The sequence below is a fragment of the Sphingomonas sp. Leaf4 genome (assembly GCF_920939515.1).
Classification (GTDB): Bacteria; Pseudomonadota; Alphaproteobacteria; order Sphingomonadales; family Sphingomonadaceae; genus Sphingomonas.
The window spans coordinates 166719-279716 of record NZ_CAKLBB010000002.1 but is presented as its reverse complement, the minus strand read 5'-3'; the positions used below and the strand labels follow the sequence as shown (position 1 = coordinate 279716).

Genomic DNA, 112998 nt, shown 5'->3' with positions numbered 1-112998 from the left:
GGCTTTTCGGGACCGCGCGCGCCGAACGGGGTGAACGTCGTCGACGTGCTGGGCTTTCAGCAGGGTCGCGATCCGAAGCGAGTCGTGATCGTGATGGGCCATATCGACAGCCGCGTCAGCGACGTGATGAATGCGACCAGCGACGCGCCCGGTGCCAACGACGATGCGTCGGGCGTGGCGCTGGTGCTGGAGACGGCACGCATCCTGTCGAGGGAAAAGTTCGACGCGACGATCGTCTATGCCGCGCTGTCGGGCGAGGAACAGGGGCTGTGGGGCGCGCAGCTCCTTGCCGACACCGCGAAGGAACGTGGCTGGACCGTTACCGCGGTGCTCAACAACGACATTGTCGGCAGTACAATCGGGCAGGACGGCCGCCGGATCGCCGACCGGGTGCGGGTCTTTTCCGAAGGGATTCGCGCGTCCGAATCGATCGAGCAGCAGATCGCGCGCCGTGCCGCCGGCGGCGAGGATGACGGCCCGTCGCGTGCGCTGGCCAAGACGGTGGATGCGGTCGCCGCCACGTTGCCCGGTGGGCTCGATGCGTTTCTCGACCGCCGGCCCGACCGGTTCGGGCGCGGCGGCGACCATGAACCGTTCCTCAAGCTTGGCTATCCCGCGATCCGCTTTTCGGTCGGGGTCGAGAATTACGATGCCCAGCACCAAGACCTGCGCCGCGACGGCACCCGTATCTATGGCGACACGATCGACCGGATGGACTTTCCCTATCTGGCGAAAGTGACCGCGCTGAACGTCGCGACGATCGCCCGGCTGGCCGCCGCCCCGGCAGCGCCGGCCACCGCGTCGATCGAGGGGGCGCTGGCGACCGATACGACGGTGCGCTGGGCGGCGGTGCCGGGTGCGGCGGGCTATCGCATCCGCTGGCGGCGCAACGACGCGCAGGACTGGCGCGAAAGTCGCGACGTCACCGGCACCGAGGCGGTGCTCAAGGGCGTGATCGTCGACGATCATTTCGTCGGCGTATCCGCGCTCTCCGCATCGGGTGCGGAGAGCATCGCGACCTTCGCCGGGCGGGCCGGTCGCTGAGCGACCACCCCGCCCGCCCGGTCAGCAGCGGCAGAGCGTCTTGGACGGCCGCGCGCGATAGGTCGCGCGGCGCTTGAGCGTGCGCGGCGCGGAATAGGTCACGATTTCTTCGGTCGTGGTCGTCGTGGTGACGATGGGCGCGCCGACCGTGACCGTCGTCACCGTCGCCGGCGGATAATAATAACCGTTCGCGACATAGCCGCCCGCCGCGCCATAGCTGCTGGTCGTGGTGGTATAGCTACCGACCTGCGGATGCGTTTCGACATAGCCGCCGCGCACCGGGCCGCGTTCGACATAGCGGCGCTCGACCCGGCGGTCGTACGACCGGCCGATCGGCTGCACCTGTTCGCGTGGGGACGCATAGACGACGTCGGGCGCGCCGCGATCGTCGTAATAGCCGTCGTCGGGGGCGACCGGCACGTCGTCACCCGGCACCGCATAAGGCGCGCCATATTCGGGCGGCGGCGGGGGCATGCGGCGGCCGCGATCTTCCGCACGGTCGATCGCGGTGCCAGCCAGCGCTCCTACCCCCGCGCCGAGGATCGTGCCGCCCAGCCGGTTGCCACGCCCGGCGATGACGTTGCCCGCCACCCCGCCGACGACTCCGCCGATCACCGCACCGCCGACGCCGTTGTCGCGACGGGTGACGACGCGGTTGTCCTGATAACGATCATCGTAATAGCGATCGTCACGGACATAGCGTCCATCGTCGCGCGCATCCCAGTCGATGCCGCCGCGATAGTCGTACACCCGGCCGTCGCGATCGGCGAGCACGGCGTCGTCGTAATAGCGATACCAGCCATAGCCCGCCTGTGGCTGGGCGAGGCCATAGGTAGACCAGTCCTGGACATAGAAGCTCGGCGCGACCCAGTAGCGCGGCATGATCCAGCCGCGCACCGGCTGGCGATAGGCGTTCCAGCCGCCCGGCGCGTAATGGCCGCCGTACCAGCGCCCGCGCACCTTGCCGCCCCAGCGGGGACCGGGCAGATTCACGCGCGGATGGCCGCCGGGCACCATGCGGGGCGCATGCCCCCGCTGGCCATGGGCGACGACCTGCGCATCGGCCACGCCGGTCGGCAGGGCGGTCGCGGTGGCAAAGGCTATGGTGGCGGCGATCAACGGCGTGCGCATCGGCCAAACGGCTCCCTGATTGGCTGCGGGCTGGAACCGCCCGCGAATATGGTTGCCGAAACCTTACCACGCGCGCCGGTTCCCCGCCAACGCGGCAAACGTCGCAGCGATCGTCCCGCCTTGGAGCAGTCAGGCGATGCGCGGGGCCAGCATCGCCATCAGCGCCTCGCACCCCGCCTGATCGGCCGCATCGAACCGGCCAGCGACCGGGCTGTCGAGGTCGAGCACGCCGACCAGCCGGTCGCCGACCACGATCGGCACGACCAGTTCGGCGCGGCTGTCGGCGTCGCAGGCGATATGGCCGGGGAAGGCGTGGACGTCGGGCACCAGTTGCGTGGTGCGGGTGGCGGCGGCGGTGCCGCACACCCCCTTGCCCAGCACGATGCGGATGCACGCCGCCTTGCCCTGAAACGGCCCCAGCACCAGTTCGTCGTCGACCAACCGGTAGAAGCCCGACCAGTTGAGGTCGGGCAGATACTGCATCAGCAACGCCGAGGCATTGGCCATGTTGGCGATCGCGTCGCCCTCGTCGGCGGTTAGCGAATCGAGCGCCGACAGCAGGTCGCGGTAGAGGTCGGCCTTGTCGGCAGCGGAGATGTCGAACTGGTACATGGCCGCGATGTAGGGGTGCGGGGTGGCGGGGCCAATGGTGTCAGTTGTCGCGGCTGCGATCGAAACGCCATTTGCGGATGGCTTGCACCAATGCCGTAACGACAAGACCTCCGGCGAAGATCGTCCACCATGAGTCCATGCCTTTCGATATTAAGATCAACGCGGCACCTATCAGGCCCAGAACCAGTTGACCGTAGGTCATCTCTTCCAGGGCCCGGCGGCGCATCTCCGCTTTCGACCGGGGCAATCCCATGACGAGGCGGCGCTCCAACGCCCGTGCCGGGGCTGCCCATGCCAGATAGCCGGCCCCAAGGCAGAGCGTCAGGATGCCACCGACGCCGATGCCAATAACAGTCTTTTGGATTCCTTCATCAGTATCCGGGGCGATCAGCACGGGAACGACGCATAACACGACCGTCGCGACCAGCAGCGCCCAACCGATATATTTCACGCACCGCACGAAATCCGCCGCGAACGCATCGCGTTCGATCGCGGTGACGCGGATCGGCGGCCCCTTCATGTTCTTGCGGAAAAGATAATCGCAACCGTCTACCTCGAACTGGTCGAGGAACAGCGATCGCATCCGCTCCAGATGGCGTTTGAAGAACATCGCTGACGCATATCGGGTTCGCGCCTTGCAGGACAGCGCCGTTCCGCCGTCCCTCAGTCCATCCGCACCTTGCCACGTCCGGCCTTCACCTGTGCCCGGCCCTTCTTCCCCTCGACCCGGCGGACCTGCGAGGCTTTCGTCGGTTTGGTCGGGCGGCGTTTCTTGGGCACGATCGTCGCTTCGCGGATCAGCGCGAACAGGCGTTCGCGCGCCTCGCGCCGGTTCAGTTCCTGCGAGCGCGAGGCGTCGGCGCGCAACGTCAGCACGCCGTCCTTGCTCAGCCGCGATCCGGCGAGCGTGGCGAGACGCAGCTTCACCGCGTCGGGCAGGCCGGGCGAGGCCATGACGTCGAAGCGCAGCAGCACCGCGCTGTCGGTGGTGTTGACATGCTGCCCGCCCGGCCCGGAGGCGCGGGTGAAGCTTTCCTCCAGCTCGCCGCTGTCGATCGCGATGGCGCGGGTGATCGCGATGCGCGGCACCTACCCCTCGTCGAAGCCGGCGGCGACGAAGCTTTGCGGCCATGGCGCGGTCACATCGATCGCGAGCTTGTTGTCGCGCGGCACGACCAGCCCGGCGGCATGGAGCAGCATCGGCCCCTCGCCCCGGCCATAGACCGGATCGCCCGCGACCGGGCAGCCCAGCCCTTCGGCCATATGCACGCGGATTTGGTGGGTGCGTCCGGTTTCGGGGAACAGCGCCACCAGCGCGCGCCCGTCGATGGTGCGCAGCAGCCGCCAGTTGGTCCGCGCCGCCTTGCCCCGCGGATCGCCGACCATGCGCCAGCCGTCCTCGACGCTGCTGACCTTGGCCAGCGGCAGGTCGATCTCGCCGGATTCGGCGTCAGGCACGCCGTCCAGCACCGCGAGATAGCGTTTCGTCACCCGGCCCTGTTCGAACGCCTGCTGGAAGCGGGCATGCGCCTTCGGGTTGCGCGCCAGCAGCAGGCAGCCGCTGGTATCGCGGTCGAGGCGGTGGACCGGCGTGGGTTCGCGCTGGAAGGTGAAGCGCAGTTCATCGGCGCGCCCGGCGATGCTGGGCGAACCGTCGCGCGGAGGGTCGACCGGCAGGCCGGCGGGTTTATCGAGGACGATCGCTTCGCCATCGATGAACAGGACAAGGTCATCGAGCATTTCGTCTCCTTGCCATCCTTGGCCGTACCATGCCAGTGGTTGCCCGAGGCGAGAGGATGCGACCCGGGAGAAACTTGTGCGTCGTTCGCTGCCTGTCCTCGCCTGCTTGATGCCCATTGCCTGTACGCCGGTGGCGACGCCGCCCGCTGTACAGCCGGTCGTGGTCCCCATAGCGACGCCGACCCCGGTCGTGCCGCCGGTAGTACTGGTGCCGCGCGTGACGGTGCAGCCGGTCGCGCTGTGCGGGCGGGGCATGGTGCAGCCGGGTGCCGACGGACGGCTGTTCAACCACTTCGCCTATCCCGACACGCCGGCGAGCGCGCTGGTCGACGCGCCGGCGTCGCTCGGCGGCGGCAGTTGCAAGGTGCATCCGGCGATGCTGGTTGACCTTGGGCGGCTGCTGGCGGCGGCCGACGCCGATCCGGCGGTGGCGGGCACGCTGCGCGCGGTGTCGTGCCACCGATCGGAGGCGCTCCAGCGGCAGACCTTCTGCGGCGGGATCGGCCGTGACGGATCGGGCAGCTTTACCGAGCGGGCATGGGCCTCCGCGCCGCCGGGGCATAGCGAGCATGCCACCGGTTATGTCATCGATTTCGGGACCAGCACCTCGCGGGCATGCGATGCAGAGGCGTGTTTCGCCGCGACCCCGGCGGGGCGGTGGCTGCGCGCCAATGCGGCAAGCTTCGGCTTCGAAATGTCGTTTCCCGCGGGAAACCGCCAGCAGGTGAAGTGGGAGCCGTGGCACTGGCGCTGGGTCGGCACGGCGACGGCGCAAGCGGGTGCGCCGGTGGCGCGCGGCCTGTTCGCCGAAGCGCGGACACGGTTTCCGGCCGAGCCGGGGGTGCGGTAGCGGGGCGTTTACCGAAGGTTGCGCTTCGGTTTTTCGGGCGGGCAGTTGGTTCGCGCGGAAACGCGGAGGGCGTGCGTTTCGGGGTTCGGTTGGTTCTTCTCCCGGGCAGTAGCAATGCCTGGGGCGCTGGCACGCGGGATCTGGATTCAGGATGAAACCGACCGGGACGTACCCATGGCCTGAGCCGTATCGACATTCAGCGATGCCGTTGCCAAACCCGTCACCCCGGACCCGCAGCGCCGCAATCGACACCGCTGGACGGGCGAACGCCATTGCCGGTGGCACGGGAGACCCCGGAACAGGTCCGGGGTGACGACGGATAGAGCCTGGAAAGATCCACCCGGATCGTTGCATGTAGATCTGGCCTGACATTTCGGTCCGGTCGCAGGACAATGCTTGCCGGGGCCGGTGGCGGATGCCAGCATATCGCTAAAATTATGGAGAAAACCGGTTGATCGGGGCTGCACTGTCGCTGGTCCTTGGCGCGCAGGCCGCCGCCCCTGTCCCGCCCCGGCCGGTCGCTCCGGTGGTTCGCCTGCCGCCGGCGGCAGCGCGCCGGCCGGTCGCATATGACGACGTCGGCGGGCTGGTGGTGTTCCGCGTGCGGATCGCCGGGCGCGAGGCGTGGGCGCTGCTCGACAATCGGGCGGAGCGCAGTTTCGTCGATCTGGGCTTCGCGCGCGCGGCGGGGCTGACGATCGATCCGCGCGCGTCGGTGCGGGTCGATGCCGGCACCGCGCTCAACGGACAACGGGTCGAGCAGGTGGCCGTGGCGGTCGCCGGGCAGTTCGCGGTGATGCTGCCGTCGATGACCGGAATCGATCTGGTGCCGGTGTCGCGATCGATCGGGCGGCCGATCGCGCTGGTCGTCGGAGCCGATTTCTATCGCCGGTTCGCAGTCGCGACACGGCCGGGCGCGCGGACGATTGCGTTCCTGCCGAACGGGACGGTCGAGCGCACGGCGCGCGCGGTCGATCTGCTCGACGCGCGGCCGCGTATCGCCATCACGCTGGGCGGCAAGCGGATGATCGTGACGGTCGATACCGGGCTGAGCGGTGCGCTGATCCTGACGCCGGCGGCATGGGCCCGGCTAGGCATCCCGGATACCGCGTGCGAGGACAGCAGCTTCCGCACCGGCGACGGCCGCGCGCGGACCGGGCGGCTGTGTACCGGACCGGCAGTGAGCGTCGGGCCGCTGGCGCTGCCCTCGACCCGGGTGTTCATCGACGCGGTCGACGGCGCGAACGGCGACGGGCTGATCGGCATGGGTCTGCTTGGGCTGGCCGGGGGGATGACGCTCGATGTCTCGGCGCGGAAACTGTGGCTGGTCCCGCCGGGGGAGATGGTACGGTAGCGGGCTTGTCCGGACGGGTCGTTTGGCCGACGCTGAACGCGACGACATCTGGCCCGGATATGGGATGCACGACGATTCTTCCGGCCCGATCCCCAGGGTCGTCATGGACACCTCCGTCTTACCGGTGGCCGAACAATTTGCCTATTGGGCGGCGCATACGCGCGGCGCGCGGCTGTTTCAGCCCGAACCCGGCCCGTTTCTATGCCGGGGCGACATGTGGAACCTCGGCGCGTTGCAGATGACGCTGGTCGACGTCGATCCGTTCGTCGCGGTGCGCGACCGTGCGCTCGTCAATGCGGTCGACGCCGATTACATCCAGTATTGCCAGTTGCTTGACGGTACGATGACCTTCGAGGCCGATGGCGCGACGGCGGTGCTGACCGCCCCCGCCGCCTTCCTGCGCGATTCCAGCCGGCCAAGCACCGTGACGGCGACCCGCACCCGCTGCCTCATCCTGTATTTCGCGCGGGGGTTCCTTGAGGAAGTGACCGGTCCGATCGATTTCCAGGGGCCGCTCGCTCCCGTTGCCGAACTGACGCTGCTGCGCGATGTCGGTGTCGGGATGATCGGCTTCTTTCCCGACGCGGCGGCGAGCGCCGCGCCACTCTATGCGGCGATCCTGCGCGATCTTGCCGCCGCCGCGATGCTGCGCGCCGGGGCGATCCAGCGTACCGGCGCGTCGTCGCTGCTGGCCGCCGCGAAGGATCATGTCGCGACGCAGCCGCCCGGGACGCTGTCGATCGAGGGCATCACCGCCGCGCTGGGGGTGTCGCGATCGGTGGTGTATCGCCTGTTCGAGCGCGATGGCGGCGTGCTTGCCTATGATCGCATGCGCCGGCTGCGCGCGCTCCACCGGGCGGTGTCCAACCCACGCAACACCAGCACGCTGGCCGAGCTTGCCCGGCGCTATGGGTTCCGCGACCCCGCGGCGCTGTCGCGCAGTTTCCGCAAGGCGTTCGGGGCGACGCCGGAAGGGGTGCGGCGACGACACGCCGATTTCGTGTCGGGGTCGGCGAGTTCGGCACCGTTCGAGATTCGACGGGCATTCGATAGCTTCGAATAGTATCGGCTGGTTGTCGGTGACGCCGGAATTATCGGCGCGGGGTTTGCGGACGTTGAGTGGATCGCCGCTTCGGCCAACCTTCGCAGATGGCAATCGGACCAGCATCAACCCTATTGGAAAGCGAAACTGCGCTTCGCGCGATGCGCGCTTAACGATCCCGCTACGCCTGACGATTGGGCCGATGCGGTTCGGCAAGCTGTTCGTTGACGCTCAATTTCGGACATGAGGCTACCTCTCGAAGGTGGCTCAGCGACAAACCCCACATCTTTGAAACCCGCCATCTGTAGGGTGTATATCGCGCCACCCAAGCATCGGTAAGGCGTTTCTGTTATATTGGCATCGATATGGGCTCGCCGCCCTAACCTCGCTTCCGGTCGCGCGATCGCCAGTAACTCGTCCGTGGTGACTTTGCGTCTGTTTACTTCGATGCTGCACGCCGTTGCAGGACCTCGAACGATCACATTGAACGGCACTGCCGTCGTGCGACTTGCGCATCCCGTTCCGGCCATCAGAAAAGCGGCCGCCGTTGTTCCCCAGAGTGATAGCTTCATACCCCAACGATGCCGAAGCAATGTCCGTGGTGCAACACCGCTACCCGCCAAACTCCGCCATTCGCACGACAGCGGTACGGTCGGTCGCGCCAAGAAATTCCTGTGGCGCGCCACCGGTGTAGCGCTTGCACGCGGCTAAGCGATGCCGTGGAACCGGCCCGGTTCGATCGGGACCGACCCTCCACTCGAACAATGGCCGCTCACGCGATCAGGCGTAGCGGCACTTCGACCGGCAGCACCGGGATCGGCAGCGTTCGGAACCCCGGGCGGGCGAACAGATAGCCCTGCATGTAGCGCACGCCCATGGCGCGCAGCGCGTCATATTCCTCGCGGGTTTCGATGCCTTCGGCGACGACGGTGATGCCGAGGCGGTGGAGCATCGCGACCAGATATTCGGCGATGATCCGGCGCGGCTGGCTGGTATCAATGTCGCGGATCAATTCCATGTCGAGCTTGATGACATCGGTTTGCAGCCGGGCCAGCAGCGCGAGGCCGGCGTGGCCCGCCCCGAAATCGTCGAGCGCGGTGGCGAAGCCCATCCGGCGATAGGTGTCGATGATATTGGCCAGATGCCCGGTGTCGCGGATTTCCTCATTCTCGGTGAATTCGAAGATCAGGCGATCGGTCGGGAAGCCGGCCGCAGCGGCGGTCTGCAACGTCAACTGGATACAGGCGACCGGCGAATAAACCGCGTTCGGCAGGAAGTTGATCGACAGTCGGGCACCAGTCGGCACGATGCCGGCGGCGACGGCCTGGGTGATCGCCGCCACCCGGCATTGCTGGTCGAACGCATAGCGGTTGGCGTCGGTGACGGTCGAGAGCACCGTTGCCGCCCCCTCGCCGTTCGGGCCGCGTACCAGCGCTTCGTAGGCCCATGGCGTGCCGGTTTCGACATCGACGATCGGCTGAAACGCCATCGCCAGATCGAACTGGTCGGCGGCATTTCGGCAGCCCTCGCAGCGGTTCATCGCAGGGTATCCATCCGGCGGTTCTGCGACGCCAATTCCTAATTTCCCGTATTTAACATATGTTATGCTTGCTATTGTCGCGCAGGGCGACCTGCGCGATCGGGGGGCAGGGGGCGGCCCGACGAAGCGCCCCCTGCCCTGCCTTACCCGAAGACCTTGGTCGCGAGTTCGGCAATGCGCTTGCCCTGATGGCGGGCGCCGCCCAGCTCGATCTCGGTCGGCTGGCGGCTGCCGTCGCCCGCCGCGATGGTCGAGGCGCCATAGGGGGTCGAGCCGTTCACTTCGTCCAGTCCGCCATGGCCGTCATAGCCATAGTCGAGGCCGACGATCGTCAGCCCATGGTGCAGCAGGTTGGTAATGATCGAGAACAGCGTCGTCTCCTGCCCGCCATGCTGGGTCGCGGTCGAGGTGAACGCGCCGCCGATCTTGCCGACGAGCCCGCCCTTGGCCCACACGCCGCCGGTCGTGTCCCAGAAGGCCGCCATCTGGCTCGACATCCGGCCATAGCGGGTGCCGGTGCCGACGATAATCGCGTCGTAGTGGGTCAGTTCGTTGGGATCGGTCAGCAGCGCGTGATGATCGGCGACGACGAAGCCCGCCGACTTGGCGACCTCGTCGGGCGCGGTTTCACGCACGCGGCGCACATCAACCTCGGCCCCGCCGGCGCGGGCACCCTCGGCGATGGCGTCGGCCATCTTGGCGATATGGCCGTAGGACGAATAATAGAGGACCAGAACCTTCGACATGCAGGCATACTCCTTTGGGAAAGACGTTGCTTATTCGGCGTCGACGAGGACGAGTTCACTGTCCTCGATCGCGGTGATGGTGACGGTCTGCCCGCCCGAGAGCGCCGCCCCGTCGCGCGCCTGAAAGGCGACGCCGTCGATGGTGAACGCGCCGGTCGCGGCGACCAGATAGGCGTGACGCCCCGCCCCCACGCTATGCTCCACACTCTCGCCGGCGCGCAGCGTGGCGCCGAGCACGCGGGCGTCGGCGCGGATGCGCAGCGCATCCTCGTCGTCCGCACCGCTGGCCAGCGTCACGAACTTGCCCGAGCGCTCACCCTTGGGAAAAGGTTTCGCGCCCCATGACGGGGTGCCGCCCTTCTGGCGTGGTTCGATCCAAATCTGGAAGATGCGGGTCGTTTCGGGTTCGAGGTTGTATTCGGCATGGCGCACGCCCGAACCGGCGCTCATCACCTGCACGTCGCCCGCCGACGTGCGGCCCTTGTTGCCCATCGAATCCTGATGGGTGATCGCGCCGGATCGGACATAGGTGATGATCTCCATGTCCTTATGCGGGTGCGGCGGGAAACCCGAATTGGCGGCGATCTCGTCGTCGTTCCACACCCGGATCGCGCCCCAGCCCATGCGGGCGGGATCATGATAGTTGGCGAAGCTGAAATGATGGCGGGCGTTCAGCCAGCCGTGGTCGGCGTGGCCGAGGCTGGTGAAGTCGCGTTTGTCGATCATCCGAAGTCTCCTTGCTTGACGATCAAGATAGGCGGCGCGACAGTCGCGTAAACGGAAACGTCGGAAACCGATCGTTTCGGGAACGAGGAACATCCATGCGGCTGCCGGATTTCGAGGCGTGGGCGATGTTCGCCTGTGTGGTGGAGCATCGGTCGTTCAGCGCGGCCGCGGCATCGATCGGCGTGTCGAAAGCGACGGTGTCGAAGGCGGTGGCGCGGCTGGAGGTGTCGCTCGGCACCACCTTGTTCCACCGGACGTCGCGGCGGCTCGCGCTGACCGATGCCGGCCAGTCGCTGAGCGAGCGGGCGGCGCGGATATTGGCCGAGGCGCAGGGGGCGGAGGAACAGGCGCGCGACGCCGCCGCCGCGCCGACCGGTCTGGTGCGGGTGGCGGCGCCGATGTCGTTCGGCCTCGCCCATGTCGCCCCGGCGATCGCGGACTTCCTGGCGGCGCATCCCGGCGTCGAGATCGACCTGACGCTGTCCGATGCCAAGGTCGACATCGTGGCCGACGGGATCGACGTGGCGTTGCGCATAGCCGACCTGCCCGACAGTTCGCTGCGCGCGCGGCGGCTGGCCCCGGTGGCGATACGGATCGTCGCCGCGCCGTCCTATTGGGAAACGCATGGTCGGCCGACGCATCCCGCCGACCTCGGCCATCATGCCTGTTTCGGCTATACCAACCTGCCCAACGCGATCTGGCATTTCCGGCAGGGCGCGGAGGAAGTGGCGGTCCGCCCGGCGGGGCCGCTGGCGACGAACAATGGCGAGGCGATGCTGCCGGCGCTGCGCGCGGGGATGGGTGTGGCGCGGCTGCCCGATTTTCTGGTCGATGCCGACATCGCCGCCGGGCGGCTGGAGCCGGTGCTGGAGGCATGGACCGGGGCCGGGGTGGCGCTGCACCTGCTGACCCCGCCCGGCACGCTCAGGCCCGCGCGGGTCGAGGCGCTGATCGAGTTTTTGTCCGAACGGTTCCGGCGTTTATGCCAGCGACGTTAACCGCTCATCCTAACGAATCGTTCTGGCTTAAGCGGAAATTAACCTTTTGCCTTCAGAAAGGTTTACAGTAATTGTTCTCGCTTGCGCGCCGACAGGGAAGAGCGTGCCGCGAAACGGGGGACTGCCGGATGCGCGTGCTGCTGATCGAGGACGAGCCGACGACCGCCAAGGCGATCGAGCTCATGCTGACCACCGAGGGTTTCAATATCTACACGACCGATCTGGGCGAAGAAGGCCTCGATCTGGGCAAGCTGTATGATTACGACATCATCCTGCTCGACCTGAACCTGCCCGACATGCACGGCTATGACGTGCTGAAGAAGCTGCGCGTGGCGCGGGTGCAGACGCCGGTCCTGATCTTGTCGGGCATTGACGAGATGGACAGCAAGGTACGCTCGTTCGGCTTCGGCGCCGACGATTACGTGACCAAGCCGTTCCACCGCGAGGAACTGATCGCGCGTATCCATGCCGTGGTGCGCCGCTCGAAGGGCCATTCGCAGTCGGTGATCCGCACCGGCAAGCTGGCGGTGAACCTCGACGCCAAGACGGTCGAGGTCGACGGGTCGCGCGTCCACCTGACCGGCAAGGAATATGCGATGCTCGAGCTGCTTTCGCTGCGCAAGGGCACGACGCTGACCAAGGAAATGTTCCTGAACCACCTGTACGGTGGCATGGACGAGCCCGAGCTGAAGATCATCGACGTCTTCATCTGCAAGCTGCGCAAGAAGCTCAGCACCGCCTGCGACGGCGAGAATTACATCGAAACGGTGTGGGGCCGCGGCTATGTGCTGCGCGAGCCCGACGAGATGGGTGAGGCGGCGGTCGCCTGAAGCATCACGTCACCGCCGCGCGGTGGCATAGCCTGACCCTTCGATCCGGCGCCCGCTCGCCGGATCGGTGACATCGACCCGGAAGATCAGGCCGGTTTCCTCTGCCGCCGGCCCATAGAAGGTGCCGACGACCTCGGCTGAGCCGGTGATGCCGTCACCGGCCGACAAGGTGCCGCGAAAACCCCCGGCATACAGCGCGTCAGCCCGCCGCCGGAGCGTGCCGCTATACCGGCCAAGCGCGGCGGGCGGGAGCGTCGTACCCGCGACGCGCCCCGTCAGCGTCAGGTCGACGCGGACGTCACCGCTCGCCTGATCGACCACGATGCTGCCGGTGCTGTCGCCCAATTGATAGGGTTGCGCGGTTACCCCCTGCCCGGCGGTCAGCGTGCCGACGATCGCCGCATCGTAGCGGACCGTTCCGCTGTTCGGCCAGATCGGCGGCGGGGTGATGTTGCCGTAGAGGCAGTCGTAGCGGAACGGCGGGCTGGTAATCGCGGTCTGGGTCAGCCGCGCCGTCGCGAGATAGGTCCGCGCGCCGCTCGCCGGGGGTCGCAGTTCCAGCCGGTAGCTGCCGGTATCATAGCGTGCGGTGAATGCCAGGTCGGGCAACGCCATGGCGCGGTCACGCTCGCCAAGTTGGATGCCGTAACGCACATGCGGCGGGGCGACCGATTGCAGATAGCCGGGTGCGTCGCCGGTCAGATCAAGACCGAGATCGATCCCGGTGCCGTACGCCAGCAAGCGTGGCGCATCGGTGCCGACCTGCGCATCGCACAACGTCTCGTATTTTTCGCGCGGGGTCTGTGCCAGCGGCCGGACGTTCGCGTCCGGGTTGGTCGATGTGGCGGTCGGCGTGGGAGTTGGCGTCTGGGTCGGCGCGGGAGCCGGCGCCGCGATCACCGATGGGGCTGAGCTACTGTTACCGCCTCCGCCGCAGGCGGCAAGCGTACCCGCGGTGGCGAGCAACATGATTCGAACCTGGCGCATCGATTTCCCCCCGGAAGCGCGCGGCGTTGCCCGAACCCTTTTGCAAAGACAAGCTTCGTATACGTTGTATCAGCGGCGGGCAATCGCTGCCCCCATCGCCAGCCGCTTGCCGTTGGTGATGATGACGCGGTCGCCGAGCTTCACCGCCGCGAAGAGCTTGCGGGCAAAAGCGGTGGGGACGCCAATGCAACCGTGGGTCGCGCCGCCGGGCTGCACGTCGCTGCCGTGGATCGAGATGCCGTCGTTGGTCAGCCGCAGCATGTACGGCATCGGCGCGCCATAGAGGTTGCTGACATGGTCGGCGTCCTTCTCGGTGATCTTGAGCGCGCCGAGCGGCGTGGGTTTCCAGTCGGCGCCGTACAGCACGACCGCCGTGCCGATCTCATAGCCGTCACGGAAGATCGACAGGACCTGCGCGTCCAGATCGACGGTAATGACGATCGGGCCGGTTTTGGGCGCGGCGCTTTCGTCCCACAGCCAGCGGCCGTGGGTGAACGGACCGTCGATCGTCAGGATGTGGCGGACGACCATCGCCTCGGGCGCGGGAGTCGCGGCGGGGGTCGGCGTCGGGCGGATGGTCGCCGGAGTCGAGCGGGTGGACGGCGTGGGCGTGACGCGGATGACCGGCAGCGGCGGGGCGGCCGGTGCGGCGGGGTGCGCGCCGATCAGCATCAACGCGCCCCCCGCCGTCGCGCCGATCGCGCCCAGCAGCAGCGTCACTCCCAATGCGGTTCGCAGCTTCGCGGCCATGGGCGGGTCCTACCCCGGATCGGGCGCGGGTACACCCGTGGATTCGGCGGCGTTCCGCGATGGGACAGAGTCGGGGTGGTGCGGGACGCGGTCGGCCAGCCGGTGTGCCATCTGCGGAACGGTGGACCCCGAAACAGGTCCGGGGTGACGACGGTGTAGCGGTATCGATCGCGCGGGGCCGGAGCCGCTTGACGCTCCGGCCTTCGCCGGGGCGAGGGTTCTCCCGAGCTACCCTTACCGCCCCACCGCCACCTCCGGCTTGTCCTTGAGCGGCCATGCCCGGTAGCCGCCGACCCAGGTTTCCAGCACCTTCGTCGCGCGGAGTTCGGCCGGCGTGGCCGCCACCGGATCGCGGTCGACGACGAGAAAATCGGCCTTTTGCCCGGGCAGCAACGAGCCGAAGCGCTGTTCGGCGAAGCCGGCATAGGCCGCGTCCTGGGTGAACGCCTTCCATGCCTGTTCGCGCGTCACCCGTTCTTCGGGGCGCCAGCCGCCCGGCGGCTGGCCGTTCGCGTCCTCGCGGGTGAAAGCAGCGGCCCAGCCGACGAAGGGGTTGGGATGTTCGACCGGATAGTCCGAGCCGAACGCCAGCCGCCCGCCGTCACGCAACACGGTCGCCCACGCATAGGCCCCTTTGAGCCGCGCCTCGCCCAGCCGTGCCTCGGCCATGGTGCGGTCGCCGGTAGCATGGACCGGCTGCATCGAGGCGATGGTGCCGTTGCGCCCCAGCGCGGGCAGGTCGGCGGGGTCGATCACCTGCGCATGTTCGATCCGCCAGCGGCGGTCGTCCTTGTACGACGAGGCGATCTCGGCGATCGCGTCTAGGACCTGCCGGTTCGCCTGATCGCCGATCGCGTGGATCGCGAGCTGGAAATTGTCCATCGTCGCGCGGCTCATGACGTTGAGCAACGTGGTGTCGCCGATGAACGACAGGCCGCGCTGGCCCGGCGCGTCACTGTACGGCGCTTTCAGCCACGCCCCGCGCGAACCCAGTGCGCCATCGGCGTAGAGCTTGATCCCGCCCATGCGCAGGCGATCACCGTAGAGCCACGGCGTCGGCCCCGATCCCGCCACGCTCAGCGCGGTGTCGAGTCCCATGCCATAGCTCATGATGCGTACGCGCAACTGGCCGATGTCGCCCATGCGGCGGAACACCTGCCAGTCGTCGACGGTGGTGCCCATGTCGGCGGTGGCGGTGATGCCGTTCGACAGCAGCGTGTCCTGTGCTTTCAGAAACGCCGCGTTGCGTTCGCGCGGCGACGGTTTGGGCTTCGCGGCGTCGAACAGCGTCGCGGCGGCGTCGACGAACACGCCCGAGGGCTGGCCGTTCGCCAGCTCGATCCGGCCGCCCGGCGGCGATTTGGTCTGGGCGGTGATGCCCGCCGCCTTGATCGCGGCAGTGTTAGCCCACACCGCATGGCCGTCGGCGCGTTCGAGCAGCACCGGCTTGTCGCCGACCGCCGCGTCGAGTTCGGCGGCGGTCGGGAAGCGGCCGAGGCCCCATGCCTCCTGATTCCACCCGCCGCCGACGATCCACGGCCGGTTGCCGTTGGCGCGGGCATAGGCGCGAATCGCCGTCTGCGCGTCGGCGAGCGAGCGGGTGGCCGACAGGTCGATCTCCAGCCCGCGATAGCCGAGCGCCATGACATGGCCGTGCGCGTCGATCATGCCCGGCATGACGGTGCGCCCGCCCATGTCGGTGCGCCAGTCGGGGCGCTTGGGCGGCTTCTCGCCCTTGAGCACCAGCCGAACGACCTTGCCTTCCTTGTCGATGACGATCGCCGAGAAGCGCACGACCGCCCCCCGCGAATCGAGCGCAACGCCGTTGACGTTATCGACGAGGCCGTCGGCGAACGCCGGGGCGGCGGCAAGGAGCGCGGGGATCAGGAGCAAGCGCTTCACTTGGCCAGTCTCCGCACGAGCGCGCTGGTATCCTGTCGCCCGCCGTCCATCGCCTGTACCTCCGCATAGAATTGGTCGACCAGCGCGGTGACGGGCAGCGTCGCCCCCTGCCGCCGTGCCTCGTCGAGCGCCAGCCCAAGGTCCTTGCGCATCCAGTCGATCGCGAAGCCGAAGTCGAACCGGTCCTGTGCCATCGTCGGCCAGCGATTGACCATCTGCCAGCTTTGCGCCGCGCCGCCCGATACCGCTTCGAGGACCTTGTCCAGATCGAGATCGGCCTTTTGCGCGAAACGCAGCGCTTCGGCGAGACCGCCCAGGACGCCGGCGATGCAGATCTGGTTGACCATCTTGGTCGTCTGCCCCGCGCCCGCCTCACCGACATGGACGATGCGCTGGGCATAGGCGGCCATGATCGGTTCGGCGGCGGCGAAGGCCTCTGCCGAGCCGCCGCACATGATCGAGAGCTTGCCGTTTTCCGCCCCCGCCTGTCCGCCCGAAACCGGGGCATCGAGGACGAGCAGGCCGCTTGCCGCGCCGGCATCGGCCAGTTCGCGGGCGATCGCGGCGGAGACGGTGGTATGGTCGGCGAACAGCGCACCCGAAACCATCGCGGCGAAGGCGCCGTCGTCGCCCAGCGTTACGGCGCGCAGATCGTCGTCGTTGCCGACGCAGGCGAACACCGCATCCGCGCCCTTCGCAGCGGCGGCGGGTGTGTCGGCGACGGTGCCGCCGTGCTGTTCCGCCCAGCGATCGGCCTTGGCGCGGGTGCGGTTGTAGACGACCACCCGGTGCCCGGCGGTGACGAGATGCCCGGCCATGGGCGCGCCCATGACGCCGGTGCCGATGAATGCGATGGTTGCCATGACGGGGGTTTAGGAGGTGTCGCGGGTTCGCGAAAGGGGCCGTACGCCCAGCCACGGCAACCTTTGCTATTGATAACGACTCGCATTGTCCTTAGGGGCAGCATCGACCGTAGCGGCACGATGCCGACCGACGCAGGCAAGGATGCGCGGGCAGGAGGAACGGCACGGCATCGCGATACGGGGGCAGGGATTTGACAAGGCGTTTGGTTGCATGGGGTTTCGTCGCGCTGGCCGGTCCGCTGCCCGCCGCCGCACAGGACGCCACGCTGATCGACGAGCTGCTGGTCGTCGGACGGCGCCATAGCATCCGCCCCGAAGTCGCGACCGGCGCGACGCGGACGCAGACCGCGATCGAGGACATTCCGCAGGCGATACAGGTCGTCCCGCGCGAGACGATCGACGAGCAGCAACTGGTGCGGCTGGCCGATGTGGTCGCCAACGTGTCGAACGTGCAGCCCGGCGGCACGCAGGGCAACCGGACCGAATTGTTCGTCGTGCGCGGGTTCGAGCTGTCGTCCTATGCGATCGACGGGATTCTTACCAACCCGGCGCAGAACTTCACCGAAACGGTCCGCGACCTCGCCAATGTCGCGCAGGTGGAGGTGCTGAAGGGACCGGCGTCGGTCCTGTACGGACGCGGCGAGCCGGGGGGCACGATCAACATCGTCACCCGTCGTCCGGCCTTCACCTTCGGCATGGAAGGTCAGGTGCAGGGCGACGGCAACGGGCTGCGCCGGGTGCAGGCGACCGTGACCGGCCCGGCGAGCGAGGCGCTGGCGGCGCGGTTCAGCATCGCCGCGCAACGCAGCGGCAGCTTCCGCGATTTCCAGATCGACGGCAGCCGCGTGTTCTTTTCGCCCTCGATCGCCTGGCGGCCCGATGCCGCGACCCGCGCCGATGTGGATTACGACTATACCGATCAGGTGACGCCGGGGGATCGCGGGCTGCTGGTCGTGAACGGCGCGGTGCGGGGGCCCGCGTCGCGCAGCTTTGGCGAGCCATGGTCGCGCAATTTCGGGCGGCAGCACGGGGTGCGCGGGCGGATCGAGCATGACCTGACCGACTGGCTGACGCTGCGCCAGATCCTGTCGCATCAACGCGGCGAGAGCGGGCGGACCGTCGCCGATTTCACCGGCTTCAACACCGCGCGCACGTTGTTGCAGCGGCGCGGCGTCCGCCAGTCGCAGACGGTGGCGACGACGACCAGCCAGAGCGAGGCGCTGTTCCGCTTCGACACCGGGCCGCTCACCCACCTGCTGCTCGCCGGGTTCGAGGCGGTCGATGTGCGCCGCACGACCAGCGAATGGCGCGCGCCGCTGGCATCGATCCGCGTCGCCGATCCGGTGCAGGGGGCGCTGCCCGGCACCTTCGCCTTCTTCCGCACGGTCGACGTACGCGCGCGGTTCCTTGCCCCCTATGTCCAGGACCAGATCGGCATCGGCGACCGCGTCGACATCGTCGCGGGCGTCCGCTGGGACGATGTCGACCAGACGACGACCACCGCCGGGATCGCCACCGCCGAGGACGGACGGCGCGCATCGCCCCGGCTGGGGATCGTGTGGCATGCCGTGCCGTCGGTCGCGCTCTATGCCAACTGGTCGACGTCGTTCCGCCCGCGCACCGCCGCGCAGGCCGACGGCGGCACCGCGCCCCCCGAAACCGGACGGCAGTATGAGGCGGGGGTCAAGTTCACCCCCGCCGACGGCCGCCTGATCGCCAGTGCCGCGATCTTCGACATCGTGAAGAACAACGTGGCCAGCGCCGATCCGGTCAATAACGGCTTCGTGATCGTCACCGGCCAGCAACGATCGCGCGGGGCCGAGGTCGACCTGAGCGGCGAGGTGCTGCCCGGATGGCGCTGGATCGTCGGGGCGGGCTATCTGGATGCCACGGTGACGCGCGATACGGTGATCCCGGTCGGCAACCGGTTGCGCGGGGTGCCGGAATGGAGCGGCAACCTGTGGACCACCTATCGCATCCCCGCCGGGCCGCTAGGCGGCGCGATGCTGGGCGGCGGCGCGATCCGCGTCGGCGCGCGGGCGGGCGATCTGGCCAACAGCTACTCGGTCCCCGGCTATACCCGCTTCGACCTGACGGCGGGCTATACCATCGCCGATCGATACCGGCTGGGCGTAGTGGTGCGCAACGTCACCGACCGCTTCTATGTCGAACAGCCGGTCGCGTTGACCACCAACTATCCCGGCAGCCCGCGCACCGTGTCCGCCACGCTGTCGGTCGAATGGTGAGCCGGTTTGTCCGCCGCCTTTCCCCGCTGCGTCTAATCGGCTAGGCGCGGAGCCCTATGGCTACCAACCCGATCGCTTCGCCCGCCCTGCCCCTTTCGCTCGACGATGTACGCGGCGCGGCGATGCGGATTTCGGGGTCGATCGTGCGCACGCCGACGCTCATCAGCCGCACCCTGTCCGAACTGACCGGGGCGACCGTCTATCTGAAGTTCGAGAATCTCCAGTTCACCGCCGCCTACAAGGAGCGCGGCGCGCTCAACACGTTGCTGCAACTCGATGAGGCGACCCGCGCCAAGGGCGTGATCGCGGCATCGGCGGGCAATCACGCGCAGGGCCTCGCCTATCACGGCAACCGGTTGGGGGTGCCCGTCACCATCGTGATGCCCAAGCCGACGCCGACCGTGAAGGTGATGCAGACGCAGAGCCACGGCGCGACCGTGGTGCTGGAGGGCGAAACCTTCGACGCGGCGTACGACCATGCCCGCAAGCTGGAGGCCGAACAGGGGCTGACCTTCGTCCATCCGTTCGACGATGCGCGGATCATGGCGGGCCAGGGCACGGTCGCGCTGGAGATGCTGGAGGACGTGCCGGCCATCGACACGCTGGTCGTTCCGATCGGCGGCGGCGGGCTCATCAGCGGCATGGCGACCGTCGCCCGCGCGTCCGGCCGCGCCATCGAGGTGATCGGCGTGCAGGCCGAGCTGTTCCCGTCGATGTACAACCGGCTGCACGGCACGACGATGGACTGCGCGGGCGACACGCTGGCCGAGGGGATCGCGGTCAAGCAGCCCGGCGGCCTGACCGCGCAGGTGGTCGAGGCGCTGGTCGACGACATCGTGCTGGTGAGCGAGCGGCAGTTGGAGGAGGCGGTGAGCCTGCTCGTGCAGATCGAGAAGACCGTGGTCGAGGGCGCGGGCGCGGCGGGGCTGGCCGCGCTGCTGGGGCACGGGGACCGGTTCAAGGGCAAGACCGTCGGCATCGTGCTGTGCGGCGGCAATATCGACACGCGGCTGCTCGCCAACGTGCTGCTGCGCGATCTGGCGCGGTCGGGACGGCTGGCGCGGCTGCGCATCCGGTTGCAGGACCGGCCGGGCGCGCTGTTCCACGTCGCCAAGATCTTTCACGAACAGGCGGTCAACATCATCGAGGTGTATCACCAGCGCGTGTTCACCACCCTGCCCGCCAAGGGACTCATCACCGACATCGAATGCGAGACGCGCGACCGCGCCCATCTCGACCGGCTGGTCGAGGGACTGCGCGATGGCGGGTACGAGGTCAGCACGGTGGAACTGGCGTAGGGGGCGACGCGATGCTCGCTTCTCCCCTCCCTTGTCAGGGAGGGGAGAAACGGGACTGACGGCGCGCCGCATCATCCAAAGGGACCACCGGCGTGACGATTAACCGTCATTGATGCTCAAGCCGCTTTTCACGATGCGGCTTCCGCGCCATATCGGCGTTCGACACCATTAGCTGGACCGCTGGACGAAGGATCGCCGGGTGACTGCGCCGTTTCGTTTTCCCCGTTTTTTCGTCACCGCCCCCTCGCCCTGCCCGTATCTGCCCGGGCGGCAGGAGCGCAAGGTGTTCACCGAGCTGAACGGCCCCAATGCCGACGAGCTGAACGACGCGCTCGGCCGGATCGGGTTTCGGCGCAGCCAGTCGGTCGCGTACCGGCCGAGCTGCGTCGGGTGCAGTGCCTGCATCTCGGTGCGCGTGGTCGCGGGGGCGTTCGCGCCCAACGCCACGCAGCGCAAGCTGCTGCGCCGCCACGGCGACCTCGAAATCCGCACCTGCAAGCCATGGGCGACCGACGAGCAGTTCCGCCTGCTGCGTCGTTATCTGACCGCGCGGCATCCCGGCGGCGGCATGTCGGCGATGGACGAGAGCGACTTCGCCGACATGGTCGAACATTCGCCGGTGACGTCGTGGATCGTCGAATATCGCGAACCGACGCTCGACGGGCGGCCGGGCAAGCTGGTCGCGGCGTGCATCACCGACGAACAGGCCGACGGGCTGTCGATGGTCTACAGCTTCTTCGAGACCGAGGACGACAGCCGGCAGGGGCTGGGCACGTTCGTCGTGCTCGACCATATCCGCCGCGCGCGGGCGGCGGGGCTGCCACACGTCTATCTCGGTTATTGGGTGAAGGGGTCGCCGCGCATGGCATACAAGACCCGGTTTCGCCCGATGGAGGCGCTGGGGCCGGCTGGCTGGGCGGTGCTGGGCGACGTGCCGCCGATCGACGCGACAGTCGCCGCCTGAGATTCATGCGAAAGGGCGCGGCTGCCATGCCGGCAACCGCGCCCTTTCGTGCGACCGGCCGGGGCTGATGCCCCGGCCGCCGTAGCATCAGCCCTGGCGGGCCTTGAAGCGACGGTTGGTCTTGTTGATGACGTAGATACGGCCGCGACGGCGGATCACGCGGTTGTCCCGGTGGCGATCCTTGAGCGACTTCAGCGAATTGACGATCTTCATGGTTTCGGCTCTCAACACGGCAAAAGGGCCGCTCGCACGGCCGGAAACGAAGCGTCGCCTATCGGCCGGTATCGGATTCGTCAAGCGTTCGGGCAATTTTGACCACCGAAACGCTACCGCAATGAACCCAATCGCCCGCTCTGCACGTTGAACCGCACGAAAAGCGCTGAAAACGGGACGAATGGACATGAAGCGGATGATCGGACTGGGCCTTGCCGCACTGGCGGCCATCGCGACTTCGGGTTGCGCCACCACCGGATCGGGTATCGCCCCGGTCGACGTGACGCGATTCCACCTGAACCAGCCGATCGCACGCGGCAGCTTCTCGGTCGAGCCGCTGTCGACCAACGCCGTCGTCAGTCCCGAATTCCAGACCTATGGCGAAGCGGTGGCCCGCGAGATGACGAAGCTGGGCTTTGCGCGTGGGGCCTCGGGCAGCGGCGACATGATCGTCGCGGTGGCGTTCACCCGCGCGTCGCGCGGCTTCATCGAGAAGCGCCCGCCGGTGTCGATCGGCGTCGGCGCGGGCGGCGGCGGGGGCGGCTGGCGCGGCGGCGGGCTGGGCGTCGGTGGCGGCGTGGGCTTCGGCCTTGGCGGCGGAGGCCAGCGCGAGGTCGTCGGCTCCGAACTGGCGGTGCAGATCCGTCGGCGCAGCGACGGCACCACCATCTGGGAAGGCCGCGCGCTGACCAGCTCGCTCGAACGGACGGCGGGGGCGCAGCCGGTATTTCAGGCCGACCGTCTGGCGAATGCGTTGTTCCGCAACTTCCCAGGCGAGTCGGGAATCACTACCACGGTGAAATGAGCATCAGCATCAACGCCGCGTTCGACAGCGGCAATATCCGTGTGGTCGCTTGCCAAGGCGACGTGATCGACCTCGAGATCGTCGCCGACCATCTGTCGGACTTCTATCAGTGGTTCCACTTCCGCGTCGCCGGGGCGCGGGGGCGGACCCTTACCTTCCGCATCATCAACGCAGGGGGTGCCGCCTATGCGTTCGGCTGGCCGGGCTATCGCGCGCGGATGAGCACTGATCGTCATGCGTGGCGGCAGGTAGACACCGGCTATGCCGATGGCGTGCTGACCTTCACCGCGACGATCGACAGTGAACTGGCATGGTTCGCCTATTTCGCGCCCTACACCCTCGAACGGCACGACGATCTGGTTGCGCGGATTGCCGCGAAGCCGGGGGTCGCGCACCGCGAATTGGGGCAAAGCCTCGACGGGCGGGCGATCGATTATCTGACGCTCGGCAGCGGGCCACGCCAAGTGTGGGCCTATGCCCGGCAGCATCCCGGCGAATCGATGTGCGAATGGTTCATGGAAGGGCTGCTCGAACGGCTGACCGATCCGGGCGATGCGATCCCCGCCGACCTGCTCGCGCGCTTCACCTTTCACTGCGTCCCCAACATGAACCCCGACGGGTCGTATCGCGGGCATCTGCGCACCAATGCGGCCGGCGTGAACCTCAACCGCGAATGGCATGCGCCCACGGCGGAGCGCAGCCCCGAAGTGTTGTGCGTGCGGAACCGGATGGACGAAACCGGAGTCGACATCGCGATCGACGTGCATGGCGACGAGGCGATTCCCGCCAATTTCATCGCCGGTTACGAGGGGATTCCCAACTGGACCGACGAACATGGCGCACGCTTCACCGCGTTCGGCGCGGCATGGGCGGCGGCCACCCCAGATTTCCAGACGAAGCTCGGCTATCCGGTCGCAGCGGCAGGGCGCGCCAATCTGGCGATGTCGACCAACCAGGTCGCCAACCGCTTCGGCGCGCTCGCCATGACGCTGGAGATGCCGTTCAAGGATCATGACGACAACGCCGATCCCGAATTCGGCTGGTCGCCCGAACGCTCGAAGCGGCTGGCGCATGGCTGGCTGGAGGTTCTGGCGGCGTTCGAGCGATGATCGTGCGGGCCGGCGGGCTCGATGATCCCGCCACCGCCGCGCTGCTGTCCGCGCATCTGGCGGACATGCGGGCATCGTCGCCGCCGGGATCGGTCCACGCGCTCGACCTTGCGCGGCTGGCGACGCCAGACATCGCGTTCTTCACGGCATGGGACGGCGACACGCTGCTGGGCTGCGGCGCGCTTCGAACGATGAACGACGGGACCGGCGAAGTGAAGTCGATGCGCACCGATCCGGCGGCGCGCCGACGCGGCGTCGCGCAGGCGATCCTCGACCGGATCGTCGGGCAAGCCCACGCGGCGGGGATCGACCGGCTGTTGCTCGAAACCGGAACGGGAGCGATGTTCGACGCGGCGCACCGGCTCTATGCCCGCAACGGCTTCGTCCCCTGCGGAGCATTCGGCGACTATGCCGCGACCGACTTCAACCGGTTCCTCTGCCGGACGCTTTAGGCTAGTCGGACGGCCGACAACTGCAACGGAGGTTCCATGCCCACGCTCGTCCTGATCCGCCATGGCCAGTCGGCCTGGAACCTCGAGAACCGCTTCACCGGATGGTGGGACGTGAACCTAACCGAACAGGGCGAGGCCGAGGCGAAGGCGGCGGGCGAGCTGTTGGCGAGCAAGGGCCACGACTTCGACCAGTGTTTCACCAGTTTCCAGACGCGGGCTATCAAGACGCTGAACCTCGCGCTGGAGGCGATGGGCCGGTTGTGGCTGCCGGTGGAGAAGGACTGGCGGCTGAACGAGCGGCATTATGGCGGCCTCACCGGGCTGGACAAGGCCGAGACGGCGGCGCTGCACGGCGATGCGCAGGTCAAGGTATGGCGCCGCAGCTTCGACGTGCCGCCGCCGTTGCCCGAAGCCGACAGCCCGTGGGACCTGTCGGCCGATCGCCGCTATGCCGGAATCGACATTCCGCAGACCGAGAGCCTGAAGGACACGATCGACCGCGTCCTGCCCTATTGGGAAAGCCGGATCGCGCCCGACCTCAAGGCGGGCAAGCGGGTGTTGATCTCGGCGCACGGCAATTCGCTGCGCGCGCTGGTGAAGCATCTTTCGGGCATTCCCGACGACGAGATCACGGGCCTCGAAATCCCGACCGGGCAGCCGATCGTGTACGAGCTGGCCGACGATCTGACGCCGACCGATCGCTATTATCTGAACGAGCGGTGATCCTCTTTTCTCGTCATTCCCGCGCAGGCGGGAATCCATAGACGCAACGTCGGTGGCTTGAACCGCAGCGTCAGCGTGTATGGATTCCCGCCTGCGCGGGAATGACGATGGATGGGATGACGTCTTACCGACCCAATACGCGGAACGTTGTACGCTCCCCGCTTGCCCTGCCCCGCCCCCTTGCCTAAGCAGCGCGCTTCTCCAAGCGCTACGGGCCAAGCAATGAACGACGCACCGCTGGTCGGCATCATCATGGGCAGCACCTCCGATTGGGAGACGATGGCCCATGCCGCCGAGATTCTCGGCAAATTGGGCGTGGCGCATGAGACGAAAGTGGTGTCGGCGCACCGCACCCCCGCCCGGCTGGTCGACTATGCCACCACAGCGGTATCGCGCGGGCTGAAGGTCGTGATCGCGGGCGCGGGCGGTGCGGCGCATCTGCCAGGCATGGTCGCGTCGATGACGCGGTTGCCGGTGCTGGGCGTGCCGGTGGAATCGAAAGCGTTGAAGGGCATGGATAGCCTGTTGTCGATCGTGCAGATGCCCGGCGGCGTGCCGGTGGGGACGCTGGCGATCGGCAAGGCCGGGGCGATCAATGCCGGGCTGCTCGCCGCCTCGATCCTTGCGACGGGCGATCCGGCGCTGGCCGAGCGGCTGGATGCGTGGCGCGCGGCGCAGACCGACGGCGTGGCGATCGACCCGCGATGAGCGTGCTGCCTCCCGGTGCGACGATCGGCATCATCGGTTCGGGCCAGCTCGGCCGGATGATCGGCATGGCGGCGGCGCAGCTCGGCTATCGCATCCATGTCTATGCGCCCGAGACGGGGCCGGCGAACGACGTGGCGTTCACCCATAGCCGCGGGGCGTATGACGACATCGACGCGCTGCGGGCGTTTGCGCGCCAAGTCGACGTCGTCACCTATGAATTCGAGAATATCGCCGCCGCGCCCATCGCGGCGCTGGGCGACAAGGTGCGCCCCTCCGCCCGGTCGCTGGAGATCGCGCAGGACCGGGTGCGCGAGAAGCGCTTCGTCGAGGCACTGGGCGGCACCCCGGCGCGCTGGGCCGAGGTGGCGGATCGCGCCGCGCTGGACGCGGCGATCGCCAGCGTCGGATGCCCGGCGGTGCTCAAGACCACGCGCTTCGGCTATGACGGCAAGGGGCAGGCGCGGCTGATGGCGGCGGGCGATGCCGATGCGGCGTGGGACGCAATCGGCGGCGGGCCGGCGGTGCTGGAAGCGTTCGTCGATTTCTCGGCGGAGTTTTCGGTGGTGCTGGCGCGCGGGAGCGACGGGGCGGTGGCGATGTACCCGCCGCCGGCCAACGTCCACAAGGACGGCATTCTCGACACCTCGAGCGTGCCGGCCCCGGCGATCGAGCCGTGGCGCGCACAGGCGGAGGCGCTGGCGGCCAAGGTCGCCGAGGCGCTCGACCATGTCGGCGTGCTGACGCTGGAGTTCTTTTGCGGACCCGACGGAGCGGTGTTTAACGAAATGGCACCGCGCGTGCATAATTCGGGCCACTGGACGATCGAGGGCGCGGAAACCTCGCAGTTCGAGAACCATGTGCGGGCGGTGCTGGGATTGCCGCTGGGCGGCGTGGGGCTGACCGCCGCGCATGCCGAGATGACGAACCTGATCGGCGACGATGTCGCGGCATGGCCCGCGCTGATGGCCGAGAGCGGCGCGCATCTCCACCTGTACGGCAAGCGCGAGGCGCGGCCGGGGCGCAAGATGGGGCATGTGACGCGGATCGAGCGGTAAACCGCTCTCCCCTTCGTCGCTCCCGCGAAGGCGGGAGCCCATAGACGCAGCGGTCGTGATCTAAGGCGGAACGGTAGCGTGTATGGATTCCCGCCTTCGCGGGAATGACGAAGGAACAGTGGAGGCGCTACCCCTCCACCCCCAGTTGCCACAGCACGAACGCCATTTCCTCCGCCGCTTCGCGCAAGCTCTCCCAGCGCCCGGACTTGCCGCCATGGCCCGCGCCCATGTTGGTCTTGAGCAGCAGCATGTTCTGGTCGGTCTTGGTCGCGCGCAGCCGGGCGGCCCATTTGGCCGGTTCCCAATAGGTCACGCGCGGATCGTTCAGCCCGCCCGAGATGAACACCGGCGGGTAATCCTGCGCGGTGACGTTGTCATAGGGACTGTACGAGGCGATCAGCTCGAACGCCGCCTTGTCCTCGATCGGGTTGCCCCATTCGGGCCATTCGCCCGGCGTCAGCGGCAGGCTGTCGTCGAGCATGGTGTTGAGCACGTCGACGAACGGCACGCTGGCGACGACCGCGCCCCACAGCTCGGGGTCGGAGTTCATCACCGCGCCCATCAACTCGCCGCCTGCCGATCCGCCGGCGATGGCGATCTTGCCGTTATCGGTGAAGCCCAGCTCGATCAGCCCCTTCGCCACGTCGACGAAATCGGTGAAGGTATTGGTGCGCTTGTCGAGCTTTCCGTCGAGATACCATTGCTGGCCAAGGTCGTCGCCGCCACGGATATGGGCGATGGCGAACGCCATGCCACGATCGAGGAACGACATGCGGCTGGTCGAGAAGCCCGGCGGGATCGCATAGCCATAGGCGCCATAGCTGTAGAGATAGAGCTTGCCGGTGCCGTCACGCGGAAAGTCCTTGGGGTACACCACCGAACAGGGGATGGCGGTGCCGTCGCGCGCGGTGATGTTGAGCCGTTCGGTCGCGTATTTCGCCGGGTCGTAGCCCGAGGGGATCGTCTGCACCTTGCGCACGGTCAGGCCGCCCGACGCGACGTCATAGTCGTAGACGGTGCCCGGCGTGACCATCGATTCATAACCGAGCCGCAGCGTGTCGACGGCATATTCGGGATTGTCGCCAAGCCCGACGACGAAGCTCGCCTCGGGAAAATCGATCGGCTTCGGCGCGCCGCCGGCATAGTCGTGGAGGCGGATCTGGTCGAGGCCGTCGAGCCGGCCCTCGATCACGAAGAAACCGGCGAAGGTGGTCACGCCGGTCATGTAGAAATGCGGATCGGCGGCGATCACCTCCTCCCATACGTCCGGGGTTTCCAGCGCGGCTTTCGCGAGGCGGAAGTTGGGGTGGGTGTCGTTGGTGTGGATGTAGAGCGTGCCGTCATGCTCCTCCACGTCATATTCGACATGTTCCTCGCGCGCGCGGACGAGGATCGGGGCGGCGGTCGGATCGTCGGCGGGGATCAGATACACCTCGCTAGTAACGTGATCGCCCGCCGAGATGACGAGGAAGCGGCGCGACTGCGTCTCGCCGACCGATACGCGCCAGCCCTCGTCGGCCTCATGATAGAGTTCGATGTCCTGATCGACGGGCGTGCCGATGCGGTGGAGCCGGGCGTTGTCGGTGCGCCACTGGTCGTTGGCGAGGCCGTAGAGAAAGCCGCTCGAATCGGCGGTCCACACCAGTTCGGACAGCGTGCCGGGGATGGTGTCGGGCAGCAGTTCGCCGGTGGCGAGGTCCTTCACCCGCGCCTCGAACCGTTCGCCGCCGTCGTCGTCGATCGCATAGGCGAGCAGCCGGCCGTCGGGGCTGACCGACAATGCGCCCAGGCGGAAATATTCCTTGCCGGCGGCGAGTGCCGGTTCGTCGAGGATCAGTTCGTCGTCACCACCCGCGACGGGTTTGCGCCACCAGCGGCGATATTCGCCGCCGGTTTCGAAGTCGGACCAATACCACCAGTCACCGTCGCGCTGGGGGACGGTGGCATCGTCTTCCTTGATCCGCGCGCGCATTTCCTTGAACAGCGTGTCGACCAGCGAGGCGTGCGGGCGCATCACCGCATCGAAATACTCGTTCTCGGCCTTGAGGTAGGACAGCACGTCCTCATCCTCGACCTTGGGATAGTTCGGGTCGCGCAGCCAGTTCCACGGGTCCTGCACGGTGATGCCGTGATGGTCGTAAGCATGGGCGCGCTGTTCGGCGATGGGCGGGATCGGGTTGGTCATGGCGCGTCATTTGGGGCGGGTGGTTCGGGAAGTCGAGGCGTCTTGCCGGGTTTTGGTTCACGCGACGGCGTGAAGGGCGCGAAGAAGGTTGGTTCACGCGGAGGCGCGGAGACGCGGGGGAAAGAAGAAGGGATTTTCGCGCAGAGGCGCAGAGAGCGCAGAGGAGATGCGTTCGTGGAAACGTCCGCCGCGACAGCGGCTCTGTTTATCGTGGCTGCAACGGGATGGCAGGCGTCGCTGGAATAGCAGGTCGCCGATCACGCAATATCTCTGCGTCCTTCGCGTCCTCTGCGCGAAAAAGCTTCTTCCTCCGCGTCTCCGCGCCTCCGCGTGAACCTATTTGCTTCTTCGCGCCCTTGGCGCCTTCGCGTGAACCAATCTTCCGCACCCCTGCCCCGGATGGTATCGCCCGTGACATGATCGACCATCACGCCCGCCTGACCGCCCTTCGTGCCCACCTCGCAAAGCAGAACCTGACCGGCTTCGTCGTGCCGCTGACCGACGAGTTCATGAGCGAATATGTCGGTGCCTATGCCCAGCGGCTCGAATGGCTGACCGGGTTCAAGGGATCGGCGGGCAGCGCGGTGGTGCTGCGCGATACTGCCGCGATGTTCACCGACGGGCGCTATACGTTGCAGGTGCGCGAGCAGGTCGATGGCGACGACTGGCAGTTCGTGCAGGTGCCCGCGACCGCGATGACCGACTGGCTGGCGGCGAACACGGTCGAGGGCGACCGGATCGGTTACGATCCGTGGCTGGCGACGACTGGCTGGGTCGCGGCAGCCGACGCCGCACTGGGCGCGAACGGCGCGGCGTTGGTCGCGGTCGACGCGAACCCGATCGACGCCCTGTGGGACGACCGCCCCGCCCCCTCCCCCGCCGCGATGGAGGTGTACCCGGACGACCTCGCCGGGCGGACCTCGGCCGATAAGCGCGCGGCGATCGGCGAGTGGCTGGGCGAACGACGCGCCGATGCAGTGGTGCTGTCGGCGCTCGATTCGATCGCGTGGGTGTTCAACGTGCGGGGCAAGGATGTCGCGCGGACGCCGGTGGCGCTGAGCTATGCCATCGTCCGCGCCGATGGCACCGCCGAGCTGTTCGTGGCACCGGGCAAGGTCGGCGAGGACATCGCGCGGCATCTGGGCAATGCGGTGACGGTGCGCGACATCGCCAGTTTCGCGGACGTGCTCGGCCGGTTCGCCGGCAAGCGCGTCGCCGCCGATCCCGACCGCGCGGTCGCCGCGATCCATGGCGCGCTGAGTGCCGGCGGTGCCACGATCGTCGCGACACGCGATCCGAGCGTGCTGGCCAAGGCGATCAAGAACCCGGTCGAGATCGCGCATCATCGCGCCGCGCAGGCACGCGACGGGGCGGCAATGGTCCGCTTCCTCAAATGGTTCGAGGAAACCGCACCCTTGGGTACGCTGACCGAACTGTCTGCATCGGACCGGCTGGAGGCGATCCGCGGCGAAACCGGCCTGTTGCGCGACCTGTCGTTCGATACGATCAGCGCGACCGGGGCCCATGCCGCCAGCCCGCATTACAAGGCGACCGTCGAGAGCGACGCGCCGATCCTGCCCGGCCAGCTCTATCTGATCGATTCGGGCGGGCAATATCAGGACGGCACGACCGACATCACCCGCGTCATGCCGGTGGGGCCGGTGTCCGACGAGATGCGCGACCGCTTCACCCGCGTGCTCAAGGGCCATATCGCGATCGATACCGCCGTGTTCCCCGACGGTACGCTCGGCGGGCATATCGACGGTTTCGCCCGGCGGCCGCTATGGGAAGCGGGGCTCGATTACGCGCATGGGACGGGCCACGGCATCGGCGCCTTCCTGTCGGTGCATGAGGGGCCGCAGCGGATCGGCGCGCCGAACTATCCGGGTGGCGGGCCGCTCGAACCGCTACGCGCCGGTATGATGCTGTCGAACGAGCCGGGCTATTACAAGGCGGGCGAATACGGCATCCGCATCGAGAACCTGCTGCTGACGGTGAAGCGCGACATTCCCGGCGGCGACCTGCCGATGCTGGGGTTCGAGACGCTGACCTTCGTGCCGATCGAACGTTCGCTGATCGTGCCCGCGCTGTTGACCGAGGCCGAGCGGGCATGGGTCGATGCCTATCACGCGAAGGTCGCCGCGCTGCTGGTGCCGTTGCTCGATGGCGAAACGGCGGCGTGGGTCGAGGCGAAGTGCGCGGCACTGGTTTGATCTGACTCCCCTCCCTGACAAGGGAGGGGTCGGGGGTGGGTCGGCCTGCGAGGGAGCGGTGCGTCCGCCACGGACCTACCCACCCCCAGCCCCTCCCTTGTCAGGGAGGGGAGCAAGTATCGTCAGGCCGAGTCGCGCTCCACCAGCACCGGGGGCAGGACCAGCGAGGGCGCATCCTCGCCGGCGATACGGCGGAACAGCGCGTCGATCATCGCATTGGCGCCGGTCGCGAGGTCCTGTCGCACCGTCGTGATGCGCGGCACCGCGCTGATCGCGATCGGCAGGTCGTCATAGCCGACCACCGGCATGTCGTCCGGCACGCGAATGCCGCGATCGGCCAGTACCCGCAGCGTCGTCATCGCGATCACGTCCGACGCGGCGGCGATACCGTCGATCGTGCCGCCGACCCGGTCGAGGTGGCCGGCGATCTCCTGCTCCATGATGTCCGATGCGAGGTGCGTGTCGAGCTGGACCGGCGGATGGTCGATCCCCGCCGCCGCCATCGCCTGCGCCACGCCGTCGTAGCGGTCGCGGATTTCAGGCGCGCGCATCTCCCCCAGAAAGGCGATCCGGCGGCAGCCACGCGCGATCAGCCGCGCCCCCGCCAGCCGGCCGCCGGCGACATTGTCGGTGCCGACCGCGCAATGTACCTGCCCGTCGAGGTTGCTGCTGCCCCATGCGACCAGCGGGCGATAGCGTTCGGCGACCCGCTCGATCGTCGGGATCTGGTCCGACTGGCCGATCAGCAGCACACCGTCCATCATCCCCGAATCGACGATCCGTTCCAGCCAGTCGGCGGCATCGGGGATGATGCGCGACAGCATCAGGTCATAGCCATTCTCGGTCAGCCGGTCGGCGAGAAAGCCGAGCATCGTCATGAAGAACGGGTCGGAGAGATGCTGGCGCCGTTCGTGCCCCAGCGGCACGACGATGCCGATCACCCCGGTGCGCTGCGTCCGCAGCCGGCTGGCCATCTGGTTCGGGCGGAAACTATGTTCGGTGGCCAGCGCCTGGATCCGGTCGCGCGTCTCGGCATTCACCAGCGACTTGCCGGCCAGCGCGCGCGAAACGGTGCCGGCGGACACCCCCGCCAGCCGGGCGAGATCGGCAATGGTCCGCACGCGAGGGGTCGTGGATCGATTTTGCTCCATCCCCATGCTTGTACGAGAAAATATCGCCGTGCGCCTAGCGAAAATCTTTGCGGTGCGGCAAAGCGTACAATCGTTTGCAGTATCCGATATGCCATCGTGTACGGTAGGCGTACTTGCCGGGGGCCCGGCGGGTGCGCCACTATCGGCAATAACAGGGAGAGGAAGCATCATGGGCAGCGAAGCCGTCGTCGCGGGCGTCGAACTGGGCGGCACGAAATCGATCGCGGTGATCGGGCGGGGTCGGGAAATCCTGGCGCGGTATCGCGTGCCGACGACGACCCCCGGGGAGACGCTGGGCGCGCTGTCGCGGCAACTGGCGGCGTGGCGGACCGAATATCGACCGCGCGCGATCGGCATCGCCAGCTTCGGGCCGGTATCGGTGCGCGAGGGCGTCATGCTGCCCACCCCCAAGCCGCACTGGGCCGGGGCCGATATTGTCGGGCCGCTGGCGGAAGGGTTCGGCGCGGTCGCGTTCCATACCGATGTGACCGGCGCGGCGCTGGGCGAAGGGCGGTTCGGCGCGGGCGTCGGACTGTCCGACTTCCTGTATGTCACGGTCGGCACCGGGGTCGGCATGGGGCTGATCGTCGGCGGCCGGCCCGTCACCGGCATGATGCACCCGGAAGCCGGGCATATCCGCGTGCGCCGCAGCCCGGGCGACGATTTCGCCGGCGCCTGCCCCTTCCACGGCGATTGCCTCGAAGGGCTGGTCAGCGGCCCGGCGATCGCGGCGCGGTGCGGGCATGGCGCGCATCTGCTCGCCGTCGACGATCCGCGTTGGATTTATATCGCCGATGCGCTGGGCGAGGCGTTCGCGACGCTGTTCCTGACGCTGTCGCCGGCGCGGATCATCGTCGGCGGCGGCGTGGGGCTGGGGCAGCCGCATCTGCTCGACCTCGTGCGGACGCGCACGGTCGCGGCGCTCGGCGGGTATCTCGGCTATGTCGATGCGGGCAATATCGGCGAGCGGATCGTGCCGGCGGCGCTGGGCGACGAGGCCGGGCCGCTGGGGACGCTGGTGATGGCGCAGGACCGCATCGCCGCTGGACCGGGCGCGGCGGGGTGATAAGGACCGCGCGATGAGCGAGCCCATCGAAGAACCCTCCGCCGCATCGCGCGGTACGCAGACGCTGATGCGCGGGCTGGATCTGGTCGAGGCGCTGCGCGACACGCCGCTGCGCGTCGCCGAACTGGCGCGGATGCTGGGGCTCAGCCGGACGACCACCCACCGGCTGGCGGCGGCATTGGTCGAGCGCGGCTATGTCGCGCAGGGGGAGAAGGGCCAACTGACGCTGGGACCGATGCTGCTGCAACTGGGGTTCACCGCGCATCGCCGGATCGACATCGTCCGTGTCGCGCGGGCACGAATGGAGGCGCTGTCGGCGGATAGCGGGCTGTGCGTGTTCCTCGGCCGGCGCGAAGGCGATCATTCGCTCCACCTCGACCGCGCGGCGGGGCGGCAGCGGTTGGAGGTATCGACCCGGCCGGGCGACCGGCGGCCGGTGGCGCAGACCGGGATCGGCAAGGCGCTGCTGTTCGACGAGGACGCCGCCGGGCTGGCGCGGCTGTATCACGCCGTCCGCCCCGGTACGGAGGATGCGGCGGTCGAGGCATGGGTCGCCGACATGCGCACCAATGCGCGGCGGGGGCACGTGATCCACGACAGTATCGGCAACGACGGCATCCGTTCGGTCGCGGCACCGATCCGCGACGTGACCGGCGGGATCGTCGCCGCGATCGGCATCGCCACCGCCGCGCAATATCTGACGCAGGACAAGGTCACGGCGATCGGCCCGCAAGTCGCGGCAACCGCGCAGGCGATCAGCCGCGACCTCGGCTATGACGACGCCGGTCAGTCGGTCCCGGCGGCCTGATTGTCGGCCCCGCCGGGGCCGCCGTGATAATCCTTCAACGTCTGACCGCCATCGAACCGGCCACCCTCCTTGCCCGTCTGCGGATTGGGATAGGCCTCGCCGCTCGACTGACCGCCCGAGGGAGTCGAATTGACGCCGTCGGGTTTCGCCGCGCCCTTTTCGTCGGGCATCGCCTGATTGGGTTGCTTGTCGGTCATCGGGGCATCCTTCGTGTCTGGTTACCGCTCCAACGCGCGGGCCGACGCGAAGGATGCCCGATGCTTCAGGCGACGGTGAAGCTGCCGTTCACCCCCTCGGCTTCGGCAGACGGCGCGATCCACAGGCGGAAGCTGCCCGGCTCCGTGACCGGCCGGTTGGCGGTGCCGATGAAGGCGAGGTCGGCAGGTTTCAGCGTGAACGTCACCAGCTTCGATTCACCGGGCGCCAGCGCGACGCGCTGATAGGCTTTCAGCTCGCGCACCGGGCGGGTGATGCTGGCGGCGACATCGTGGATATAGAGCTGCACCACTTCGGTCGCGGCGCGGGTGCCGCTGTTGGTGACGCGGGCGCGGACGGTGAGCGTGCCGTCGAGCGCCATCCGCCCGCCGCCGAGATCGAGGTCGCTGTACGCGATCCGGCCATAGGTCAGGCCATGCCCGAACGGGAACAGCGCGGCGTTCGGCCCCTCCCGATAGCGCGCCTTGTATTCGGCAAGCGGCCCCGGCGGATTGGGCCGGCCGGTGGTCTTGTGCGCATAATAATAAGGCGACTGCCCGGTCGCATAGGGAAAGCTGACCGGCAGGCGCGCCGAGGGTGACATGTCGCCGAACAGGATGTCGGCGGTCGCCGGGCCGCTCTGCGAGCCGAGGAACCAGGTAACAAGGATCGCGCGCGCGTCCAGCACCGGCTTTGCCAGCACCATCGCCCGACCGTTGCGCAGCAGCACGACCGTCGGCTTGCCGGTAGCAAGCACTGCCTGCGCCAGATCGAGCTGCGCCTGGGGCACGCCAATGTCGGTGCGCGACTGCGCCTCGCCCGACATGCGTTGCGATTCGCCGATCGCCAGCACGACGATGTCGGCAACGGCGGCGGCGCGGACCGCCGCGTCGATGCCGCCGGGAATCGGATCGGTGATGCCCGATCCATCGACCGCGCTGACCAGCGCCGGATCGGCGACGGCCGCGCGCACCCCGGTCAGCAAGTCGACCGCCTCGGCGTCCGATCCATAGACGTTCCACGTCCCGATCAGCTCGCGCTGGCCCTGCACGAACGGGCCGATCAGCGCGATGCGCTTGCCCGTTTTTGGCAGCGGCAACAGATCGCCGTCGTTCTTGAGCATCACGATCGACTTCGCCCCCGCCTCGCGCGACAGCTTGAGGTGTTCGGGGGTGCGCACCCGCGTCTTTTCGCGGCGCGGATCGATGCGGCGGAACGGGTTGTCGAACAGCCCCAGTTGCACCTTCATCGCCAGCACGCGCCGCACCGCCTGGTCGAGCCGTGCCATCGGCACCTCGCCCTTCGCGACCAGATCGGGGAGATGCGTAAGGTAGAAGCCCGACTGCATCGACATGTCGACGCCGGCCATGAACGCCAGTTTCGTCGCCTCGCGTGCGTCCGCCGCGAAGCCGTGGGCGATCAGTTCCTCATCGCCGGTATAATCGGAGACGACGAGGCCGCTGAACCCCCATTCCTTGCGCAGCACGGTGTCGAGCAGCCACGGATTGGCGGTGGCGGGCACGCCCGACAGTTCGTTGAACGACGCCATCGTCGTCGGCGCGCCGGCGGCGAACGCGGTCTGGAACGGCGGGAAATAGGTTTCGCGCAAAGTCCGTTCGGACACGTCGACGGTATTATAGTCGAGCCCGCCCTCGCCCGCGCCATAGGCGGCGAAATGCTTGGCGCAGGCGGCGACCGCATCGTCGGCCATCAGCCCGCGTCGGCCCTGAAACCCGCGCACCCGCGCCTCGGCCATGACCTTGCCAAGCAATATATCCTCGCCCGCCCCTTCGATCCCACGGCCCCAGCGCGCGTCGCGGGCGATGTCGACCATCGGCGCGAAGGTCCAGTCGATGCCGGCGGCCGATGCCTCGACGGCGGCGGCGCGCGCGGTGCGCTCGGCAAGGTCGGGGTCGAAGCTGCCCGCTTCGGCCAGCGGCATCGGGAAGACGGTGCGGAAACCGTGGATGACGTCGGCGGCGAACAGCAGCGGCACCTTGAGCCGCGCCTCGCGCACCGCCACCGTCTGCATCCGCCGCGCCATTTCCGCGCCATTGCCGTTGAACACGCCGGTCAGCTTTCCGCCACGCACCTGCGCCAGTTGTTCGTCGAACGTGGCGGTCGCGCCGATCGGGTTCAGCGCATTGGCCGCCCCCCCGGCCCATGCGGCAGCCATCAGCGTCAACTGCCCGGCCTTTTCCTCGACCGTCATCTGGCCGATCAGCGCCTCGACCGACGCGGGCAGCGCGGTGGCGTTCCCTTGCGTCAGCAGCGCGCGCGCGGGCGATGCCTGCCACGCCGCCACGGCGCCTGCGCCCATCATCAGTGCGCGCCGCGAAATGCGGATGTCTTCCATGCGATCCCCTCTCCTGCCTGCCCGCCGGCCTGTCAGCGGCGGCGATGCGAATCCTGGTTGAAGCCCGTTGTAGTTTGATGTAACCGGTTACATCAAGAGCGATCGGCATCCGGCCGACGAAAAGCCGCTGGTACGAATCGCAGCGGCGCAGGGAGTGGATTGCAAAGGCGATGGCGAATGCCACGATCCGCGATGTAGCCCGGGTGGCGGACGTGTCCGTCGCATCGGTATCGCGCGTGCTGAACGGCCTGACCAACGTCCGCCCCGCGCTGCGGGAGAAGGTGGAGGCCGCCGCCGCGCAACTCGGATATATCCCGCATGCCGGGGCACGCTCGCTCAGCCTCGCGCGATCGAACGCGATCGGCGTGGTGCTGCCCGACCTGCACGGCGAATTCTTCTCCGAACTGCTGCGCGGCATGGACCGCGAGGCATCGGCGCGCGGCCTGCAACTGCTGCTGTCGAACATGCACGACGATCCGGCACGCGGGATCGAGGCGCTGCACACGATGCGCGGTCGGGTCGACGGACTGGTGGTGATGGCCCCGCATATCGATCCCGACCGGCTGTTCGGCCATATGCCCGCCGGCGTCCCCACCGTGCTGGTCAACTGCGCGCCGCATCACCAGCCCCGCCCCGAACTGCGGATCGACAATGTCGCGGGCGCGCGGATGATGGTCGACCATCTGGTCGCGACCGGGCGGCGACGCATCCTGCATCTGGCCGGCCCGGCGGGCAATATCGACGCCGACGAACGGGTCGCGGGCTACTGCGCCGCGATGGCCGACGCGGGCCTGGAACCGATGATCGAGCGCGGGACCTTTCTGGAGGAATCTGGCGTCGCGGCGGCGGAACGGCTGATCGCGCGCGACGGCGACGTCGATGCGGTGTTCGCCGCCAACGACATGATGGCGATCGGCCTGCTGATGACGTTCCGGCGTGCCGGGATCGATGTACCCGGCCGCATCGCGGTCGCGGGATTCGACGACGTACCGCTCGCCCGCCTGATCTCGCCCGCCCTCACCACGTTGCGCATCGACATCGCGCGACTCGGCGAACGCGCGGTCGCGCGCCTGATCGACCTGATCGGCGGCGGCGACGACTGCTCCATCGAACATCGCGCACCGGTCCTGGTGGTGCGTGAGACAACGACATCCAGGGACGGCCCGGACCCACGGGCAGCAAGGGGAATATTTCCATGAAGAAGTCGATGTTCCGCGCGGCGCTGGTCGCCGCGACGACGCTCGCCAGCGGCATGGTGGCCATCGCGCCCGCCGCCGCGCAGACAACGACCGCGTCGATCCGCGGCACGGTGCGCGATGCGTCGGGTGCGGCGGTGGCGGGGGCGAGCGTCGTCGCGACCTCGGCCGGCACGAACCAGAGCTATCGCGCCACCACCGATGCCAATGGCCGCTACACGCTGAACGGCATCCGTCCGGGCGGCTATGCGATCGCGATCACCGGCCCGAACGGCGAAAGCGCGTCGCAGGAAGCGACCGTCGGCATCGCCCAGTCGGCCAGCCTCGACATCACGCTGGGCGCCGCCGCCGCCCCGGCCGCCGACGGCACCGCCGCCGCTCCTGCGGCCGAAGGTGACGACAGCGACGTCATCGTCGTGACCGGCAGCCGCCTGATCGAAAGCCGGACCAGCGAGATCGCGACCAACGTGACGCAGGAACAGCTCCGCACCCTGCCGCAGACCGATCGCAACTTCCTGTCGTTCGCGGCGCTCGCGCCGGGCGTGCGCTACAACGACAGCGAAACCAACAAGGGGTTTCAGGCCGGCGCCTCGACCGCTTCGCAGGTCAACGTGTTTATCGACGGCGTGTCGCTCAAGAACAAGCTGCGCGAAGGCGGCGTGGCCGGGCAGCAGAACAGCCGGGGCAACCCGTTCGGCCAGTTGGCGGTGCAGGAATTCCGCGTCCTGACGCAGAATTATAAGGCTGAATACGAGCAGGCCGGATCGGCGATCATCACCGCCGTCACCAAATCGGGCACCAACGATTTCCATGGCGAGGTCTTCGGCCAGTACACCGACCGGGGCCTGACCGAGCGCAGCTACCTCGACCGCATCAACGGCCGCGACAAGCCGGCGTTCGAGCGCAAACAATATGGCGTGTCGCTCGGCGGCCCGATCATCAAGGACAAGCTGTTCTTCTTCGGCGCGTATGAAGGCAACGATCAGGACCGCGCGTTCATCGTTGATTCGACCGGTACGGCGGACAATATCCGGGCGTTCGAGGCGGCATCGGGCCGCCGGATCAGCGAGTTCGAAGGCAATTTCGTCAGCCCGTTCCGGGGCGATTTCTATTTCGGCAAGCTGACCTTCACGCCGGACGATGCGCAGACGTTCGACCTGTCGTACAGCCGTCGCGAGGAAACCGACATCCAGGGGTTCGGCGGCAACGTCGCCTATGAATTCGCGGAAAACAAGCGGAACACGGTCGAAACCTATCTGCTCAAATGGACCTATCGTGGCGACAGCTTCATCAATGAAGTCAACCTCAACTATCTGAACTATAATTTCAGCCCGACGTCGCTGAATCCGGGTCAGTCGAGCTTCAACTATGACACGGTGTTGCAGTTCGGCGGGCGCGAGGCATCGCGGCGGGAAATCCAGCAGGGCTATACGCTGCGCGACGACTTCACCTATTCGGGTATCGACAATCACGCGATCAAGGTCGGCGCGCGGGTCGAGGTGACGGACATCGAATTCTCGAACCTCGCCTTCTTGCAACCGGGCTATACCTTCCGCATCGATACGGTCGAGAACCCCAACACCAACCTCGCCAACGACACCGATTTCAGCTTCCCCGCCGAGGCGCGGCTGGGGCTTGGCAACGGCACGGTGCGTGGGTCGAACACCCAGGTCGGCCTGTACGTCCAGGACGACTGGGACGTGACCGACCGATTGCAACTGAACCTCGGCCTGCGCTGGGATTACGAAACCAACGGCAACAACAATGATTTCGTGACGTCGGCGAACGCCGCAGCGGCGCTCCGTGCGTTGCCCGCGACCAGCTATTTCGATCCCGAAAACTACATCAGCACCGGCAGCAATCGCAAGCCATTCGCCGGGGCGTTCGCGCCGCGCTTCGGCTTCTCCTACGACATCAAGGACGACGCCACGACCGTCGTGTTCGGCGGGTTCGGACGCTATTACGATCGCAACAACTTCAACAACACCGTCGACGAACAGTCGCGCACGATCAATCCGATCGGCGTGTTCCGCTTCTCGCGCGATGGCCAGCCGCGCAACGGACTGCAGACCGTCGTCTGGAATCCGCGCTACCTGACGCGCGAGGGGCTGCTCGAACTGCGCGCAACGTCGACCAGCGGCCTGCCCGAATTGTTCGCGGTCAAGAACGACACCAAGCCGCCGGTCAACGATCAGGTCAGCCTCGGCGTCCGCCAGCAGGTCGGCCGGTGGCAGTTCGCGGTGACGGGGTCGTATCAGCGCGGCCGCAACGGCTACACCAACCTGTTCGCCACGCGGCGCAACGCCGGCACCGGCCCGTGCTGCGATACCGCGCCGCTGGTGCCGTTCGGCTTCTCGAACGCGCTGATCGGCTATGACGGGCTCGATACCCGGTACAAGGCGCTCTATGTCACTGCCGACAAGCCCTATACCCAGACCTCGGGCTGGGGCGTGAACATCGCCTATACGCTGTCCAAGGGCGAGCAGAACGGCGGCGATCTCTTCAGCCTCGATGCCGTCACCCCCGACGATTACGGCTGGCGGCCGCGCGACGGCGACGAACGGCACCGGCTGGTCCTGTCGGGCATCGTCGACCTGCCGCTGGGCTTCCAGTTCTCGACGCTCAGCACGTTCGGCAGCGGTCAGGCGTTCCGCGTCACCGACGGCACGAACGGCGCGACGTCGGGCTTCAACGAGTTCAGCGCCCGCTATCCCGACAAGAACTGCATCAAGGGCGTGTTCGCGTTCTGCGAGGTCAACCTCACGCTGGCGAACAAGTTGAAGATTTTGGGCGGCGAGACCGAGATTGCGATCGATCTGCTCAACGCCTTCAACAACAACAACTTCTCGGGCTTCGACGACTTCTTCAACAACCAGGTCAACCCGGCGACCGGCCGGCCGGTCGACACGCTCGATTCGGCGCGAATCGGCCGCGACCTGCTCACCCTGCCCCGGCGTATTCAGTTCCGCGTCGGCTATCGCTTCTGATCTTTTCCCTTCCTGCCGGATCGGGCGCCCCCCTTGCCCGATCCGGCTTTTTTATATGGACGTAAGGCCAACCCATGATCGACCGCCGCCACTTCCTCGCCGCCGGCAGCGCCGCGATCGTCGGGGCATGCGCCGCGCCGGGCGGCATGGGCGCGCTCGCCACCCCCTATCTTCTGTCCGATGTGCAGGAACGCGCGTTCCGCTTTTTCTGGGACACGACCGATCCCGTGACCGGGCTAGCGCCCGATCGCTGGCCGACGCCCAGCTTCGCCTCGATCGCGGCGGTCGGCTTCGCGCTGACCAGCTATGGCGTCGGCGAGAAACATGGCTGGATCACCCGCGACCAGAACCGCGACCGCACGCTCGCGACGCTGGAATTCTTCGCGCGCGCGCCGAGCGGCCCCGCCGCGTCCGGCACCAGCGGGCACAAGGGCTTCTTCTACCACTTCCTCGATGCGAAGACCTGCACGCGCTTCGGCCGGACCGAATTGTCGACGATCGACACGTCGCTGCTGCTCGGCGGCGTGCTGTTCGCGCAAAGCTGGTTCGATCGTGCCGATCCCAAGGAATCACGGATCCGGGCATTGGCCGAACAGCTTTACCGCGCGGTCGAATGGGACTGGATCACCCCGCGTGGCACGTTCGTGTCGATGGGCTGGCATCCCGAGACTGGCTTCATCCGGTCCGACTGGGACATCTATAACGAAGGGATGATCCTGTACGTGCTGGCGCTGGCCAGCCCGACGCATCCGCTACCGCCCGCCACCTGGGGCGCGCTGACCAAGCGGTTCGAGGCGAGCTGGGGCAATCGCTGGGGTGAGCCACACCTGCAATTCGCGCCGCTGTTCGGGCATCAGTACAGCCATATGTGGGTCGATTTCCGCGGTATCCGCGACCCCTATATCGCGTCCAAGGGCATCGATTATTTCGAGAACAGCCGCCGCGCGACCCATGCCCAGCGCGCCTATGCGATCGAGAATCCGGGGCGCAAGATCGGCTATGGCCCCGACTGCTGGGGGCTGACCGCCTGTGACGGGCCGGGCGACTTCACCGTGACCATCGATGGAAGCCCGCGCGAGTTCTTCAGCTATTCGGCGCGCGGTCCGGGCGAACGCGACGATGGCACGATCGCGCCCACCGCTGCGCTCGGATCGATCGCGTTCGCGCCCGAGATCGTCGAGCCGATGATCGCGAAGATGCACGCGCGCTATGGCGCGGGCATCTATGACCAATATGGCTTTCGCGATTCGTTCAACCCGACGCTGACCCGCAGCGACCGGCCGTTGCAGCATGGGCGGATCGTGCCGGGTATCGGCTGGGTCGACGGCGATTATCTCGGCATCGATCAGGGGCCGATCGTGCTGGGGATCGAGAACCGCCGGTCGGGAATGATCTGGGACGTCATGCGCCGCAATCCGCATATCCGGCGCGGGCTGGGGCGGGCCGGATTCACCGGGGGCTGGCTGGCATGATGCTGCCATGGCGGCCGGCGTGACCGCGCGCCCGGCGGTCGCCGACCGGCTGCATGTTCCGGTACGTCCCGGTCCAATCGCGATCGTGATGGAACGCTAGGCGGCAATACTCGTTTCGCTGCCGTGCCGTATACCCCAATGGAGCGGCACGAAGGGGGATCATGCGGCGGTTCAGCGCCTCAATCGGATTAGCGGCGTTCGCCGCGCTTGGCGCGTGCAACCGGCATCAGTCGGCGTTGACGGTATTTGGCGAGGAGGCGGCGACCGTTCGCCACCTGACCATCATCATGCTTGTCGGCGCGGTCGCCATCGCCGCCGGCGTCGCCGGACTGATGATCGCGGCGGTCCGCGCGCCCGAAGGCAAATTGACACTGTCGGGCGGCATGCGCATGGTCGGCTGGCTCGGCGGGGTCGTGCCGGTGGTCGTGCTGTTGTCGCTGCTGCTCTACAGCCTGCCGGCGATGCGCCCCTTGCCCGTGGCCGACAGCGATCTGCGGATCGCGGTGGAGGGCGAGCAATTCTGGTGGGCGGTCCGTTACCAGCCGCCCGGTGCCGCGCCGGTCATGTCAGCGAACGAAATCCGCATCCCCGTGGGCCGCACCGTGCAGTTGGACCTGACCGCCGGTGACGTGATCCACAGCTTCTGGATTCCCGGTCTTGCCGGCAAGATGGACATGATCCCCGGCCGCACCAACCGGCTGGTGGTCCGCGCGACGAAGCCGGGCAAGTTCCGCGGCGTCTGCACCGAATTCTGTGGGCTCAGCCACGCGCTGATGGCGTTCGACGTCGTGGCGATGGAGCCGGTGGCGTTCGACGCATGGCTCGCCGCCGAGCGCCGCCCGGCGATCGTGCCGCCTGCCGGCAGCGTCGCGGCGGCCGGGGCGCAGGCGTTCGTCGCCGATGGCTGCGCCGGATGCCATGCGATCGCCGGCACCGAAGCGGTGGCGCGGATCGCGCCCGACCTGACCCACTTCGGCAGCCGCACCTCGCTTGGCGCGGGAACGCAGCCGATGACCCGCGAGGCGCTGGTCGCCTTCATTCTGAACGCGCCGTCGGTGAAGCCCGGCGCGCGGATGCCCGCCTACACTCATCTGCCGCCCGCCGAGGCGCAGGCGATCGCCGCCTATCTGGAAAGTCTGAAATGAGCCTCCACGCGCAAGACGATCCCGCGCTCCGCGCCGCGCAGGAGGAACGGCTGCGTGCGGTGTGGAAAGCACCGCAGGGCATTTTCCTGCGCTGGACCGATTGCAACAACAACCGCGTCGGCGCGTGGTACACGCTGACCGCGTTCGGCTTCATGCTGTTCGCGGGCGTGCTGGCGCTCATCATGCGCACCCAGTTGGCGGTGCCCGACAACGACCTCGTCTCGGCGAACAGCTTCAACCAGTTGTTCACGCTGCACGGCTCGATGATGATGTTCCTGTTCGCCGTGCCGATGTTCGAGGCGGTGTCGATCATCCTCCTGCCGCAGTTGCTCGGCGCGCGCGACCTGCCGTTTCCGCGGCTGTCGGCGTTCGGTTACTGGTCGTTCCTGATCGGCGGGGTGTTCGTCGGCGGATCGATCTTCTTCAACGCCGCGCCCGATGGCGGGTGGTTCATGTACCCGCCGCTTACCACCCGTACCGACCTGTCCGGCCTCGGTGCCGACATCTGGATGCTGGGGCTGAGCTTCATCGAAGTGTCGTCGGTGGCCGCCGCCGTCGAGTTGATCGTCGGCGTGCTGAAATGCCGGCCGCCGGGAATGCGGCTCAACCTGATGCCGCTCTATGCGTGGTATATCCTCGTCGTCGCGGTGATGATCCTGTTCGCCTTCCCCCCGCTGATCGCGGGCGACGTGCTGTTCGAGATGGAGCGGCTGCTCAACTGGCCGTTCTTCGATGCGGCGCGTGGCGGCGATCCGCTGCTGTGGCAGCACCTATTCTGGATCTTCGGCCACCCCGAGGTCTATATCGTGTTCCTGCCGTCGATCGCGCTGTTCGCGATGATGATCCCGACCTTCGCCCAGCGCCATCTGCTCGGCTATCCGTGGATCGTGCTGGCGGCGGTCGGCACCGCGTTCCTGTCGTTCGGCCTTTGGGTCCACCACATGTTCGCGACCGGCCTGCCCAAGATCAGCCTCGCCTTCTTCTCCGCCGCGTCCGAAGCGGTGGCGATTCCGACGGGAATCCAGATCTTCGCGTTCATCGCCACGCTATGGGCGGGCAAGGTCAAATGGTCGACGCCGCTGCTCTATGCCTCGGGCAGCCTCGCCGTCTTCGTGATCGGCGGCCTCACCGGGGTGATGGTCGCGATCGCCCCGTTCGACTGGCAGGCGCATGATACCTATTTCGTCGTCGCGCATCTGCATTACGTGCTGATCGGCGGCACGTTGCTGCCGCTGTTTGGCGGGCTGTATTATTACTGGCCGCTGATTACCGGCAAAAAACTGTCGGACCGGATGGGGCGCACCGCGTTCTGGATGTTGTTCGTCGGCGCGAACCTCACCTTCTTCCCGATGCACTTCAGTGGGTTGTTCGGCATGCCGCGCCGGGTGTTCACCTATCCGGCCGAACTCGGCATCGGCTGGCTGAACCTCGCGTCGACCGCCGGGGCTTATCTGTTCGCGCTGGGCACGCTGATCGTCTGCATCGACCTCGCGCGCTCGCCGTGGCGGGCCAAGGCGGTGCGCAATCCGTGGAACGCCGGCACGCTCGAATGGCTGGCGCATCCCGATGACGAGGATTGGGGCATCCGTTCGGTCCCGCTGATCGAGAGCCGCTACCCGATCTGGGACCAGAAGGATTTCGTGAAGAAGGTCGACGAGGGTCGCTTCTTCCTAGCCGATGCCGAGGAAGGCCGGCGTGAGACGATCGTGACGAGCGTGCTCGACGCGCGCCCGCTCTATGTCGTCCGGCTCGGCACGCCGAGCTGGGTGCCGATGATGACCGCCGTCGCGCTGGGCAGCGTGTTCATCCTCACCACCTATCACCTCTACTGGTGGTCGCTCGCCGGGGCGTTCGTGACGCTGGGCTGCGTCCTCTACTGGCTGTGGACCGGCACCGCCGAAATCCCGGAGAAGGACAGCAAGCCGATCGGCCATGGCATCGAGCTGCCGCTCTATGTCTCCGGCTCGGCGGCCCCTGGATGGTGGGCGATGTTCATCACGATGATGGCCGATGCGACCGCCTTTTCGGGGCTGGTGTTCGGTTATTATTTCTTCTGGACGGTGCATCCCGAATTTCCGCCCTCGGGTCCGGGCATGGATGGGCCGGGCACCTTCTGGCCGATGGTCGCGCTGGCGCTGGCGGCGGCGAGCTGGCTGGCGACGGTGGGCGCGCGCGGGTTCAACCGGCGTGGCGGCGTAGGTGCGGCACGGGGGCTGCTCGCGCTCGGTATTGCCGCCAGCCTGAGTGGCATCTGGGCAGGGTTGCAGGGGCCGCTGACGACCGGGCTCGACCCCGAACTGCACAGTTATCCCGCGATCGTGTGGGTGCTGGTGATCTGGACCACCGCCCATGCCGGGATCGGCGCGATCATGCAGGGCTACACGCTGGCGCGCAGCATCGCCGGGCGGATGACGCCGCGCTATGACGCCGATCTGCGCAACATCACCGTCTATCAGCACTTCATGGCGCTCACCGCCATCGTCACCTATGCGACGATCGGCCTGTTCCCGGGGGTCGCATGAAACGCGGGTTGCATGGCATGGTCGGCCGGCTGAAAGTCACTTTGTGGTCGCTGATCGTGCCGCCGGTCGCGTGGGCGGTGCATTTCCTCTTCTCCTATCTGTGGGCGGCGATTCATTGCGCGAAGGTCGGCGGTTTTCCGCGATTTCCCATCCTCTACGCCGTCGGCACGCTCGCCGCGCTGGCGGTGATCCTCGCGGCGGGGATCGTCGCGCATCTGCAATCGCGGGTGCCCGGCGACGATCCCCCGCACGAGGAGAGCACCGACCGCGACCGGATTCGCTTCCTCGCCTTCTCGACCGTGCTGCTGGCGGCGCTGAGCTTCGTCGGCGTGCTGTTCACCGCCGCGCCGGTGCTGTTTCTGACGGATTGCCGGTGAAGCGCGCCGCGCTCGTGACCGGCGGCGCGCTGCTGCCTGCCGGCTGGCTGGCGGCGGCGCAGGCGGGGATGGTCGGCCATATGGCGGGGCATATGATCGCGGTCGCGGTCGCCGCGCCATTGATCGCGTTCGGCCTGAGCGACGGGCGGTTCGACCCGGCACGGCGCTGGCCGACGATCGTCACCCCGCTTGGCATGTCGCTGGTCGAGCTGGTGACGGTATGGGGCTGGCACCTGCCCGCGCTGCGCCTGCTCGCCGACCGGTCGATCGTGGCGATGGTCGTCGAACAGGCATCGTTCCTCGCCGCCGGGCTGCTGCTCTGGGCCGCCGTGCTCGGCACCGGGCGTGACCGGCGTGCGGGCGGGGTTGGTGCGCTGCTGCTCACCTCGATGCACATGACATTGCTCGGCGCGCTGATCGGCCTTGCCCCGCGCCCGCTCTATCCCGCGATGGAGCATGGGATGCACGATCCGCTCGCCGATCAGCAACTGGGGGGCGTCGTGATGCTGATGGTCGGGGCGGCCAGCTATTTCCTCGGCGGCTTAGCGCTTCTCGCGACGCTGCTACGTCAACCGGAGCCGCAGCCATGACCATCCGTCTGACGTGGAAGCGCGCGATCGTGACGCTGCTGGGCCTCTTCGCGCTCGGCATGGCCTATGCGTGGTCGGGGGCGTTCAATGTCGCCGCCTCGTCGGGGCACTGGGCAGTCACCGACTGGTTCCTGCACTGGGTGATGCGCAATTCGGTGCAGACCCGCGCCGCGCTGAGCGTGCCCGACGATGCCGCCGACGCCAGCGGACTGGTGAGCGCGGCAGGCTATTACGCCACGTCCTGCGCGTCGTGCCACGGCGCGCCGGGCGTCCGGCCGCTGCCGTTGATGCAGAAGGCCACGCCACCCGCGCCCGATCTGGCGAAGAACGCCAAGGAGTGGACCGACAAGCAGCTCTACTGGATCCTCGAACATGGCGTGAAGTTCAGTGGCATGCCGGCATGGGGTGCGAAGGACCGGCCCGACGAGGTGCGGCGCATGGTCGCGTTCGTCCGCCGCCTGCCGACGATGAGCCCGCAGGAATATCGCCTGCTCGCCGGCAGCAATGCGCAGGGGTTCGGCGCGGCGAACGGCCGGTTCGACAGTTGTGCGGGATGCCATGGCAGCGACGGGCTGGGCCGGGGACAAAAGGATATTCCGGTCCTTGCCGGGCAGAACCCGGGCTATCTCGCCGCAGCACTCGAAGCCTATGCCACCGGCCGCCGCCAGAGCGCGGTGATGGGCAACGCCGCCGCGCAGTTGACGCCCGAGGAACGGGTCGCGCTTGCCCGTCGCTTCGCGGCGATGCCGAACGGGATCGGCGGTGCCGTGCGGCCGACGCGCGATGCGGCGGCGCTGCGGATCATCGAGCGCGGCCTGCCCGACCAGCAGCTCCCCGCCTGTCGCAGTTGCCACACGCCGGGCATGGCCAACCGCTATCCGGTGATCGACGGGCAGCGCGCGAACTATATCGCGGATCGACTGCGCAACTGGCGTGGCGAGAAGGAAGTGGTCGACGCGCGCAAGAGCCAGGCGACGATGCCGGTCATCGCCCGGCGCATCCCCGAGGACATGATCGAACCGATCGCCCGCGCGCTGGCGGGGAAATGAACCGATAGCGCCTCGACGCGGCGATGCGGGGTGATAGGGTGGGCCGGCCATGCCGACCGCCCCTGCCCTTCGTATCGCCGCGTCGCACGGCCAGCCGTTGTTCGCGACCGGTGCGGCCCTGTGAGCGATAGCGACCGCCTCGACCCGGCAATGGTGCTGCGCGCCTATGCCGCCGGGATCTTCCCGATGGCCGATACGCGCGACGCGCCCGGCGTCTATTGGGTCGAGCCGAAATATCGCGGCGTCCTCCCGCTCGACGGGTTTCACCTGTCGCGCACGTTGCGCAAGCTGATCGTGCGCGACCGCTACCGCGTCACCGCCGACCGCGCCTTTGCCGACATTCTCGCGCTGTGCGCCGAAAGCGCCGCCGATCGCACCGAAACATGGATCAACGGACCGATCGAAGCGGTTTTCCTCGAACTGCACGCGCTGGGCTTCGCCCATTCGGTCGAGGTGTGGGACGGCGATCGGCTGGCGGGCGGCCTGTACGGCCTTGCGATCGGCGGTGCGTTCTTCGGCGAAAGCATGGTCAGCCGCGCGCCTAGCGCCTCCAAGGTCGCGCTGGCGTGGCTCGTCGCGCGGCTGCGGGCGGGCGGCTACCGGCTGCTCGACTGCCAGTTCCAGACCGACCATCTCGAATCGATGGGCGCGGTCGAGATACCCCGCGCGCGCTATTCAGCGTTGTTGTCCGACGCGATCGGGGTCGATTCGGCCGGTGTCGTCACCGGTGCCGACTTCGGTGCGCTCGACCGCCTGGCGGTTGGCGACGGTGGCGCGCCGCCGCCTGCCGATACGGTTTCCGGCCCTCCCTCGGGAAAGGACATCGTGCAGCTCTTGGGCCACACGTCGTAGATCGGGTGGAGCACGACGTTCAGTGCCGGCCGTTCCTTGAACAGCCAGCCCGAAAACGCCCGCCGCCATTTGGTGTCGGCGCCGCGCACGTCCAGTTGCACGAACGCGCCGGTATATTGCTCCTGCTCCCACGGCGCGGTGCGCTCGCACGCGCGCAGGCGGACGACGACGTCGCCGACCCGCGTCGCCTGTCCGGGTTTCAGCGTCAGGTCGCGGGTTTCGCCGTTGCGCTTGTTGAGCAACCCGACCACCGCGACGCGCTGCGCCATCGGCGTGGCACCGGCCAGCAGCCGTTCGTCCAGCCCGGTGTCGACGCTGACCACTTCGGTACCACCACCGGTGCGCGGACGCGCGGCATCGGGCACGGCGACCTCGGCGGCGACCGGTGCGGCGGCGGTGCGGCTATCCTGCCACCGCGTCCAGCCCAGCCAGCCGATCAGCCCCGCCGCCACCACGATCGCCAGCCCGACCAGCCAGCGGCGCGGGGTCATGCGTCGGGGTTCCACGCCTCATAATCGCCGGTGGCGCGGACCCGCGCGCCGCCCTTGTCGAGCACGCCGGGCGGACGATAGGCGAGCGCGGTGCCGGTCTGGTTCTCGATCGGGGCCTGCTGCCACTGGCGCACCGGCGGCAGCGATTCGTCGGGCGTCCCCTCGATCTGGTGGTGCAGCCAACTGAACCAGTCGGGCGGCACGCGGCTGGCATCGTTCGAGCCGGAATAGATGACCCAGCGGCGCGGCTGCCCCGCGGTATCCTTGCCGCCCTGATAATAGACGTTGCCGAGATGATCGGAACCGACCTTCGCCATGCCGCGCAGGCCCATCCAGGTGCCGAAGGTGGCGCCGTTCCACCAAGTGAAGATGTTCGCGAGGATACCCATGGCGGTCCGCTTAGCGCCCCGACGCCGATGGGGCAACGGTGCCGATCATTTCCACGTCACCTTGTCGCCCGCCGCGATGCCCAGTTCGGCGGCGCGGCCACCGGCCAGTTCGAGGACGGCCGACACCGGCTCGCCCGATCCGACGGGGATTTCGGAATAGGGAATGGTGTCCTCGGCGATGGTCGCCACGATGCCGTCGGGGCGGATGAACAGGATGTCGAGCGCGCTGGGCGTGTTCTTCATCCAGAAGCTGGCCGGTTTGGGCGGGCCGCCGTCGGGCGGATAGGGCGCGAACAACATGCCGCCGTCGGCGGGAATCGACGGGCGGTACATCAACCCGCGCTGCTGCTGCGCTTCGGTCGCGGCGAGTTCGACGGTGAAGTCATGGGTCTTGCCGGCGGCGGTCGTGATCGTCACGCGCTTCGTCGCGACGCCGGCCTGGGTGGCGGCGTCGCTCCCCCCCGACTGGCAGCCGCCCGTCGCGGCGGCGAGCGCCAGTGCCGCCGCGGCGGCCATCCGTTGCAATGTCACGCGCTTACTCGCCTTTTTCGACCACGATCGCCAGCGGCCCCTTCTGCCCATCGACGATCCGCGCGACAAGCCGCTCCTCGGGATCGACTTCCTCGATCCCGCCGCGCCGCAACGTTTCCATATGGACGAACACATCGCCGGGTTCGTTGATGCGAACCAGAAAACCATAGCCTTTCAGTCGGTTGAACCACTTCACCGTCACCGGCTCGAACGGTCCTGCCTGATCGGCCAATGCCATGCGGTCGGGGCGGTCGGCGGGGCGACGCACCGGTTCGATCGCGCTCGACAGGTCGATTTCGAGAATTTCGGTCGCCTGCATGCCGCGCGCCTTGCGTACCGCGTGGCAGACGATCCGCGCCCCTTCGGGAAGGGTCCGGCGGCCATGATCCTGAAGCACCGAAAAATGCACGAGGACGTCACCGACGTCCGGATCGTCGGCGACCACGAAACCGAAGCCGCGGGTCACGTCGAACCATTTGACGACGCCGCCGATCGCGATTCCCGGCTCGGCATCATCGCCGAACGGCACGACGCCCGACGAAACGACGGAGAAATCGTCTGCGGTGGTTCGAGCCTCCATGCGCATATATTTGCAATCCCCCTGCCCGCATCCTAACACGATCTTTCACGAACGCGACGATTTCTTTGCGATTAAGCATGGTCTTCGCGCAAGTCCGGGACGTCGTCGCCGGTCATCGACGCGATTCGCCGGGCGAGCGACGGTGCATGACCGGCGCGGACCATCGCCGCGATCTGTCGTTCGCGCTGGTCGCGCTCGACCGGTTCGGGCGCGAACGGGCCGATCCGGCGCCGCCGGGCAAAGGCCATGGCGGTCGCCTCCGCCCCCTCGTCGATCGCTTCGTTCAGCATGCTGCTGTCCTCGCCGGCCACCCCGTCGTGGCGCAACGCATCGCGCACCCGGCGTGGCCCCAGCCCCCGCCGGGCCATCGCCGCCACGCGCGATTCCGCGAACGCCAGATCGTCGACATAGCGCAGTTCGACCATGCGATCGGCCAGCGCTTCGGGGTCTATCACCCCTTCGCTGCCGCGTTCGCGCAGCTTGCGGCGCAGATAATCGAGCAGCTTGGCGCGGGTCGTCGCGAAGCGTTCGACATAGCGTAGCGCAAGGCGTTCGAGTGCCGGCTGGGTCAGCGCGGGCGGCGGGCGGCGGGGTTCACGGGGCATGCGCCATGTTTGTGCCATAGTGCGCCGCGATTTTGAAACGGACTGTGCCGCGCGGCCGGTTGTCGCTATGGCGATCCGCTTGGGAGCCGCGTGTTACCCGCCATGGTGCCGTGAGTTGGACAAGAATGACGACGAATATTGAAGGAACTGTTGCAGCGACGCCGGTGGCGACACCGACCATGGACGCGCTCCCCCGCCGCTTCGCCGATTTCGCGACGCTGGGCGAAGCGATGGACTATGCCGCGACGGGGACACGCGGGCTGAACTTTCACGACGCACGCGGCACGCTCACCCGCCCCTACCCGTTTCGCGAGATGCGCGAGGATGCGCTCGCGCAGGCGCACCGGCTGATCGCGCATGGCGTGCGGCCGAAGGACCGCATCGCGCTGATCGCCGAGACGGGGCCGGAGTTCGCCGCGCTGTTCTTCGGCGTCGTCTATGCCGGGGCGTGGCCGGTGCCCCTGCCGCTGCCCACGTCGTTCGGCGGGCGCGACGCCTATGTCGAGCAGCTCCGCGTGCAGTTGGCGAGCTGCGATCCCACGACCTTGCTCTATCCGGCCGAACTGGAAGCGATGGCGGGCGAAGCCGCGCGGGTCGCCGGGGTCGAAGGGATTGACTGGGAACGCTTTTCCGCCAGCGACGCCCCGGTCGTCGATCTGCCGCAGGCCGCCACCGACGATGTCTGCTACCTGCAATATTCGAGCGGTTCGACCCGTTTCCCGCACGGGACCGAGATCACCCACGCCGCGCTGCTGAACAACCTGTCGGCGCACAGCCATGGTATGGAAGTGAACCCCGAGGACCGCTGCGTGTCGTGGTTGCCATGGTATCACGACATGGGGCTGGTCGGCTGTTTCCTGTCGGTCGTCGCCAACCAGGTGTCGACCGACTATCTGAAGACCGAGGATTTCGCGCGGCGGCCGCTGGCGTGGCTCGATCTCATCACCCGCAACACCGGCAGTTCGATTTCCTACTCGCCGACCTTCGGCTACGACATCTGCGCGCGGCGGATGTCGAGCCAGACCAAGGCGGCCGACCGGTTCGACCTGTCGCGCTGGCGGCTGGCGGGCAATGGTGCGGACATGATCCGGCCCGACGTGATGCAGTCGTTCGTCGATGCCTTTGCCGATGCCGGGTTCAAGGCGTCGGCGTTCCTGCCGTCCTATGGCCTCGCCGAAGCGACGCTGGCGGTGGCGATCATGCCGCCGGGCGAAGGGATCATCGTCGAACTGGTTGAAGAAACGGAACTTTCCGGTCACGCAGGGCGCGCCGACCGGCCGCAGCGGTATCGCGCGATCGTGAATTGCGGCAAGCCGGTGAAGGACATGGCGATCGAAATCCGCGAGGAGGACGGCACGCTGTTGCCGCAGCGCGCGATCGGCAAGCTGTGGTGCAAGGGCCCGTCGCTGATGAGCGGTTATTTCCGCGATCCCGAGGCGACCGCGGCGTGCATGGCCGACGGCTGGCTCGACACCGGTGATATGGCATATATGTCAGAAGGTTACGTGTATATCGTCGGCCGCGCCAAGGACATGATTATCGTCAATGGCAAGAATCACTGGCCGCAGGACATCGAATGGGCGGTCGAGCAACTACCCGGATTCAAGGCGGGCGACATCGCCGCCTTTGCGATCACCACGCCGGGCGGCGAGGAAACCCCGGCGGTGCTGGTACAGTGCCGTGCGTCGGACGAGGCCGAGCGGCAGCGGCTGCGCGAGGAAATTCGCGAGCGCGTCCGGTCGGTTACGGGGATGAACTGCGTGATCGAGCTGGTGCCGCCGCGCACGCTGCCGCGCACGTCGTCGGGCAAGTTGAGCCGGGCGAAGGCGCGCAAACTGTATCTGGAAGGCGAGATCAAGCCGTATGCGATCGCGGCCTGAACCCGCAAGTTTTCGCTGTCCTACAGGCCGCCCGACCGGCTATCCAATAATCGGCCTTGTGCTTCCGGTTGGACCGGGATAGAGGCCGCCTCCGCACACGAGTGTAGCTCAGCTGGTAGAGCATCGGTCTCCAAAACCGAGGGCCGGGGGTTCGAATCCCTCCACTCGTGCCAGCGCACCCCGCGCGCCCTTCCCCCATCTGGACGCCGACGATGTTCCGTGCGCTGTACGACTGGACGCTTCGCCTTGCCAATCATCGCCATGCGGTGCGCAGCCTTGCCGTCGTGTCGTTTTGCGAAAGCTCGTTCTTTCCGATTCCGCCCGATGTCGTGCTGGTGCCGGTCATCCTGCAGCATCGCACCCGGGCGTACCGGATCGCGGCGATCTGCACGATCGCGTCGGTGCTGGGGGCGATGGTCGGCTATGCGATCGGGTATTTCCTGTTCGACACGGTTGGGCGCTGGGTGATCGAGCTGTACGGGTTGCAGGACAAGGCGACCGCGTTCCAGGCGTCGTTCGCCAAATACGGCGCGGCGATCATCCTGCTGAAAGGGCTGACGCCGATCCCGTTCAAGCTGGTCACGATCGCGTCGGGGCTCGCCAAGTTCAATTTCGGGATGTTCGTGCTGACGGCGGCGATCACCCGCGCGTTCCGGTTTTTCCTGATCGCGTTCCTGCTCAAGCGCTATGGCCAGCCGGTGCAGGACTTCATCGAGAAGCGGCTGACGCTGATCGGGACGTTGCTGGTGGTGGCGCTGGTCGGCGGGTTCGCGGCGGTCAGCCTGTTGTAACCGTTTCGGCTGCGTTTCATACCGCACCGCAGCAAATCGATGCTATGCCCTTTGCGCCGTCCGCGAATCGGACGGTGTTTGGGGGGACCATCCATGTTGAAATTCGTAGCCGCCATCGGGGCGGCGGTGATCGCACTTGCCCAGCCGGCCGCCGCGCAGGATATGCCGCCGCCGGTCGCGCCCGAGCTGACCGATGCGCCGGGCGATGACCCGTTGAGCGGTTTCCGGTTCGAGGCGAGCGCCGGCTATGACCGGCTCGAAGCCTATTATATCGAGGACGATACCAAATATTACGACGGCGCGAACGGCATCCGCTATGGCAGCGAGATCGGCTATGATGCGGCGATCGGGCGCAATGTGCTGCTGGGCGGCTATGTCGCGTACAGCGGGTCGAGCGTGGACCGGTGCGACGACCTCGATTATTTCGTGCTGTGCCAGAAGGCGGGCAACGAGATTTCGGGGGGCGCGCGGATCGGCGGCCGGATCGGCCGTCGCGCGCAGATGTACGGCAAGATCGGCTATTCGCAGTTGAAGCTGAACCTGTCGGCGTTCGGCGACGATTTCGACGAAACGTACAAGGGCGTGCAATTCGGCTTCGGCGGCGAATATGCGATGGGCAACGGCGCCTATGTGAAGGCCGAGTTCGTCGGCAGCAGCTTCGGCACCAACAATACCATTTATGAGGACCTGAACTTCGAGCGGCGCAGCGTGGTGGTGGGGCTCGGCTATCGGTTCTGACGATCGGCCCCTTCGGGAGAAACCGGGGGGCACCCTTGCCGAGAAGCGAGGGGCGGGGGTGGGCAGGTCCGTGCGGCACGGGATGCTTTTCACAACCGGCCGACCCACCCCCGGCCCCTCCCTTGTCAGGGAGGGGAGAAGTCCGGCGTTTTGCTGGATGTCGATCCGGCCCGCTTGCCCTGCCCGACCGGTTATGGCGAGGCGGGAGCGCGCGGGCGGGGGATGTCGCGACGCGGGGCTTCGAGGGGGGATCGCCGCCCTGCCCGGCATTGCTTGCATGGGGCTGCGTTCGTCGCTAGATACCATGCCCAATCCGACAGCGTGGATGGGCCGCGCCGGTTCTTGTAAGGGACCGGACGGGGCCTTGTGTCCAAATGTCGATCAACCGCAACAAGGGTGCGCGCGTGGCCAAGGTTACTCCAGTCGAATTCATGCGGCAGGTTAAGGCGGAAACCGCGAAGGTGACGTGGCCGACGCGCAAGGAAACGGTGATGACCGCGGTGATGGTGGTCATCATGACCTCGTTGCTCGCGATCTTCTTCCTTGGCGTCGATTCGATGTTCGATGCGATCGTGAAGGCGCTGCTGCGCCTCGCCCAGTAACGCCTCGACCCCGCACTCCCACGAGCTTCAAAGGACTTTCATGTCGCGTTGGTACATCATTCACGCCTATTCGGGGTTCGAGGGCAAGGTCCGCGATTCGATCATGACCGAGGCGACGCGCCTCGGCCTTGACCATGCGGTCGAGGCGATCGAGGTGCCGACCGAGAACGTGACCGAGGTGCGGCGCGGCAAGAAAGTGCAGTCCGAGCGCAAGTTCATGCCCGGATACGTGCTGGCGAAGCTGGACCTGAACGATCAGGTCTATCACCTCGTCAAGAACACGCCGAAGGTGACGGGCTTCCTGGGGTCGTCGGGCAAGCCGCAGGCGATCAGCGAGGCGGAAGCCACGCGGATGCTGAACAGCAAGGAAGAAGCCGCCGCCTCGCCCACCAAGCAGAAGATCAAGGTCGATTTTGAGATCGGCGATTCGGTCAAGGTGCTCGACGGCCCGTTCGCGAGCTTCAACGGCGTGGTCGAGGAACTGGACTTCGACAAGTCGAAGGTGAAGGTGTCGGTGTCGATCTTCGGGCGGGCAACGCCGGTGGAACTGGACTTCGAGCAAGTGGAACGAAGCAAGTAAGGCGAAAGCCTGACTTGCTGTCCGCACGGCGATAGCGAATGCTATCGCCGAGACGGCGGACACCGGCCGGCGGGTGCAACCCGACCGACGTTAGCGGCGTAGGGCGAAGGCCCTGCGCCGTTTTTTCAACTACCTTGTACATATTAAGTTATGAGGTATAGTTATCTGCATTTGTAGCAATAAATTTGTTTAGACCAGATTTCGTTGACAATCTTCGCCGAAATCTTAACGTGAACTCATTGCCGAAAACATCCTTATATTTTGCTACGCCGCAAATTACGTATGCTTTATTCCCAGACACAATCCCTTCTACAGACGAAGCATCAATAGGCAGGCGGTCCTTATGAAAGGTGTTCTGTCCAGCACCAAGATCGATTTTACTTGCAGTACTACCAAATTCGTCTTTTATTATTGGCTTTATTTCCGCCTTATCTATGTCAACTGCACTCCACGTCATCCACTGCTGCATATCTTTAGCGGGAGTTTGCCCAGTATTAATGTATCCGTACATTATTAAGAGAAAACTTTCTCCATCGTTGAAGAAACATTCCACTTCTTTAATTCTGAAATCAACGTAAGCGCGTGCTTGCGCCTCGCCTATTCGCTTTGTTTCTTTAATTGCCTCCTCGGAAGCGTTAGCGCTCCTTTTGTTTTCAAGAGCAGCATTTCTCGCAAAAAACGCAGCAGCTGCCGCAGAGATTAACGTTAAAAAACCTATTGTTACGCCTACGATACTTATCAATACCGAATATTTTGACCATAGTGAACTTACAAATGCGGCGTCTGCGGCACGCCATTGAGCACACAGGTCACTATTTCTGTTAATTTCAACAGGCAAACAAGGCTGGTTTAACTCCTCCGCTTGCGATTGACTGTCGGTATATTTTGCTTTGTCGATGTAATCTCTACGAGGATCATTACCGCTTTCTGCTAGGGCCGATTTTAAATTATTATGAATATTCCCGTTTTCTCCCGACTTAGCACTGACAGTATATATACTGGATATTACAATGAAAAATGATATGACATATTTATCGATCTTCCTCATGCCTACCCCCACTACATAGTGTTTTTAGCTGGTACTATTATTTGAAATCGGACGCGATATTTTTTCTAATTTAAGCCTATTTACGTTGTGGGAAAGATCATGTCCTCCCCCGCACCGCCTTAACCGCCTCCCGCAAATCCTCATCCGGCGTCATCGGCTCCCACTCCGCCCTTCTCCCCCCACGCCGCCACTCCAGTTGCGCATAACTCACCAACCGCCGTTCCTCCTCATCCAGCAGCCACGCCACGCGATACTCCTTCGCACACCGGTCCTTCCACGCGGCATTACTCTCGCCACGCTTTGGCCCAAACGCCGGGTTGACCAGTTCCTTCTGCCGCCGGTCGTTCCACGCGACGAGCAGCATCGCCTGCTGCACGGTCATCGGCTCAATCGGCGGGGGATCGTTGTGGCGCCACTGGTCGTGGACATTGGCTTCGGGCAGGCCGGATTCGAGCAGCGCCATCTCCAGCCGTTCGGCGCCCACCGCCAGCGCGAGGCGCATTTCGCGGGCGAAGCCGGGGTGGCGGCGGGCGCGGGCGTAGAAGCTCGAATGGGCGAAGCCCGCCGCGCTCGCCGCGAGGCGCACGTTGGCGGTGGCGGTGAGCGCGCGCAGGAAGGCTTGCTCGGCGGCGGTGTCGATGTGGCGGGCCCTGGTGGCGCGCAGTTGCAGGCGGCCTTTCGAGCGGACGAGGCGGGCGTCGTCGGGCGAAACATTGGTATCGGCGAGGGCGGCGGCGGCGAGCGCCAGCGCGCCTTCCCAGCGCTGGGCGAAGTCGGGGTCGGCGTTGCGGCGCTTGGTCAGCATCGAGCGGTTGAGGCCGAGGGTGCGCGCGGCGTCGCGGGCGTTGCCGGTGCGGGCGAGTTCCTTGAGGAAGGCGGCGTTCTGGAGCGCCTGCGCGCGGCTATAGGGTCTGGGCATGGCTTCGAGCGGATCATGGTAAGTCCAACATTGCAAGGGGCCGCGCTTTCGACTATGCGCGCACGCTTCCGATACGACAGTTTTGGAAAACCATGGCGGGAGGCGCTCCGGTAACGGATGTGCCGCACGGACCGCTAAACTTGAAAGAGAGTGACCATGGCCAAGAAGATTACCGGCTATATCAAGCTGCAGGTGCCGGCGGGCGAAGCCAAGCCGTCGCCGCCGATCGGACCCGCGCTGGGTCAGCGCGGCGTGAACATCATGGAATTCTGCAAGACGTTCAACGCGCAGACCTCCAGCGGTGACATCGCGAAGGGCACGCCGCTGCCCACGATCATCACCGTCTATGCCGACCGGTCGTTCAGCTTCGAGACGAAGACGCCGCCGGCGACGTATCTCATCAAGCAGGCGATCAACCTGAAGTCGGGTTCGAAGGAGCCGGGCAAGTCGGTCGCGGGCACGATCAAGCGTTCGCAGTTGAGCGAGATCGCGACGATCAAGATGAAGGATCTGAACGCCAACGACATCGACGCGGCGACGAAGATCATCGAAGGTTCGGCCCGCGCGATGGGCCTCGAAGTCACGGAGGGTTGAGATCATGGCCAAGCTGACCAAGAAGGCGAAGACCCTCGCCACCGCCGTCGACACGCTCAAGCTGCACGGCATCGATGAAGCCATCGCGCTCGCCAAGACCCACGCCACGTCGAAGTTCGACGAGACGATCGAGGTCGCGCTGAACCTGGGTGTCGATCCGCGTCACGCCGACCAGATGGTCCGCGGCGTGGTGACGCTGCCCAAGGGCACCGGCAAGACGGTGCGCGTCGGCGTGTTCGCACGCGGCGCCAAGGCGGACGAAGCCACGGCGGCGGGTGCCGACGTGGTGGGTGCCGAGGACCTGATGGACGCGATCCAGGGTGGCAAGATCGATTTCGATCGCTGCATCGCGACGCCGGACATGATGGGCCTCGTCGGCCGTCTCGGCAAGATCCTGGGGCCGAAGGGCCTGATGCCGAACCCGAAGCTGGGCACGGTGACGATGAACGTCGCCGCCGCCGTCGAAGCCGCCAAGGGCGGTCAGGTGGAGTATCGCGTCGAGAAGGCCGGTATCATCCACTCGGGCATCGGCAAGGCATCGTTCCCGGCCGAGGACCTGCGCGCGAACTTCGACGCGCTGGTCGATGCGGTGGTCAAGGCCAAGCCGTCGGGCGCCAAGGGCAAGTATGTCCGCAAGGTCGCGCTCAGCTCGTCGATGGGTCCGGGGATCAAGGTCGATACGGCCGAGGTCGCAGGCGCCTGATCCGCACCGGAATAGCGAAAGCTATTCCGGAGACGGATGGCGCCGGCCGGCGGGAGCGCAAGCTCCCGACCGACGACGCGGGATTAACTCCCGCGTCGGCTGCCACAAGAAAAGGGGTCGGAGGCTTTACGCTTCCGACCCCTTTTTCGTACCCCCCCCCACCCCGCTTACAAATTCAGCAGCGCGGGGTCGCCGCCCTTGGCCATGATGTTGATCGAGGTCGAGCGTTCGGCGGCGTAGCGCAGCAGCGCGTCGGGGCCGCCGGCCTTGGGTCCGGTGCCCGACAGCCCCTCGCCGCCGAAGGGCTGGACGCCGACGACCGCGCCGATGATCGAGCGGTTGACGTAGACGTTGCCCGCCGGGACCAGCGCGGCGACTTCCTCGGCGAAGCGGTCGATGCGGCTGTGGATGCCGAGCGTCAGGCCATAGCCGCGTGCGGCGAGGGCGCCGGCGACCTGCGGCAGATCGGCCGGGTCGTAGCGGTAGATGTGGAGGATCGGGCCGAATACTTCGCGTTCGAGGAAGTCGGGGGTCGGGATTTCGGCGATGACCGGGGCGAAATAGGTGCCCTTGGCGTCCCAGCCGTTCGGGTCGGCGCGGAACAGGATGGTGGCCTCGCGCTCCAGCCGGGCGACATGGGCTTCGAGCGCATCACGCGCGTCACCGTCGATCACCGGGCCGATGTCGGTGGCGGGGTCGGCGGGGTCGCCTACGCCCAAACATTTGGCCGCGCCGATCAGCGTCTCGATCACCGCATCGGCGGTGTCTTTCGGCAGGTAGAGCAGGCGCAGCGCCGAACAACGCTGTCCCGCCGAGCCGAAGGCGGAGAGCAGCACGTCGTCGACGACCTGTTCGCGCAGCGCGCTGGTGTCGACGAACATGCCGTTGAGGCCACCGGTCTCCGCGATGAACGGCAGGATCGGGCCGCGCCGGTCGGCCAACTGGCGGTTGATCGCCCATGCGGTGTCGGTGCCGCCGGTGAAGGCAACGCCGGCGATCGACGGATGGCCGACGAGTTTCGCGCCGACGTCCGCGCCTTCGCCGGGGAGCAGCGCGAGGAGATCGGGGGCGAGGCCGGCGGCGTGGAACAGGCGGACGGCTTCATGCGCGACGAGCGGGGTCTGTTCGGCGGGCTTGGCCAGCACCGCATTGCCGGCGGCGAGCGCGGCGGCGACCTGTCCGGTGAAGATCGCCAGCGGGAAGTTCCACGGGGAGATGCAGACGAAGGTGCCGCGCCCGTGGAGTTCGATCTGGTTCACCTCGCCCACCGGGCCGTGCAGCACGGTCGGCCCGGCGAAGCGGGTTTCGGCGAGCAGCGCGTAATAGCGGCAGAAGTCGATCGCCTCGCGCACTTCGGCGACGCCGTCGTTGAGCGTCTTGCCGGCCTCGGCCGACAGGATGGCGATGAAACGGTCCATCTGCGTGTCGAGCGCGTCGGCCATCGCGCGCAGCACCTTGCCGCGCGCGAGGCCGCCGGCGGTGTCCCATGCCGGTTGCGCGGCACGCGCGCGGCGTGCGGCTTCGTCGATGTCGGCGGCGGTGGCGTTGCTGACCGATCCGATGGTGCGGGCGTGATCGACCGGGCTGGCCATCGGCGTCGGCCCTGCCCCGGCCTGCATCCGGCCCCCGACGATCGGACCGGCGGTGATCGGGGCATAGGCGGCGCGGGCGTGATCGGCCTGCGCGCGGACGGTGGCGATCGAATAGTCGCGGCCCAGTGGATTGGCGCGGCCGTGATAGATCGCAGCGGGCGATGGCAGGCGGGGGTGCTGGTGCGGCTGCGCGGCGACCGCCGCCACCGGATCGGCGACGATGGTTTCCGGCGCGATCTCCTCGTCGAGCAGCGCGTTGACGAAGCTGGAGTTCGCGCCGTTTTCGAGCAGGCGGCGCACCAGATAGGGCAGCAGCTCCTCATGCCCGCCGACCGGGGCATAGGCGCGGAGCACCAGCCTGTTGTCGGTGCCCGCTCCGGCGGCGCGGTACAGCCCCTCGCCCATGCCGTGGAGACGCTGATGTTCGATCGCCACCCCGGCGCGCGCCGCCATGTGGCGGACCGCGACGAGGGTGTGGGCGTTGTGGGTCGCGAACTGCGGATAGAGCGCGGGGGCGGCGGCGATCAGCTTGTGCGCGCAGACGAGGTAGCTGAGATCGGTCGCGGCCTTGGAAGTGAATACCGGATAGCCGGGGTGGCCGGCGATCTGCGCGCGCTTCACCTCGCTGTCCCAATAGGCGCCCTTGACCAGCCGGACCATGATCCGCCGCCCGGTGTCGCGCGACAGGCGTTCGAGGCGATCGATCACGCCGCGCGCGCGCTTGCCATAGCCCTGTACGACAACGCCCAAGCCGGTCCAGTCGCCGAGATCGGTTTCGCGCGCCAGCCGGTCGACGAGTTTCAGCGACAGTGCGAGGCGATCGGCCTCCTCGGCATCGATCGCGAGGTTCAGCGCATGGCCGGCGGCGATGCGGGCGAGGCGGTGGAGGCGCGGGTAGAGATCGGCGATGACCTCGCCCTCGCGCACCGCTTCGTAGCGCGGGCAGAGCGCGGACAGTTTCACCGAGACGCCGTGGCCCTGTTCGGGGGTGCTGCCCGGCGCGCGGGCGCGGCCGACCGCGTCGATCGCGGCGGCATAGATGGCTTCGTAGCGATCGGCGTCGGCCAGCGTGCGCGCGCCTTCGCCGAGCATGTCGAACGAGCAGAGATAGTTTTCCTTGGCGGCGCGCTTCAGCGCGTCCTCGATCGTCGCGCCCAGCACGAACTGGTCGCCCATGATGCCGACGGCGGCGGCGAGCGCGCGGCGGATGACCGGTTCGCCGAGGCGGCCTGCCAGACGACGGATCGTCTCGCCGATGCCGGCGCTGCCCGCGTCGCCGACTAGCTTGCCGGTGAGGGTCAGGCCGATGGTCGAGGCGTTGACGAACAGGCTGGACGACTGGCCGAGATGCGCCGCCCAGTCGGCCGCGCCGACCTTTTCGGCGATCAGCCGGTCGCGGGTCGCGGCGTCGGGCGTGCGCAGCAACGCTTCGGCGAGGCACATCAGCGCCAGCCCTTCCTGCGTGCCCAATGAGAATTGCTGGAGGAAGCCTTCGACCACGCCGGGCTTGGCGGCGGCGGCGCGGGTGCGCGCGACCAGTTTGGCGGCATCGGCGACGATCTGCGACCGGTCGGCGGTGGTCAGCGGCACCTGTGCCAGCAATTGCGGGAGCAGCACCGCTTCGTCGGTGAACTTGTCGGCGTCCAGGGCATCCCAATCGATCGCGGGCATCGGTTTCTCCATGTGGTATCGACGGTATAGGGTGGGATCGGGTGAAGGTGTGTCGGTTGTTACGGGGGATGGCCGATGATTTTTGTTATTTGGTACGTAGCGGGAATGGATTATTCACCACCCGTCACCCCGGACCTGTTCCGGGGCCCACCGGGCGGCAGGCGATGCGTTTGAGGATCGGGCGATACCGTTTGTGGACAGGTGGACCCCGGAACAGGTCCGGGGTGACGATGGGTGTGGGGCGGCCGGCGTGGCGGACCGCGACCGTTGGCCGGGGAAACAGGATCATGGACCAGACCGACCGCAAGCTGCTGCGGGTGTTGCAGGCCGATGGGCGGATCACCAATCAGGCGCTCGCCAGCCAGTGCGGGCTGTCGCCCGCTGCCGCGTTCGAGCGGGTGCGGCGGTTGCGTGAGAGCGGGGTCATCCGGGGCTATGCCGCGCTGCTCGATCCGGGCAAGCTCGACCGGTCGCTGCTGGTGTTCATCGAGGTGCTGCTCGACCGGACGACGGCCGACGTGTTCACCGCGTTCGGCAACCATGTCCGCGACCTGCCCGAAGTGCTCGAATGCCATATGGTCGCGGGCGGGTTCGATTATCTGCTGAAAGTGCGGATGGCGGACATGGACGCCTATCGCGCGTTCCTCGGCCGCACGCTGACGACGGTGCCCGGCGTGCGCGAGACGCGGACCTATGCGGTGCTGGAAGAGGTGAAGGCGACGACGGCATTGCCGCTGTGAGTCGCTCCCCTCCCTGACAGGGAGGGGTTGGGGGTGGGTCGGTTTGGGGCGGATGCTATCGTTCCCTCGCAGGCCGACCCACCCCCGGCCCCTCCCTGTCAGGGAGGGGAGTAAGCGGACGCATAACACGATATTGCGTGGCATTGCTGCGGTATGAACGATTGCGTCGTTCGTGCGCTGTGATAGCCTGTGCGACGGTTCGACGTGGAGACGACCGATGGTTGCGATCGCTGCCCCTGCTGGCCCGAGAATCCTGGCGTTGATCGATGGCGCGCCGCCGATGGCGATGGCCGATGCGATCGACCGGCTGCGCGCGACCTTGCTGCCGATCGGGCGGGCGACCGATGGCGACCGCAACATCCTTGGCGCCAGGATCGACCGGTTCGTCGGCGATGGCGATGCGCCGGTGATCCTGATGGCGCATGGCGCGGGCTGCCGCGCGGCGGCGTGGTGGGCGCGGCTGTCGCCGGCGCATTATGTCCAGCGGGTGGCCGGGGCGATCCTCGTCGACCCGGTGGCGGAGGCCGGGCATGACCGCTTCGCCTCGCCCAGCATCGCGCTGCCGTTCCGGTCGGTCACGGTCGATCATTCGCCGCCGGCGATGATCGCGGCGCTGGCGCGCGAATGGGGCAGCGAACTGGTCGACGATCGCGAGGAAGAGGCAGCGCGCGGCGGGCGATTGCTGAAGATCATCGAGCGGCTGAGCGGCGCGGTGGTGGCGCATGACGTGCGCACCGCGCGCAAGCTGGCGCGGTTGGGGTAGGACGGACGACCGTCATCCCGGCGGAGGCCGGGATCCACGGTCATGGGACGTATTGCTGGAGTCGCTCCCGCTTTTATCCGTGGATTCCGGCCTTCGCCGGAATGACGATAAGAGGATTAGCCCCGTCTTCTTGGCATCAGCGCGTTGCGCATCGCGAAGCTGGAGTTGATCCGCGTCACGCCGGGCAGGCGCGACAAGATGTCGGTGTGAAGCGCCTCGTACGCCCCGGCGGATTCGACCGCGACGCGCAGCCAATAGTCGGACTGGCCGGTCATCAGCCAGCATTCCTGGATTTCGGGGTGGCGGCGCACCGCCGCCTCGAAGCGGGAGAGATATTCCTCGGTCTGGCGCTCCAGCGTCACCTGCACGATCACGGTCGCGCCGTGATCGGCGGGATCGGCGCGGGTGACGACGGTATAGCCCCGGATCGCGCCGCCGTCTTCGAGCAGGCGGATGCGGCGCAGGCAGGCCGACGGCGACAGGCCGACCTCGGCGGCGAGCGCATTGTTGGGACGGCGGGCGTCCTGCCGCAGCAGGCTGAGCAATTTGCGGTCGATCGCGTCGAGGGTCATGGTTGCGATTCCGTCGTCGCTTGTTGCGTTCGATACAATCTATGGCAGATCATGCGACAATCGCGAACAATCTGCCGCGCCGACTGTAGTAGCGTCGTGGACGGGCAAGGAGCCGACGACGGGCATGGGTTTGCTGACGATCGATCTTGACGCACTGGTCGCCAATTACCGGAGCATCGCCGGCCGGGTCGCGCCGGCGCGTGCGGCCGGGGTGGTGAAGGCGGATGGGTACGGGCTGGGCGCGGCGGTCGTCGCCGATGCGTTGTACGGTGCCGGGTGCCGCGACTTCTTCGTCGCGCTGACCGGGGAGGCGGTGGCGCTGCGGCCTGCCCTGCCGGCCGATACGCGGCTGTTCGTGCTGAACGGGATTGCGCCGGGCGAGGAAGACGCACTGATCGAGGCGGAAGCGATTCCGGTGCTGAACGGTCCGATGGACATCGCGCGGTGGCGGGCGGCGGCCAAGCGTGCCGGACGGCGGTTGCCGGCGGCGGTGCAGGTCGACAGCGGCATGTCGCGGCTGGGGCTGACACCGGTCGAGGTCGCCGAGATCGCAGCCAAGCCGGCGCTGCTGGACGGGATCGAGGTGCTGCTGGTGATGAGCCATTTCGCCTGCGCCGACGAGCCCGGCGCGGCGGCGAACGAGGCGCAGCGCGCGCGGTTCGCCGAACTGGCGGCGATGCTGCCCCCTGCCCCGCGGTCGCTGGCCAATTCGGCGGGCGCGTTCCTCCCCGGCAATCCGGGCGATGTCGTGCGACCGGGAATCGCGCTGTACGGCGGTGCGCCGCAGATGGGGGTCGCCAATCCGATGCGGCCGGTCGTCGCGCTCGATGCACGGATCGTGCAGGTGCGGGACGTGCCCGCCGGGACCGGGGTCGGCTATGGACTGACGTCGGTCGCGGACCACAACCGGCGGATCGCGACGCTGTCCTATGGCTATGCCGATGGCTGGCCGCGCGCCTTGAGTAACCGGGGCATGACCTGGGTCGGCGGCCATGCCGCGCCGATCGCCGGGCGGGTGTCGATGGACAGCATCTGCATCGACGTGACCGGCGTGCCCGAAGCCGTGCTGGCGCAGGCGACCCATGCCGAGTTGATCGGCCCGAACCAGACGATCGACCGCGTCGCCGCCGATGCGGGCACGATCGCCTATGAAATCCTGACCGGACTGCGCCACCGCCATGCGCGGCGCATCCTGCCCGTGGCGGGCGAGCGAGAGGCAAGCACATGCGGATCGTGATTCTTGGCGCGGGGGTGATCGGCGTCACCTCGGCATGGTGTCTGACGCAGGCGGGGCATGAGGTGGTGGTGATCGACCGCCAGCGCGGCCCGGCGCTGGAGACGAGCTTCGCCAATGCCGGCGAGATCTCGCCGGGCTATGCCTCGCCATGGGCGGCGCCGGGTATTCCGCGCAAGGCGCTGAAATGGCTGTTCATGGAACATGCCCCGCTGATCCTGCGCCCGAAGGTCGATCTGGCGATGCTGCGCTGGCTGGTCGCGATGCTCAGCAATTGCAACGCGCGCGACTATGCGGTGAACAAGGGGCGGATGGTACGGCTGGCCGAATATAGCCGCGACAAGCTGATCGAGCTGCGTGGGCACACCGGCATCGCCTATGACGAACGCTCGCAAGGCACGCTGCAACTGTTCCGCGAGGATAAGCAACTGGCCGGGATCGACAAGGATACCGCGGTGCTCAAGGCCGATGGCGTGGCGTTCGAGGTCCTCGACCGCGCCGGCTGCATCGCCGCCGAGCCGGGGCTGGCGGGCAGCAACATGGACATCGCCGGGGGGCTGCGGCTGCCGGGCGACGAGACGGGCGACTGTTTCAAATTCACCAATGCGCTGGCGGACATGGCGACGAAGGCGGGCGTCGAGTTCCGCCTGGGGGAGACGATCCGGCGGCTGGTGCGCCAAGGCGACCGGGTGACGGGAGTCGAGACCGACCGGGGGGTGGTGCGCGGCGATGCCTATCTGGTGGCGCTGGGCAGCCATTCGCCGCGCCTCGTCGCGCCGCTCGGCCTGCGGCTGCCGGTCTATCCGGTGAAGGGCTATTCGATCACCGTGCCGATCGTCGACGAGGGGCGCGCGCCCGTCTCGACGCTGCTCGACGAGAGTTACAAGGTCGCTATCACCCGGCTCGGCGACCGGATCCGCGTGGGCGGGATGGCGGAGATTTCGGGGTTCAACAACGACCTGCCCGATGCGCGGCGCGCGACGCTGGAATATTCGCTCGGCTCCCTGTTTCCCGGCGCGGGCGACGTGTCGCGGGCCAGTTTCTGGAGTGGGCTCAGGCCGATGACGCCCGACAGTACCCCGGTGGTGGGGGCGACCAAGCTGTCCAACCTGTGGCTGAACACCGGCCACGGGACGCTGGGGTGGACGATGGCGTGCGGATCGGCGGCGGTGATCGCCGACCTGATGTCGGGGCGGCGCGCAGCGATCGAGACGGGCGATCTGGCGCTGTCGCGCTATCGATAGGGGCCGCACGCGGTTGCCGTCGACCGGTCGTCCTCCTAGACGACGGGGATGACACCGTTTGCGACCGCGTGATGCGCGAGGGGCTCGATACGCTGACCGAACGCGAGAAGGAGGCGTTGCGCCTGCTGCTCGCCGGGCATGATGCCAAGTCGGTCGCGGCGCATCTGAACCTGTCGATCCACACGATCAACGAGCGGTTGCGCGACGCGCGGCGCAAGCTGGCGGTATCGAGCAGCCGCGAGGCCGCAAGGATTTTGGGCGATGCCGAGCGCGGTGGCCCCCAAACCATGGGGGACAAGCAATTGGGGGTGTCCCCCAACGCCGTTGCGGGTGCTTCCAGTGGTCCGCCGCAGTCGACCCGACTGCTCTGGCTCAGTGGAGGAATGCTCACCATGTCGATCCTGATCGCCGCCGTCATCGCGGCCGCCACCGCCTTCAACACCGCCGCGCCGACACCCGCCGCCACCGAACAGGTCGCGAGCGATCCGGCGGGGCAGCAGGTCGCACGGCAATGGCTGACGATCGTCGACCAGGAACGCTGGCAGGAGAGCTGGCAGGCCGCCGGGGCGACTTTCCGCGGTGCCGTGACCGCCGATCAGTGGACGGCGCAGGTCAAGCCGGTGCGCGCGCCGCTGGGCGCGGTTCGATCGCGGACCGTCCAGCGAGCGACCACGACCACGTCGCTGCCGGGTGCCCCGGCGGGCGAATATCAACTGGTCGAATTCCGCACGGCCTTCGCCAACCGCGCCGGTGCGACCGAAACGGTGGTGCTGGCGAAGGACGGCGGCCGGTGGGGCGTCGTCGGCTATTTCATCAAGTAACGCGGGGTCACACCTTGTAGCGGTCGGTCGGCAGGTGCGCCTCGCCGGCCGCCGCGCTCTTGTGGAACAGCGCCTTGTCTTCCGGGCGAAAGGCCCAGCGCCACAGGATCGCGAAATAGGTGGCGAGGATGATCGGGATGCCGAACAGCATCTCCGCCCATTCGTAGCGGCGCGGCAACTGCATGATCGCCGAGCCGACCAGCGCCGCCGCCAGCACCGCCCAGACGAACGCCGGGCGGAAATCGCGCACGCTATGGCCGAGCAGTTTCGAGAGAAGCCCGGACTTGACGACCGAGCCGATGGAGACCGACGTGACGAGCGCCACCGCCGGCCCCGCCGCCGCCCATGGCTCTGGCCAGCCGAGGCCACGCATCAGCGCGACCAGCGCGAAGCTCAAGGCCACCTGAAACGCGAGCAGCGCCAGCGAGATCATCAGGTTGCGGTGGCGCGCGATATAGACCAGCGCCGCTTCGGACACCGCGCCCTTGGCGGCGAACACCTCGGCGATCAGCAGGAACGACAAGGCCCCCGCCCCGCTGACGAATTCGCGGCCGACGACGCCCATCACGCCCGAGGCGGGGATGCTGCCCGCCAGCGCCAGTGCGGCCTGCGCGGTGATGATCCAGAAGCCGACCTGCCGCACCTGTCGCGCGACCGCCGCCTTGTCGCCATCGGCAAGGCTGTGAGTGATGACCGGGCCCAGCACCGGATCGAAGCTGGTCTTGAGCTTCTGCGGCAGCGAGGCGACCTGTTGCGCCATGTAATAGACGCCGACCGTCGCCGGGCCGAACAACAGGCCGAGGATGAAGCGATCGACGTTGCGCGTGCCCCATTCGATCGCGTCAGCGCCGGCGAGCGGCATGTTGCGCTTCACCAGCGCCAGCATCGGCCCCAGATGCGGCGACCAGCCGACCGGCAGGCCATAGCTGCGGACGAACGGAATGATCGACGCGGCGAGCGCCGCCGCCATCGCCAGCACGTAGGACATGATGAGCCCGTCGCGCGTCGAATAATAGCTCAGGCACCATGCGGCGATCGAGATCGTCCACGGCTCGACCACCGCGCGCGCCGTCACCGCCGCCTTCACGTTCAACCGATAGGCGAGCGCGGCCAGACTGACGTCGGACCAGGCGATGGCGAACACGACCAGCGGCAGCAGGCGTTCGAAGCCGATCACCTGGCTGTTGGGATACATGATCTGCGGAAAGACGAAGAGCAGCGCACTGGCCGCGACCGACAGGATGAAGGCGACCGCCAGCGCATCCCACACGACATGCGCGTGCGGCCGGGTGGTCGACGACAAGGCCTGTGCCAGCCCGCGTTTAAGGCCAAGCGTCGCGATCAGCGCCGCCAGTTCGACCACCAGCACGGCGAGCGCGAACCGGCCGACGATCTCCGGCCCATAGACGCGGCCGGCGATGAACAGGAACGGCAACCGCGCGACGAGGCGCAGGACGAAGCCGAACACGTTCGTCCGCCCACCCTTGGCGAGTGCGGCGATGTCGTCGGTCGGCGGGGTCGGCGCGTCGGTCATGCGCCGCGCGGGGGGCAGGTCATCGCCGCGTCATAGGGGATGCCGCCGCCGCGCCATAGCCCCTCGTTTACGCTTTGCACGCCGGGTGCGGCTTGCGGGCAACGGTCGGAGTTCCGGTGCCAACCCTGCCAAACCCGTTCGATCGGGCCGGAGCGAAAACCCGCGCGTTCACGAGGGTTCGAACAGCCTGTCAGACCCGCAACAGATCGAGCAACGGGTCGAAGGCATAGAGCGCGGCGCGGCGGCCGGCCGACCCCTCGATCGTACGCAGGAAGCCCGCGTCGACCAGACGGCGCGACAACAGACGGGCCGAGGATACGGGTATCCCCGAACGATCGACGAAACGGTCGTTGCGAAACACCGGGCTGGCGAAGACGAAGTCCATTGCCTGATCGTGAAACTGCGAATTGAGCGTTTCGCGAAACCGCTCGCGCATGTCGCTGTAGAGCGCGAAAATCCTGTCGGCGGTCGAGATGTTGACGGCCGCCTGCGCGTGCATTGCGCGCAGGAAGAACACGATCCATCCCGTCCAGTCGCCGTCGGCGGAAACGGCGCGCATCCGGGCGATATATTCGTCCTTGTTCGCTTCGAAATAGCCCGAAACGAAGAAATTGGGCTGGGCGATGATGCCGAGTTTCCACAGCATGAGCGTGATGAGCATCCGGCCGATCCGGCCGTTGCCATCCTCGAACGGGTGCAGCGCCTCGAACTCGACATGGGTGAGCGCCGTGCGGATCAACGGGCGCATCGTGCTTCCGTTCATGAAGCGCACCAGCCCTTCCATGGCCGGGGCAAGCATTTCGGGCGCGATCGGCACATAGTGGATCACACCGCGACGGTCGTCGCCGATATAATTCTGTTCGGTCTTGTACGCGCCGGGGCGCTTGCGCGCGCCGCGACCCATGAACAGCAATTGCTGATGGGCGGTGCGGATCAGGTGTTCGCTCAACGGCGCACCCTCGGCCAGCGATTGCTGCGCGTTGCGCAGCGCGCGGGAATAGAGGAAGGTTTCGATGTCGTCGTTGCGCGCTTCGCGATAGGGATCGAGTGCGCCGGCGTCTTCTTCCGCCTCGATCCGGTACACTTCCTCGATCGTCGAGATCGTGCCCTCCATCCGCGACGAACTGACCGCATCCTGCCGCCGCAGGGGAGCGAGGAACAGTTCGCTGTTCACCATGCTCGCCATCTTGGCATCGTACCGCGCCAGCGACGCGGCCGCTTCCTCCAGCGGTCCGAGGAGCGCGGCATAATCGAAGGTCGCGGGCGGGAACGCACCGTGATGATACGATACCGCCCGGGACATGTCATATCGGTTGGCAAGCATTGGCATCGATTCGGCTATCAGCAACGTGGATTGACGACAGTCTATTGGCAGCATCCGGCGTTGACAACAAAAGTCGGCTGTCTTTTAGCGACAAACGAGCTGTCCGATCAGTGCGCCGCGCCCCAGCTCTTGCCGGTGCCGATCTCGACGCCGAGCGGCACGCTCAGGTCGACCAGCGGTTCGGCCGCCGTTTCCATCACGCGGCGGATCACCGGGGTGGCCGCCTCGACCAGCGCTTCGGGGAGTTCGAAGACCAGTTCGTCGTGGACCTGGAGCAGCATCCGCACCTCGCCCAGCCCGGCCTGCGCCAGCGCCGGCCCCATGCGGGTCATCGCGCGTTTGATGATGTCGGCACTGGTGCCCTGTACCGGCGCGTTGATCGCGGCGCGTTCCGCCCCCTGCCGTTCGTGCTGCACCTTCGACTTGATGCGCGGGAAATGGGTCTTGCGGCCGAACAGGGTGGTGGTGAAGCCGGTGGTGCGCACGGCCTGCGTGGTTTCGGCGATGTAGCGGTTGATGCCGGGGAAGCGATCGAAATAGCGGTCGATCATCGACTGCGCTTCCTCCGCGCTCACGTCCAGCCGTCCGGCGAGGCCCCAGCGGCTGATGCCGTAGAGGATCGCGAAGTTGATCGTCTTGGCACGGCCGCGGGTGTCGCGGTTGACCTCGCCGAACAGTTCCTTGGCAGTGATGCTGTGGATGTCGTCACCGCGCGCGAACGCCTCGCGCAACTGCGGCACGTCGGCGATATGCGCGGCGAGGCGCAGTTCGATCTGCGAATAGTCGGCGGCGAGGATGACGTTGCCCTCCTCCGCCACGAAGGCGTCGCGGATCTGGCGACCGATTTCGGTGCGGATCGGGATGTTCTGGAGATTGGGGTCGGTCGACGACAGGCGGCCGGTCTGCGCCCCGGTGAGGCTGTACGACGTGTGGACGCGGCCGGTGGCGGGGTTGATCTGCGCCTGGAGCGCGTCGGTATAGGTGTTCTTGAGCTTGGTGAGCTGTCGCCAGTCGAGCACGCGCGCGGCGATCTCGGCACCGGCCGATGTCCTGTCGGCGGCGATGCGTTCCAGTTCGGTGACGTCGGTCGAATAGACGCCCGACTTGCCCTTGCGCCCGCCCTTGATCCCCAGCGTCACGAACAGCACGTCGCCGAGCTGCTTGGGCGAGCCGATGGTGAATTTCGTGCCGGCCAAGTCGTGGATCTGGGTTTCGAGGTCGGCGATGCGCGTGGAAAATTCGTCCGACAGGCGGGCGAGGACCTTCGCGTCGACCTTGATCCCGGCCTGCTCCATGTCGGCGATCACCTGCACCAGCGGGCGATCGACCCGTTCGTAGACGGTCGTGACCGATTCATACGCCAGGCGCGGCTTGAACCGGCGATGGAGCCGGAGCGTCACATCGGCATCCTCGGCGGCGTAGCGGGTGGCGGTCTTGAGGTCGATCTCGCCGAAACCGACCTGTTTCTTGCCGGTGCCGACGACGTCCTTATAGGCGATGCAGCTATGGCGCAGGTGCGTGGCGGCGAGTTCGTCCATGCCGTGACCGTGGTTGCCCGCGTCGAGTGCGAAGCTCATGACGATCGTGTCGTCATAGGGCGCGACGGTGAGGCCCAGCCGCGCGAGCACGACCATGTCGTATTTCAGGTTATGGCCGATCTTGAGCACCGACGGGTCGGCCAGCAGTGGTTTCAGCGCGGCGACGGCGGCGTCGCGATCGATCTGGACCGGCTTTTCGGCGAACATGTCGGTGCCGCCGTGCGCGATCGGCACATAGCAGGCGCGGTTGGGGGCGAGCGCGAGGCTGAACCCGACCAAGTCGGCGCGGGTGGCGTCCAGCCCGGTCGTCTCGGTATCGATCGCGACATGGCCCAGCGCCCTCGCTTCGGCGATCCAGCGGTCGAGGGTGGCGAGATCGGTGACGGTTTCATAGCCGTCGTGGTTGCACGGTACCTCGTCATCGTCCGCCACCGGTGCGGCCGGGGTGTCGGGGGCTGTATCGGCGACGGTGGCGAGCTTGGTCAGCAGCGTGCGGAAGCCGTGATGTTTGAGGAACGCGCGAAGCGGTGCCTCCGGGATGCCCTGCATCGCCAGTGCGTCCAATGGTTCGGGCAAGGCCCCGTCGCATTTCAGCGTCACCAGCACCTTCGACAGCCGCGCGGCATCGGCATGGTCGATCAGATTGTCGCGCAGCTTGCCCTTCTTCATGTCTGGCGCGGCGGCGAGGACCGCTTCGAGGGTGCCGTGTTCGTTGATGAGCTTGGCCGCCGTCTTGGGACCGACGCCGGGGACGCCGGGGACGTTGTCGACGCTGTCGCCCATCAGCGCCAGCACGTCGCCCAGCTTGTCGGGGGTGACGCCGAACTTCTCGACGACATGCTCGGGGCCGAGCGTGCGGTTGTTCATCGTGTCGAGCATGTCGACCGACGGATCGGTCATGAGCTGCATCAGGTCCTTGTCGGCGCTGACGATCGTCACCTGCCAGCCCTGTGCCAATGCCGCCTGGGTATAGCAGGCGATGATGTCGTCGGCCTCCAGCCCCGCTTCCTCAATGCACGGCAGGCTGAACGCGCGGGTCGCATCGCGGATCATCGGGAACTGGGGGACGAGGTCCTCGGGCGGCGGCGGACGGTGCGCCTTGTACTGGTCGTAGAGGTCGTTGCGGAAGGTCTTGGACGATTTATCGAGGATGACCGCCATGTGCGTCGGCCCGTCGGCCTTGTGCAGCGCATCGGCCAGCCGCCACAGCATCGACGTATAGCCATAAACCGCGCCGACCGGCTCGCCATGGATGTTCGTGAGCGGCGGCAGCCGGTGATAGGCGCGGAAGATATAGCCGGAGCCGTCGACGAGATAGAGATGGGGCATGGGGCATGGGATAGCAGCGCGGGGCATGGCGCGGCAACGGCTTGACGAAATCCGTGGTTCGGCGAATCCTGTGCGCCGGGGGGATATAGTATATGCTGAAATGGATGTTGCCGCTGCTCGCCGCCGCCGCGATCGCCACGCCTGCCGCCGCCAAGGAATTGAAGGTCGGGCAGGTCGCGCCGCCGATCGAGTTCACGCTGGCCGACGGGACCAAGACGACGCTGGCCGAACATCGCGGCGAAGTGGTGCTCATCAATTTCTGGGCGACATGGTGCGTGCCATGCCGCGTCGAACTGCCGCTGCTCGACGGCTATTACCGGCAGGTCAGCAAGCACGGCATGCGCGTGTTCGCGGTGACGACCGAGGGGTCGGTGCCGATCTTCAAGATGAAGGCGCTGTTCAACACGCTGGCGATCACCCCGGCCAAGCGGATCAAGGGGATCGACGACGCGACGGCGGTGCCGACCAATTACATCGTCGATCGCAAGGGGGTGGTGCGGTATGCCAAGGCAGGGGCGATGACGCTCGACGATCTGAACCGGGAGCTGGTCCCGTTGCTGAACGAGCGGGTGCCGGTGGGCTGACGGCATCGCATCGCCGATCGAATCGCCTTCGTAACGATCGTATTGCCGGCTGAAATGGAGTAAGGTGCCGGTCCGTGGGTTATCGGGGGAATAACACATGGCTACACGGTCAATGCCGCAGTCGGTCGCGACGCGGGAACATCGGTTCTTTCTCTACTCGGCAATTGCGATGGCGGCCGTGCTGGTTGCCGGATTTTCGCTAAACCTCGCCGCCGGACGCTCGTCCTTCGCGCTGCCGCTCGTCTACCACGTCCACGGCCTCGTCTTTCTGGGCTGGATCGCGCTGTATGTGACGCAGACCGCCCTGGTCGCCGGTCGAGCACTCCATTGGCATCGGCGGCTTGGCTGGCTGGCGCTGATATGGTTGCCGGTCATGGTCACGCTGGCCATTGTGATTACCTTGCATGCCGTGCGCGACCATGGCGGACCGCCGGTGTTCGACGTCAATTCCTTCCTGATCGGCAATCCGGCCGGCATCCTGACCTTCGCCCTGTTGACGGGCGCCGCCATCGTACTGCGGCGACGGACCGACTGGCATCGCCGGCTGATGTTCTGCGCCATGGCCGCGATTACCGGGCCGGGGTTCGGACGCCTGCTGCCGATGCCGTTCCTGATTCCGTGGGGCTGGTGGATCGCGGCGCTGATCGCGCCGTCGATCTTCCCGATCCTCGGCGCGATCGCCGACTGGCGGCGAACCGGCCGGGTTCATGTCGCATGGGCGTGGGGCTGGGGCTTCTTCGTCGCGATGTTCCTGCTGGCCGAACTGTTCGCCTACAGCAGCGCAGGCATGGCACTGACCCATGCGGTGATCGACGGCACGCCCGGCGCGGCGCGGCCGATCAAGGCGTTCTTCCCGCAATAGGAAACGGCCCCGGAATCGCTTCCGGGGCCGTTCTCTTTTTTGTCGCCCGACGTGGCGAAGCCACGTCGTCGGTCCTTGCTGGTAGCAAGGACGGCCGGGCGGGCCTTGTGCGGCTTGGCGTAGCTGGCGCTACGCCTTTGCCCGGCCCGCCTTGCCCGGCCCCGCTATTCTCAGGCGGCCTTCGCCCGGCTCGCGCGCTTGCGCTCGTTCGGGTCCAGATGACGCTTGCGCAGGCGGATGTTCTTCGGCGTCACTTCGACCATCTCGTCGTCGTCGATGTACGCAATCGCCTGTTCCAGCGTCATCTTCTTCGGCGGAGTCAGGCGGATCGCGTCGTCCTTGCCGCCCGATGCGCGGAAGTTGGTGAGCTGCTTCGCCTTCATCGGATTGACCTCGAGGTCATCCGTCTTGGCGTTCTCACCGATGATCATGCCTTCGTACAGCGCCTCGCCGTGGCCGACGAACAGGATGCCGCGCTCTTCGAGCGGACCCAGTGCATAGCCCTGCGCTTCGCCGGCGCCGTTCGAGATCAGCACGCCGTTCTTGCGGCCTTCGATCTGGCCCTTGTGCGGGCCGTACTTCTCGAACAGCCGGTTCATGATGCCGGTGCCGCGCGTGTCCGACAGGAACTCGCCGTGATAGCCGATCATGCCGCGCGACGGCGCGGAGAAGGTGATGCGGGTCTTGCCGCCGCCCGAGGGACGCATGTCGGTCATCTCGGCCTTGCGCAGGTTCATCTTCTCGACGACCGTGCCCGAATATTCCTCGTCCACGTCGATGATGACGGTTTCGTACGGCTCGGTCTTCTTGCCGTCCTCATCCTCGCCGAACAGCACGCGCGGACGCGAGATGCCCAGTTCGAAGCCTTCGCGGCGCATCGTCTCGATCAGCACGCCGAGCTGCAATTCGCCGCGACCGGCGACTTCGTAGCTGTCGCGATCGGCGGCTTCCGTGACCTTCACGGCGACGTTCGATTCGGCTTCGCGGAACAGGCGGTCGCGGATCATGCGCGACGTGACCTTGGTGCCCTCACGCCCCGCCATCGGCGAATCGTTGACGGCGAAACGCATCGACAGCGTCGGCGGATCGATCGGCTGCGCGTGCAGCGGCTCGGTGACCTGCGGATCGCAGATGGTGTTCGACACGGTGGCGACGGCGAGGCCGGCCAGCGAGATGATGTCGCCCGCCTTGGCTTCGTCCACCGGCACGCGCTCCAGCCCGCGGAACGACATGATCTTGGACGCGCGGCCCGTTTCGATGATCTTGCCGTCGTTGTCGAGCGCGTGGATCGGCTGGTTCAGCTTGATCGTGCCCGAATTGACGCGACCGGTCAGCACGCGGCCGAGGAAGTTGTCGCGGTCGAGCAGGGTCACGAGGAAGGTGAACGGAACGTCCTCCACTTCCACCTTCGGCGCGGGCACGTGCGACACGATCGTCTCGAACATCGGGATCAGCGTGCCTTCACGCGCGTCCATGTCGGTCGAGGCATAGCCGTTGCGGCCCGAGGCGTAGAGCACCGGGAAGTCGAGCTGTTCGTCGTTCGCGTCGAGCGAGACGAAGAGGTCGAACACCTCGTCGAGCACTTCCTGGATGCGCGCGTCGCTGCGGTCGACCTTGTTGACGACGACGATGGGCTTGAGGCCCAGCGCCAGCGCCTTGCCGGTCACGAACTTCGTCTGTGGCATCGCGCCTTCCGACGAATCGACCAGCAGGACGACGCCGTCGACCATCGACAGGATGCGCTCGACCTCACCGCCGAAATCGGCGTGGCCGGGGGTGTCGACGATGTTGATGCGGATCGATTCATCGCTGCCCGGCGGGGTCCAGTCGACCGAGGTCGGCTTGGCGAGAATGGTGATGCCACGCTCTTTTTCGAGGTCGTTCGAATCCATCGCGCGTTCCTCGACGCGCTGGTTGTCGCGGAACGTGCCGGACTGACGGAACAACTGATCGACGAGCGTGGTTTTGCCGTGATCGACGTGGGCGATGATCGCCACGTTGCGAAGGCTCATACTATTTCCTGGATCGTGCGGGAGTGCAGTTGGGCGCGCGCTTAGCGTATTTATCACGATTCCGCAAAGGGGGCGTTTTTGCGGTGCAGCGTGTTGGCGTAAAATACGATGAATTTTTTTCACGCGGAGGCGCGGAGGCGCGGAGGGGTTGCGCTTGCGGCACCCGGTTCGCGTCCGGGAGACGCAGTGCTACCGGAAACACAGGCCAGAAGCTGCTGGCGCGGATGACGGACGCCACGACCGGAACCCCTCCGCGCCTCCGCGTGAACCAACCTTCCTTCTTCCTGATCGCAGGCAGAAGATGGTCGCGCAGAGGCGCGGAGGCGCAGAGAGGGGGCGTTCGACGCCATCGTGGCGATTCCTAGGTCCGATCGACATTCAGTCGGCCGTGACGCCGGCAAAGACCATCTCCGTCACCCCGGACTTGTTCCGGGGTCCACCGTGCAGCGATCGCTGCCGCTCGAGGCACTTGCGACAGCGTTCGCGGCCAGGTGGACCCCGGAACAGGTCCGGGGTGACGAAAGAGGGTGGTGTTTTCGACTACGGACTGCACACGAATAGCTGAATCTCGATCGGACCTAAGCGACGGCGTCTTCCTATCGCGCCCTTCCCTCTGCCTCCTCCGCGCGAAATACCGCTACTTGCCCGGCGTGATACGGACCATGACGACGCCGTGCGCCGGTACGGTTGCCGCAAAGCTGCCCGCCATGCGGCCGAGCGATTTGTGCGCCCACAGGTCGCGCACTTCGGCCGTCACCCCCGCCGGATAGCCGATCTCGGGCCAAGTCGCGGTGATCGGCGCGGGCGTCTCGCCGCGGTTGAACAGGATGACGGCACGCGATCCGTCGGACAGGGTGCGCGACCAGACTTCCCGATCGCCGTCGTCGCGGACGCGGCGGCCCTGTGCGCCAAGCGCGTCCTGATCGACCGCGATGACCTCGTGGTTCAGCAGGATCGCCTTCGTCGCGTCGTTCATCGTGGCGATGTCGTTGCCGGCGATCAGCGGCGCGGCCATCATCGCCCACAGGCTGAAATGCGCGCGATATTCGGTGTCGCTCATGCCGCCGTTGCCGACCTCGAGCATGTCGGGGTCGTTCCAGTGGCCGGGGCCGGCGTGCGGATAGAGCGGTTCGTTGATGTCGACGATGTCGGTCATGCCGATCGACCATTTCTCGCGGCCCTTCCATCCATCACGGATGTCGGACGACGTGCGCCACAGATTGCCGATCTTCTTGGCCCATTCCCACGGGCGGTTGTTGCCCCATTCGCAGATCGCCAGCACGATCGGCCGCCCGCTGGCCTTCAGCGCGTCGGCCATCAGCGCATAGGCTTCCTCGGCATTGCGCACCCCGGTCGAACACCAATCGTATTTCAGATAGTCGACGCCCCAGCGGGCATAGGTCAGCGCGTCCTGATATTCATGGCCCTGGCTGCCGGGCTTGCCGCCGCAGGTCTTGGCACCGGCGTCCGAATAGATGCCGAACTTCAGCCCCTTGCTGTGAATATAGTCGGCAAGCGCCTTGATCCCGCTCGGGAATTTCTCGGCATTGGCAGTGATGAAGCCGTTGGCGTCGCGAGCCCCATGCCAGCAATCGTCGATGACGATATAGGTGTAGCCCGCCGCCTTCATGCCGTTGCCGGCCATGGCGTCGGCCATGTCGCGCACGATCTTTTCGGTGATGGTGCAGCCGTATTTGTTCCAGCTATTCCAACCCATCGGCGGGGTGAGCGCGAGGCCGTTGGCGGTCCGCGTCGGATCAAGCGACGGCCTCAGCGTGTTGGGATCGATGAACTGGTCCTGTGCCTGCGCCGCCTGCGTCACCAACGCGAGCGACAGGGCGGCGGTCCGCAACAGGCCGGATAAACGCTTCGTCATGGCAATCCCCTCTGCCGGGCTGGCTATCGCGGATGACAACGCGGGACAAGAGGTTGCATCACCGTGGTGTATTATCTAAATACCACAGTTGAACCCGGTGACGTTCCCCGGCATCTAGGGCGGGACGACCGTTGGAGGGATTATGGCGACGTTGACGATCGACGAACCGACGCTGGTGCTGACCCCGCCCGATCCGGTGCCGACGGTGGCCCCGGCCAAGGCCGCCGGGCTGGTGCCGGTGGACGACACCAAGAAGACCGAGTTGCAGACCCGGGTCGACGACTTCATCGAGCAACTGATCGCGCAGGACACCAACTCGCCCGAATTCGGCAAGCGGGTCGATGCGATCAGCAATCTAGGCGCGCGCGAGATCCGCGAGGCGGCGGGCCAGTCGAACCGCTTCCTCGACCGGCCGGTGCGGGCGATGGATCAGGAATCGGGCGTCGGCACCGATCTGGCGCAGCTTCGCCGCACGATCGAGGACCTCGATCCGGGTCGTCAGGGCAATCTGATGGAGCCCAAGAAGCTGTTCGGGATGATCCCGTTCGGCAGCAAGGTGCGCGACTATTTCGACGGCTATAAATCCGCGCAGAGCCATATCGCCGAAATCCTCAAGCGGTTGCAGTCGGGCAAGGACGAGCTGTTGATGGACAATGCCGCCATCGACACCGAACGCGCCAATCTGTGGACCGCGATGGGCCGGCTCGAACAGATGATCTATCTGTCGAAGGAGATGGACCAGAAGCTCGAGGACAAGGCCAACGAGCTGGACCACAGCGACCCGGCCAAGGCCAAGGCGGTGCGCGAGACGGCGCTGTTCTATGTCCGCCAGCGTAGCCAGGACCTGCTGACGCAGATGGCGGTGACGGTGCAGGGCTATCTGGCGCTCGATCTGGTCAAGAAGAACAATGTCGAGCTGGTGAAGGGCGTCGACCGCGCCAGCACCACCACAGTCGGCGCGCTGCGCACCGCCGTCACGGTGGCGCAGGCGCTGACCAACCAGAAGCTGGTGCTCGAACAGATCACCGCGCTCAACACCACCACCGCCAACATCATCGATTCGACCAGCAAGCTGCTCAAGAGCCAGACGGCGACGATCCACGAACAGGCGGCATCGGCGACGATTCCGGTCGAGGTGCTGCAACGCGCGTTCCAGAACGTGTACGACACGATGGACGCGATCGACACCTTCAAGCTGAAGGCGCTCGATTCGATGAAGACCACCGTCGGCACGCTGTCGAGCGAGATCGAGAAGTCGAAGGGCTATATCGCGCGGGCCGAGGGCGCGTCGCAGAATGCGGCGGGCAAGGGCGAGACGTTCAAGCTGGAGGCGATGTAACCGCAATGGCCCGTGCCGAGGAAACGCTGGAGCGCGCCGAACTGACGCTGGAGCGCGTGCGCGAGCGGCACGGCGCGGTCGCCCCGCGCGCACGGCGGCGGCGCGAGGCGGAGGTGCTCAAGCGGCTGGGCCGGATCGCGGCGGCGGACGGCGCGATCATCGTCGGCGCGCTGGTGATCGGGTGGTTCATGCCGCTGGGTCTGGGCGGGGCGATGCTGGTGATGGCGTTGCTGATCGCCGCCACCGCGCTGTTCGCGCTGATGCCGGTGACGCGCGAGGTGGTGATCGAGCAACTGGGGCAGGCACCCTTGAAGTCGCTGCCGGCGCAGACCGAGCGCTGGCTGTCGGCGCAGCGCCCTGCCCTGCCCGCGCCCGCCATGACGCTGGCCGATGCGATCGGGATCAAGCTCGATACGCTGTCGGCGCAGCTCGTCGGGCTGAACGACGCCGAACCGGCGGCGGCCGAGGTGCGCAAGCTGGTGGGCGAGCAACTGCCCGAACTGGTGCGCGGCTATCAGCGCGTACCCGAGCCGCTGCGCCGGGTGCCCCGCAACGGCCGCACGCCGGATGAACAACTGGTCGAGGGGTTGAAGGTCATCGACGGCGAGATCGCGGCGATGACTCAGCAACTGGCGCAGGGGGATTTGGACAGTCTGGCGACGCGCGAGCGGTATTTGCAGATCAAGTATCAGGGCGAGGAATAGGCACTCCCGGCGGCCAGGCCATGCCACTCTACACCTATGTGATGTCGCATCGGAACCGGACGGAGGTTTCGCAGCACCGTTTCAGCAACCCGACCGGGTTTCTGCTGACGCCGATCGCTGACGGATTTCCCGAATTGAAGCCGTTCTTCGGCCAACTCGCGCGGATGCGACCCGAACCGGTGGCGGGTGCCGAGCGGACATGGCAGTGCTCGGCGGAAATATCGGGAGACGCCTTCATGCTGCACGTCGTCGAAACCAGAGGTTGAACGACTGATCCAGCTACATCGAACCAAACGTCATCCCAGCGAAGGCTGGGATCTCCCGTACATGAGGCGAGACAAGCGCCGCTTGAGGCCCCAGCCTTCGCTGGGGCGACGATGGTTGGGCGGGCGGACGTGTCGCCCGACCCGGTCCGCTACTCCCGCTCCACATCCCATTCGTGGCGCTGGACCATGACCGACGCCACCGGCTGGCCGCGTCCGTCGCGCGAGGGGCGGAAGCGGAAGGCGCGTTCGATCTGGCGGCAGGTCGCGAGGTCGATCGCGCGGTTGCCGCTCGACCGGCGGATGCGGCAGTCGGTGGCGCGGCCGTTCGGTTCGACGACATAGTCGACCTCGACGCTGCCCTCGAAACCGTTTTCCTCCAGTTCGGGGGGCAGGCGCGCGCCTTGCAGCGAGCCGCCGATCTGTTCGGGGGGCGTGTCGCCGCCGCCCGACCCGTCGCCGTCACCCGCGCCCCCGCTGCCAAGGCCATCGCCGATCCCGCCCGCGCCGGTGCCCGGCCCGATCGTGTCGGTCGCGCCCGACGAGGCGTCGTTACCCGGACCGGCGACCGGTGCGGTCACGACCGGCGGGGGTACGGGCAGCGGCACGACCGGCGGGGTCGCGACGATCTCGGTCGCTTTCGAGCGGATGTTGGGCGGGGCGGCGCGGCCTTCGGGGCGGCCCTGACGCACCACTTGGGGAACGGGTGGCGGGGGCGGCGGATCGGGCGGCGGGGGCAGGATGTCGAACGTCGCCAGCGCCCCTTGCGCGGCGCGGGGGATGTCGACGCCCAGCCCGATAATCAGCGCCCAGCCGAGCAGGACGTGCAGGCCGATCGTCACCGCCAGCGCGGTGCCTCTGGTCCGGTCGGGGAGCGTCGCGGTCATCGCCATCGTGATGGCATAACGCCGATGAATGGCGGCTGATCCGGGGTTCAGGTCATGTCGTAGGGATCGGCGATGTAGCCGGCGACGAAATCGGAGAAACTGGCGGCCACGATACAGTCGTCATTTTCGCCGAGGATCACGGCGACCTTCCCCCAATCGGGTCCGGGTTCGCAGCAGATCGCCCACGCCCAACTCCAGATCAAATGGTCGACGAAGAAGAGCCAACGCCGGCCGCCATCGGAAATCACCGGGCCGACCGGATGCTCATACTCGTCGGGCAGGTTGCGAATGCGATCGAGGTGCCACCATGTTCCCGCGCCGTGATCCATGTCCTCGCGCGACGGAATTGCGTTGGTGAGATACGCGCGGAAGTCGGGCGGCAAGACGATGTCGTAGCGGCGTTCCAGCGTTTCGATCGCTTCGTCGGAAGCCCCACCGATCGGCGGGCCGCCATCGGTCCGGTCCCACCATGCGACCAGCGTCCGCCATGCCCAGTCGGGATCGTCGGCCGCTTCGAGCGGGGCGACCGGGCGCGGTTGCGGGTTGCTGCGGTCGACTTTGACCCACTCGAACGGCTCGCGCCGCTCCCGCCCGAACAGCCGCGCCAGCCACCCCATCCTACCGCTTGCCCAGCGCCACGATCGCCCGGTCGCGCAGCCGTTCCACCGCCGCCGCGTGGATGCCCGGCGCGGCGGCCATCACCCCGAAGAATTGCGGGCGCGGCTGGTTGAAGCGCAGCTTGCGGCCGATCGCGTCGGTGACGGTCGCCCCTGCCTCGCGCGCCAGCAATATGCTGGCCGCGACGTCCCATTCATTGCCCCAGCGCAGGGTTGCCAGGAAATCGGCGTCGCCGCTCGCGACCATCGCCATGCGCAGCGCGATCGAATTGGGTTTGGCCACCACCGCCAGATCGCGATCGGCCTTCGCCAGCGCGTCGACCGGCGTGCGGCTGCCGGCGAAATCGGTGCGGGTGCTGGCGTGGATGCGGCTGCCGTTGGCATGGGCACCGGCCCCGGCGAGCGTCGTCCACACCTGTCCGCGTGCCGGGGCGTGGAGGACGCCCAGCACCGGCTGGCCATCCTCGACCAGCGCGATCGACACCGCCCAGCCGTCGCGCCCGCGGATATAGTCGCGTGTGCCGTCGATCGGGTCGACGATCCACACCCGGCGGCGCATCAGCCGGTCGGCATCGTCGGCGGTTTCCTCCGACAGCCAGCCGGCATCGGGCAGCAGCGCCGACAGCCGCTCGCGCAGCAGCCGGTCGACGGCGAGGTCGACCTCGCACACCGGATTGCCCGGCGCCTTTTCCCATGTCGCGAAGTCGCCGCGAAACCGGGCGTGCGCCAGCGCCGCCGCCTCGCCCGCGATGGCGACGACGCGCCCGAGCAGCGCGGCGTCAGCCACCCGCGACCGTCATCGCCGCGACTCGCAGCGTCGGCACGTTCACCCCCTGCCGGAATTCGAGGTCGCCCGCCGCGCTCAAGCTGCCGAGCATGTCGCGCAGGTTGGAGGCGATGGTGATCCCCGATACCGGCTGCGTGATCTCGCCATTCTCGATCAGGAACCCCGACGCGCCCCGGCTGTAGTCGCCGGTGACGCCGTTCACCCCCTGCCCGATCAGTTCGGTGACGAGCACGCCATAGTCGATGTCGGCGATCAGCGCGTCGCGGCTGCCGCTGCCGCCGGCCAGATGGATATTGCCGGTGGTGACGCCGGGTGGGCCGCCCAGCCCGCGCGAGGCATGGCCGGTCGGCTCCAGCCCCAGTTGCCGCGCCGACGCGCTGTCGAGCAGCCACGTCTCCAGCACGCCATGATCGACCAGCGCCATCGGCGACACCGCCAGCCCCTCGCCATCGAACGGGCGCGAGCGTAGGCCGTGCGGCAGATGCGGATCATCGAGGATCGACAGCGCAGTCGGCAGGATCGCTTTGCCCAGACAGTCGCGCAGGAAGCTGGTGCCGCGCGCGATCGACGGGCCGCCGATCGCGCCGAGGATATGGCCGATCAGGCTGGACCCGACGCGCGGGTCGAACACCACCGGCACGACGCCGCTGGTCATCGCCACCGGGTTCAGCCGGGCGACGGCGCGCGTTCCCGCGCGGGTGCCGACCTCGTCCGCCGCTTCGAGCATGCGGCGGTGGCGCGTGGCGTGATGGGCGTGATCGCGCTGCATCCCCTCGCCGCTCCCGGCAACGACGCTGGCGGAGATGCCGTGGCTGGTGACGGCATAGCCGTGCGCGAAGCCGTGACTGGTCGCCAGTGCCACGACCGCACGGCTGACGCTGGCCGATCCGCCTTCGGAATTGGTGACGCCGGGAACGGCGCGCGCGGCATCCTCGACCGCCTGCGCCGCTTCGCGCAACGCTTGCGGCGAGACGTCGCCACCATCGTCCAGATCGAGCAGCGGCGGCGCGCCGTGCAGCAGCCGTTCGGCAGGCGCAAGGCCGGCCCATGGGTCCTCGGGCGCGGCTTTCGCCATCGCCACCAGCCGCTCAGCCAGCGCATCGAGACCGGCGTCGGACAGGTCGGAGGTCGAGACGCTCGCCGAACGACGGCCGACGAAGGCGCGCAGGCCCAGTTCCGATCCTTCGGAGCGTTCGACATCCTCGAGCGCGCCGAGGCGGACCGATACCGCCAGCGCGGTGTCGGCGATCAGGATCGCATCGGCGGCGTCGGCACCGTGCGCGCGGGCACGGAGGGTGGCGGCATGGGCACGGTCGGCGGCGATGGCGGGAGTCAGCATGGCAGCGACATGGGAAGCGTTCGCGCCGAGGGCAACGCTCACGCCGCCTGTCCGACGACAAGAAGGCCGAGGAACAGCAGCAATCCGGCGTCGCGGTTGCTGCGGAAGCGCGCCAGCGTGTTCGCGCCGTCGTCGGGTTTCAGTGTCGCGACCTGCCACGACAGGTGCAGCGCGGCGGGCAGCAGCGTGGCGAGCGCGAGGGGCGTCGGGAACACCCGCCACACCGCCGCTGCCCAGCAGGCGACAGCGATCACATACAGCAACGTCACCCCGCCGCGCACCCGCCCGCCCATCGCCCGCGCCGACGATCGGACGCCGACCATCGCATCATCCTCGATGTCCTGACAGGCATAGATGGTGTCATAGCCGATCACCCACACGATCGACCCGACATAGAGCAGCGCCAGCGTGACCCAGTCGCCCACCGCCATCTGCGCCCATGCGACCGGGGCGGCCCAAGAGAACACCATGCCGAGCCACGCCTGCGGCCACCACGTGATCCGCTTCATGAACGGATAGGCGGCGACCAGCGCCAGACTGCCGAGCGCGACGATGGCGGCAGTGAGGTTCAGTTGCAGCAGCACGGCGAGGCCGATCAGGCTCAGGATCACCAGCCACGACCACGCCGCCTTCACCGACACCGCGCCGCTCGCCAGCGGTCGCTTCGCGGTCCGCGCCACCTGCCGGTCGAGATCGCGGTCGATGATGTCGTTGTAGACGCAGCCCGCGCCGCGCATCGCGATCGATCCGAGGAGGAACCACAGCAGCATGTCCCAGCGCTCGGTGGCGCGGCCCGACAGCGCGATCGCCCATGCGCCGGGCCAGAACAGCAGCCACCAGCCGATCGGCCGGTCAAACCGTGCGAGCAGCGCGAACGGGCGGGCGGCAGACGGCAGGACGGCGATCAGCCCGCGATGTTCGGTATCGGCGACGTGGGTGGCGGCAGGATCGGTCATCGTCCCCTGCTGCCATGGGTGGGCGGTTTGCGACAGGGGGTTTCGATCGACTCCCCTCCCTGGAAGGGAGGGGTTGGGGGTGGGTCGGTCTGGGGCGGGTGCTGCCGTTCCCTCGCGGGCCTACCCACCCCCGGCCCCTCCCTTGTCAGGGAGGGGAGAAAGAGCGCTACCGCACCGGCGCGGCGATCAGGCCCGGCGCGTCGGCGATGAAGCGGTCGAGCACGCCGTCGGCGATCTTGATCGTGCCGTCGAAGCGGGTCGCGCCGGGGATGGTGCGGACCGCCGCCGCTTCGGCCGCCAGCCGCTTCGCATCGGCGAAATAGCGGGTCGCCGCCGGATTGCCGGCATCGGCGGCGGCGAGACCGGCGGCGGTCAGGTGCAGCGCGCGGCCCCATGTGCCCATCGCGTCGAGCCACGGCGCGGCCTGTATGGCGAACGCCGGATCGGCGACGCCCGCGCGAATGATGTCGGGCGCGTCGGCGATCGCATCGGCGCGTTGCGTCAGTTCGGCGATGACAGCCGCCCGCGCGGGCGCGTCGCCATCCGCGATCGTGTCGCGGACCCGGTCGAGCAGCGCCTTCAGTTTGGGCGCCTGTTCCTGCCATGGCTGGCTGCCGAAGGTCGGCGCGATGTGCTGGGTGTCGAAGAAGGTCAGCAGCGCTTGCGCCGCGCGGGCGTCGCCGCCGGCCAGTTCGCGCGCGGCGGCGGTCCATGTCCGCTCGGCGTCGTAACCGGCGTCGTTCCACGCGAAGGCGGCGATGCCGGTCACGGCGACGCGGCTCGGTGCTTCCTGGTTCATCGGGTTCGACAGGATGCCGGCCAGTTCGCCCGACAGCCCGGCCTCGCGCTTGACGTACGGCGCCATCAACAGCCGTCCGGTAGTCTGGGCATAGTCGTTGACCGGATAATTATCCCATAGCAGCGTCTTGCGGCCGAACGCCTTGGTCGCGGCCTTGGCATCGGGGATCGAGATCGCCGGGGGCACGACGTCGGTGCCGGTCCATTGCACGACGATGCGCGGGTCGAGCGCGGCGCGAAGCGCTGCCTTGTACGGCGTTTCCTTTGCGTCGTAATATTCGGTCGGCACCATGATGAGCGGCGGAGCGGCGGGATCGCGCGCCACCAGATGCGCCTGCACTGCGTTCAGCAACTGTGCCTGCGCCTTGCCCGCCGCCGCCGCGCCCGACGGGCCGAAGGCCTGCGTATCGCGCGCGCAGTTCCATTTCTGATATTCGATGTCGTCGAGCGCGACATAGAAGCTGCGGATGCCCTGCCCGCGCAATGCGTCGAACTTGCGCTCCAGCGCCGCCTGATCGGCGGGGTCGGAAAAGCAGATCGTCGGCCCGGGCGAGATCGCATAGACGAAATCGACATGGTTCGCCCGCGCCCGCCGCGCCAGCGACCCCAGTTCGGCCAGCGTCGCCGCCGGATAGGCCTCACGCCATTTGTCGCGCGCGAAGGGATCGTCCTTCGGGCTGTAGACATAGGTGTTGGCCTTGACCGTCGCGAGGAAGTCGAGGTGGCGTTCGCGGTCCTGCGTGGTCCATGGCTTGCCGTAGAAGCCCTCGATCGTGCCGCGGATCGGCATCGCCGGATAATCGCGGATCGTGAGCGCGGGAAGCGACGCCCGCCGCACGAGCTGGCGCAGCGTCTGAAGCCCATGGAACAGGCCGTCGCCATCGGTGCCGGCCAGCGTGACGACGCCATCGCGCGCGATGGTGAGGACATAGCCTTCGCGGTGGGTGTCGACGGCGGTGCCGCTGCGGGCCAGCGCGGCGCGGACCGGCGCGGCATCGGCGGTGCCGAGCACGATATGTGGGCGATCGACGGTGGCCGGCAGCCGCGACGCGGTGGTGATCGTCCGGACCCCGGCATCGCCCAGCATCGCCCGGACGAGCGCGACGACTGCCGGATCGGTGCCCGGCGCTGTGACCAGCACCACCGAGTCGCCCAGCGTCACCGCGCCGCCGGTCAGCGTCGTCGACACCGGCGCGGGGGTGAGCGCGGGCAGCGTCGGGAGTTGCGCGACGGCCGGGGCGGCGGTGGCCAGCAGGGCGGCCAGCGGCAAGGTCCAGCGTCGCGTCATTCCGATCCTCCGGTATCAGATTGGTATTATTGGTGCTGCGTAAGGCCTTGTCGCCGGCGCTGCAAGTCACGGTGTTGGCGCAATCGGCGGCGATACCCTACAGCGCCGGACCATGGAACTCGACCAACTGCTCGGCCATTATTTCGGCGATCACGATCCCGATACCGCCCCCGCCGACGTACAGGCGCGCGCGAAGGAGCGAATCGCGATCGACTTCGGCATCGAGCGTGATCCCGCGCGCCGCTTCGCGCTGTGGACGCTGATGGATGCGCTGGATTTCGCACCGGTTCCGGCGGAAGCGTTCGAAAAACAGCCGGCGTTGCGCGCGGCGGCGGAACGCTATCTCGACGCCGCCTATCGCATCGAGCGTTATGGGGAGCCGGGCTGATGCCATGGGTGCTGCTGACGATCGCCGGGTTGCTGGAGATCGTCTGGGCGTACTGGATGAAGCGGTCGGACGGGTTCAGCAAATTCTGGCCGACGATCGTGACCTTTGCGGCGATGTTCGCGAGTTTCGGCCTGCTGGCGCTGGCGATGAAGCGGCTGCCGCTCGGCACCAGCTACATGGTGTGGACCGGGATCGGCGCGCTGGGCGCGTTCGTGGTGGGGATCGTGCTGCTGGGCGAGAGCGTGACGCCGCTGCGGCTGGCGGCGGCGGGGTTGTTGCTGGGCGGGTTGGTGTTGATGAAGGTGGCGTCGTGAAGCCCCGGGCCGTCATTCCGGCGAAGGCCGGAATCCATGGAAACGGGACGATGCGGCCCCATCGAGGCGGCCCGTGTCCGTGGATTCCGGCCTTCGCCGGGATGACGGTGCGTGGATACGACTGCCCAACCCGGCCACGCCTGCTATAGCCCCGCCCATGCCCGCCACCCCTGCCTGGCCGCCCGATTCGACGCCGCGGCTGTTCGTCGAGACGCCGCTCGCCCCCGATGTCCGCGTGACGCTCGACGGACCGCAGGCGCATTATCTGTTGTCGGTCATGCGGGTGAAGGACGGCGATCCCGTCCGCCTGTTCGACGATGCCAGCGGCGAATGGCTGGCGCGTGCCGAAGCCGTGCGCAAGCGCGACCTGATCCTTGCCGTCACCGAACGCCTGCGCGAGCGCGAGGCGGTGCCCGACCTGTGGCTGTGCATCGCCCCGACCAAGAAGGGGCGGATCGACTGGACGATCGAAAAGGCGTGCGAGCTGGGCGTCGATCGCATCCTGCCCGTCGTCACCCGGCGGACGGTGGTCGATCGCCTCAACCTCGACCGGCTGCGGGCCCACGCGATCGAGGCGGCGGAGCAGTGCGGCCGCACCGCGCTGCCCGCGCTCGCCGAGCCGGTGAAGCTGGCGCACCTGCTGCGCGACTGGCCGGAGGGGCGGACGCTGTTCTTCGCCGACGAGACCGGCGGCGTCCCCGCCACCGCGGCGATGCGCGACCACGCCGGGCCGGGCGCGATCCTGATCGGCCCCGAAGGCGGCTTCGACGCGGAGGAACGCGCCGCGATCCGCGCGCACCCCCACGCGGTCGGCATCGCGCTTGGGCCCCGCATCCTGCGCGCCGAGACCGCGGCGGCGGCGGCGGTCGCGCTGTGGATGGCGGCGGCGGGCGATTGGTAGCCGCGCTATATCGCGATCAACCACAGCCCCCTAGCGCGTCCCGACCGGCGCGCGTATGGGCGCGACCATGAGCACGAAGACCGTTTCGGACACCCACGCAGCGGTCATCGAGGACCGCGCCCAACTGATCGACTATTTCGCGGGCGGCGAGAAGCCGGCGGAACGGTGGCGCATCGGCACCGAGCATGAGAAGTTCGTCTATCGCACCGCCGATCATGCCGCACCTTCGTATGACGAACCGGGCGGCATCCGCGACCTGCTGGCCGGACTCGAGCGCTTCGGTTGGCGGCCGGTGGAGGAGAATGGCAACGTCATCGCGCTGACCGGCGCGGACGGATCGGTCAGCCTCGAGCCCGCCGGACAGTTCGAGCTGTCGGGCGCGCCGCTCGAAACGCTGCACCAGACCTGCGCCGAAACCGGGCGGCATCTGCAACAGGTCAAGGCGGTCGGCGACGAGCTGGGCCTGGGCTTCCTCGGCCTTGGCATGTGGCCCGACAAGCGGCGCGACCAGCTGCCGATCATGCCCAAGGGCCGGTATGGCATCATGCTGAACCATATGCCGCGCGTCGGCAGCATGGGGCTCGACATGATGCTGCGCACCTGCACGATCCAGGTGAACCTCGACTATGCCAGCGAAGCCGACATGGCTAAGAAGTTCCGCGTCGGCCTCGCGCTGCAACCGCTCGCGACCGCGCTGTTCGCCAATTCGTCGTTCACCGAAGGGCTGCCGAACGGGCAGTTGTCGTACCGCTCGCACATCTGGTCGGACACCGATCCGGCGCGCACCGGGATGCTGCCGTTCGTGTTCGAGGACGGCTTCGGTTACGAACGCTATGCCGATTACGCGCTCGATGTGCCGATGTACTTCGTCTATCGCGAGGGCCGCTATATCGACGCCGCCGGGCTGTCGTTCCGCGATTTCCTGAAGGGCGAATTGTCGGTCCTGCCGGGCGAGAAGCCGACGATCGACGACTGGGCGGACCACCTCTCGACCGCTTTTCCCGAAGTGCGGCTCAAGACCTTCCTCGAAATGCGCGGCGCCGATGGCGGTCCGTGGGGCCGCATCTGCGCGCTGCCGGCGCTGTGGGTCGGGCTGCTGTACGACCAGGGCTCGCTCGACGCGGCATGGGATCTGGTGAAGGGCTGGTCGATCGAAGACCGACAGGCGCTGCGTGACGCCGCGCCGGCACAGGGACTCGACTCGCCGCTGCCCGGTGGCGGTCGGTTGCGCGACATCGCGGGTCAGGTGCTCGACATCGCCGGCAGCGGCCTGCGCGCGCGCGGCCGCACCAACGCGGCGGGCGAGGATGAGAGCGGCTTCCTCGAACCGCTGCGCGAGGTCGTGCGATCGGGCAAGGTGCCCGCGCAGATCCTGCTCGACAAGTTCGCCGGCGAATGGGCCGGCGATCTGACGAAGGTGTACGAGGACTATAGTTTTTAAGGCGTCGTTCTCCCCTCCCTGACAAGGGAGGGGTCGGGGGTGGGTAGGTTCGTGGCGGGTGCCGGCGTTCCCTCGCCGGCCGACCCACTCCCGGCCCCTCCCTTGTCAGGGAGGGGCATGATCCGCGCGAACAGGCGCGGGATCAGCCCGTGCCGGTCCATCCAGCCGCTGTACGCCCGGTACGCGGGGTCCTGCCCCAGATGCCATTCCTCGGTCCGCGCGCGCCAGTAATACACGCCGCTGACGCAGGCGAGGATCGCGGTGTTGCGAAGCGCCTCGACCCAGTTGTCCGATGTGGTCAGCACGGGGATGGTCGAGATCCACCAGAACAGGTTCTTCGACAGATAGGCCGGATGGCGGCTGAAGCGGTACGGCCCATGGGTCAGGATGCCGCGGTTGGTGAGGTTGGAGAAGCGCAGCCCGAACGCCAGCGTCGCCCACGCATAGATCGCGGTCAGCGCCACCAGCACGGCACCCACGATCCACAACAGCCAGTCGTGGCCGGCGAGCCAGTGAGTCCAGTCGGCGGTGCCGGGGCGATAGTCGAACGGCCCGCCGTCGGCCATCAGGATGAACGGCGGATAGCAGATCAGCGCCGCCGCCCATCCCGCCGCATAGGGCGTCGCGCTGCGGATATGGCTGTCGAGCGGGCGCATCGCGAAGATATAGCCCGCCGTCGCGATCGCGACGTCGATCACGAACATGAAGGTGATGAGCCAGTTGGCGAGCGGCACCGGCCCCGACAGGATCGCCGAGCGGTCGGCGCGGATGAACTCGCCGAACCCCGGCGGCACGATGGCGAGCATGAAGGCGAGGAAGAAGGTCTTGACCGCCCAGCCGCGTAAGTGCCCCCAGATAGCAGCGCGGTCGATCGGTTCGTCAAGGTGCATCGCCCAGGCGCCCAATGCCCAGCAACCGTCCTTCGGCTCGACCAGCCGCCGGTCGAGCCAGATCACATAGGGGATCGAGAGGACGAACAGCGGCACCGCCGCTTGCCCGAACACCCACATCGAGAAGGCGAAATTGCCCTGCCAGTAGAAGCGCCCAGTGGCATAGATCGCGGCGATTCCCGCCCAAGTGAGCCACAGCCCGGCCAATTTGGTCAGGCTGATGTCGATCGTCTCGCGCCACGGCCGCACGTTCGCCCAATCGATGCCGGTCGAGGGATGGCGATGCACCTTGTCGACCAGCAGCGACCACGCCACCATCGGCACCGCGCAGGCAGCGACGTTGACCAGCGCCGCGTATGGCCCGTCCATGCCATACGCCCAAGCCACCGCGACCCATGCGAACAGCCCGGCCAGCCCCGCCAGCCCGACGCCGGACGACACCGCCGAGGGGGGGCGGGCATCGAGTTCGGCTTGCGCGGGCAACGACTTGTCGTGATACATGGGTACATCCGCTATCACCGGACCGGTAACTATCCGGTGAAGCATATTCGCTCCCGAAGGAAGTCCATGCTGCGTATCGCGTCGCTCGCCGCCCTGCTCGTCTCCACCGCGCTGCCCGCCGTGGCGCAGCAGATCAACCCGCCGGGCAATACGCTGCCGCAACCGACCCCGATCACCGATACCATTCCGGTCGCGCGTGACATCGACTATCCCGGCACGATCAAGCTGGAGGTCGACGCGACCGACACGGTGCAGAACATCTACCGCGTGAAGGAAACGATTCCGGTCGCGCGCACCGGCCATATGGTGCTGCTGATGCCCAAGTGGCTGCCGGGCAAGCACGGGCCGCGCGGCGAGATCGAGAAATTGGCCGGCCTCGTCGTCCGCGCGAACGGGCGCGAGCTGCCATGGACGCGCGACGTGGTCGACGTCCACGCCTTCCACATCGACGTGCCGGCGGGTGCCCGCACGCTGGACGTGCAGTTCCAGTTCCTGACCGCGACACAGCCCGACCAGGGCCGCATCGCCATCACCCCGGAAATGCTGAGCCTGCAATGGGAATCGGTCAGCCTGTATCCCGCCGGCTATTACACCCGGCGTATCCCTGTCGAAGCAACGGTTCGCTATCCGGCGGGCTGGACGGCGGCGGCGGGGCTGCCCTCGACCGTATCGAACGGCGTCTATCGTTACGAGCGCACCAGCTACGAGACGCTGGTCGATTCGCCGGTGCTGGCGGGCAAATATTTCAAGCGGTTCCAGCTTACCGACCGGGTGGGGCTGAACGTCACCGCCGACAAGCCGTCCGAGCTGGCCGCGACGCCGGAGCAGATCGCGGCGCACACCCGGCTGGTCGAACAGGCGGTGAAGCTGTTCGGCGCGCAGCATTACGACAAGTACGAGTTCCTGCTGTCGATCAGCGACAAGCTGGGGTCGATCGGCCTCGAACATCATCGCTCGTCGGAGAATGGCGTCGATCCGGGCTATTTCACCGACTGGGCGTCGGGGCCGGGCGAGCGCAATTTGCTGCCGCATGAATTCACCCATAGCTGGGACGGCAAATACCGGCGCGGCGCCGACCTGTTCACCCCCGATTTCCGTACGCCCATGCGCAATTCGCTGCTGTGGGTGTATGAGGGGCAGACGCAATTCTGGGGCTATGTGCTCCAGGCGCGATCGGGCCTCGTGTCCAAGCAGGACACGCTCGACGCCTATGCCGATATTGCCGCCGCGCTCGACGCGCGCGAGGGGCGGCAGTGGCGGCCGCTGGTCGATACCACCAACGATCCGATCATCTCGGCCCGTCGCCCCAAGGGCTGGGTGAGCTGGCAGCGTTCGGAGGATTATTACAACGAGGGGCTGCTGGTGTGGATGGAGGTCGACTCCATGCTGCGGGCGCAGTCCAACGGCGCGAAGTCGATGGACGATTTCGCGCGCGCCTTCTTCGGGATGCGCGACGGCGACTGGGGCGTGCTGCCCTATACGCTGGCCGATGTCGTCAGGACGCTGAACGGTATCCAGCCCTATGACTGGGCCGGTTTCCTCGACAAGCGACTAAACGCCCGCACCGATCGCGCGCCGACCGGCGGCTTTGCCGCCAACGGCTATCGCATCGTCTACACCGACACGCCGACGCCGTATCTCAAAGGACGCGAAAAGTCGGGCGGCGGGGCCAGCCTGCCCTATTCGCTGGGGCTGACCGTCAACAAGGACGGCAAGGTCGGCAGCGTGCTGTGGGGGAGCCCGGCGTACAAGGCGGGGTTCGAGACCGGCACCACGCTGATCGCGGTGGCGGGGCAGGCCTATACCCCCGATCGGCTGCGCGAGGCGGTGAGCGCCGCCAAGGGCGCGAAGGAGCCGATCCGCCTGACCGTGCGGATGGACGATGCGGTGAAGGAGATCCAGGTCCCCTATCACGACGGCCTGCGCTATCCCCGGCTCGAAAAGGTCGGCGAGGGCGAGAACGGCCTCGACCGGTTGCTGACCGCCAAATGACCGACGCCCGGGGCGGGCCGTCCCGCCCCGGCGCGATTCCACGCAAATGTTGCTTCAACGCGCCCGATTTCCGGCTAAAGAGCGCGTCTGATTGCGGAAAAGGCTCCTTTTCCGCGACCAAGCGAACAAGAGGGAGATACTGATATGCGGATCGACATGATCCCGGTGGGCGAAGACGCCCCCAACAGCCTGAACGTCATCATCGAAGTGCCCACCGGCGGCGAACCGGTGAAGTATGAATTCGACAAGGCTTCGGGCGCGCTGTTCGTCGACCGCATCCTCCACACGCCGATGCGCTATCCGGCGAACTACGGCTTCGTGCCGCACACGCTGTCGCCCGATGGCGATCCGCTCGACGCGCTGGTCGTGTCGCGCACGCCGTTCATCCCCGGCTGCGTCGTGCGCGCCCGGCCGATCGCGGTGCTGAATCTGGAAGACGAGGCCGGCGGCGACGAGAAGCTGGTCTGCGTGCCGGTCGACGCGACCTTTCCCTATTACAGCAACGTCGGCGAAAAGACCGATCTGCCCGAGATCGTGTTCGAGCAGATCGAGCATTTCTTCACCCACTACAAGGACCTCGAAAAGAAGAAGTGGGTCCGCATCGGCACATGGGGCGGCGCCGAAGAGGCCAAGCGCATCACCGTCGAGGCGATCGAGCGCTATGACGAAGCCAAGGCCAAGGGCGAAGAGCCGCACGAATACGACGTGCCCGGCCGCTGAGCCGAACCGGGAGGGCGCGGGACCCAGGTCCGTGCCCTCCCGTCCTTACCCTTTTGCCTTGCGTCGCCGGACCGGCGCGCGCCGTCCTGCCTCGATCGCCAGCATGGCCCAGTGCGACAGCGCATCGCCGTCGTCGAGCACGTCGTCGGGCGCGCGGCGATAGTGCATCGTCGCGGTCGTACCGTCACGGCGGGCATAGGTGAAACGCTCGCACCCCGCCGCTTCCCACAATGGATCGGCCTCCGCGTCCGATTTGAACCACAGCACGTCGTCGGCGACGATCGCGAACACCGTCCCGTCGAGATAGAGCGTCGCCCCGCCCATCATCCGCCGGAAGGTGACGGTGCCGACCGGCACGAGCGTATCCGCGACCCACGCGATCAGCCCTTCGTCCACGCTCATGCCCCCGCCTCGCTCTGCACCACGGGCGCGCGCCGGCGCACCGCCACCAGACACCCGGCGACGATCAGCGCCGCGCCGACCACCGTATAGAGCGACACTCGCTCGCCGAACGCCAGCCAGCCCATCAGCGCCGCCCACGCGAACGCGCTATATTCGACCGGGGCCAGCACCTGCGCCTCTGCCCGGGCATAGGCCCATGCCAGCGCCATCGTCGACAGCGTGCCGAGCAGCGCCGCGCCGGCGATCTCCAGCCACTGATCGGGGCGCGGCCATGCCCCCAGCCACGGTGCCGCAGGCAGCAGCATCACCGCGATGACGAGGCTGGCGAACAGCGCGACCTCGACCGGGTCGGCGGCCTGCGCCTGTCGTCGCAGCAGGATGAGGTTGCCGGCATAGAGGATCGACGCGGCGACGCACGCGAGGCTGCCGAGCACGGCCTGCGTCGAGGCATCGGCCCGCACCTCCCCCGCCGCGATCGCCAGCACCCCGGCCGATGCGATCAGCGAGCCGGTGATCGCCGTGCGCCGGATGCTTTCGCCAAGGAACAGCGCGGCGAGGAACAGCGCGACCAGCGGCGCGAGGAAGGTCAGCGCCACCCCCTGCGCCATCGGCACGCGCGCAAGACCCCAGAAGAACAGCACCACCGACGATCCCGCCGCGACTCCGCGCGCGACGTGCAGCCAAAGCAGCGCTGGGCCCGGCCAGCGTCCGCCGCGCAGGACGAACGGCACCGCGCACATCGCGCTGCCCGTGACCGACCGCCACAGCACCGCGTTGTACGCCCCGCTGTCGATCGACAGCCGCTTCATCAGCGTGTCCATCACCGTATAGACGGCGATGCCGGCGGCGGCGACCGCAAAGGCGCGCAGGCTGGACGGGGCGGCGGACATGGGCGGACCTTTGCGAACGGCGGGCGAAACCGCTGTCGCGTGGCCGCCGATTGGATGCAAGGGTCGGGATGCGGATGGTGTAGGCTCGCCACCGGGCGTCTCGCCCACGAAGGACAGCGTCATGGCCAAGAGCCAGCAGAAGTCGAACAAGGAAGTCCGCAAGCCCAAGGCGGTCAAGGTCAAGACCATCGCCGCCAACGCATCGACCAAGGACAAGCCGGTCGGCATGGTGACGATCAAGGGCTGAACCGGCACCGTACCCGGCCGGCCCCGTCAGCGGGACCGGCCGGGCCGCTTCCGAACGACAAGGCGGTGCGATAGACGGGTGCCATGTCGCTCGATCTAGGCCAACGCATCGCGCCGCCGCGCTTCCTCGCCTTCGCCCTAGTCGCGGGCGCGACCGGGGCGTGGAGCGTCCCCGCGCTCGGCTGGCGCAGCGGGGTTCCGCTGGCGTTCGATGCCGGGGCGGTGGTGTTCCTGCTGTCGTGCGTGTCGCTGCTCGGCGCGTCGGCCGATGCGATGCGCGCCGCGGCACTGCGCAACGACGCCAACCGCGCGCTGCTGCTGCTGCTGTCGGGCGGGATCGCGATCGTGGTGCTGGCGGCGATCGCCGCCGAACTGGGCCAGCGCGGCGCTCCCAGACCGCCGGTAATGGCATTGGTCGTCGCCACGCTGCTGCTGGCATGGGGCTTCGCCAACACCGTCTACACGCTGCATTACGCGCATCTGTTCTATACCGCCGCCGGCGATGGCCGGGATACCGGCGGGCTGTCGGTTCCCGGCACCGACGAGCCCGATTACTGGGATTTCGTGTATTTCGCCTTCACGCTCGGCATGACGTTCCAGACGTCGGACGTCACGCTGACCAGCCGGGCGATGCGCCGGGTGGCGACCGGGCACTGCCTGATCGCGTTCCTGTTCAACCTTGGCGTCGTGGCGTTCAGCGTGAACGTGCTGGGGGGATCGTAGGGCGCGCCACTACTCCCCTCCCTGACGAGGGAGGGGTCGGGGGTGGGTCGGCCCGCGAGGGGAGGTGCGCGCGCCACAACCGGCCTACCCACCCCCAGCCCCTCCCTGCCAGGGAGGGGAGCGCACAGCGTTACTCCGCTGCCTGCGGCATGCCCGCGCCGGCCGCGTCGATTTCCGCCGCCTTCGCTTCGACCAGCTTGACGATATGCTCGATCATGTCGGCGTCCTGCACGTGATGGTCGGTGACGCCCGACAGATAGACCATGTGCCGGCCGTTGCCGCCCCCCGTAATCCCGATGTCGGTCTCGCGCGCCTCGCCGGGGCCGTTGACGACGCAGCCGAGCACCGACAGCGACATCGGCGTGCGGATGTGCTGCAACCGTTCCTCCAGCGCCTGCACGGTGCGGATCACGTCGAACCCCTGCCGCGCGCACGACGGGCACGACACCACGCGCACGCCGCGGTTGCGGATGCCGAGGCTTTTGAGAATCTCGAAGCCGACGCGGATTTCCTCCTCCGGCTCGGCCGACAGCGACACGCGGATCGTGTCGCCGATGCCGAACCACAGCAAAGATCCGATGCCGATCGCCGACTTGACCGTCCCGCCGACGAAGCCGCCCGCCTCGGTGATGCCCAGATGCAGCGGGCAATCGACCATTTCGGCCAGTTGCTGATACGCCGCGACCGCCATGAACAGGTCGGATGCCTTTACCGCGACCTTGAACTCGTGGAAATCATGGTCCTGCAACAGCTTGATATGGTCCATCGCCGATTCGACCAGCGCGTCGGGGCACGGCTCGCCGTATTTCTCCAGCAGATGCTTTTCGAGGCTGCCGCCGTTCACGCCGATGCGGATCGCGCAGCCGTTCGCCTTGGCGGCGCGGACGACTTCGGCGACGCGCTCGTTCGATCCGATGTTGCCCGGGTTGATGCGCAGGCACGCCGCCCCCGCATCGGCGGCCTCCAGCGCGCGCTTGTAGTGGAAATGAATGTCGGCGACGATCGGCACCCGCGCGGCGCGGGTGATCTGGCGCAGCGCCTGCGTGCTGGGCACGTCGGGGCAGGAGACGCGGATGATGTCCGCGCCCGCTTCCTCGCAGCGGCGGATCTGGTCGAGCGTCGCCACCGCGTCCGACGTGTCGGTATTGGTCATCGTCTGCACCGTGACCGGCGCGTCGCCGCCGACGGGCACGTTGCCGACCATGATCTGGCGGCTTTGACGGCGGTGTATATCGCGCCAGGGACGGATCGACATGAAAATTCTCGCTAAGGCTTGCGTAACCGGAGGCTTGCTATAGCCCCGCATTGTTTCGTGCGAAAGGCGCGCGAGGCAGGGTAGGCCTTCGCGTACGTGAACCTTCGGGCAAGACATTACGGGCTGGACTGGCTGCGCATCGCCGCCTTCGCGCTGCTGGTCCCCTATCACATCGCCATGGCGTTCAGCCCGTGGGACTGGGTGGTCAAGACGCCCTATGCCTTCCACTGGCTGATCGTGCCGATGATGGCGGTGACGCCGTGGCGGCTGGGATTGCTGTTCGCGGTGTCGGGCTATGCCTCGGCGATGCTGTCGCTGCGCTCGGCCGGGCGCGGCGACTTCGCGATCGACCGGTCGAAACGGCTGCTGGTCCCGCTGGCGTTCGCGATGGTCGCGGTCGTGCCGGTCGAGATGTGGGTGCGCGTGCGCGAGGCAGGCTATCCCCGGCCGTTCGGCTGGTTCTGGGTCCATGACGCATGGCACGACGGGCGCTTCTGGGGCGTGGCGTTTCCCAGTTGGGAGCATCTGTGGTTCGTCGCCTATCTGTGGGTCTATACCATGGTGCTGGTCGTGCTGCTCGCGGGCGCAGGGGGGCGGACCGACCGGCTGCTCGATCGCGCCGCCGGCTGGCTGATGCAGGGCCACCGGCTGCTCTGGGCCCCGCTCGCGCTGCTGGTCGGCCTGCGCCTCGCACTGCTGTTCACCGTCGCCGAGCGGATGGGGCTGGCGAGCGACTGGGCGGGGCATTCGCAATATTGGCCGTTGTTCGCGGCGGGATTTCTGCTCGGGCGACGCCCGGTGCTGTGGAGCGCGCTGCACCGCCACTGGCGGCCGGCGGTGGCGCTCGCGCTGGCCGGCGGGATGGTGACGACGGCGGTCGAGCTGCGCTATCCCGGCACCGCCGTGCCGCCGCATCTGGTGATGGCGATCGACCGCGCGGCACGATCGGTGATGGCGTGGGGGATGATCGTCACGCTGTTCCATCTGGCCGATGCGCTGGCCAACCGCGACCATCGCTGGCGGCTGCCGCTGTCGCGCGCGGTGTTCCCGGCGTATCTGGTGCATCATCCGGTAATCGTCGCGACGATCTGGTTCCTGCTGCCGTTCGATCTTGGCGCGGGGGTGATGGCGGCAATCGTGTTCGCGGTGACGATCGCCGCCTGTGCCGCCGCCTGTCTGGCCGCGCGTGCCGTGCCGACTCTGGGGCTGCTGCTGGGGATGCCGCCGCGTGGGACCGCGGCGCGGGGTGGCATGGCGCGCGCGATCTGATAGCAGGCGGCGCTCCCTTTTCGCAGTCCACAGGAACGTCGCCATGTCCGCCTCCCCCACTCCTTCCTGGACGCTGATGATCCACGGCGGCGCCGGTGTCCTGACCCGCGAGACGGTGAGCGCCGCGACCGACGCGGCGGCACGCGCCGGGCTGGACGCCGCGCTCACCGCTGGCGAAGCGGTGCTGGCGGCGGGCGGCGCGGCGCTCGACGCGGTGGAGGCGGCGGTGCGCGTGCTGGAGGATGACCCTACGTTCAATTCGGGGCGCGGCGCGGTGCTGACCTATGACGGAGGGATCGAGCTGGACGCGGCGATCATGGACGGGCGTACCCGCGCGGCGGGCGCGGTGGCGGGCGTCACCCGCAGCCGCCACCCCGTCACACTCGCCCGCGCCGTCATGGAGCACAGCCCGCATGTCCTGCTCGCCGGCAAGGGGGCCGACGTGTTCGCGACCGAACAGGGCGTGGAACAGGCCGACCCCGACTGGTTCCTGACGCCCGCGCGCCGCGCGCAACTCGACGCGATGAAGGCCGATCCCGACAACTGGTTCGATGTCGACATGAAATACGGCACGGTCGGCGCGGTCGCGATCGATACGCACGGCCATGTCGCCGCCGCCACCTCGACCGGCGGCGTCACCGCCAAACGCTGGGGCCGGGTCGGCGATTCGCCGCTGATCGGCGCGGGCACCCATGCCGACGACCGGTCGTGCGCGGTCAGCGCCACCGGCTCGGGGGAGTTCTTCATCCGCATCGGCGTCGGCCACGAGATCGGCGCGCGCATCCGCTTCACCGGCGAAGACCTGCAAACCGCCGCCGATACCGTGCTGGGCGAGGTGCAAGCGCTGGGCGGCACCGGCGGGGTGATCGTCACCGGCCCCAAGGGCGATGCGGCGTGGAGCTTCACCACGCCGGGCATGTTCCGCGGCCGCGCCGACGCCGCCGGCACGCGGCACGTCGCGATCTATGGTGACGAGGCATGAGTGGCCTTGCCGCGCTCCACCATGTCGCGATTATCGGCTCGGACTATGACCGCTCGAAACGCTTCTACCGCGACGTGCTGGGCCTGAGCGTGATCCGCGAAGTGTATCGCGCCGAACGGCAGTCGTGGAAATGCGACTTGCGCGTGGGACCAGCGCAGATCGAGCTGTTCACCTTCCCCGAGAGCCCGCCCCGCCCGTCGCGCCCCGAAGCGCTCGGCCTGCGCCACCTGGCCTTCACCGTCGCCGACATCGACGCGGAGGTCGCGCGACTGGCCGGGCACGGCGTGCCGTGCGAACCGGTCCGTGTCGACGAGCATACCGGACAGCGCTTCACCTTCTTCACCGACCCCGACGGCCTGCCACTGGAACTGTACGAAGCCGCAAGCTAACGCCAACCCCATGATTCGCCGCCTGATCCTCGCGCTTGCCGCGCTGTTTGCCGCCTCGCCCGCCCATGCGTATTGGGAGTTCGGGCATGAAAGCGTCGCGACCATCGCAAGGCTGAACGTCCGCCCCGAAACCCGCGCGGCGATCGAGCGTATCCTGCGGCATCAGGCGCTGCTGGAGACGCCGACCTGTCCGGCGCGGACGATCGAACAGGCGAGCGTGTGGGCCGATTGCGTCAAGCCGCTCGGCGAGCGGTTCAGCTATGCCTATGCGTGGCATTACCAGAACGTCGACGTGTGCAAGCCGTTCGACCTGAAATCGGCGTGCAAGGACGGCAATTGCGTGTCGGCGCAGATCGAGCGCGACGTGAAGCTGCTGAAGGACCCCAAGGTGCCGATGCGCGAAAAGGTGCAGGCGCTGGCCTTCCTCGTCCATTTCGTCGGCGATCTGCACATGCCGCTCCATGCTGGCGATCGTGGCGATCTGGGCGGGAACCGGGTGAAGGCCGATTACGGCGTCTATGCACCCGAGCGGTTTAACCTCCATTCGATCTGGGACGGGCCGCTGGCCGAGCGCGCGATCTCGACGCCGCCGTCGATCCTGCGCGTCTATACCCCGGCCGAGCGCGCGGCCGTGCAGGCGGGCAGCGTCGAGGACTGGAGCCGCGATAGCTGGACCGTCAGCCGCGACTATGCCTATGCCCCCGCGCTCGGCGGCGATGCCTGCGCGCCCAAACCCACGGGCCGGGTGAAGCTCGATGATGCGACGATCGCCCGGCTGGTGCCGATCGCGCAGGATCAGGTGCGCAAGGGCGGCCTGCGCCTCGCCCGCCTGCTCGACGAGGCGCTGGGATAAGGGTGTTGCGCACCGGCTGACCGCATGTCAGCTTGGCCCCCGACAAACGGACCGTGACCGACACGGCCGGCAAAGGGGACGGGGATGCGGAAATCGATGACGATGGCGGCGGCCATGGTGCTGGCGTGCTCGGCGGCGGGCTGTGGTGTGGCACCGGGTGCGGGCGGCCCGGAGCTGACGGTGGCCGGCCCCAGCGCGGCGGTGGAGGCGTTCGTCCGCGCACAGGGCGCGCACCGCCCGACCCGGATGACCAGCTTTCCGCAGGCGCTGGGCGACGGCCGGTCGAGCGCGCGGGTGATGATGCCGATCGGCACCCCCGCCGCCGCGATGCAGGCATTGTCGCAGGAAGCGGTCGCCGCCGGCCTGCGCTCGATCGTCGTCGCGCCGCGCTGAATCCATGTTTTGCGGTGCCGGCCCGCTCCCCCACCCGGCCACCCACAGCGTATCCTGAATGGGTGGCCGGGTGAGGGTAGCCCAGCAAAGTATTACTTTGCTGGGACCCGTGGGGGAGCGGGCCGGCACCGCCTCGAAACTCGCGCTTCCGCGCGGTTCCGGCAAAACCCGCATTTACCGAAAATTGTCGGCTGTCGTGCATCATCGGGCGATGGAGTCGCGGGTTCGGCACATTTGGGCGATCATGTTGCTGGCGCTGGCAGTATTCGCTGCCACGCCGGCATCGGCGCAGGCCGGGATCATCGGCGATCCGGTGGCGCTGTGCGTCCGCCCGGCACAGCCGGGGGACAGCGTGCGCGCGATCCTCGCCGAACCTGCCCGGTTCGACTGCGCGACGCCGCAGCAACACTTCGGACCCGGCGACTATTGGGTCCTGTCGGGACCGGTGCAGCGGCATGACGACGATCACGGCGCGCTGCGCGTCCGCCAGGCCAGCCTGTGGCAACGCGCGCTCACGCTCTATGCGATCCGCGACGACGGACGGATCGAGGGGATCGCCAGCGACGCATCGGGGGTCAGCGGCCATCTCCGCCTCGGCGCGGTGGTCGAACATCGCTTTGATGACCGGCCCGGCACGATCCGGCGGCTGTTGTGGCGGATCGACGGGGCGGCCAACCTGCGCGGCATCGTGGTCGGCGCGCGGATCAGCGACGATGCCGACAGCATCCGGTCGGACCTGCTGCTCGCCGGCCTCTATGCCGGGTTCGTCGGACTGTGTACCGCGCTGCTGATCTACAATCTCGCGCTGTGGAAGGCGCTGCGCCATGATTTCCAGATCGCCTATTGCGCGATGCTGCTGTGCCTGAACCTCTATGCGCTGTCGTCGTCGGGGGCGCTCGCATGGCTGGTCCCCGACCTGCCGAACAACAGCCGGATCACGCTCAACCATGTCGTGCTGTCATGGGCGACGGCGGCGGCACTGGCGTTCAGCCGGCGCTTCTTCGAACCGCGCGTCTTTACCGGCTGGGTCGGGCGGTCGACCGATGGCGCGGCGATCGCGTTCTTCGCGCTCGGTGCCGTCTTCATGGCGTTCGCGCCCGTCGCGATCCGGCTGCTCGACCAGGTCTATTCGGTGATGTTCATGGGCGTGCCGCTGGTGGTGATGCCGATCCTGTGGCGGGCATGGGCACGGCGCAGCAATTACCTCTGGCTGTTCTCGCTCACCTGGGCATCGCCGATCGGCATGGTGGTGATGCGCGGCCTGTATAACCTGAACCTGATCGAGTGGAATTTCTGGATCGACAATTCCACGCTGCTGGCGATGAGCGCGGAGGCGCTGCTCACCAGCCTCGCCATCGCCTATCGCATCCGCCTGCTCAGCATCGAACGCGACGAGGCGGTGCGACAGGAAGCGATCAGCCGCGAGCTGGCCGATACCGATCCGTTGACCGGACTGCTCAACCGCCGGGCGTTCATGGCGCGCGCGATCGCGGCGGACGGTCCGCGCACGCTGATGCTGTTCGACATCGATCATTTCAAACAGGTCAACGACACCATCGGCCATGACGGCGGCGACGAGGTGCTGCGCATCTTCGCCCGCGTGCTGCGCGATCATCGTCAGGACGGCGTGCTGCTGGCGCGGATGGGCGGCGAGGAATTCGCGATGCTGGGGCCGGCCCGCGCCATGCCCGATCCCGATGCGGTCCTCTCGGTCGTCCGCGCGCAGAACATGCCGTTCGACCTGCGCGTCACCACCAGCATCGGCATGTGCCACGGCCCGCTCGCCAACGAGGGCGACTGGAAAAAGCTCTATCGCCTCGCCGATCAGGCGTTGTTCCATGCCAAGGCGGCCGGGCGCGACCGCACCGAACGCGCCCGCCCGCTCGCACTCGCAGCGTGAAATCTCGCGGTTGCACAAACTGCAACCCGGCTTGCGGTACTCGCAACTACTGCTAACATTCATGTCAATGAGCAGCGCCGTCCCCCCGCCCGCCCGCTATGGTCATCCCGTGCCATGGGATACCCCGATCCCGCCGATGTCGATGGTCGACCTGTTCGAGCAATCGGCCGCCAGACGCGGGCCGGCACCGCTGATCGACTTCCTCGGCCGGCATTACAGCTATGCCGAAACGAAGAACGGCGCGGACCGGGTGGCGTGCGGCCTCGCGCGGATGGGCTATGCGCCGGGCGACCGCATCGGCCTGTTCCTGCCCAATGTGCCGCATTACATCGCCGCCTATTACGGCATATTGAAACTGGGCGCGACGGTGGTGAACTTCTCGCCGCTCTACACCGCGCAGGAACTGGCGGCGCAGGTCGCCGATTCGGGCACGAAGCTGCTGTTCACCCTGTCGGCCTCGGCGCTGTTGCCGACCGCACTCAGGGTGCTCGACGACAGCGCGCTCGAACGGCTGGTGGTGGGATCGGTCGCTGGCGCGCTGCCACCGGCCAAGTCGCTGTTCTACCGCTGGTTCCGCTCGGGCGAGGTGACGGCGCGGCCGCACGATCCGCGCATCACCGCCTTTTCCGCGCTGATCGCCAACGACGGCGGCTGCGCGACGCCGGCGATCGACCCGGAACGCGATCTGGCGCTGATCCAGTACACCGGCGGCACCACCGGCAGTCCCAAGGGCGCGATGCTCAGCCACGCCAATCTGGCGGCCAATGCGCGGCAGGTGACATGGCTCGATCCCGATCGCGGGCAGGCGGTCGACCGCATCCTCGGCGTGCTGCCGTTCTTCCATGTCTTCGCCAATACCTGCGTCCTCAACCGCACCGTGCTGTCGGGCGGGGAGATCGTGATGCTGCCGCGCTTCGACGCCGGACAGGTGCTGGCGGCGATCGACCGGACGAAGGCGACCGCGCTGCCCGGCGTGCCGACGATGTACCGCGCACTGCTCGACCATCCGCGCCTGAAGCAGACCGATTTTTCCTCGCTCGCCCACTGCATCTCGGGCGGGGCGCCGCTGCCCCCCGAACTGAAGGCGCGGTTCGAGGCGGCGACCGGCGCGACATTGGTCGAGGGCTATGGCCTGTCGGAAAGCTCGGGCGTGGTGTCGTGCAACCCTTATGCCGGGGTGCAGAAGCCCGGCACCATCGGCCAGCCGATCGCCGGCACCCGAGTCCGCCTCGTCGACAAGGAGGATGCCAGCCGCCCCGCCCCGGACGGCGAGCCGGGCGAGATCGTGGTGGCGGGGCCGCAGATCATGGCGGGCTACTGGAACCGCGCGCAAGCCGACGACACGACCTTTTGCCACGATGCCGATGGCACGCGCTGGCTGCGCACCGGCGATGTCGGCATGATCGACGAGGACGGCTTCATCCGCATCGTCGACCGGTTGAAGGACATGATCGCGGTCGGCGGGTTCAAGGTGTTCCCCAGCGAGATCGAGCGCGTGCTCTATCACCACCCGGCGGTGCGCGAGGCGCTGGTGATCGGCCTGCCCAGCGACTATCGCGGCGAAAGTCCGCACGCCTATGTCACGCTGACCGACGATGCCGGGGTCGACGGCGAAGCGCTGAAGGCATGGCTCAACCCGCAACTGGGCAAGCACGAGCGCGTCGACGAGGTCGTCGTCCGCCTCACCCTGCCCAAGACGATGATCGGCAAGCTGAGCCGCAAGGACCTGATCGCCGAGGTGATGGCCGAGCGGGGCGTCTAGGGCCTGACCCGTTTCACCGCACGTCATCCCAGAGAAGGCTGGAATCTGCCGGTGACAGCACGCGACAGGAACCGCTTGAGGCTCCGGCTGAATCGCAGAAGAAGATCGATTTTCACGCGAAGGCGCGAAGGTACGAAGAAGGAAGTTTTGGTTCGCGCAGAGGCGCGGAGGCGCGGAGAAAGTGCGCTCGCCGCGCCAGCGGCTCTCCACTCTCGGCCGCAGCATGAGACAAGGCTTCGCCGGACAGGCTGACACCTCCTGCTTTATATCCTCTCTGCGTCTCCGCGCCTCTGCGCGAACCAATCCCTTCTTCTACCCTCCGCGCCTCCGCGTGAACCAACCTTCCCAAACCCCGACCCTTCCGACCGCGGCCCAAATCCGGTACAGGCCGCCGGATGACCACCACCCCCAAGACCTTCCACGTCAAGTCGTTCGGCTGCCAGATGAACGTCTACGACGGCGAGCGCATGGCCGAATTGATGAGCGCCGAGGGCATGACCGCGACCGACGATCCACACGCCGCCGACCTCGTCGTGCTCAACACCTGCCACATCCGCGAACGGGCGACCGAAAAGGTCTATTCGGACATCGGCCGCATCCGCAAACACGGGTCCGATCCGATGATCGCGATCGCCGGCTGCGTGGCCCAGGCCGAAGGCGCGGAGATCGTCCGCCGCGCCAAGGTGGACGTGGTGGTCGGCCCGCAAGCCTATCACAACCTGCCGAAACTGGTCGCGCAGGCGGCGTCGGGCACCGCGCAGCTCGACACCGACATGCCGGTCGAATCCAAGTTCGCCCACCTGCCCGCGCGCCGCCGCGTGGGGCCGAGCGCGTTCCTGACCGTGCAGGAAGGCTGCGATAAATTCTGCACCTATTGCGTGGTGCCCTATACCCGCGGTGCCGAGATCAGCCGGCCGTACGCGCGCGTGCTCGACGAGGCGAAGGCGCTGGTCGATGCCGGCGCGCGCGAGATCACGCTGCTCGGGCAGAACGTCAACGCTTGGGCCGACGCCGACGGGCGTGGGCTGGACGCGCTGATCCGCGATCTCGACCGGATTCCGGCGCTGGAGCGCATCCGCTATACCACCAGCCATCCCAACGACATGACGCAGGGGCTGATCGACGCGCATGGCGATGTCGAGAAGCTGATGCCGTTCCTCCACCTGCCGGTGCAGGCGGGCAGCGACCGCGTGCTGAAAGCCATGAACCGCAGCCACACCAGCGACAGCTATCTGCGCATCCTCGACCGGGTGCGCGCGGTGCGCCCCGACATCGCGCTGTCGGGCGATTTCATCGTCGGCTTCCCCGGCGAAACCGATGCCGAGTTCGAGGAGACGCTCAAGCTGGTCGACGCGGTCGGCTATGCGCAGGCGTTCAGCTTCAAATACAGTCCGCGCCCCGGCACCCCCGCCGCCGACATGGGCGGCGACGTTCCGCTGGCGGTGATGGACGAACGGCTGCAACGGTTGCAGGCGGCGCTGCTGCGCGACCAGAAGGCGTTCAACGACGCTACCATCGGCCGCACCTGTCAGGTGCTGGTCGAACGCGAGGGTCGACAGGCCGGACAGATGCTCGGCAAGTCGCCGTGGCTGCAATCGGTCCATTTCATGACCGACTCGAAGGTCGGCGACATGGTCGAGGTCGAGGTCGTCGGTGCCGGCCCCGTCTCGCTGTCGGGCGTGGAGCGGATGCGGGCGGCGGCGTGAGCGACCTGACGCTGGGCGGGCGCGGCGGCATCGGCGACGACCTTGCCTATCTGCGCGCGGCGCATCCGCAGCCCGGCTGGCGCGGCCACACCAATTTCGGCCAGCTCGCCGATTTCTGGCTCCACGTCCACGCGAGTCTCCGCGCCGAGGCGGCGGCGATCGATACCACGGTCAAGGCCCTGCTCGGCGGCAGGCTCGATCCGGCCGGGTTCCAGCGGCGCTTCGTCCCCGAACTGAACCGCTTCCTGCAACACCTCGATGCGCATCACCGGATCGAGGATCACGCCTATTTCCCCAAGTTCCGCGCGCTCGACCCGCGCATGGCGGCAGGCTTCGACCTGCTCGACGCCGATCATCACGCGATCCACGCCGCGCTGGTCGCCAATGCCGACGCCGCGCGCACGCTCCTCGCCGCGCTCGGCGGATCGGGCGCGGCCGACCGCGCAGCAGCGGATTATGCCGCGCGGACCGATGCGTTGCTGGGGCTGCTGCACCGCCATCTGGCGGACGAGGAGGATCTCGTCATCCCCGCGATGCTCGAACACGGCGAACGTTCGCTGGCGTAATCCCACCATCGTCACCCCGGACTTGTTCCGGGGTCCACCTCACCGCACCCGCAGCACCCGTTCATCGAGCGGAAGCGCCTGCCGCACGGTGGACCCCGGAACAAGTCCGGGGTGACGGAGGTGTCGTTTGGCGCAACCAGTCCCCGCCCGGTCCGAAAAATCCATATCGCGATATAATATATCAGCAACCAAAACTGTCGTGCGGCATTGCACGCGGGGAATCCCCTACCCTTTCACGGAAAGCTCCCCGCCATGACGACCCCCGCCCAAGGCTATGCCGCGCAGAGCGCCGACGCGAAGCTTGCACCCTTCTCGTTCGAACGCCGTGACCCGCAGGCCACCGACGTCGCAATCGACATCCGCTACTGTGGCGTCTGCCACAGCGACCTGCACACCGCACGCGGTGAATGGCCGGGCACGCTCTACCCCTGCGTTCCGGGCCACGAGATCGTCGGCACCGTGACCGCCGTCGGCAGCGACGTAACCAAGTTCAAGGCGGGCGATACCGTCGGCGTCGGCTGCATGGTCGATAGCTGCGGCGAATGCCCGTCGTGCCATGAGGGCGAGGAGCAATATTGCACCGGCACCGGCTTCGTCGGCACCTACAACGGCCCCGATCCGGTGCTGGGCGGCCACACCTTCGGCGGCTATTCGGACCATATCGTCGTCGATCAGGATTTCGTGCTGAACGTCCGCCACGACGAGAAGGACCTCGCCGCCGTCGCCCCGTTGCTGTGCGCGGGCATCACCACCTATTCGCCGCTCAAGCACTGGGGCGTCGGGCCGGGTCAGAAGGTCGGTATCGTCGGCTTGGGCGGTCTCGGCCACATGGGCGTCAAGATTGCGGCGGCGATGGGCGCCGACGTCTATGTCTTCTCGACCTCGCCGAACAAGCGCGACGACGCGATCCGGCTGGGGGCCAAGGACCTGATCGTGTCGAAGGACGAAGACACGATGGCCGAGCACGCCGGCAGCTTCGACTTCATTCTGAATACCGTCGCTGCCGCCCACAACCTCGACCAGTTTCTGGGCCTGCTCAAGCGCGACGGCACGATGACGCTGGTCGGCGTGCCGGAGACGCCGCATCCCTCGCCCTCGGTCGGCACACTGGTTTTCGGCCGCCGCTCGCTCGCCGGGTCGCTGATCGGCGGCATCGCCGAGACGCAGGAAATGCTCGATTTCTGCTACCAGCACGGCCTGACGGCGGACATCGAGACGATCGCGATGGACGAGATTGAGACGGGCTATGACCGGATGCAGAAGAGCGACGTGAAATACCGCTTCGTCATCGACATGGCGACGATGAAGTAGCGGTCGGGTTCGACGGGGCGCAGAAGAAGATTGGGTTCACGCGGAGGCGCGGAGGCGCGGAGAAGAAGCATAAGGCGTTTTCGCGCAGAGGCGCAGAGGACGCAGAGGGGTTGGAGAACAGGACCGGTTCGATCCTCCGACGAAGCCCTGTCCCCTGCTGCGGCCGGGAATGGAGCGCCGCTGGCGCGGCAGGCCGTCCGTCTCTGCGTCCTCAGCGCCCCCTGCGCGAAAACTCCTTCTTCTCCGCGCCTCCGCGCGAACCAAAGCTTCCTTCTTCTTCGTACCCGTCGCGCGAACAAACACCGAAAACACCCCTTCCCCCGGCCCGCGCCATCTGCCACCTTCACGCATGATGCCGCCGCGCCCCGCCGCCTCCGTCCCGACCGGCCCCGCGCGCCATCCCGTTCCCGTACCCGAAAGGATCGCATGAGCCGCAAGCCCGTCCCCGCCCAGGCCGGCCAACGTGCCCGCGCCGAAGTCACCTTCGACAAGCCGCAACTCCTCCCCCGCCTGTTCGGCGAATTCGATGCGAACCTGCTCGCGCTGGAGGAACGGCTGGGCGTCTATATCACCGCACGCGGCGACCGCGTGGGCATCGAGGGGTCGGCCGAAGCCGTCGCCCATGCCCGCGAGGTGCTGAACGAACTGCACCGCCGCCTGCTGCGCGGGGAGGCGATCGATCCCGGCCTGATCGACGCGGTGATCGCCATGTCGTCGCAACCAGCACTCGACGGCATCTTCCGCGCGGAAAATGGCGAGGGCGCGCCCTCGATCATGATCCGCACCCGCAAGAAGACGATCGTACCGCGGACCATCGCGCAGGCCGGCTACATGCGCCAGTTGCTCGACCACGACATCATCTTCGCGCTGGGGCCGGCGGGCACCGGCAAGACCTATATCGCCGTCGCGCAGGCGGTGGCGCAGCTCATCACCGGCAGCGTCCAGCGCCTCATCCTGTCGCGCCCGGCGGTCGAGGCGGGCGAGAAGCTGGGCTTCCTGCCCGGCGACATGAAGGAGAAGGTCGATCCCTATCTCCGCCCGCTCTACGACGCGCTGAACGACTGCCTGCCCGCCGAACAGGTCGAACGCCGCATCCTGTCGGGCGAGATCGAGATCGCGCCGATCGCGTTCATGCGCGGCCGGACGCTGGCCGACGCCTTCGTCATCCTCGACGAAGCGCAGAACACCACGCCGGCGCAGATGAAGATGTTCCTCACCCGCTTCGGCCAGAACAGCCGCATGGTGGTGTGCGGCGATCCCAACCAGACCGATCTGCCCGGCGGTGTGCAGGCATCGGGCCTTGCCGACGCCACCCGCCGGCTGGAGGGGATCGAGGGCATCGCCTTCGCCCGCTTCGGCGCGGGCGACGTGGTGCGCCACCCGATCGTCGGCCGCATCGTCGAGGCATACGAGGGCAAGGACGCTTGAAGCCCGGAATATCCCGCATTAGCTTGCGGGATATTCCCCCGGAGGCCGGACGATGGCATCGCTGTATATCAAGGACGAAAAAACCAATGCTCTGGTCGATCGGCTGGCCCGCCTGCGCGGTACCAGCAAGACCGAAGCGGTGCGCCGTGCGGTAGAAGCCGAACTGACCCGAAATCGCCAGACGGCGTCACCACGCGAGCGACTCGAGGACTTTTACCAACGCTATCCCGTACCCGAGTCCAGCGGCCTGGCGGCGGACAAGACGTTCTTTGACGATCTGTCCGGTGATTTGTGACAACCTTCATCGACGCATCGGTACTGGTCGCCATTCTGGCGCGCGAACCTGACTATCTGGAGCAAAGCAGCCGACTGTTTTCGGCGGAAAACCCCTTGTGGTCGCCGATTTCGCGGTGGGAAACGATCAGCGGCGTGGCGCGGGCGACGAAATACGGCGATAGCTTGTCCGCGCAGATCACCGATGCCTTTGCCGAGGAGAACGGCCTCGTGATGGTTCCGATCGGCGAACCCGAAGCGCGTATCGCCACTGAAACACACCACCGCTACGGCAAGGGTCGCCACGACGCGAAACTCAACATGGGCGATTGCTTCGCCTATGCCTGCGCCCGTACCAACGACGCCCGCCTGCTCTACAAGGGCGACGATTTCGCAAGGACCGACCTTTCATGATCGACATCGCCGTACAGGCAGAGGCGGACTGGCCGCAGGATACCGACTGGGAGGCGCTCGCCACCCGCGCCGCGACCGCGCTGATCGGCCGCACGCCTCAGGGCGGCTGGCTGACCGACCCGGCGCTGATCGAGGTCGCGGTGCGGCTGACCAGCGATGACGAGGTCCAGACGCTCAATCGGCAATATCGCCAGAAGGACAAGCCGACCAACGTCCTGTCCTTTCCGATGATCCAGAGCGACCTGCTCGACACGGTGACGCAGAACAGCGACGACGGCGAGGTGCTCTTGGGCGACATCGTCCTCGCCCACGGCGTGTGCGCCGCCGAAGCGGCCGAGCGCGGCATTTCGGTCGCCGATCATGCCACGCACCTCATTGTCCATGGCTGCCTGCATTTGCTAGGTCACGATCACCAGAATGATGCCGAGGCGGAAGCCATGGAGGCGATCGAGCGTTCGACGCTCGCCGAACTCGGCCTGCACGATCCCTATCCCGTTACAGAGGACTGACACGACCATCATGGCCGACGTTTCGACCAGCACCACGCCCGGCGACAGTAGCAGCGGCGAAGGGGGCATATGGCGCGGCCTGCGCTCGCTGATCTTCGGGACCGAGGCCAGCGAGACGCTGCGCGAACGGATCGAGGAAGTCATCGCCGCGCACGAGGAGGAACATGACGCGCAGGTGAAGGGCGACCTCTCGCCGATCGAGCGCAAGATGCTGCGCAACATCCTGCATTTCGGCGAACGCGACGCCGGCGACATGGGCGTGCCGCGTGCCGACATCGTCGCGCTGGAGGAAAACACCCCCTTCGCCGACGTGGTGAAGATCTTCGCCGAGGCGGGGCACAGCCGCCTGCCGGTGTACCGCGAAAAGCTCGATACCGTCGTCGGCATGGTCCATGTGAAGGACGTGTTCGCGATTCTCGCCAAGGGCGAGGAACACCCCCCGACCGCAATCAGCCTGCTGCGCCAGCCGCTCTACGTACCGCAGTCGATGGGCACGCTCGACCTCTTGGCGCAGATGCAGGCCAGCCGCACCCACTTGGCGATCGTGCTCGACGAATATTCGGGCACCGACGGCCTCATCACGATCGAGGATCTGGTCGAGGA

107 protein-coding genes, 1 tRNA gene and 1 pseudogene (2 of these 109 running past the window's edge) are annotated in these 112998 nt (G+C 67.4%); 68 read left to right on the top strand and 41 right to left on the bottom strand.

The window, feature by feature from the left end:
- Positions 1-1044, top strand: partial view of a M20/M25/M40 family metallo-hydrolase gene (locus LRA89_RS03805; RefSeq protein ID WP_230769071.1) — the 3' portion only. It extends 246 nt beyond the left edge of the window; only the last 1044 of its 1290 coding nucleotides appear in the window; its start codon lies beyond the left edge, outside the window; its stop codon occupies positions 1042-1044.
- 21 nt (positions 1045-1065) lie between these two features.
- Here LRA89_RS03805 and LRA89_RS03800 read toward each other — a convergent pair whose 3' ends face one another.
- The 5 genes from LRA89_RS03800 to LRA89_RS03780 all read right to left on the bottom strand — a co-directional run bounded on the left by LRA89_RS03800 (position 1066) and on the right by LRA89_RS03780 (position 4527).
- Positions 1066-2175: an RcnB family protein gene (locus LRA89_RS03800; protein ID WP_230769070.1), complete on the bottom strand. Its 1110-nt coding sequence runs from the start codon at positions 2173-2175 to the stop codon at positions 1066-1068.
- A 129-nt stretch (positions 2176-2304) separates the two neighbouring features.
- Positions 2305-2787, bottom strand: coding sequence for a GAF domain-containing protein (locus tag LRA89_RS03795; protein WP_230769069.1), 483 nt, complete (start codon positions 2785-2787; stop codon positions 2305-2307).
- Between the two features lie 40 nt (positions 2788-2827).
- On the bottom strand, positions 2828-3397 hold the full coding sequence (locus LRA89_RS03790; protein ID WP_230769068.1) for a hypothetical protein: 570 nt from the start codon (positions 3395-3397) through the stop codon (positions 2828-2830).
- Positions 3398-3450: 53 nt separating this feature from the next.
- Positions 3451-3876, bottom strand: a complete 426-nt coding sequence (gene arfB / locus LRA89_RS03785; RefSeq protein ID WP_055755724.1) for an alternative ribosome rescue aminoacyl-tRNA hydrolase ArfB — start codon at positions 3874-3876, stop codon at positions 3451-3453.
- Positions 3877-4527: an RluA family pseudouridine synthase gene (locus tag LRA89_RS03780; RefSeq protein ID WP_230769067.1), complete on the bottom strand. Its 651-nt coding sequence runs from the start codon at positions 4525-4527 to the stop codon at positions 3877-3879.
- Between the two features lie 160 nt (positions 4528-4687).
- Here LRA89_RS03780 and LRA89_RS03775 point away from each other — a divergent pair, with 160 nt between their 5' ends.
- The 3 genes from LRA89_RS03775 (at position 4688) to LRA89_RS03765 (ending at position 7794) form a co-directional block, all read left to right on the top strand.
- Positions 4688-5377 (top strand): M15 family metallopeptidase, encoded by a 690-nt coding sequence (locus tag LRA89_RS03775; protein WP_230769066.1) that lies wholly within the window; start codon positions 4688-4690, stop codon positions 5375-5377.
- A 451-nt stretch (positions 5378-5828) separates the two neighbouring features.
- Complete coding sequence (locus tag LRA89_RS03770; protein WP_230769065.1) at positions 5829-6731, top strand: aspartyl protease family protein; 903 nt, start codon at positions 5829-5831, stop codon at positions 6729-6731.
- A 103-nt stretch (positions 6732-6834) separates the two neighbouring features.
- Positions 6835-7794, top strand: coding sequence for an AraC family transcriptional regulator (locus tag LRA89_RS03765; protein ID WP_230769064.1), 960 nt, complete (start codon positions 6835-6837; stop codon positions 7792-7794).
- A 751-nt stretch (positions 7795-8545) separates the two neighbouring features.
- Here the strand turns inward: LRA89_RS03765 and LRA89_RS03760 are convergent.
- The 3 genes from LRA89_RS03760 to LRA89_RS03750 all read right to left on the bottom strand — a co-directional run bounded on the left by LRA89_RS03760 (position 8546) and on the right by LRA89_RS03750 (position 10785).
- Entirely contained in the window at positions 8546-9313 is a 768-nt protein-coding gene (locus LRA89_RS03760) for an EAL domain-containing protein (RefSeq protein ID WP_230769063.1), read from the bottom strand.
- A gap of 143 nt (positions 9314-9456) precedes the next feature.
- Positions 9457-10059 (bottom strand): NAD(P)H:quinone oxidoreductase, encoded by a 603-nt coding sequence (wrbA, locus tag LRA89_RS03755; RefSeq protein WP_055755717.1) that lies wholly within the window; start codon positions 10057-10059, stop codon positions 9457-9459.
- A gap of 30 nt (positions 10060-10089) precedes the next feature.
- Complete coding sequence (locus tag LRA89_RS03750) at positions 10090-10785, bottom strand: pirin family protein (protein ID WP_056494157.1); 696 nt, start codon at positions 10783-10785, stop codon at positions 10090-10092.
- Between the two features lie 95 nt (positions 10786-10880).
- Here LRA89_RS03750 and LRA89_RS03745 point away from each other — a divergent pair, with 95 nt between their 5' ends.
- The gene (locus LRA89_RS03745; protein ID WP_230769062.1) at positions 10881-11783 is read left to right on the top strand and encodes a LysR family transcriptional regulator; all 903 of its coding nucleotides are present in this window, start codon (positions 10881-10883) and stop codon (positions 11781-11783) included.
- A gap of 128 nt (positions 11784-11911) precedes the next feature.
- A complete protein-coding gene (gene ctrA, locus LRA89_RS03740) occupies positions 11912-12613 on the top strand; it encodes a response regulator transcription factor CtrA (RefSeq protein WP_055755711.1) in 702 nt (233 codons plus the stop codon).
- A 9-nt stretch (positions 12614-12622) separates the two neighbouring features.
- On the opposite strand, the gene LRA89_RS03735 is transcribed toward ctrA, so the two are convergent.
- The 4 genes from LRA89_RS03735 to LRA89_RS03720 form a co-directional block, all read right to left on the bottom strand.
- Complete coding sequence (locus tag LRA89_RS03735) at positions 12623-13513, bottom strand: transferrin-binding protein-like solute binding protein (protein ID WP_230769061.1); 891 nt, start codon at positions 13511-13513, stop codon at positions 12623-12625.
- Positions 13514-13669: 156 nt separating this feature from the next.
- Complete coding sequence (locus LRA89_RS03730; RefSeq protein ID WP_230769060.1) at positions 13670-14350, bottom strand: L,D-transpeptidase family protein; 681 nt, start codon at positions 14348-14350, stop codon at positions 13670-13672.
- Between the two features lie 234 nt (positions 14351-14584).
- The gene (locus LRA89_RS03725) at positions 14585-16252 is read right to left on the bottom strand and encodes an amidohydrolase (RefSeq protein WP_443024926.1); all 1668 of its coding nucleotides are present in this window, start codon (positions 16250-16252) and stop codon (positions 14585-14587) included.
- Complete coding sequence (locus LRA89_RS03720; RefSeq protein WP_230769059.1) at positions 16249-17115, bottom strand: NAD(P)-dependent oxidoreductase; 867 nt, start codon at positions 17113-17115, stop codon at positions 16249-16251. Before LRA89_RS03720 ends, LRA89_RS03725 begins: the two co-directional genes overlap by 4 nt.
- 203 nt (positions 17116-17318) lie before the next feature.
- Between LRA89_RS03720 and LRA89_RS03715 the strand changes: the two genes are divergently transcribed.
- The 3 genes from LRA89_RS03715 to LRA89_RS03705 all read left to right on the top strand — a co-directional run bounded on the left by LRA89_RS03715 (position 17319) and on the right by LRA89_RS03705 (position 21623).
- A complete protein-coding gene (locus LRA89_RS03715) occupies positions 17319-19361 on the top strand; it encodes a TonB-dependent siderophore receptor (protein ID WP_230769058.1) in 2043 nt (680 codons plus the stop codon).
- A gap of 56 nt (positions 19362-19417) precedes the next feature.
- On the top strand, positions 19418-20659 hold the full coding sequence (locus LRA89_RS03710; RefSeq protein ID WP_055755700.1) for a threonine ammonia-lyase: 1242 nt from the start codon (positions 19418-19420) through the stop codon (positions 20657-20659).
- A gap of 199 nt (positions 20660-20858) precedes the next feature.
- On the top strand, positions 20859-21623 hold the full coding sequence (locus LRA89_RS03705) for an arginyltransferase (protein ID WP_230769057.1): 765 nt from the start codon (positions 20859-20861) through the stop codon (positions 21621-21623).
- Between the two features lie 87 nt (positions 21624-21710).
- On the opposite strand, the gene ykgO is transcribed toward LRA89_RS03705, so the two are convergent.
- Positions 21711-21836, bottom strand: a complete 126-nt coding sequence (gene ykgO / locus LRA89_RS03700) for a type B 50S ribosomal protein L36 (protein WP_055755695.1) — start codon at positions 21834-21836, stop codon at positions 21711-21713.
- A 187-nt stretch (positions 21837-22023) separates the two neighbouring features.
- Here ykgO and LRA89_RS03695 point away from each other — a divergent pair, with 187 nt between their 5' ends.
- From LRA89_RS03695 to LRA89_RS03670, 6 genes are all read left to right on the top strand, one after another.
- Entirely contained in the window at positions 22024-22641 is a 618-nt protein-coding gene (locus LRA89_RS03695) for a DUF4136 domain-containing protein (protein ID WP_230769056.1), read from the top strand.
- The gene (locus LRA89_RS03690) at positions 22638-23750 is read left to right on the top strand and encodes a M14 family metallopeptidase (RefSeq protein WP_230769055.1); all 1113 of its coding nucleotides are present in this window, start codon (positions 22638-22640) and stop codon (positions 23748-23750) included. The genes LRA89_RS03695 and LRA89_RS03690 overlap by 4 nt, the downstream gene beginning before the upstream one ends.
- Positions 23747-24202: a GNAT family N-acetyltransferase gene (locus LRA89_RS03685; protein WP_056494123.1), complete on the top strand. Its 456-nt coding sequence runs from the start codon at positions 23747-23749 to the stop codon at positions 24200-24202. The genes LRA89_RS03690 and LRA89_RS03685 overlap by 4 nt, the downstream gene beginning before the upstream one ends.
- 36 nt (positions 24203-24238) lie before the next feature.
- Positions 24239-24925, top strand: coding sequence for a 2,3-diphosphoglycerate-dependent phosphoglycerate mutase (gene gpmA, locus LRA89_RS03680; protein ID WP_230769054.1), 687 nt, complete (start codon positions 24239-24241; stop codon positions 24923-24925).
- A 222-nt stretch (positions 24926-25147) separates the two neighbouring features.
- Positions 25148-25633 (top strand): 5-(carboxyamino)imidazole ribonucleotide mutase, encoded by a 486-nt coding sequence (gene purE, locus LRA89_RS03675; RefSeq protein WP_230769053.1) that lies wholly within the window; start codon positions 25148-25150, stop codon positions 25631-25633.
- Positions 25630-26688, top strand: coding sequence for a 5-(carboxyamino)imidazole ribonucleotide synthase (locus LRA89_RS03670; RefSeq protein WP_230769052.1), 1059 nt, complete (start codon positions 25630-25632; stop codon positions 26686-26688). The genes purE and LRA89_RS03670 overlap by 4 nt, the downstream gene beginning before the upstream one ends.
- 127 nt (positions 26689-26815) lie before the next feature.
- On the opposite strand, the gene LRA89_RS03665 is transcribed toward LRA89_RS03670, so the two are convergent.
- Positions 26816-28873, bottom strand: a complete 2058-nt coding sequence (locus LRA89_RS03665) for a S9 family peptidase (RefSeq protein ID WP_230769051.1) — start codon at positions 28871-28873, stop codon at positions 26816-26818.
- Positions 28874-29289: 416 nt separating this feature from the next.
- Here LRA89_RS03665 and LRA89_RS03660 point away from each other — a divergent pair, with 416 nt between their 5' ends.
- A complete protein-coding gene (locus LRA89_RS03660) occupies positions 29290-31086 on the top strand; it encodes an aminopeptidase P family protein (protein WP_230769050.1) in 1797 nt (598 codons plus the stop codon).
- A gap of 122 nt (positions 31087-31208) precedes the next feature.
- Here LRA89_RS03660 and LRA89_RS03655 read toward each other — a convergent pair whose 3' ends face one another.
- Entirely contained in the window at positions 31209-32237 is a 1029-nt protein-coding gene (locus LRA89_RS03655) for a LacI family DNA-binding transcriptional regulator (RefSeq protein WP_056494113.1), read from the bottom strand.
- A 169-nt stretch (positions 32238-32406) separates the two neighbouring features.
- On the opposite strand from LRA89_RS03655, the gene LRA89_RS03650 reads away from it, so the two are divergent.
- Positions 32407-33303, top strand: coding sequence for an ROK family protein (locus LRA89_RS03650; protein WP_055755672.1), 897 nt, complete (start codon positions 32407-32409; stop codon positions 33301-33303).
- Positions 33304-33316: 13 nt separating this feature from the next.
- A complete protein-coding gene (locus tag LRA89_RS03645; RefSeq protein WP_230769049.1) occupies positions 33317-34111 on the top strand; it encodes an IclR family transcriptional regulator in 795 nt (264 codons plus the stop codon).
- Here LRA89_RS03645 and LRA89_RS03640 read toward each other — a convergent pair.
- Both LRA89_RS03640 and LRA89_RS03635 read right to left on the bottom strand, forming a co-directional pair.
- Complete coding sequence (locus LRA89_RS03640) at positions 34090-34308, bottom strand: hypothetical protein (RefSeq protein WP_230769048.1); 219 nt, start codon at positions 34306-34308, stop codon at positions 34090-34092. The genes LRA89_RS03645 and LRA89_RS03640 overlap by 22 nt on opposite strands.
- 65 nt (positions 34309-34373) lie before the next feature.
- Positions 34374-36662 (bottom strand): glycoside hydrolase family 3 N-terminal domain-containing protein, encoded by a 2289-nt coding sequence (locus LRA89_RS03635; RefSeq protein WP_230769047.1) that lies wholly within the window; start codon positions 36660-36662, stop codon positions 34374-34376.
- 170 nt (positions 36663-36832) lie between these two features.
- Here LRA89_RS03635 and LRA89_RS03630 point away from each other — a divergent pair, with 170 nt between their 5' ends.
- The 9 genes from LRA89_RS03630 (at position 36833) to aat (ending at position 48852) form a co-directional block, all read left to right on the top strand.
- Positions 36833-37861 carry a LacI family DNA-binding transcriptional regulator gene (locus tag LRA89_RS03630; protein ID WP_055755665.1) on the top strand — a complete coding sequence of 343 codons (1029 nt, stop codon included), beginning with the start codon at positions 36833-36835 and terminating at the stop codon, positions 37859-37861.
- Complete coding sequence (locus LRA89_RS03625) at positions 37858-40845, top strand: TonB-dependent receptor (protein WP_230769046.1); 2988 nt, start codon at positions 37858-37860, stop codon at positions 40843-40845. The genes LRA89_RS03630 and LRA89_RS03625 overlap by 4 nt, the downstream gene beginning before the upstream one ends.
- 74 nt (positions 40846-40919) lie before the next feature.
- Positions 40920-42317 carry a glucoamylase family protein gene (locus LRA89_RS03620; protein WP_230769045.1) on the top strand — a complete coding sequence of 466 codons (1398 nt, stop codon included), beginning with the start codon at positions 40920-40922 and terminating at the stop codon, positions 42315-42317.
- A gap of 161 nt (positions 42318-42478) precedes the next feature.
- Complete coding sequence (coxB, locus tag LRA89_RS03615) at positions 42479-43462, top strand: cytochrome c oxidase subunit II (protein ID WP_230769044.1); 984 nt, start codon at positions 42479-42481, stop codon at positions 43460-43462.
- Entirely contained in the window at positions 43459-45984 is a 2526-nt protein-coding gene (locus LRA89_RS03610; RefSeq protein WP_230769043.1) for a cbb3-type cytochrome c oxidase subunit I, read from the top strand. The genes coxB and LRA89_RS03610 overlap by 4 nt, the downstream gene beginning before the upstream one ends.
- Positions 45981-46361, top strand: a complete 381-nt coding sequence (locus LRA89_RS03605) for a hypothetical protein (protein ID WP_055755655.1) — start codon at positions 45981-45983, stop codon at positions 46359-46361. Before LRA89_RS03610 ends, LRA89_RS03605 begins: the two co-directional genes overlap by 4 nt.
- Positions 46358-46951 carry a cytochrome c oxidase assembly protein gene (locus tag LRA89_RS03600; protein ID WP_230769042.1) on the top strand — a complete coding sequence of 198 codons (594 nt, stop codon included), beginning with the start codon at positions 46358-46360 and terminating at the stop codon, positions 46949-46951. Before LRA89_RS03605 ends, LRA89_RS03600 begins: the two co-directional genes overlap by 4 nt.
- Positions 46948-48000, top strand: a complete 1053-nt coding sequence (locus tag LRA89_RS03595; RefSeq protein WP_230769041.1) for a c-type cytochrome — start codon at positions 46948-46950, stop codon at positions 47998-48000. Before LRA89_RS03600 ends, LRA89_RS03595 begins: the two co-directional genes overlap by 4 nt.
- A gap of 150 nt (positions 48001-48150) precedes the next feature.
- A complete protein-coding gene (aat, locus tag LRA89_RS03590) occupies positions 48151-48852 on the top strand; it encodes a leucyl/phenylalanyl-tRNA--protein transferase (protein WP_230769224.1) in 702 nt (233 codons plus the stop codon).
- Positions 48853-48887: 35 nt separating this feature from the next.
- On the opposite strand, the pseudogene LRA89_RS20595 reads toward aat, so the two are convergent.
- The 5 genes and pseudogenes from LRA89_RS20595 to LRA89_RS03565 all read right to left on the bottom strand — a co-directional run.
- Positions 48888-49121: pseudogene (locus LRA89_RS20595) on the bottom strand (DUF2155 domain-containing protein); the annotation flags it as partial.
- 218 nt (positions 49122-49339) lie between these two features.
- Positions 49340-49732: an NADH:ubiquinone oxidoreductase subunit NDUFA12 gene (locus LRA89_RS03580; protein ID WP_056494079.1), complete on the bottom strand. Its 393-nt coding sequence runs from the start codon at positions 49730-49732 to the stop codon at positions 49340-49342.
- A 45-nt stretch (positions 49733-49777) separates the two neighbouring features.
- Positions 49778-50248: a DUF192 domain-containing protein gene (locus LRA89_RS03575; protein WP_230769223.1), complete on the bottom strand. Its 471-nt coding sequence runs from the start codon at positions 50246-50248 to the stop codon at positions 49778-49780.
- 19 nt (positions 50249-50267) lie between these two features.
- A complete protein-coding gene (locus tag LRA89_RS03570; protein ID WP_443024925.1) occupies positions 50268-50843 on the bottom strand; it encodes a cold-shock protein in 576 nt (191 codons plus the stop codon).
- A 71-nt stretch (positions 50844-50914) separates the two neighbouring features.
- Positions 50915-51448 (bottom strand): regulatory protein RecX, encoded by a 534-nt coding sequence (locus LRA89_RS03565; RefSeq protein WP_230769040.1) that lies wholly within the window; start codon positions 51446-51448, stop codon positions 50915-50917.
- A gap of 125 nt (positions 51449-51573) precedes the next feature.
- Here LRA89_RS03565 and LRA89_RS03560 point away from each other — a divergent pair, with 125 nt between their 5' ends.
- The 6 genes from LRA89_RS03560 to nusG all read left to right on the top strand — a co-directional run bounded on the left by LRA89_RS03560 (position 51574) and on the right by nusG (position 56039).
- Entirely contained in the window at positions 51574-53328 is a 1755-nt protein-coding gene (locus tag LRA89_RS03560) for a fatty acyl-AMP ligase (RefSeq protein ID WP_230769039.1), read from the top strand.
- A 97-nt stretch (positions 53329-53425) separates the two neighbouring features.
- A tRNA-Trp gene (locus LRA89_RS03555) sits at positions 53426-53501 on the top strand.
- Positions 53502-53540: 39 nt separating this feature from the next.
- The gene (locus LRA89_RS03550) at positions 53541-54119 is read left to right on the top strand and encodes a YqaA family protein (protein ID WP_055755640.1); all 579 of its coding nucleotides are present in this window, start codon (positions 53541-53543) and stop codon (positions 54117-54119) included.
- A gap of 93 nt (positions 54120-54212) precedes the next feature.
- Positions 54213-54857 carry an outer membrane beta-barrel protein gene (locus LRA89_RS03545; RefSeq protein ID WP_230769038.1) on the top strand — a complete coding sequence of 215 codons (645 nt, stop codon included), beginning with the start codon at positions 54213-54215 and terminating at the stop codon, positions 54855-54857.
- Positions 54858-55261: 404 nt separating this feature from the next.
- Positions 55262-55459 carry a preprotein translocase subunit SecE gene (gene secE, locus LRA89_RS03540; RefSeq protein ID WP_200909702.1) on the top strand — a complete coding sequence of 66 codons (198 nt, stop codon included), beginning with the start codon at positions 55262-55264 and terminating at the stop codon, positions 55457-55459.
- 40 nt (positions 55460-55499) lie between these two features.
- Positions 55500-56039, top strand: coding sequence for a transcription termination/antitermination protein NusG (gene nusG / locus LRA89_RS03535; protein ID WP_055755635.1), 540 nt, complete (start codon positions 55500-55502; stop codon positions 56037-56039).
- 148 nt (positions 56040-56187) lie between these two features.
- Here the strand turns inward: nusG and LRA89_RS03530 are convergent, their stop codons facing one another.
- Positions 56188-57087 (bottom strand): hypothetical protein, encoded by a 900-nt coding sequence (locus tag LRA89_RS03530; RefSeq protein ID WP_230769037.1) that lies wholly within the window; start codon positions 57085-57087, stop codon positions 56188-56190.
- A gap of 97 nt (positions 57088-57184) precedes the next feature.
- Positions 57185-58006, bottom strand: a complete 822-nt coding sequence (locus LRA89_RS03525) for a hypothetical protein (protein ID WP_230769036.1) — start codon at positions 58004-58006, stop codon at positions 57185-57187.
- Positions 58007-58162: 156 nt separating this feature from the next.
- Here LRA89_RS03525 and rplK point away from each other — a divergent pair, with 156 nt between their 5' ends.
- Together rplK and rplA are read left to right on the top strand one after the other, a co-directional pair.
- On the top strand, positions 58163-58600 hold the full coding sequence (gene rplK, locus LRA89_RS03520; RefSeq protein WP_056495206.1) for a 50S ribosomal protein L11: 438 nt from the start codon (positions 58163-58165) through the stop codon (positions 58598-58600).
- A gap of 4 nt (positions 58601-58604) precedes the next feature.
- A complete protein-coding gene (gene rplA / locus LRA89_RS03515) occupies positions 58605-59303 on the top strand; it encodes a 50S ribosomal protein L1 (RefSeq protein ID WP_055755631.1) in 699 nt (232 codons plus the stop codon).
- Between the two features lie 167 nt (positions 59304-59470).
- Here rplA and putA read toward each other — a convergent pair whose 3' ends face one another.
- On the bottom strand, positions 59471-62566 hold the full coding sequence (gene putA, locus LRA89_RS03510; protein WP_230769035.1) for a bifunctional proline dehydrogenase/L-glutamate gamma-semialdehyde dehydrogenase PutA: 3096 nt from the start codon (positions 62564-62566) through the stop codon (positions 59471-59473).
- A gap of 287 nt (positions 62567-62853) precedes the next feature.
- Between putA and LRA89_RS03505 the strand changes: the two genes are divergently transcribed.
- Both LRA89_RS03505 and LRA89_RS03500 read left to right on the top strand, forming a co-directional pair.
- Positions 62854-63306 (top strand): Lrp/AsnC ligand binding domain-containing protein, encoded by a 453-nt coding sequence (locus tag LRA89_RS03505; RefSeq protein ID WP_056494056.1) that lies wholly within the window; start codon positions 62854-62856, stop codon positions 63304-63306.
- Positions 63307-63523: 217 nt separating this feature from the next.
- The gene (locus LRA89_RS03500) at positions 63524-64069 is read left to right on the top strand and encodes an alpha/beta hydrolase (protein WP_230769034.1); all 546 of its coding nucleotides are present in this window, start codon (positions 63524-63526) and stop codon (positions 64067-64069) included.
- A 116-nt stretch (positions 64070-64185) separates the two neighbouring features.
- On the opposite strand, the gene LRA89_RS03495 is transcribed toward LRA89_RS03500, so the two are convergent.
- Positions 64186-64641, bottom strand: coding sequence for an Lrp/AsnC family transcriptional regulator (locus tag LRA89_RS03495; protein WP_056494050.1), 456 nt, complete (start codon positions 64639-64641; stop codon positions 64186-64188).
- A 124-nt stretch (positions 64642-64765) separates the two neighbouring features.
- Here LRA89_RS03495 and alr point away from each other — a divergent pair, with 124 nt between their 5' ends.
- From alr to LRA89_RS03480, 3 genes are all read left to right on the top strand, one after another.
- Positions 64766-65878, top strand: a complete 1113-nt coding sequence (gene alr, locus LRA89_RS03490) for an alanine racemase (RefSeq protein WP_230769033.1) — start codon at positions 64766-64768, stop codon at positions 65876-65878.
- Entirely contained in the window at positions 65866-67119 is a 1254-nt protein-coding gene (locus tag LRA89_RS03485) for a D-amino acid dehydrogenase (RefSeq protein ID WP_230769032.1), read from the top strand. The genes alr and LRA89_RS03485 overlap by 13 nt, the downstream gene beginning before the upstream one ends.
- Before the next feature lie 71 nt (positions 67120-67190).
- Entirely contained in the window at positions 67191-67940 is a 750-nt protein-coding gene (locus LRA89_RS03480) for a helix-turn-helix domain-containing protein (protein WP_230769031.1), read from the top strand.
- 7 nt (positions 67941-67947) lie between these two features.
- Here LRA89_RS03480 and LRA89_RS03475 read toward each other — a convergent pair whose 3' ends face one another.
- The 3 genes from LRA89_RS03475 to polA all read right to left on the bottom strand — a co-directional run bounded on the left by LRA89_RS03475 (position 67948) and on the right by polA (position 73665).
- Positions 67948-69474: a lipopolysaccharide biosynthesis protein gene (locus LRA89_RS03475; RefSeq protein ID WP_230769030.1), complete on the bottom strand. Its 1527-nt coding sequence runs from the start codon at positions 69472-69474 to the stop codon at positions 67948-67950.
- A 190-nt stretch (positions 69475-69664) separates the two neighbouring features.
- Complete coding sequence (locus tag LRA89_RS03470) at positions 69665-70777, bottom strand: Fic family protein (protein ID WP_230769029.1); 1113 nt, start codon at positions 70775-70777, stop codon at positions 69665-69667.
- Positions 70778-70905: 128 nt separating this feature from the next.
- Complete coding sequence (polA, locus tag LRA89_RS03465) at positions 70906-73665, bottom strand: DNA polymerase I (RefSeq protein ID WP_230769028.1); 2760 nt, start codon at positions 73663-73665, stop codon at positions 70906-70908.
- Positions 73666-73757: 92 nt separating this feature from the next.
- Between polA and LRA89_RS03460 the strand changes: the two genes are divergently transcribed.
- Both LRA89_RS03460 and LRA89_RS03455 read left to right on the top strand, forming a co-directional pair.
- The gene (locus LRA89_RS03460) at positions 73758-74249 is read left to right on the top strand and encodes a TlpA family protein disulfide reductase (RefSeq protein WP_230769027.1); all 492 of its coding nucleotides are present in this window, start codon (positions 73758-73760) and stop codon (positions 74247-74249) included.
- A 97-nt stretch (positions 74250-74346) separates the two neighbouring features.
- Positions 74347-75111, top strand: a complete 765-nt coding sequence (locus LRA89_RS03455; protein ID WP_230769026.1) for a hypothetical protein — start codon at positions 74347-74349, stop codon at positions 75109-75111.
- Positions 75112-75281: 170 nt separating this feature from the next.
- On the opposite strand, the gene typA is transcribed toward LRA89_RS03455, so the two are convergent.
- Positions 75282-77123, bottom strand: coding sequence for a translational GTPase TypA (gene typA, locus LRA89_RS03450; protein WP_055755614.1), 1842 nt, complete (start codon positions 77121-77123; stop codon positions 75282-75284).
- Between the two features lie 637 nt (positions 77124-77760).
- Positions 77761-78999: a glycoside hydrolase family 27 protein gene (locus tag LRA89_RS03445; protein ID WP_230769025.1), complete on the bottom strand. Its 1239-nt coding sequence runs from the start codon at positions 78997-78999 to the stop codon at positions 77761-77763.
- Positions 79000-79141: 142 nt separating this feature from the next.
- On the opposite strand from LRA89_RS03445, the gene LRA89_RS03440 reads away from it, so the two are divergent.
- Genes LRA89_RS03440 through LRA89_RS03430 form a run of 3 tightly spaced genes read left to right on the top strand, consistent with a single transcriptional unit; the run spans position 79142 to position 81308 of the window.
- Positions 79142-80338: a toxic anion resistance protein gene (locus LRA89_RS03440; protein WP_230769024.1), complete on the top strand. Its 1197-nt coding sequence runs from the start codon at positions 79142-79144 to the stop codon at positions 80336-80338.
- A 5-nt stretch (positions 80339-80343) separates the two neighbouring features.
- Entirely contained in the window at positions 80344-81042 is a 699-nt protein-coding gene (locus LRA89_RS03435; protein ID WP_230769023.1) for a hypothetical protein, read from the top strand.
- Positions 81043-81062: 20 nt separating this feature from the next.
- Positions 81063-81308: a hypothetical protein gene (locus LRA89_RS03430; RefSeq protein ID WP_230769022.1), complete on the top strand. Its 246-nt coding sequence runs from the start codon at positions 81063-81065 to the stop codon at positions 81306-81308.
- A 149-nt stretch (positions 81309-81457) separates the two neighbouring features.
- On the opposite strand, the gene LRA89_RS03425 is transcribed toward LRA89_RS03430, so the two are convergent.
- The 6 genes from LRA89_RS03425 to LRA89_RS03400 form a co-directional block, all read right to left on the bottom strand.
- The gene (locus LRA89_RS03425; RefSeq protein ID WP_230769021.1) at positions 81458-82198 is read right to left on the bottom strand and encodes an energy transducer TonB; all 741 of its coding nucleotides are present in this window, start codon (positions 82196-82198) and stop codon (positions 81458-81460) included.
- 41 nt (positions 82199-82239) lie between these two features.
- The gene (locus tag LRA89_RS03420) at positions 82240-82809 is read right to left on the bottom strand and encodes an SMI1/KNR4 family protein (protein ID WP_230769020.1); all 570 of its coding nucleotides are present in this window, start codon (positions 82807-82809) and stop codon (positions 82240-82242) included.
- Position 82810: 1 nt separating this feature from the next.
- On the bottom strand, positions 82811-83596 hold the full coding sequence (locus LRA89_RS03415) for a 3'(2'),5'-bisphosphate nucleotidase CysQ (protein WP_055755609.1): 786 nt from the start codon (positions 83594-83596) through the stop codon (positions 82811-82813).
- Complete coding sequence (locus LRA89_RS03410) at positions 83589-84935, bottom strand: TldD/PmbA family protein (protein WP_230769221.1); 1347 nt, start codon at positions 84933-84935, stop codon at positions 83589-83591. Before LRA89_RS03410 ends, LRA89_RS03415 begins: the two co-directional genes overlap by 8 nt.
- Before the next feature lie 38 nt (positions 84936-84973).
- Positions 84974-85891: a 4-hydroxybenzoate octaprenyltransferase gene (gene ubiA, locus LRA89_RS03405; RefSeq protein WP_230769019.1), complete on the bottom strand. Its 918-nt coding sequence runs from the start codon at positions 85889-85891 to the stop codon at positions 84974-84976.
- 166 nt (positions 85892-86057) lie between these two features.
- On the bottom strand, positions 86058-87977 hold the full coding sequence (locus tag LRA89_RS03400; protein ID WP_230769018.1) for a beta-N-acetylglucosaminidase domain-containing protein: 1920 nt from the start codon (positions 87975-87977) through the stop codon (positions 86058-86060).
- A 112-nt stretch (positions 87978-88089) separates the two neighbouring features.
- On the opposite strand from LRA89_RS03400, the gene LRA89_RS03395 reads away from it, so the two are divergent.
- The 4 genes from LRA89_RS03395 to LRA89_RS03380 all read left to right on the top strand — a co-directional run bounded on the left by LRA89_RS03395 (position 88090) and on the right by LRA89_RS03380 (position 91021).
- On the top strand, positions 88090-88365 hold the full coding sequence (locus tag LRA89_RS03395; RefSeq protein ID WP_230769017.1) for a hypothetical protein: 276 nt from the start codon (positions 88090-88092) through the stop codon (positions 88363-88365).
- Complete coding sequence (locus LRA89_RS03390) at positions 88365-88679, top strand: DMT family transporter (RefSeq protein WP_230769016.1); 315 nt, start codon at positions 88365-88367, stop codon at positions 88677-88679. Before LRA89_RS03395 ends, LRA89_RS03390 begins: the two co-directional genes overlap by 1 nt.
- Before the next feature lie 157 nt (positions 88680-88836).
- Positions 88837-89580 (top strand): 16S rRNA (uracil(1498)-N(3))-methyltransferase, encoded by a 744-nt coding sequence (locus LRA89_RS03385; protein ID WP_230769015.1) that lies wholly within the window; start codon positions 88837-88839, stop codon positions 89578-89580.
- A 67-nt stretch (positions 89581-89647) separates the two neighbouring features.
- A complete protein-coding gene (locus tag LRA89_RS03380) occupies positions 89648-91021 on the top strand; it encodes a glutamate--cysteine ligase (protein ID WP_230769014.1) in 1374 nt (457 codons plus the stop codon).
- Here LRA89_RS03380 and LRA89_RS03375 read toward each other — a convergent pair.
- Positions 91018-92412 (bottom strand): methyltransferase family protein, encoded by a 1395-nt coding sequence (locus tag LRA89_RS03375; RefSeq protein WP_230769013.1) that lies wholly within the window; start codon positions 92410-92412, stop codon positions 91018-91020. The two genes, LRA89_RS03380 and LRA89_RS03375, sit on opposite strands and share 4 nt — an antisense overlap.
- A 66-nt stretch (positions 92413-92478) precedes the next feature.
- Here LRA89_RS03375 and LRA89_RS03370 point away from each other — a divergent pair, with 66 nt between their 5' ends.
- Positions 92479-94404 carry a M61 family metallopeptidase gene (locus tag LRA89_RS03370; RefSeq protein WP_230769012.1) on the top strand — a complete coding sequence of 642 codons (1926 nt, stop codon included), beginning with the start codon at positions 92479-92481 and terminating at the stop codon, positions 94402-94404.
- Positions 94405-94548: 144 nt separating this feature from the next.
- Positions 94549-95124, top strand: coding sequence for an inorganic diphosphatase (gene ppa / locus LRA89_RS03365; protein ID WP_055755601.1), 576 nt, complete (start codon positions 94549-94551; stop codon positions 95122-95124).
- 45 nt (positions 95125-95169) lie between these two features.
- Here ppa and LRA89_RS03360 read toward each other — a convergent pair whose 3' ends face one another.
- On the bottom strand, positions 95170-95526 hold the full coding sequence (locus LRA89_RS03360) for a TfoX/Sxy family protein (protein ID WP_230769011.1): 357 nt from the start codon (positions 95524-95526) through the stop codon (positions 95170-95172).
- Complete coding sequence (locus LRA89_RS03355) at positions 95523-96416, bottom strand: DMT family transporter (RefSeq protein WP_056493984.1); 894 nt, start codon at positions 96414-96416, stop codon at positions 95523-95525. Before LRA89_RS03355 ends, LRA89_RS03360 begins: the two co-directional genes overlap by 4 nt.
- Positions 96417-96537: 121 nt before the next feature.
- Between LRA89_RS03355 and LRA89_RS20450 the strand changes: the two genes are divergently transcribed.
- Together LRA89_RS20450 and LRA89_RS03350 are read left to right on the top strand one after the other, a co-directional pair.
- Positions 96538-96663, top strand: coding sequence for a hypothetical protein (locus tag LRA89_RS20450; RefSeq protein ID WP_268795699.1), 126 nt, complete (start codon positions 96538-96540; stop codon positions 96661-96663).
- Positions 96664-96746: 83 nt separating this feature from the next.
- Entirely contained in the window at positions 96747-97385 is a 639-nt protein-coding gene (locus tag LRA89_RS03350; protein ID WP_082467018.1) for a DUF1345 domain-containing protein, read from the top strand.
- 130 nt (positions 97386-97515) lie between these two features.
- On the opposite strand, the gene ispG is transcribed toward LRA89_RS03350, so the two are convergent.
- The gene (gene ispG / locus LRA89_RS03345; RefSeq protein ID WP_055755598.1) at positions 97516-98640 is read right to left on the bottom strand and encodes a flavodoxin-dependent (E)-4-hydroxy-3-methylbut-2-enyl-diphosphate synthase; all 1125 of its coding nucleotides are present in this window, start codon (positions 98638-98640) and stop codon (positions 97516-97518) included.
- 96 nt (positions 98641-98736) lie between these two features.
- On the opposite strand from ispG, the gene LRA89_RS03340 reads away from it, so the two are divergent.
- From LRA89_RS03340 to LRA89_RS03270, 15 genes are all read left to right on the top strand, one after another.
- On the top strand, positions 98737-99909 hold the full coding sequence (locus tag LRA89_RS03340; RefSeq protein ID WP_230769010.1) for an acyltransferase family protein: 1173 nt from the start codon (positions 98737-98739) through the stop codon (positions 99907-99909).
- A 43-nt stretch (positions 99910-99952) separates the two neighbouring features.
- On the top strand, positions 99953-100891 hold the full coding sequence (locus LRA89_RS03335) for an isoaspartyl peptidase/L-asparaginase family protein (protein ID WP_230769009.1): 939 nt from the start codon (positions 99953-99955) through the stop codon (positions 100889-100891).
- Positions 100888-101280, top strand: a complete 393-nt coding sequence (gene gloA2 / locus LRA89_RS03330; RefSeq protein ID WP_230769008.1) for an SMU1112c/YaeR family gloxylase I-like metalloprotein — start codon at positions 100888-100890, stop codon at positions 101278-101280. Before LRA89_RS03335 ends, gloA2 begins: the two co-directional genes overlap by 4 nt.
- A gap of 10 nt (positions 101281-101290) precedes the next feature.
- Positions 101291-102133 carry a S1/P1 nuclease gene (locus LRA89_RS03325; RefSeq protein WP_230769007.1) on the top strand — a complete coding sequence of 281 codons (843 nt, stop codon included), beginning with the start codon at positions 101291-101293 and terminating at the stop codon, positions 102131-102133.
- 84 nt (positions 102134-102217) lie between these two features.
- Positions 102218-102526, top strand: a complete 309-nt coding sequence (locus LRA89_RS03320; protein ID WP_230769006.1) for a hypothetical protein — start codon at positions 102218-102220, stop codon at positions 102524-102526.
- Positions 102527-102770: 244 nt separating this feature from the next.
- Positions 102771-104426, top strand: coding sequence for a GGDEF domain-containing protein (locus LRA89_RS03315; protein WP_230769005.1), 1656 nt, complete (start codon positions 102771-102773; stop codon positions 104424-104426).
- Between the two features lie 67 nt (positions 104427-104493).
- Positions 104494-106188 (top strand): long-chain-fatty-acid--CoA ligase, encoded by a 1695-nt coding sequence (locus LRA89_RS03310; RefSeq protein ID WP_230769004.1) that lies wholly within the window; start codon positions 104494-104496, stop codon positions 106186-106188.
- Between the two features lie 395 nt (positions 106189-106583).
- On the top strand, positions 106584-107894 hold the full coding sequence (miaB, locus tag LRA89_RS03305; RefSeq protein WP_268934892.1) for a tRNA (N6-isopentenyl adenosine(37)-C2)-methylthiotransferase MiaB: 1311 nt from the start codon (positions 106584-106586) through the stop codon (positions 107892-107894).
- Positions 107891-108460 carry a hemerythrin domain-containing protein gene (locus tag LRA89_RS03300; RefSeq protein WP_230769003.1) on the top strand — a complete coding sequence of 190 codons (570 nt, stop codon included), beginning with the start codon at positions 107891-107893 and terminating at the stop codon, positions 108458-108460. Before miaB ends, LRA89_RS03300 begins: the two co-directional genes overlap by 4 nt.
- Positions 108461-108712: 252 nt before the next feature.
- Positions 108713-109771, top strand: coding sequence for an NAD(P)-dependent alcohol dehydrogenase (locus LRA89_RS03295; RefSeq protein WP_230769002.1), 1059 nt, complete (start codon positions 108713-108715; stop codon positions 109769-109771).
- 426 nt (positions 109772-110197) lie between these two features.
- Complete coding sequence (locus tag LRA89_RS03290; RefSeq protein WP_056493958.1) at positions 110198-111199, top strand: PhoH family protein; 1002 nt, start codon at positions 110198-110200, stop codon at positions 111197-111199.
- 52 nt (positions 111200-111251) lie between these two features.
- A complete protein-coding gene (locus LRA89_RS03285; RefSeq protein WP_230769001.1) occupies positions 111252-111494 on the top strand; it encodes a type II toxin-antitoxin system VapB family antitoxin in 243 nt (80 codons plus the stop codon).
- Positions 111491-111886, top strand: coding sequence for a type II toxin-antitoxin system VapC family toxin (locus LRA89_RS03280; protein WP_230769000.1), 396 nt, complete (start codon positions 111491-111493; stop codon positions 111884-111886). The genes LRA89_RS03285 and LRA89_RS03280 overlap by 4 nt, the downstream gene beginning before the upstream one ends.
- Positions 111883-112395, top strand: a complete 513-nt coding sequence (gene ybeY / locus LRA89_RS03275) for an rRNA maturation RNase YbeY (protein ID WP_056493952.1) — start codon at positions 111883-111885, stop codon at positions 112393-112395. Before LRA89_RS03280 ends, ybeY begins: the two co-directional genes overlap by 4 nt.
- A 10-nt stretch (positions 112396-112405) precedes the next feature.
- A protein-coding gene (locus LRA89_RS03270; protein WP_055755586.1) for a hemolysin family protein crosses the window boundary here: on the top strand, positions 112406-112998 show its 5' portion. It continues 316 nt past the right edge of the window; the window shows 593 of its 909 coding nt (coding positions 1-593); its start codon is at positions 112406-112408; its stop codon lies beyond the right edge, outside the window.

Coding starts and splice junctions, on each gene's coding strand:
- LRA89_RS03800 (WP_230769070.1), bottom strand. CDS start 2,175: ATGCGCACGCCGTTGATCGCCGCCACCATAGCCTTTGCCACCGCGACC.
- LRA89_RS03795 (WP_230769069.1), bottom strand. CDS start 2,787: ATGTACCAGTTCGACATCTCCGCTGCCGACAAGGCCGACCTCTACCGC.
- LRA89_RS03790 (WP_230769068.1), bottom strand. CDS start 3,397: ATGTTCTTCAAACGCCATCTGGAGCGGATGCGATCGCTGTTCCTCGAC.
- LRA89_RS03780 (WP_230769067.1), bottom strand. CDS start 4,527: ATGCTCGATGACCTTGTCCTGTTCATCGATGGCGAAGCGATCGTCCTC.
- LRA89_RS03765 (WP_230769064.1), top strand. CDS start 6,835: ATGGACACCTCCGTCTTACCGGTGGCCGAACAATTTGCCTATTGGGCG.
- LRA89_RS03760 (WP_230769063.1), bottom strand. CDS start 9,313: ATGAACCGCTGCGAGGGCTGCCGAAATGCCGCCGACCAGTTCGATCTG.
- wrbA (WP_055755717.1), bottom strand. CDS start 10,059: ATGTCGAAGGTTCTGGTCCTCTATTATTCGTCCTACGGCCATATCGCC.
- LRA89_RS03750 (WP_056494157.1), bottom strand. CDS start 10,785: ATGATCGACAAACGCGACTTCACCAGCCTCGGCCACGCCGACCACGGC.
- LRA89_RS03745 (WP_230769062.1), top strand. CDS start 10,881: ATGCGGCTGCCGGATTTCGAGGCGTGGGCGATGTTCGCCTGTGTGGTG.
- ctrA (WP_055755711.1), top strand. CDS start 11,912: ATGCGCGTGCTGCTGATCGAGGACGAGCCGACGACCGCCAAGGCGATC.
- LRA89_RS03730 (WP_230769060.1), bottom strand. CDS start 14,350: ATGGCCGCGAAGCTGCGAACCGCATTGGGAGTGACGCTGCTGCTGGGC.
- LRA89_RS03720 (WP_230769059.1), bottom strand. CDS start 17,115: ATGGCAACCATCGCATTCATCGGCACCGGCGTCATGGGCGCGCCCATG.
- LRA89_RS03710 (WP_055755700.1), top strand. CDS start 19,418: ATGGCTACCAACCCGATCGCTTCGCCCGCCCTGCCCCTTTCGCTCGAC.
- ykgO (WP_055755695.1), bottom strand. CDS start 21,836: ATGAAGATCGTCAATTCGCTGAAGTCGCTCAAGGATCGCCACCGGGAC.
- LRA89_RS03695 (WP_230769056.1), top strand. CDS start 22,024: ATGAAGCGGATGATCGGACTGGGCCTTGCCGCACTGGCGGCCATCGCG.
- LRA89_RS03690 (WP_230769055.1), top strand. CDS start 22,638: ATGAGCATCAGCATCAACGCCGCGTTCGACAGCGGCAATATCCGTGTG.
- LRA89_RS03685 (WP_056494123.1), top strand. CDS start 23,747: ATGATCGTGCGGGCCGGCGGGCTCGATGATCCCGCCACCGCCGCGCTG.
- gpmA (WP_230769054.1), top strand. CDS start 24,239: ATGCCCACGCTCGTCCTGATCCGCCATGGCCAGTCGGCCTGGAACCTC.
- purE (WP_230769053.1), top strand. CDS start 25,148: ATGAACGACGCACCGCTGGTCGGCATCATCATGGGCAGCACCTCCGAT.
- LRA89_RS03670 (WP_230769052.1), top strand. CDS start 25,630: ATGAGCGTGCTGCCTCCCGGTGCGACGATCGGCATCATCGGTTCGGGC.
- LRA89_RS03665 (WP_230769051.1), bottom strand. CDS start 28,873: ATGACCAACCCGATCCCGCCCATCGCCGAACAGCGCGCCCATGCTTAC.
- LRA89_RS03660 (WP_230769050.1), top strand. CDS start 29,290: ATGATCGACCATCACGCCCGCCTGACCGCCCTTCGTGCCCACCTCGCA.
- LRA89_RS03655 (WP_056494113.1), bottom strand. CDS start 32,237: ATGGAGCAAAATCGATCCACGACCCCTCGCGTGCGGACCATTGCCGAT.
- LRA89_RS03650 (WP_055755672.1), top strand. CDS start 32,407: ATGGGCAGCGAAGCCGTCGTCGCGGGCGTCGAACTGGGCGGCACGAAA.
- LRA89_RS03645 (WP_230769049.1), top strand. CDS start 33,317: ATGAGCGAGCCCATCGAAGAACCCTCCGCCGCATCGCGCGGTACGCAG.
- LRA89_RS03640 (WP_230769048.1), bottom strand. CDS start 34,308: ATGACCGACAAGCAACCCAATCAGGCGATGCCCGACGAAAAGGGCGCG.
- LRA89_RS03635 (WP_230769047.1), bottom strand. CDS start 36,662: ATGGAAGACATCCGCATTTCGCGGCGCGCACTGATGATGGGCGCAGGC.
- LRA89_RS03630 (WP_055755665.1), top strand. CDS start 36,833: ATGGCGAATGCCACGATCCGCGATGTAGCCCGGGTGGCGGACGTGTCC.
- LRA89_RS03625 (WP_230769046.1), top strand. CDS start 37,858: ATGAAGAAGTCGATGTTCCGCGCGGCGCTGGTCGCCGCGACGACGCTC.
- LRA89_RS03620 (WP_230769045.1), top strand. CDS start 40,920: ATGATCGACCGCCGCCACTTCCTCGCCGCCGGCAGCGCCGCGATCGTC.
- coxB (WP_230769044.1), top strand. CDS start 42,479: ATGCGGCGGTTCAGCGCCTCAATCGGATTAGCGGCGTTCGCCGCGCTT.
- LRA89_RS03610 (WP_230769043.1), top strand. CDS start 43,459: ATGAGCCTCCACGCGCAAGACGATCCCGCGCTCCGCGCCGCGCAGGAG.
- LRA89_RS03605 (WP_055755655.1), top strand. CDS start 45,981: ATGAAACGCGGGTTGCATGGCATGGTCGGCCGGCTGAAAGTCACTTTG.
- LRA89_RS03595 (WP_230769041.1), top strand. CDS start 46,948: ATGACCATCCGTCTGACGTGGAAGCGCGCGATCGTGACGCTGCTGGGC.
- aat (WP_230769224.1), top strand. CDS start 48,151: ATGGTGCTGCGCGCCTATGCCGCCGGGATCTTCCCGATGGCCGATACG.
- LRA89_RS03580 (WP_056494079.1), bottom strand. CDS start 49,732: ATGGGTATCCTCGCGAACATCTTCACTTGGTGGAACGGCGCCACCTTC.
- LRA89_RS03575 (WP_230769223.1), bottom strand. CDS start 50,248: ATGGCCGCCGCGGCGGCACTGGCGCTCGCCGCCGCGACGGGCGGCTGC.
- LRA89_RS03570 (WP_443024925.1), bottom strand. CDS start 50,843: ATGGAGGCTCGAACCACCGCAGACGATTTCTCCGTCGTTTCGTCGGGC.
- LRA89_RS03565 (WP_230769040.1), bottom strand. CDS start 51,448: ATGCCCCGTGAACCCCGCCGCCCGCCGCCCGCGCTGACCCAGCCGGCA.
- LRA89_RS03560 (WP_230769039.1), top strand. CDS start 51,574: ATGACGACGAATATTGAAGGAACTGTTGCAGCGACGCCGGTGGCGACA.
- LRA89_RS03550 (WP_055755640.1), top strand. CDS start 53,541: ATGTTCCGTGCGCTGTACGACTGGACGCTTCGCCTTGCCAATCATCGC.
- LRA89_RS03545 (WP_230769038.1), top strand. CDS start 54,213: ATGTTGAAATTCGTAGCCGCCATCGGGGCGGCGGTGATCGCACTTGCC.
- nusG (WP_055755635.1), top strand. CDS start 55,500: ATGTCGCGTTGGTACATCATTCACGCCTATTCGGGGTTCGAGGGCAAG.
- LRA89_RS03530 (WP_230769037.1), bottom strand. CDS start 57,087: ATGAGGAAGATCGATAAATATGTCATATCATTTTTCATTGTAATATCC.
- LRA89_RS03525 (WP_230769036.1), bottom strand. CDS start 58,006: ATGCCCAGACCCTATAGCCGCGCGCAGGCGCTCCAGAACGCCGCCTTC.
- rplK (WP_056495206.1), top strand. CDS start 58,163: ATGGCCAAGAAGATTACCGGCTATATCAAGCTGCAGGTGCCGGCGGGC.
- rplA (WP_055755631.1), top strand. CDS start 58,605: ATGGCCAAGCTGACCAAGAAGGCGAAGACCCTCGCCACCGCCGTCGAC.
- putA (WP_230769035.1), bottom strand. CDS start 62,566: ATGCCCGCGATCGATTGGGATGCCCTGGACGCCGACAAGTTCACCGAC.
- LRA89_RS03505 (WP_056494056.1), top strand. CDS start 62,854: ATGGACCAGACCGACCGCAAGCTGCTGCGGGTGTTGCAGGCCGATGGG.
- LRA89_RS03500 (WP_230769034.1), top strand. CDS start 63,524: ATGGTTGCGATCGCTGCCCCTGCTGGCCCGAGAATCCTGGCGTTGATC.
- LRA89_RS03495 (WP_056494050.1), bottom strand. CDS start 64,641: ATGACCCTCGACGCGATCGACCGCAAATTGCTCAGCCTGCTGCGGCAG.
- alr (WP_230769033.1), top strand. CDS start 64,766: ATGGGTTTGCTGACGATCGATCTTGACGCACTGGTCGCCAATTACCGG.
- LRA89_RS03485 (WP_230769032.1), top strand. CDS start 65,866: ATGCGGATCGTGATTCTTGGCGCGGGGGTGATCGGCGTCACCTCGGCA.
- LRA89_RS03480 (WP_230769031.1), top strand. CDS start 67,191: ATGCGCGAGGGGCTCGATACGCTGACCGAACGCGAGAAGGAGGCGTTG.
- LRA89_RS03475 (WP_230769030.1), bottom strand. CDS start 69,474: ATGACCGACGCGCCGACCCCGCCGACCGACGACATCGCCGCACTCGCC.
- LRA89_RS03470 (WP_230769029.1), bottom strand. CDS start 70,777: ATGTCCCGGGCGGTATCGTATCATCACGGTGCGTTCCCGCCCGCGACC.
- polA (WP_230769028.1), bottom strand. CDS start 73,665: ATGCCCCATCTCTATCTCGTCGACGGCTCCGGCTATATCTTCCGCGCC.
- LRA89_RS03460 (WP_230769027.1), top strand. CDS start 73,758: ATGCTGAAATGGATGTTGCCGCTGCTCGCCGCCGCCGCGATCGCCACG.
- LRA89_RS03455 (WP_230769026.1), top strand. CDS start 74,347: ATGGCTACACGGTCAATGCCGCAGTCGGTCGCGACGCGGGAACATCGG.
- typA (WP_055755614.1), bottom strand. CDS start 77,123: ATGAGCCTTCGCAACGTGGCGATCATCGCCCACGTCGATCACGGCAAA.
- LRA89_RS03445 (WP_230769025.1), bottom strand. CDS start 78,999: ATGACGAAGCGTTTATCCGGCCTGTTGCGGACCGCCGCCCTGTCGCTC.
- LRA89_RS03440 (WP_230769024.1), top strand. CDS start 79,142: ATGGCGACGTTGACGATCGACGAACCGACGCTGGTGCTGACCCCGCCC.
- LRA89_RS03435 (WP_230769023.1), top strand. CDS start 80,344: ATGGCCCGTGCCGAGGAAACGCTGGAGCGCGCCGAACTGACGCTGGAG.
- LRA89_RS03430 (WP_230769022.1), top strand. CDS start 81,063: ATGCCACTCTACACCTATGTGATGTCGCATCGGAACCGGACGGAGGTT.
- LRA89_RS03425 (WP_230769021.1), bottom strand. CDS start 82,198: ATGGCGATGACCGCGACGCTCCCCGACCGGACCAGAGGCACCGCGCTG.
- LRA89_RS03420 (WP_230769020.1), bottom strand. CDS start 82,809: ATGGGGTGGCTGGCGCGGCTGTTCGGGCGGGAGCGGCGCGAGCCGTTC.
- LRA89_RS03410 (WP_230769221.1), bottom strand. CDS start 84,935: ATGCTGACTCCCGCCATCGCCGCCGACCGTGCCCATGCCGCCACCCTC.
- ubiA (WP_230769019.1), bottom strand. CDS start 85,891: ATGACCGATCCTGCCGCCACCCACGTCGCCGATACCGAACATCGCGGG.
- LRA89_RS03400 (WP_230769018.1), bottom strand. CDS start 87,977: ATGACGCGACGCTGGACCTTGCCGCTGGCCGCCCTGCTGGCCACCGCC.
- LRA89_RS03395 (WP_230769017.1), top strand. CDS start 88,090: ATGGAACTCGACCAACTGCTCGGCCATTATTTCGGCGATCACGATCCC.
- LRA89_RS03390 (WP_230769016.1), top strand. CDS start 88,365: ATGCCATGGGTGCTGCTGACGATCGCCGGGTTGCTGGAGATCGTCTGG.
- LRA89_RS03385 (WP_230769015.1), top strand. CDS start 88,837: ATGCCCGCCACCCCTGCCTGGCCGCCCGATTCGACGCCGCGGCTGTTC.
- LRA89_RS03380 (WP_230769014.1), top strand. CDS start 89,648: ATGAGCACGAAGACCGTTTCGGACACCCACGCAGCGGTCATCGAGGAC.
- LRA89_RS03375 (WP_230769013.1), bottom strand. CDS start 92,412: ATGTATCACGACAAGTCGTTGCCCGCGCAAGCCGAACTCGATGCCCGC.
- LRA89_RS03370 (WP_230769012.1), top strand. CDS start 92,479: ATGCTGCGTATCGCGTCGCTCGCCGCCCTGCTCGTCTCCACCGCGCTG.
- ppa (WP_055755601.1), top strand. CDS start 94,549: ATGCGGATCGACATGATCCCGGTGGGCGAAGACGCCCCCAACAGCCTG.
- LRA89_RS03360 (WP_230769011.1), bottom strand. CDS start 95,526: ATGAGCGTGGACGAAGGGCTGATCGCGTGGGTCGCGGATACGCTCGTG.
- LRA89_RS03355 (WP_056493984.1), bottom strand. CDS start 96,416: ATGTCCGCCGCCCCGTCCAGCCTGCGCGCCTTTGCGGTCGCCGCCGCC.
- LRA89_RS20450 (WP_268795699.1), top strand. CDS start 96,538: ATGGCCAAGAGCCAGCAGAAGTCGAACAAGGAAGTCCGCAAGCCCAAG.
- LRA89_RS03350 (WP_082467018.1), top strand. CDS start 96,747: ATGTCGCTCGATCTAGGCCAACGCATCGCGCCGCCGCGCTTCCTCGCC.
- ispG (WP_055755598.1), bottom strand. CDS start 98,640: ATGTCGATCCGTCCCTGGCGCGATATACACCGCCGTCAAAGCCGCCAG.
- LRA89_RS03335 (WP_230769009.1), top strand. CDS start 99,953: ATGTCCGCCTCCCCCACTCCTTCCTGGACGCTGATGATCCACGGCGGC.
- gloA2 (WP_230769008.1), top strand. CDS start 100,888: ATGAGTGGCCTTGCCGCGCTCCACCATGTCGCGATTATCGGCTCGGAC.
- LRA89_RS03325 (WP_230769007.1), top strand. CDS start 101,291: ATGATTCGCCGCCTGATCCTCGCGCTTGCCGCGCTGTTTGCCGCCTCG.
- LRA89_RS03320 (WP_230769006.1), top strand. CDS start 102,218: ATGCGGAAATCGATGACGATGGCGGCGGCCATGGTGCTGGCGTGCTCG.
- LRA89_RS03315 (WP_230769005.1), top strand. CDS start 102,771: ATGTTGCTGGCGCTGGCAGTATTCGCTGCCACGCCGGCATCGGCGCAG.
- LRA89_RS03310 (WP_230769004.1), top strand. CDS start 104,494: ATGAGCAGCGCCGTCCCCCCGCCCGCCCGCTATGGTCATCCCGTGCCA.
- miaB (WP_268934892.1), top strand. CDS start 106,584: ATGACCACCACCCCCAAGACCTTCCACGTCAAGTCGTTCGGCTGCCAG.
- LRA89_RS03295 (WP_230769002.1), top strand. CDS start 108,713: ATGACGACCCCCGCCCAAGGCTATGCCGCGCAGAGCGCCGACGCGAAG.
- LRA89_RS03290 (WP_056493958.1), top strand. CDS start 110,198: ATGAGCCGCAAGCCCGTCCCCGCCCAGGCCGGCCAACGTGCCCGCGCC.
- LRA89_RS03285 (WP_230769001.1), top strand. CDS start 111,252: ATGGCATCGCTGTATATCAAGGACGAAAAAACCAATGCTCTGGTCGAT.
- ybeY (WP_056493952.1), top strand. CDS start 111,883: ATGATCGACATCGCCGTACAGGCAGAGGCGGACTGGCCGCAGGATACC.